Genomic DNA, 114,556 nt, shown 5'->3' with positions numbered 1-114,556 from the left:
CCGGCCACTACCAGATCGATGTTCTTACTCTCGGCCGGCAGCTGGGAGCGGTCCACTGCCTCGGCAACGACGGTATTGATATCCACCGCACGGCCCTGCTTTGCAACATTTGATCCCTGCAGCCGGGACAGCTCGATGATGTCCTGGACCAGGGCTGCCAGGCGCATGGATTCCTTGTGGGTACGCCTGGCGAAGCGGCGTACGGCGTCGGGGTCGTCCGCGGAGGACTCCAGCGCCTCCGCCAGCAGCGAAATGGCGCCGACGGGTGTCTTCAATTCATGGGACACGTTGGCAACAAAGTCATTGCGAACTTCCTCGGTGCGGGTGAACTCGGTCCGGTCGTCGGCCAGCAGGAGGATGTAGTCCTCAGCGATCACTGCCGCGCGCACTTGGACCACCATGGTTCCCTGCCCCAGCGGGCCCCGGGGAAGTTCGAGGATCCGTTCAAGGATGACGCCGTCGCGACGCACTTTGGCAGTCATCTCCAGAAGCTGGTCATGGACCAGGGTGTGGCCGCGAACCAGCCCGTAGGCGTAGGCGGCCGGGCTGGCGCGGACGACGCCGTCGATCGCGTCCACCACAACAAAAGCCCTGCCGACGGCGGCCAGCACCTCGGCGGCGCCCTGCGGAAGCGCCGGCTCCTCAGACTCCACGTCCACCAGCTTGCGCTGCTGCTCGCTGACCCGGAAGGCGAGCACGCCGAAGACGCCAAGCGAGAGGCCGATCAGGCCGGCGATCACGCCGATAAGCATAGGGTCCACGGCCCCAGCTTATGCGCTGGCCCGCGTCGGAACGGCTAATCTCCCGCCATTCCCGGCGTGGTTCAGCTAACGTTCACCTTTAGGGGCGCAACAGTTCACCAGGCGCTGGAAGACTGAACAGTTGAAGCGCCGATAGGTGAAACGAAATGGGTCGACCGCCGCGACGGCCGACGATGTTTCAAGGGAAAGGACGCACACGTGCGCAAGGTTTTTCAGGAAGAACTCACCCAAGTCGGGGAACAGCTCGTAGAAATCTCAATGCTGGTCAGTGAGGCTGTGGAGAAGGCCACCGCTGCCTTCGATGGCGCCGACATCGATCTGGCCGAGGACGTCATCGCGGCCGATGCCCGGATCGACTTCCTGCAGAACAGCCTGGACGAGCGCGCCATCGACATTCTCGCCCTGCAGGGCCCGGTGGCAAGCGACCTGCGGATGATCGTAGGCTCCCTCCGCATGAGCGCCTCGCTGGAGCGAATGGGCGACCTCGCCCGTCACCTTGCCCAGCTTGCCCGGCTCCGCTACCCCGCCACAGTGGTCCCCGCACAGCTGCGCGACACGTTTATGAGCTTCGCCGAGCACGACCTTCTGATCGCACGCAAGCTCACCTCACTGCTGGAAACCCGCGACCTTGAATTCGCCCGGGACATCATGAAAGCCAACAGCGCCGTCAATGATCTGCACCTGAGCGTCTTCAAAGCTATCGCCCGCAGTGACTGGCACGAGTCCCCCGCGACGACTGTCGACGTCGCCCTCGCCAGCCGCTACTTCGAGCGCTTCGCGGACCACGGCGTGTCCGTCGCGCAAAAGGTCACTTACCTGGTCACCGGCGCCTGGCAGCCGAACGGCATCGAACACAGCTAACCACTCGGCCGTTTGAACGGCGAAGAGTACGACGACGGCCGGTCACCTTGGGGTGACCGGCCGTCGTCGTTGAATTGGCGATTATGCCGCCGGCGCTACTTCTTGCCCTGGTTCGCGACGGCCTGGATGGCTGCGGCCGCGGCCTCGGGATCGAGGTAGGTGCCGCCCGGGTTGAGCGGCTTGAAGTCCTCGTCCAGTTCGTAGACCAACGGGATTCCGGTGGGGATGTTCAGTCCGGCGATGGCTTCGTCGCTGATGCCGTCAAGGTGCTTGACGAGGGCACGCAGCGAGTTGCCGTGGGCCGTGACCAGTACTGTTTTACCGGCCTTGAGGTCTTCCCTGATGTCGGATTCCCAGTAGGGCAGCAGGCGGACCAGGACGTCTTTGAGGCACTCGGTGCGGGGCAGCGCGGCGCCGAGGTCCGCGTAGCGCGGATCATGCGCCTGGGAGAACTCGGAGTCGTCGGGCAGGGGCGGCGGCGGGGTGTCATAGGACCGGCGCCAGGTCATAAACTGCTCTTCGCCGTATTCGGCGAGGGTCTGGGCTTTGTCCTTGCCCTGCAGCGCGCCATAGTGGCGCTCATTGAGCCGCCAGTCCCGCTTGACCGGGATCCAGCCCCGGTCGGCTTTGTCGAGGGTGATGTTGGCGGTGTTGATGGCCCGCTTCAGCAGTGAGGTGTACAGGACGTCCGGGAGGATGTTGTTCTCCACAAGAAGCTCGCCGCCGCGAACCGCTTCGGCCCGGCCCTGGTCGTTGAGGTCAACGTCCACCCAGCCGGTGAACAGGTTCTTGGCGTTCCATTCGCTGTGGCCGTGGCGCAGCAGAATCAGCTGATATGTCATGGTTTTCATCCTAGCCGAGCGGTCCCGGCGGTGGCTCAGCGTTACATCGACCGGACAGTGCGGCACCGCCGGATTCATTCGGTGCCGTTCCGGGCCGGCATCAACTGCCGTTCCGGGCCGGCACGGCACTGGAAGATATGGTTGGCGTGTGGTGCAAAAGGCAGAGCGGGTATCGCCCCCGCGGAACCAGGGCGTGGCCAGGAACGGACCCCGAACGGGCAGGCCGGTGGGCAACATTACCCGGGGCACCACCAATCCCAACCGGATGCGGCGGCTGGACCGCTGGCTGACCGGTCCGCAGGCCTGGCGGCTGCGCGCGGCGGACGATCCCCTCGTGGTGGACCTGGGTTACGGGGCTTCCCCGGCGACCGCCGTCGAACTCTTTGAACGGCTGTCCGTGATCCGTCCCGATGTGCGTGTGGTCGGCATCGAAATCGAGCCGGAACGGGTCCGCCTGGCCAAGGAGCTGGAACGGCCGGGGCTTAGCTTCCAGCTCGGCGGCTTCGAACTGCCGGTGGCCGGCCGGCCGGTCCTGGTGCGGGCGTTTAATGTGCTGCGGCAATATGAGGAAACGGACGTCGCCGCGATCTGGCGGCTGGTGCAGGGGCGTCTGGCCCCGGACGGGCTGTTCATCGACGGGACCTGCGACGAGATCGGCCGCCGGGTCACCTGGGTAGCACTGGACGCCCGGCAACCGCTGAGCTTGAGCCTGTCCATGCGGTTCGGGAGTTTTGTACTGCCCTCGGAAGTGGCCGAGCGACTGCCGAAAGCCCTGATCCACCGTAACGTTCCGGGCGAAAGGATTCAGGCCTTCCTGCAGGCAATGGACAAGGCCTGGCTGGACGCTGCGCCCCTTGCGTCGTTCGGGAACCGGCAGCGGTGGACTTCCATGTGCCGTTCACTGCTCGATGGCGGCTGGCCGGTCCGGGACGGACCCGGCCGGTGGCGGCTGGGCGAGCTAACAGTGGCCTGGAACGCGGTTGCGCCCGGGCCCTGAATGGTTGCCGGTGGCTGGGGACTACCAGGGTCCGTAAGGGCCCATGTTGCGGCTGCCGCCGCGGCCGGCGTCCTTGACTGCAGGCCGGACGTCGGCCAGGTACACGGAGGCCGCCGTTACGGCGACGAGCCCGAACAACCCCAGCGGGCCCAAAAGGCCTCCGCCGCCGCCGCCCACCAGGGAAAGCAGGCCCACGGCCATGGCGCCGCCGGTGAGGGCGAGCCAGAACGTCTTGGTGCGCTTGGAGACGGCCTCAAAGACGTTCGCTTTGTGCCGCAGGCAATCGAAGAACGCCCACACCTCAAGGGCAAGTGCTACCAGGGCCAAGAGAAAATAGATCCCTGTTTCAACATAGTAAATAAGCGCTCTTCCGTCCATGACCCCAGCCTAGCTGGCCAAGCCCGCCAGGGCCTGCTCCAAATCGGCCCAAAGGTCCTCGACGTTTTCTATTCCTACGCTCATACGGACCAGGTTGTCCGGCACACTGGCCGGCTCGGCGGTGTGCCGGCGCCGCCGTTCGATCAGGGACTCCACGCCGCCCAGCGAGGTGGCCGGCAGCCACAGCCGCAGTGCACGGATCATCCGGTCCGCGGCATCGGCACCGCTCAGGGTGCCCGCGGGACCGGCCACGGGAGCCACTTCAATACACAGCACGGAGCCGAAGCCCTTCATTTGGCTCTTGGCCCGGCTGTGGCCGGGATCGGAGGCAAGGCCGGGGAAACGGATGCCACCGACCCTGGGGTGGGTGCTGAGCCGCTCCGCGAGGACCGCTGCCGAAGCCTGCGACCGCTCCACCCGCAGGGCCAGCGTGCGCAGCCCGCGCAGCGCCAGCCAGGCCTCGAAGGGCCCTGCAATGCCGCCGTGGATGGTGCGGTGGTGCAGCAGCGCGGCGCGGAGCCCGGCGTCGGACGTCACCAGGGCGCCCAGCACAACATCGGAGTGGCCGGAGAGGTACTTCGTCACCGAATGCAGCACAACGTCGGAGCCCAGCGCCAGTGGCTGCTGCACCAGCGGGGTGGAGAAGGTGTTGTCCGTGACAACCACCGCGCCCGCGGCGTGGGCGGCGGCCGTGAGCGCCCGGATGTCCGCGACACCGAGCATGGGGTTGGTGGGGCTCTCCAGCCAGAGCATGCTGGCGGGCCGCCCGTCCGCCGGCGAAAGCTGCGCCAGGACCGCGTCGGTGTCCGCGATGTCCACGGTGCGCAGGTCCAGGAAACCCTTCCCGGCAAGTTCCGTGGCCATCACCAGGGATCCGGCGTAGCTGTGCGAGGGCATAACCAGGACCCCGCCGGCCGGTACCAGGGACAGGGCGGAGCTGACGGCAGCGAGGCCGGACGCATAAAGCAGGCCCGGGAGTTCGGCTCCCTCCAACTGACCGAGGGCTTGCTCGAAGGGATCCCAGGTGGGATTGGAATAGCGGCCGTAGCCGCGGTCGCCGTCGCCCAGGGGTCCCGTGCCAAAATAGGTCGATGAGAGCACCAGCGGAGGGTTGACCGGTTCATCGCGTTCACGCGGCGGGCGGCCCGCCGCCACAACCAGTGTTTCTGCGGAGAGGGCCGCTGCCTGTTCTTCGGAAAGACTCATGGTCACAGCGTACTTTGGCGCGTTGCGGGGCGGCCAAGGTGTGACGCCGGAGCGCGCTGCTGTCAGGGATTGTCGGTAGTCTAGAGCGGTGACTACCCAGAACCCCGGACTGTTTATCGCCTTTGAGGGCGGCGACGGCGCCGGCAAGTCCACGCAGGCAGCCGAGCTGGCAGCGGCCCTTGAATCGCGCGGCCGCACGGTGCTGCGGACCCGGGAGCCCGGTGGCACCCCGATCGGGGAAAAACTTCGTTCCCTGGTCCTGGACCACGGCCACGGCCACATCGACGCGCACACCGAAGCGTTGATCTTCGCGGCGTCCCGCGCCGCCCACGCGGGCCAGGTCATCCGCCCAGCCCTCGAACGCGGTGAAATCGTCCTCACCGACCGCTATATCGACTCCTCGGTCGCCTACCAGGGCGCCGGCCGGGACCTTGGCACCGACGCTGTCCGACGCATCAACGAGTGGGCCACCTCGGGCCTGCAACCGGATCTGACGGTTCTGCTCGACGTCGACCCTGCAGTGGGCCGCCGCCGCCGGACCGCCGGCGACGCGGCCGAGGACCGGCTGGAATCCGAAGCGGACGAGTTCCACGCCCGGATCCGCGCCTCCTTCCTGGACCTGGCAGAGGCCCGGCCCGGGCAGTATCTGGTGCTCCCGGCCGGCCTCCCGGTCGATCAGCTGGCGGCACGGATCCTCGACAGGGTCGAAACCCTGCTGTCCCGGCACCTGGGTGCGGGCGTATGAGTGTCTGGGATGATCTGCAGGGCCAGCCCGCTGTTGTGGCCCAACTGCGCCAGGCGACCCAAGGTGCGGGGCTGAGCCATGCATGGCTTTTCACCGGACCGCCCGGGTCCGGCCGGTCCAACGCTGCGAAGGCTTTCGCTGCAGCGTTGAACTGCGATCAGGACGATGTCCGCCTGCGCGGCTGCGGCGAGTGCGCCGCGTGCCTGACCATCCTGGGCGAAACCCACTCGGATGTGGCCTTTGTGCGCACCGAAAAGGTCACCATCACCATCGATGAGGCCCGGGAGCTGGTTTCCACGGCCGGGAACCGGCCGTCCTCGGCCCGGTGGCGGATCATCGTCGTCGAGGACGCGGACCGGATGGCGGAACGCACCACCAACGTACTGCTCAAGGCCATCGAGGAACCCACCCCGCGCACCATTTGGATGCTGTGTGCGCCGTCCCCTGCCGATGTCCTGGTTACTATCCGCTCCCGCTGCCGGGCAGTGGCCTTGCGCCTTCCGCCTGCTGCCGATGTCGCTGCCCTGCTGGTCAGGCGCGACGGCGTCGACCCGGCCGTCGCCGAACGGGCGGCCCGGGCAGCTCAAAGCCATGTTGGGATCGCGCGCCGGCTGGCCCGGGATCCCGAGGCCCGTGAGCGCCGCCTCGAAACAGTGCGGTTCCCCCTGGCCCTGCGGGGAGTTACCGCCGCCGTCCTGATGGCGGAAAAGCTTGTTAAGATCGCCACCGAGGAGGCGAACAGCTCCAACGATGAGCGCGACGCCGCCGAAAGAGCCGCCCTGCTGGCCACCCTCGGAGCACCCGAAAGCGGCACGCTGCCGCCGGCCATGCGCGGCCAGGTGAAACAGCTTGAGGACGATCAGAAACGCCGCGCCAAGCGTTCGGTGACAGACTCCCTCGACCGCACCCTGACCGATCTGCTGTCCTTTTACCGGGATGTGCTGATCATCCAGCTGGGGAACGCCGTGGAGCTGGTCAACATTGAGCTGAGGACCGAACTGGTGGCGTTCGCCGGGCATTCCACCGCCGAAACGACTCTTGCCCGCATGGACGCCATCAACAAGGCCCGCAACCGCATCACCACATCGAACGTGGCGCCGCTGCTGACCATCGAGGCCATGGCCGCCAGCCTCATCTGACCCTGCACGGCTCGATCTGCTCCATCCGCTCCGAGTTGCCCGTTCCATTCCCAAGGAGAACCGCATGACGCAACCATCTTTGCCCGCCAGAAGCCGACCCCCCGCGGCCTGGGCGCGGGGGGTCGGCGCTCTGGCGCTCGGCTTGGTGATGGCACTTATCCTGTCTTCTTGCGGTCTTTTCGGGACTGGCGACGGCGGCGCGAAGGACGCCCAGCAGACGGCCGACCCCTCGATCGCCGCGGCAGCGCCGGAGGGACTGCGCAGCTACTACTCCCAGCAGCTCAACTGGACCCGCTGCGAGGGCGACTTCCAGTGCACCAAGGTGAAAGTGCCCTTGGACTACAGCAAGCCCGACGGCGATACCATCGAAATCGCGGCCCTGAAGCTGGCAACGACGGGCAACAGCAAAAAAGGCAGCCTGCTGGTCAACCCCGGCGGCCCCGGCGGCTCCGGCTACGACTTCGTGCGGGACGCCGGCGCCACCAATATCTCGGAGAAAGTGCGGGCCAGCTACGACATCGTCGGCTTCGATCCGCGCGGGGTGAAACGATCCGCCCCAGTCACCTGCCTCACCGACCAGGAACGCGACGCCTCCCGCGCCAAGGTCTACGCCCTGGACACCGACGCTGGGCTCGCTGAAGCCATGGCGGACAACCAGGCCATCGCGGCCAAATGTGCGGAAAAGACCGGACCGGTGCTCGGCCACGTCGACACCGTCAGCGCCGCCAAGGACCTTGACGTCCTGCGCGGTGTGCTCAATGACAGCAAGCTGAACTACCTCGGCTACTCCTACGGAACCTTCTTAGGTTCCACCTATGCCTCCCTGTTCCCGGACAACATTGGCCGTATGGTCCTTGACGGCGCGATGGATCCCTCCCTCAGCTTCGAGGACCTGACCAGCGGGCAGGCGAAGGCATTCGAGAAGGCCATCCGGGCCTACGTAACGGACTGCCTCGATAACAGCGGCTGTCCGCTCAGCGGCACCCCGGATCAGGCCATCGGCCAGATCCAGGAAATCATCAAGGGCGTTGAGGTGAATCCGAGGGCAGCCAAGGACGGCCGGGTCGTCAACGCTTCGATGTTTGTCAGCGGCTTTATCCTGCCGTTCTACAACGACGACAACTGGCCTGCCCTAACGCAGGCCCTCGGCAGCGCCATCAAGGGCGACATGACCCCGATGCTCCGGCTCGCCGATTTCGGCGCCGACCGTGAACCGGACGGCAGTTACTCCTCCAACTCGGCCTTCGCCTTTAATGCCATCAACTGCCTCGACTATCCGATGGCAGCGGACACAGCCTCGATGCGTGCCGAAGAACAAAAGCTGCGGGAACTCTCGCCCACGCTGGGCTCCTACTTCGCCTACGGCGGCACAAGCTGCGCGGACTGGCCGTACCAAAACATCAGGACGCCCGCCCCGGTGGAATATACGGGTTCCACCGACATCGTTGTGGTTGGCACCACCGGCGACCCTGCGACCCCGGTGGGGTGGGCCGGCTCCCTGCGCAAGCAACTCGGCACGGCCTCGCTGCTGACCTGGAAGGGTGAAGGCCACACGGCCTACGGCCGCTCCAACGACTGCATCGGCAACGCCGTGGACGGCTACTTTGTCGATGGAAAGACCCCCGCGGACAACATGGTCTGCTGAGCCCATTTTGACCGGGCCGGAGGCCTCTACTACAGTTATCTCTGGCATGAGGCGTTCGGGCCACCCGGGCGGTTCACGCGGATGCTTCCTTAGCTCAGTTGGTAGAGCGTCTCACTCGTAATGAGAAGGTCGCCAGTTCGATTCTGGCAGGAAGCTCGAGATGCAAAGATCGGCCCCGGCGATTTCGCCGGGGCCGATCTTTTTGTCCCCCAGGTACGGCTGACGGGTCCCCGACGGCGCCCCGCTTCCGGGCCCGGGCCGGCTGCCTCTTGTCCTGGCGCCGGTCAGCAGCCGACCATTGGCAGATGGAACAGCGGGGTCAGAGGACGGCGGCCGGCACTTCCGTGCCCGGCGCGAACCGGCGCCGCCTCTGGGGTCCGGTGATCGGCTTTGGCCTGGTGAGCCTGGCAGCCGACATTGTCTCCGACGGCGCCCGGCCGCTGGCTGGTCCGCTGCTGGCCCAGCTGGGCGCCTCTGCACTGGTCGTTGGCCTTGTGACCGGCGCAGCCGAGGCCGCGGCGCAGGGACTGCGGCTGCTGTTCGGACCCTGGGCGGACCGCACCCGCCGGTACTGGACGTTCACGCTGGCCGGATACGGGCTCACCGCGGTTTGTGTGCCCCTGCTCGCTGTGGCGCCGCTCGCCGGGGAAGCCGGATTGGTGCTGGCGTCCGTTCTGATTATCGGAGACCGCGTTGGCAAGGCCATCCGCAGCCCGGCCAAGACAGTTCTGCTGGCAGCGGTCGCCAAACAAGTCGGCCGGGGCCGCGGCTTCGCCGTCCATAAATCACTTGACCTTCTCGGCGCGGTCCTCGGGCCGGTGCTGATCGCGGCAGTACTTGCCGCCACCGGCAGCATGTCGGTGGCCTTCGCCGTCCTGGCCCTGCCGGCAGCTGCAGCGATGTTTATGCTGTTCTGGCTGCGCCTCCGGGTACCGTCATCCGTTCCTGCCGCCGTCGACGCCCTACCCCCGCCCGGTGCCGACCGACCGGCGACGGTCTTCACCCGTGGTTTCCTGCTGTTCGCCGTCGCCGCATTCTTCTGGAGCGCCGGCCTGGTGGCGTTCGGTGTTATCGCCTTCCACCTCACGACAACGGCGGGAGTTCCAGTGGCGGTGGTACCGCTGCTGTACGCCGGGGCGATGGCAGCCGCAGCCCTCGGCGCCCTCGCGAGCGGCGTCATTTACGACCGTTCCGGGGCGGCGGCGCTCCTCGCGCTTCCCCTGCTGATCGCAGCAGTCCCGCCGCTGGCGCTGGCGCCCGCCGCAGGCCTGGCATTTGCCGGAGTCCTGGTCTGGGGGACGGCCACAGGTATCCAGGATTCCACCGTCAAGGCGCTTATCGCGGACCTCGTCCCGGAAGGGCGCCAGGGCACGGCGTACGGAGTCTTCGCGGCGTTTGAAGGTGCCGGGGCGCTGGCGGGCGGTGGGCTGTACGGCTCGCTGTATAGCAGCCGTCCGCTGCTGATCCTGGCCGTGGCCGTCCTGCAGCTGATCGCCTTCTCGGTCTTGGTGGTGGCGTTGTTCCGGATCCGCGAACCGCAACGGGGCCGTTCGGCGCGGACCCTGCGGCAGGACTGATCGCTGCAGCCCCGGCCCGGCTGTGGGGTCCTGCTTAGGTGCTCCAGACCGAGGCCGAGCCGGAATGGCCGGTTACGATGCTTTGGTAGACGAAAACGGCCCCCGCCGCCGCCGCGATGACAAGGAGGGCCAGCCGGACCGCACGGTTGCTCCGCAGGGGCCCCAGGAAGGCAAACCACCGGCCGATGGGCTCGTAACTGACCACCAGGGTCGCCGCGATAACCACAAAGAACACCACGGAGACGGCCTTGAGTACGTCCCCTTGCTCCACATGCTCGCGGATCAAGGCAGATGGGGGCCGGGCGTTCTGCAGCTGCTCCCCGGCCTGCGCGGTGAGCAGGGACACGGGAACCAGGCCCAGCGAAAGCACTCCCAGCGGCCAGGCCAGGTAGTTCCGCCAGCGTGGTGCGACGGCATATACGATCGCGCCGAGACCGGCGATCGGCGCCAGCACGACCACCGCGTGGACGAGCAGAATGTGGGCTGGAAGCCCCGCTATTTCAATCATGTGCGCCCTTTATCTCCAGCAGAACTGCCCCTTTGCGGCCGCATTCCCGGGCCGGGCTTCTATGATTCTTGCATGGCAGAGCGCGGACTGGCGGACGTTGCGGCGCGGCTCTATGCCCTCCCGTTCGACGACTTTGTCCCCGCCCGGACCGCCGCTGCCAAAGCGGCCGGCGCCACAAACACGAAGAATTCCCTCGCGGCGGACGTGCGTGCCCTGCCCAAGCCGTCCTTGGCCGCATGGTCCGTGAACATGCTCGCGACCCGGCGACCGGAGACCCTTCGGCAACTCGCCGAGCTGGGAGAGTCGATGCGTGCTGCACAGTCCTCCCTTGATGCCACGACACTGCGCCGGCTGGGACAGACACGGCGCCGGCTTCTCGCCGGCGCAGTCCAGGCAGCACGGGACGTGGCCCAGCAGCAGGGCAGGACGATCAGCGGGGCGACCGCTGCGGACGTCGAAGGGACGCTGCGGGCGGCGACTGCGGACGAGGGAGCAGCTGCGGCCGTGCAGTCCGGTCGCCTCCTCCGGGGCCTGTCCGCCGACGGTGTCGACGCGGTGGACCTTTCGGACGCGGTAGCACTCCCGGGGCTGGTCCCACCAGCAACGCCGGCACCGGATTCCGCGCCGGCCCCTGGCGGTGAGTCCAGCAGGACCGGAGTGCTGACTTCCGACGCCGCCCCGGCGGGAGCCACTGCGCCGCAGGCTGCAGGGCGACCCCGCCTGCAGGCCGTCCGAGAGGAACCGCGCCGGCCCAGTCCCTCAGCGCAGGAACGCGCACGGGCCGCACTGAAGGAAGCCGAAAACACAGCCAGCGTGGCGGCCGATGAAGCCCGCCAGCGTGATGCGGAGCTGGCCCAATCCACTGCCCTGGTAACGGAACTCTCCGACACGGCCCGGGACCTGCGCGAGCAGCTGGCCCGGTGCGAACCGGAGCTCAAAGCGGCCAGGAAACGGCGCGATCTGGCCGCTGCCCAAGCGCAGCAGGCTGATCGGGCGGCGGGTAGGGCCCGGCGAGCCGAGGACCTGGCACGGGAACGGGTGCTGCGGATTGGCAACACGCCGGACTGATGGCCACTTAGTGTCAGTGCCCGGCGGCACACTTAGTCCATGGAAAGCACCCAGTACTTCGAAGTCACGTACCTGGACACGGACTGCGGCCGGATCCGCACCGAGACGTTTGATGACGTCCACGCCGCCGAACGCTTCGCCGCCCGCCAGATCGCGGACGAGCGTGGCTGGGCAATGGTTGACGCCGTTCCGGTCGAGGAAGCCCGGAAGGCTGCCTAGCTGGGTTGCCTTCCGCTCCCGGGACAGCAGAATGGGCCCCACCCGGTTCGGGTGAAGGCCCAGCTGCACGCTTCGCCGGCGGCTTGGCCGGCGTGGCTTTAGGCGAAGTCCGAGACTGCCGGGTCCGCGCCAATGCGGCCGGCGCCCTCGGCAGAGTTGTCCATTCCGTTGATGGCCTGAACATCGGTCTCGTCCAAGGTGACCTCCAGTGCCGCGTAGTTCTCGCGGACACGGGATTCGGTCACCGACTTGGGGATAACGACGTTGCCGATGGCCAGGTGCCAGGCGATAACGACCTGCGCCGGAGTGGCGTTGTGCTTTGCCGCAATCTGAGCGATGACAGGGCTCTCCAACAGCTCGCCGCCCTGGCCCAGCGGCGACCAGGCCTGGGTGAGGATGCCGTGGGAGGAGTTGAATTCGCGCAACTCGGCCTGGCTGAAGAACGGGTGCAGTTCGATCTGGTTAATGGCCGGCACCACACCGGTCTCGTCGATCAGCCGCTGCAGACCTTCCTTGGTGAAGTTGGAAACACCGATGGTCTTCACCCGCCCCTGCTTCTGCAGTTCAATGAGGGCCTTCCAGGTATCCACATACTTGTCCTGCTTGGGCTGCATCCAGTGGATCAGGTACATATCCAGGGTCTTCAGGCCCAGGCGCTCCATGGATTCCTCGAAGGCCTTCAGCGTGGACTCGTAGCCCTGGTCCGCGTTCCACAGCTTGGTGGTGATGAAGATTTCCTCGGGCGTGAGCCCTGAACGTGCGATGGCCCTGCCCACGCCTGCTTCGTTGCCGTAGATCTTGGCGGTATCGATGTGGCGGAAGCCCGCCTCGAAGGCCTGGACGACAACCTTCTCAGCGACGTCATCCTCAACCTGCCACACGCCGTAGCCGAGCTGGGGGATGGTATTGCCGTCATTAAAAGTCATTACCGGTGAAGAAGTCATCTGGCTATCGTGCCAACGTCCACGCCGCTGCGCCAGTGGAAACCGCGCAGCTAAGCTAGGCGCTTAACCGGGAATTTTCCCGCGTATCCGGCGCACGTCCCGTCCGTCAGCTCGAAGCCGACGCCTGGGCAAGGCGGCGTTCGGCGTCGATGACGTGCTCCAGGACCATCTGGGCGCGGCGTCGAACCGACTCCGCTCCTGCGGGGACCGGGTGGACTGCGAGGCGGACCATCGCCGCTGCTTCGGCTGTGGTCGCCAGGGAATTTCCTGCCGTTGACAGTGCCCGGTGGACTCCCGTCATGGTCCCCGGGATGTCGAGTCCCTCGCTCGGCGCCCGGCGCTGGGCCTCCACACAGATTTGCCGGACCCGTCCCGAGAGCGCCGAGAGTTCGTTGCCGACCGCCAGGAGCTCGGCGTAGAGGGCCTCGTCCTCGACCCCCTCGAGGATTTGGTGGTAGCGGTCCAAGCCCCGGATGAAGCGGTCGTGGGCCCGCCGCCAGAGCCCCTTGCCAAGCTCGGCGTCGTCTTTCCGCCCCTGCCGGGCGGCGCTGAAAAAACCCACGGGCGCCTACAGGTACTGGCCGGGACCGTGGTCCGGGTCTGCGGGCCCGGGAAGCCGGGAGGGTTCCGCGCCCGGTGCCGGCGCCGCCGCCCGCTGGGGCTCGCCGTTCGCACCGATAATCACGCCGGGGGCGATCATGGTGCCGGGCGGCAACTGGCGGAGCTGCGCCTGCGCCACGGCCTGCTCCCGGGCAGCGTGTTTGGCCGCGAGGGCGGTTTGGATTCCGTGGAAGAGGCCCTCCAGCCAGCCGACCAGCTGGGCCTGGGCGATCCGCAGTTCTGCGTCCGACGGGGTCCCCTCCGCCGGAAAGGGAAGGGTGATCCGTTCCAGTTCCTCGACCAGTTCCGGGGCGAGCCCGTCTTCCAGTTCCTTGAGGGACCGCTGATGGATTTCGGCCAACCGGGCGCGGGCGGCGTCATCGAGCGGGGCAGACTTCACTTCGTCCAGGAGCTGCTTCATCATGGTGCCGATCCGCATCACTTTCGCCGGTTCATCGACGAGGTCCTGGAGCTGGCCGGTCCTTTCCCGGGTATCCGCGGCACGCCGCGACCGTGCCGGCTCCTTCGGGTCCGAGGGGCGCAGCGGTTCCGGCAGCTGTTTGTCTCCCGGCTGGACGCCATCGCCGTCCGGGCTGGAGTCCAGGGTAGTGCCCTCGACAGGTACCACGGCGTCGGTCTGAGTGTCGTGCGGATCGCTCATGGCTTCATACTCTCACGAGCCGGGTGCCCGGCTGCGGGCGTACCCGGCCGGGCCCACGCAGTCGCTCACCCGCACCCCTCCGGCGCTGCACCCTCCGGTCCGGGCTGAGGCAGCTCAACGCCCGCTGCCGCACGTGGAAGTATTCACCTATGACTAACGAGCACAACGAGGCCACCCGCCCGGCGTTTACGGACCCCCAGGGCCCGGACGCCGCGACCGAATCCAGCCGCAGGTGGGCCCATATCGGGGCCATCATTGTCGACGCCACCCTGCAGCGCCGGCAGAACTACCACTCGACAGTCAAGCCGCGCGTTGTCGCCCTGGTCGACACCTGGCCGGATGCCGACACAACCAGCGGATTCCGCCGGCACCTCGACACGGGAACGCTCGCTGAAGTCATCAGCTGGCCCTCGCCTGGCCGTCTCGCCCAGGTCGAGGACATAACGGGCGTTTTCGAGGATCAGGGCATCGAAACCGTCATGGATCTCCGCGGCGCACTCGGTGACCCGGCCAGGAGGACCGGTCTCCGGCAGGCCCTGGCGTCCGTGCGGCATGTCAGCCCCAAAACCCTGGACTACATCGAAACCCTCAGCGGAGAGTCCACTGAGGGTGTTTAACTACCCCGCACAGCTGCGGCGAAGGGCGACGCCGGGCACCTGTGTGCCCGGCGTCGCCCGTCCCCTGCCGGCTGAGTTCAGCTACGCCGGCCGGTGCGAACCGGTCAGCAGCATCGGCCCTGCGGGTTGGCGTCCTGGCGGTCCGTCTGGTCCCGCCAAAACTCCCGCTCAGTCATCGGCGTCGTGCCGTGGCCCAAGGCCGCATGATGCGCCGAGTACTTCGAATAGGCATCCGCGCCCATAACGCTGCCCAGGTAGCGGGCGAAACCCCGCAACCCCACAACGACGGCGTTCATTTCCGTGCCCGCATCAGTGCTGGCCGGCCTTTTCGAACCGCTGATCGGCCGGAAGTTTGTTCCACTCGGCCATCAGCTCGCGCTCCGACGGGGTGGGGATCACTCCGGCCGGAGCGAAAACGCGCGATGCGACTGCTGGGTCCTCATGATTCGGGTTCGGCAAACCGCGCGTTGCATTGCGGAACGCCTTCACGCTGGCCAGGATCGCGGTGATAATAACGATGATGCTCAGCACCACAAAGATCACCGACAGCCAGCCCTGGATCATGGTGTTGCGGACCACGGCCTCCATGGCCAGCTGGGTCTTGGCCGTGCCGAAGGAGGTCTTGCCGTCTGCAAGGGCCTTGGTGAAGGCTGCGTTGTTTGCGAAGTAGCCCACGGCGGGCACCGGCGAGAAGATCTTGTAGAAGCTGGCGGTGATGGTCACAACGGCTGCGAAAGCCAGGGGAAGCGCCACAATCCAGAGGTACTTGAAGGATCCGCGCTTAGCCGCAATGGCCATACAAACCGAGAGGGCAATGGCTGCCAGCAGTTGGTTGGCTATGCCGAACAGCGGGAACAAGGTGTTAATGCCGCCCAGCGGATCGGTGACGCCCATCAGCAACACCGCGCCCCAGGCCGCGACCATAATCGCGGTGCAGAGCCAGGCGCCGGGGCGCCAGGAGTGCTCCTTGAACTTAGGGACAAAGTTGCCAATCGAGTCCTGCAGCATAAAGCGCGCAACCCGGGTACCGGCGTCGACGGCGGTGAGAATGAACAAGGCCTCGAACATAATGGCGAAGTGGTACCAGAACGCCATCATGGCCGTACCGCCGATGAACTGCTGCATGATGTGGGCCAGACCCACGGCCAGGGTGGGGGCGCCGCCGGTGCGGGAAATAATGCTCTCCTCGCCCACATCCTTGGCCGTCTGGGCCAGGAAATCCGGGCTGATGTTCACGCCGGCCAGCCCCAGGCTGTTGACCCACTGCGCGGCGGTCTCCACGGTGCCGCCGGTCAACGCCGCCGGGGCGTTCATGGCAAAGTACAGGCCGCGGTCAATGGAGATCGCTGCAACGAGGGCCATGATGGCGACGAAGGATTCCATCAGCATGCCGCCGTAGCCAATAAACCGGGTCTGGCGTTCCTTCTCGATCAGTTTCGGCGTGGTGCCGGAGGCGATCAGGGCATGGAAGCCGGACAACGCGCCGCAGGCGATTGTGACAAACAGGAACGGGAACAGGGACCCGGACAGGACCGGTCCGTTGTCCCGGCTGGCGAACTCGCTAAACGCCGGTACGTTGACTTCCGGACGGACCACGATGACGGCCACAGCCAGCATGGCGATCACACCGATCTTCATAAACGTGGACAGGTAGTCGCGCGGTGCAAGCAGCAGCCAGACGGGCAGGATCGCGGCAATGAAGCCGTAGATGATGAGTCCCCAGGCGATGGTGACCTTGTCCAGATGGAAGAAGGCCGCTCCCCACTCGGTGCCGGCGACGGCGCCGCCGCCGATGATGGCCGCCATAAGCAGCACGAAGCCGATGAGGGAGACTTCCATAACCTTGCCGGGCCGAAGGTAGCGCAGGTACACGCCCATAAAGAGTGCGATCGGAATGGTCATACCCACGGAAAAGACGCCCCAGGGGCTCTCGCCGAGGGCGTTCACAACGACGAGGGCCAGGATCGCTACGATGATCACCATAATCAGGAGCGTCGCGATCAGGGCAGCGGTGCCGCCGATCACCCCGAGCTCTTCGCGAGCCATCTGGCCCAGCGAGCGACCGCCGCGGCGCATGGAGAAGAACAGCACGAGGTAGTCCTGGACGGCACCGGCCAGGACGACGCCGAGGATGATCCAAATGGTGCCCGGAAGGTAGCCCATCTGGGCGGCAATGATCGGACCGACGAGCGGGCCGGCACCGGCGATAGCGGCAAAGTGGTGGCCGAACAGCACGTTGCGGTCCGTACGGACGTAGTCTTTGCCGTCGGCCTTGTACTCGGCCGGGGTGGCGCGGCGGTCGTTCGGTTTGGTCAGGTAGCGCTCGATGACCTTGGAGTAGAAGCGGTAGCCGATCAGGTAGGTGCACACTGCGGCGAACACGAACCAGATGGCGTTGACTGTTTCGCCGCGCACTATCGCGAGCATAAACCAGGCCACCGCACCCAGCAGGGAGATCGCGGCCCAGAGGGCGATCTTGGCCGGCGTCCAGTTGCGCTCTTCGGCTTCGGTTACGCCGGCGTCCACCGCGGTGGGCGGCAGCAACGGGTCCGGCGTGATGCCGTCGTCGACCAGTACGTTCTTTGGCGTGCCATCTGGCATTGTGCCCATGTCTCCTCCTTGAGAAACCAACTGGGCAAATCCCCGACAGAGGTGCCCCAAGGCACCCTACCAACGTAGGTGGTGCATGGGTATGGCTTCCGCGCCAACCGGTTCGGCGGAAGCGGTGAACGGTGCGGCAAACGCGTCGAACGGCCGAACTCAGGCGGACGGGCCGGTCAACTGCATCAGCCGCGCCTCACAAAGGTCAAGCCAGCGCACTTCGGCCTCGGTCTGGAAGATCAAGGAATCAAGTACCAGCAGCCGGGCGGTATCCATGGAGCGTTGCTGGGATGCCGTCTCACGCCGGGCTTTGGTGTAGTCCTGCAGGGCCCGGACTGACACGGCACGCTGGGCATGAATGGCGGCACCGACGTTGACACCGGGCAAGGTCAGCCCCAGCGCGAGCTTGATGGCCAGTTCGTTCCGCGGCGGACTGCTCCGCTGCACCGGGGAGCTGAACCAGCGGGTAACTTCAGCAAGCCCGTCCGCGGTGATGCTGTAAACAATGTGGCCCTCACCGTCGGCACCATCCTTGCGGACGAGCCCGTCGCGCTCCAGGCGGTCAAGAGTCGTGTAGACCTGCCCGATATTCAGGGGCCAGGAGGACCCTGTGCGCTCTTCGAACTCGATCCTGAGCTGGTAGCCATAGTGTGGCCGGTCCTGCAGGAGGGCGAGGAGACTGTGACGGATGGACATGTTGCTCCCGGAGGGTAGCGGGACGACAGCATACACGCGCCCCAAGACGCGTGTATACCGCGTATGGAATTACATTACAGTCATTTCTTCTCCGCAAGCAATTCGGATATGCCCGCCAGAGAATATGTTTGAGGCGCCGCCGGCCGGGCCGAGACTCGGGCCCGGCTTACAGGAGGAGCAGAATCTTGCCCACATGGTCACCGGAGTCGAAGTACCGGTGCGCCTCAGCGACCTGGTCCAGCGGGAAGGTCTTTGCCACCAGCGGCCGGATCCGGCCATCGGCGAGCATCGGCCAGACACCGTCGCGGACGGCGTCCATAATCACGGTCTTCTCCGCTACGGGCCGCGGGCGCAACGCCGTCGCGATAATCGCAGCACGCTTACCCAGCAGTTTGCCAAGATCCAGCTCGCCTTTGGCACCGCCCTGCAGCCCGATCACCACCAGCCGCCCGTACTCCGCCAGCGCGTCCACGTTCTGTCCCAGGTACTTGGCTCCGACGACGTCGAGAATAACATCGGCGCCCTTGCCGCCATTTTGCGCGCGCAGGCTCTCCGGGAAGTCTTCTTCCGCATAGTTGATCGCGATGTCTGCGCCAAGAAACGCCTTGGCGGTGCCGACTTTCTCCGCGGTGCCGGCCGTCGTGGCGACCACGGCACCGAACGCCTTCGCGAGCTGGATGGCCATAGTGCCGATGCCGCCGGTCGCCCCGTGGATGAGGACGGTCTCACCCGGCTGCAGCTGCGCTGTCATGATCAGGTTGGAATAGACCGTCGCCGCTACTTCGGGCAAAGATGCTGCGGTGACAAGGTCGATCCCCTCGGGGACCCGCAGGACCTGCCCCGCGTGTACAGCAACCTGCTGGGCATAGCCGCCGCCGGCCAGCAGCGCAACGACTTTGTCGCCCACGGAGAACGGTTTGGTGACTCCGGGACCAAAGCCAGCGATCCGGCCGGAGACTTCCAGCCCGGGAACCTCCGAGGCTCCGGGCGGCGGCGGGTACAGGCCCTTGCGCTGCTGGACGTCGGCGCGGTTTAGTCCGGCGGCGACGACGTCGATCAGCACCTCACCGGGACCCGGCACCGGGGACGGGACCTCGCGGACCTCCAGGGCCTCGGGTCCGCCCGGCCTTAAGATATAGACAGCCTTCATGGAGAACTCCGATTTCTAACGAACGTATTGCGGCCGTGTGGCCCGGCTGCGCCGCCGGGACATTATGTCCGAAGCGCTTCCTCCCAGAATATGCGGAGGAGATACCGGCGCCCGCGAGCGCAACCGCGTTTTTGTTGCTGCCGACTGCCTATGAAACACTACTCGTTAGGGAAGGTTGTCCGAGCGGCCGATGGAGCTGGTCTTGAAAACCAGTGTGCGGTGACCCCGTACCAAGAGTTCGAATCTCTTACCTTCCGCGGGAGCGCAGAGTTTGCGCGGCTTAGGGGCCGGTTGGGGCAATCGAGAGGTTGCCCCAACCGGCCTCACTCGTATCGCCGGCCTGCAGATGCCCCGCCCACCCGTCACCGGTACCAGCCGCCCGCGGGGCGGGCACCCGGAACCCGTTGAAACCGTCTGCGCTCAGGCATACCCTCACAGTGTCTGCTTCGCCGTCCCAAGATAAGGCGCCCCGCCAGTACCTTTCACCGCCGCAGAAAGTACAGGAGTCCACAATGCCAACACCCGAGCACTCCAACGGAGCACCGTGCTGGATCGACCTGATGACCTCCGACACCGGAAAGGCCCAGGCGTTTTACGGTGACCTTTTCGGTTGGACGTTCGAAACTGGCGACCAGGAGAAATACGGCGGTTACATCACCGCGCTGAAGAACGGCAAGTCGGTCGCCGGAATCATGCAAAAGCAACCGGACCGGGCCGGTTTCCCTGACGCCTGGTCCACGTACCTGCGCACGGACGATGCCCGCGCGGCTGTCAAGAGCGCGGCGGAGCACGGCGGAGCCGTCTACCTGGAAGCCATGGATGTGCCAGAACAAGGCACTATGGCCATGGTGGGCGACGCCACCGGCGCGGCCATCGGCATCTGGCAGACCGGGGAGATGACGGGCTATGAGCTCGCCGCCGAAGACGGTACCCCTGCGTGGCACGAACTCCACACCAAGGACTACGCCACGGCGGTCAAGTTTTACCAGGACGTTTTTGGCTGGAACACCGACGTTATGAGCGACACCCCGGAATTCCGCTACACCACGCTGGGGGCCGGAGACACCGCCAAGGCAGGAATCATGGACGCCTCGGGATACCTCCCCGCCGAGGTCCCCTCCCATTGGCAGGTGTACTTCGCGGTTGCGGACACGGACGCCGCCACCGAAAAAGCCGTCGCCATGGGCGCCCAGCTGATCGAGGGGCCCGACGATACGCCGTTCGGGCGCCTTGCCACGCTCGCTGACCCCACCGGCGCCAGATTCAAGATCACGGCCCCGACGGCGCAGTAGAGCGCGGACATCGGTCCGCAGGGCAGCTGGGCGTCAGGGCAAAGCTCAAGGAATCTTGAGCAAGAACTTCAGGAAATCCTGCCGCAAAAATGCCCCGGGAATAACCGGCCAGCCGCTCCACTTCGGCCACCGGCCGGTATTCTTTTGGCATGCGCGGCCCCAGCCGGCCGGCATGGTTCACCCGACACAGCTCGGGGCAACCCACTCCGTCGCCGGGGCGCATCGTTGCTGGCCCGGTGCCGACTGTGACGCGTTCCGCTGGGGGACGTTTCGCCGAATGCACATGCAAGACATGTCGTGTTCACCCACCTCTGTTTTGATGTGCCGGGAACTGCTTGACCAGGAGCACCTACCGGCGGTCTGCGGCGTTACGCGGACACCTCCACCCAGCCCTTACCCGGGCACCTCATGAGAGTTAGAGCGGATGAAACACTTACCTTGGAAAACCGCGCTCTGCACGGCGCTGTCGGCAGGGCTCATCGCAGCCCCGCTGGCCGCTGTGCCGGCGTTTGCCGTGGAAGTCTCCCCGGCAGCGGCTGGCAGCTCGCCAGTGATCATCAACGAGGCGTACCTCAGCGGCGGCAGCTCCGGCAGCGCCTACAAGAACAAGTTCGTTGAGCTGTACAACACCTCCGATGCGGCAGTCTCGCTGGACGGCTGGTCCGTCCAGTACCGCCCGGGAACCGGCACCGCGGCACCCAGTGCAACCGCCTCGCTCACCGGAAGCATCCCGGCCAAGGGCTACTTCCTGGTCAAGGGCGGGACGAACTCCAGCGCGTCTACGGCCCCTGAACTGCCGGCCGCCGACGTGTCAGCCGCTGGTTTCAACCCGAGCGGCACAACCGGCACCATCGTCCTGGCCAAACAGGCAACCGCTCTGGACCCCCTTGCCACCGGCTCAGTCGTTGAACCTGCCAATGTCGCCGATCTGCTCGGCTACGGGACCTCCAACACCTTCGAAACCCAGGCGGCGACGGCGCCGTCGGGCAACACCGACGTCAAGAGCCTGAACCGCGGCAACGGCGCGGACAGCAACAACAACGCTGCTGACTTCACCCTGAACGCGACCATCACTCCCAAGGCTGCCAACGGTGTGGCCGCTCCCGTGGATCCGCCTGTCGATCCCGGCCCCGTCACGCCCCCGGCCGTCAAGACGATTGCCGAGATCCAGGGCAACGGTACTGCGAGCCCGCTCGTCGGAAGCTCCGTCACCACCCGCGGCAAAGTCACCGCAGCCTTCCCGACCGGAGGGTTCGCCGGCTACTACATCCAGACCCCAGGCACCGGCGGCGACCTGACCCCGGCCAGCCACTCGGCGTCGGACGCCATCTTCGTCTTCTCGTCCGCCACGGCCGGCGCCGTCCAGATCGGCGACTACGTCGAGGTGACGGGCGCCGTCAGCGAATTCTTCGGCATGACCCAAATGACCGTTGCCGCAGAAGCTGACCTCAAGAAGCTCACGGAAGCGGCCCCGGAGGTCAAAGCCACCGGCTTTTCGCTCCCGGCCGAGGAAACCTTCCGCGAGTCGCTGGAAGGAATGCTGCTGGCCCCGCAGGGACCGGTCACTGTCACCGACAACTTCTCGCTGAACCAGTACGGTGAAATCGGCCTGGCCGGCGGGTCTGCTCCGCTGGAGCAGCCCACCGCGGTCGCCCCCTACGGATCGGCAGAGTACACCGCTACCGTCGCCGCCAACACCGCCAACGGCATCCGGCTCGACGACGGCGCCACCACCAACTTCCTCAAGGACGCCACCACCAAGGCCCTGGAGCTGCCGTACCTGACCGCTACCGAGCACGTCCGTGTCGGCACCCCGGTGAGCTTCAAAACCAACGTGGTGCTCAGCTTCGCCAACAACGCCTGGAAGTTCCAGCCGCTGACGCAGCTGACCCCCGCCACCGCGGACGCGGTCCAGCCGGTAAGTTTTGGCGGCAGCACCCGCGCGGACGCTCCGGCGGCCGTCGGCGGCAACCTCAAGATTGCCTCGTTCAACGTGCTCAACTACTTCCCCACCACTGGCGATCAGCTCACCGGGTGCACCTACTACACCGACCGTGCCGGGAACCCGATCACCGTCCGCGGCGGCTGCGATGCCCGCGGCGCGGCGAACGCCGAAAACCTCCAGCGCCAGCAGGACAAGATCGTCGCCGCCATCTCCAAGTCCGGCGCCGACGTTGTATCGCTTATGGAGGTCGAGAACTCCGCACAGTTCGGCAAGAACCGTGACGATGCCCTCGCCAAGCTGGTTGACGCACTGAACATCGCCACGCCGGGGATCTGGGACTACGTCCGGACTCCCGCCAACGCACCCCCGCTGGCCGATGAGGACATGATCCGCACCGCCTTTATCTTCAAGAAGGCCACAGCCGAGCCGGTGGGCGAGTCCATCATCCTCAACGACACCGTTGCCTTCGCAAGTGCCCGCAAGCCGCTGGCACAGGTCTTCAAGCCGGTGGGCGCGTCCGATGACAAGAAGTTCATCGCGATCGCAAACCACTTCAAATCCAAGGGCTCAGCCGCCACCCCGGACGACACGGACAAGGGCCAGGGCAACTCAAACCTCGCCCGCACCGCGCAGGCCCGGTCGCTGCTGGCGTTCTCCGACGAACTGCAGAAGTCCAAGGGGACGGACAAAGTCTTCCTGATCGGTGACTTCAACTCCTACGCCAAGGAAGACCCGATCAACGTCCTCACGGCCGCGGGCTACATCAACCAGGACGAGAAGGCCAAAAACGCCGACGGTTCCGCCAAGCACTCCTACCTCTTCGGTGGCCTGGTGGGCTCGCTGGACCACATCCTCGCCTCACCGGGAGCCAACGCCGTTGTCACCGGCGCCGACATCTGGAACATCAACTCCGTGGAGTCTGTGGCCCTGGAATACAGCCGCTACAACAACAACGTGACTGACTACTACGCTGCGGACCAGTTCCGGGCGAGCGACCACGATCCGGTGGTGGTGGGCCTGAACCTGCCCGTCACCCCTGCCAGCGTTGAGCTGAACCTGCTTAACATCAACGACTTCCACGGCCGTATCGATTCCAACACCCTGTTCTTTGCCGGAACCATCGAGAAGCTGCGGGCCGCGGCTGCCCCCGGCGCCACGGCGTTCCTCTCCGCGGGGGACAACATCGGCGCCTCGCTGTTCGCCTCGGCCGTTGCCAAGGACCAGCCGACGATCGATGTGTTGAACGCCCTTGAACTGCGGACCTCCGCCGTCGGCAACCACGAGTTTGACGGCGGCTGGGCCGATCTGCGCGACCGCGTCATTGCGGGCGGGGCCAACGCCAAGTTCCCGTATCTCGGTGCCAACGTTTACAAAAAGGGCACCACCGAGCCGGTTCTGCCGGAGTACACGGTGCTCAACCTGAACGGCGTCAAGGTCGCTGTGATCGGAACCGTTACGCAGGAAGTGCCCTCCTTGGTTACCCCTGCGGGCATCGCCGATCTTGACTTCGGCGACCCGGTCGATGCGATCAACCGCGTCGCCGCGAAGATCAAGGCGGACAAACTTGCCGACGTGATCGTGGTGGAAAACCACGACGGCGCCGGTTCCGGGGCGCCCGAAGGCGCCACCCTGGCGCAGGAGGTCGCCGCCGGCGGACCGTTCGCCAGGATGGTCACCGAGGTCACGCCGGACGTTGCCGCGATCTTCAACGGCCACACCCACAAGCAGTACTCCTGGGATGCCCCGGTCCCCGGCGCTGAGGGCAAAACCCGCCCGATCGTCCAGACCGGCAACTACGGCGAGTACATCGGCCAGATCCAGCTGACCATCGACACGAAGACCATGTCGGTGACCGGCTACAAGGCCGGCAACGTCAAGCGCACCACCTCCGCTGACCAGCCGGCAGCCGATCTCGTGGCCGCGTACCCGCGGGTCGCCACCGTCAAGACGATCGTTGACAAGGCACTCGCCGACGCTGCAGTGGTTGGCAACCAGCCGGTCGGCTCGGTGACCGCGGACATCACCACGGCGTTCACGCCTGCCACCACCACGACTCCGGCCTCACGCGATGACCGCGGCAGTGAGTCCACCCTGGGCAACCTGGTCGCGGATGCGCTGGTTGACTCGCTCAAGCCGGCTGACCTCGGTGCTGCCGAGATCGGCGTCGTCAACCCCGGCGGGCTGCGCAACGAGCTCTACTACGCCCCGGACGGGACCGTCACCTACGCCGAGGCCAACGCGGTCCTGCCGTTCGTGAACAACCTCTGGACCACCTCGCTGACCGGTGAGCAGTTCAAGACGCTCCTGGAGCAGCAGTGGCAGACCAACCCGGACGGCACGGTACCCAGCCGCGCCTACCAGCAGCTCGGATTGTCCAAGAACGTCAACTACACCTACAACGCCGCCCGCGCCGCCGGTGACCGGATCACCTCGATCCGGGTCAACGGCGTACTGATCGACCCCGCGAAGTCCTACCGGATCGGAACGTTCAACTTCCTGGCAACAGGAGGAGACAACTTCCGCATCTTCAAGTCCGGCACCAACACCAAGGACTCCGGACTCGTGGACCGCGACGCGTGGATCAAGTACCTGCAGGTGCACAGCCCGGTCGCACCGGACTTCGCACGCCGCTCCGTTGCCGTGGTGAACACCACCGCCGCGCAGGTCAAGGGCGGGGAGGCCATCACCCTGGCCGTCTCCAAGCTGGATCTCACCTCGCTGGGCAGCCCGGTGAACACCTCGCTGCGCGCCGAGTTCACCGATGCCAGAGGCACCCTCACCGCGCTGGGCACAACACCGGTTTCCGCCGGAACCGCCACAGTTGATCTGAAGGTACCCGCCGGCGCTGCAACGGGCACCGGTACCCTGACGCTCACCGCCGTCGAATCCGGCACAGTGGTGAAGGCAAGCGTTGTGGTCGCAGCCAACGTACCGGTTCCGCCGGCCTGCACCGCACCGGTTCCGCCGACGAAGTGGTATGACTTCAAGGGCTGGATCAAGTACTCGATCGCGTGGATCAAGTACCGGAACTGCCTCCGCGGCTAGCCTCCCGGCTCCGAGCCCCTGAGCATGCCCTCCCCCGGGCTGCAGCGCTGGACATATAGCCAATATGTCCAGCGCTCAGCACGGACGGAGGGCATGCTCATTTTTTGGCCCACCGGACGGAGGGCATGCTCATTCGGACTGCGCGGGTCAGGACCCCAGGATGGCCCGGGCGATCTCGTCGGCGTCCCGCAGCGTGCGCTGGCCGCTGCGGTAAACGGGCCCGGTTTTCTGCTGCGCTTCGGCCGCGATCGCGGTTCCCCACTGCACGGCGGACAGTTGCAGTCCCAGCACGTACAGGCCGTCGGTCACCGAGCCGTTGGCACCCAGCGGCCGGTACGGATGCGGCACCACGTCCAGCCCTGAGGTCGGCACCGGCGTTCCTTCAACGGTCATCATAAGCCGCGGCCGGACCAACCCTTCGGCCATCAGTTGTTCCAGCAGGGCTGAGACGTTCACCGCGACCTTGTTGGCCGGCGCCAGTGCCTCGATCATGGCGGCGGCTGTCACCACGTCCCCGCCGCCGTCGCCGGTGCCCGGTCCCACCCAGGGCGAGACGGCCGTGAAGGACCCCGCCCGGCGGTCCACCCCGAACTTGGGGTCCGGTCCGACGAACCGGACGACGCCGGCCCGGGCCAGGGCCGCGAGCTGTTCGGCCCGCTGCGCGGGAGGTCCGCTCGCCAGCCCTTCCACAAACGATTCGAACCAGCCGCGGAGTCCCGCGACCCAGGACTCATCGGTGATACCGCCGTCCGCGACGGCGGTCTTCAGTACCGCGCGGCCGTGGTGCAGGGCCCCGATGGTCATCTTCACCGGATCATCCTCCGCCAGGGCGGACCGCCGGGCGTCGTCGAGCAGGTAGTCGACGACGGCATTATCGAGTTCGGCCCTGGCGGCGAACGACCTCCCGGCCAGCGGTGCCGCCAGCCCCAGGAGATCCAGCCGGTGGGCCGGGCGGACGTGCACCTCCAGCACGGAGTCCACCTGGTCCTCCCATTTGGCGGCAGAGTGCGCGTGCGGGCGCAGAGCTTCCGCAAGGACCGCCAGGAAGTCGTCAGGGTCCGTCAGGATGGCACCCGGCTGCGAGCGCGCCAGCGTGGAGTAGTAAGCCCAGAGCGCGTCGCGGTGCAGGAGCGGCCAGAAGTCGTGGTCAAAGGCAGGCCGGATTCCCGCTGCCGCGAATTTCGCCAGGGCGCCTTCGGTGCAGTACCTCAGCGTGACGGCGCCGGGGTAGTACCCGGCGAGGGTTGCCTTAGCCCGGTACGGGGTGCCGCGCCGGGACCCGGCGATGATCAGCGGTTCGCGGCCGGAGGGCAGGTATGTCATCCTGCCGTCGCCGCCGGGCAGGAACTGTCCGCCACGGCCTTCGGTCAGCTGACCCATAACGTCGAAGAAGTTCAGGCCCATACCGCGTACCAGGACCGGTTTGGCGGCCGGCACACGGGACCAGTCGACGTCGGCCGGGGCAGCCGGCGGCAGGTAGAGCAGCCCGAGCTCCGCGGCCGCGGCCTGGAGTTCGCGCTGTTCCGGGTTAAGCCGCGATTCGAGGTGGCCGAGAGCCAGCACCACGGAATCAACGGTGAGGACCCCGCCGCTGGCCAGCGCGACGTCGAAGCTGACACGGTTTTCGTCGCCGGCGGCGCTGGCGGCGGCGTGCCGGACGGATGTTGCCCTCGTGCGGTGGAAATCTACTGTGGCCCCGGATGGTAACCGGGTCAGCAGCTCTTGCACCGTCGAGCGCAGGTAGCGCCCGTACAGTGCCCGGCTGGGAAAGTCCGCCGGGCCCAGCGCTGACAGCTCGGCGCGCTCTTCGGCGGTGAGGTCCGGGTGGGGCTGCCTGCGTTGCAGTTCGCGCCACCGGTCAAAAGTGTGACCGGCAAGCGGCCGTGCGAGGTCCGTGTCCTCGGGGATGACTGAAGGGTAAAACGACTGGGTGTTCATCAGGTAGAGCCTGGACTGGCCGGTCTGCCAAACGTGACCCGGCCCCGCGGGATAGGGGTCAATGACGTCAATGTGCAGGGTGGAACCCGGTGCGGCGGCACCCCAGTTGGCCAGCAACCGCTCCAGCACGCTGGTGCCGCGGGGACCGGCGCCAATCACTGCCGTCCGGATGCTCTGCGATATGCCCACGGCATCCAGCGTATCCGTAACCGGCTGGCCGGCCGGACCGTCCCGGTACGTCCGGGCCGGACACCGCCGGGCCGGACACCGCGGAAACGGTGTGACTTGCTACCGGAGCTCCGATGTTGCTTGGATGGGAAAATGACCACCGCTGAAGCTGCTCACCCGCCCGAGTCCGCCCTGCCCACCGACCCCGCCGCGGCGGGCACCGCCCCCGAACCGGTCGACGAGAACATTTGGCTTGAGGAAATCTACGGCGAGGAACAGCTCGCCTGGGTCCGGGAGCAGAACGCCCGCACCGAGGAGTTGCTGGAAGACACGGACTACGCCGAGCTGGAAAACAGCATCCTGGAGGTACTCGACTCCACCGACCGGATCGCCATGGTGGGCAGGCACGGCGAGTGGTACTACAACTTCTGGAAGGACCGGGAGAACCCCAAGGGCGTGTGGCGCCGAACCCGCTGGGAAAGCTATCGCGGCGGATCACCGGAGTGGGACGTCCTGCTGGATGTGGACGCACTGGCCGCCGCCGAAGGTGAGGAGTGGGTGTTCCATGGAGCCGCCTTCCTGCGCCCGGCCGAGGGCGAACCGCACCGGCGGGCGCTGCTCGCGCTGTCCCCCGACGGCGGCGACGCCAACCGCTACCGGGAGTTCGACGTCGGGTCCCGCAGCTTCGTGGACCCGGCGGCCGGCGGCTTTGATCTGCCGACGGCAAAGGGCAACGCTTCCTGGCTGGACGCGGACACCCTGTTGGTCGCCTCCACTGCCGAGGGAATGCCAAAGACCACATCCTCCTACGCCCGGACCGGCGTCAAACTGCGCCGCGGCGAATCCCTGGTCACCGCCGAGCGGGTTTTTGACATCCCCGAGGACCACATGATGGCCCTCGTGGCGCACGACTCGACCCCTGGTTTCGAGCGGACTTTTGCCGTGGACTGGATCAGCTTCTTCGAGAAGACCACCTCGGTGCTGCGCGACGGGCAGTGGGTGCAGTTCGATGTCCCGGCGGACGTAAACCTCAGCACCCACCGCGAATGGCTGCTGTTCCGTCCGCAAACAGACTGGACCATCGGCGCAGCCAGGTATCCGGCCGGGTCCCTCCTCGCAGTGGGGTTCGATGCGTTCCTGGCCGGCAGCCGGGAACTGTCCGTGCTGTTCACCCCTGATGAGCACACCTCGCTGCAGTCGTGGAGCTGGACGCGGGACTTCCTGCTGCTGAACCTGCTCCGCGACGTGTCTTCGGAAATCCGGGTCCTCGATCCGCAGCGGCCCGGGGAGGACTCCGCCTGGGCATCCACCGTGCTGGACGCGTGTCCGCCGTTGCATGACGTCAACGCTTACGCCGTCGACGACGAAGATGAGGACGGCGGCTCGGACGCTTCCGGCGCCGGGAACGACTTTTGGCTGGTGGCTACCGGCTTCACGACGCCGAGCACCCTCACCCGCGGAAGCCTCAAGCGCGGACCCGACGGCGCCGGCGTGCTCAGCACGCACGAGGCTCTGCGGTCCTCGCCGTCGTTCTTCAACGAAGGGGCGTACGAGGTCCAGCAGCACTTTGCGGTCTCCCAGGACGGCACCCGGGTGCCCTATTTCCAGGTGGCATCCAAGGATCTGGTGCTGGACGGCCAGAACCCCACGCAGCTCTCAGGCTACGGCGGCTTCGAAATCTCACGGACTCCGGCCTACAGCGGCACGGTCGGCCGTGCCTGGCTGGAACGCCGCACCGAGGAATCGGCCGGGCACGAGGGGGACGCCCCGCACACCCGCGGCGGCGTCTACGTTGTGGCCAACATCCGCGGCGGCGGCGAATACGGTCCCGCCTGGCACCGCGCTGCCCTGCAGGAGAAGCGGCACCGCGCCTACGAGGACTTCGCGGCCGTGGCGGCGGACCTGATCTCCCGCGGTGTGACCTCCCGCGAGCGGCTCGGCTGCGTGGGCGGATCCAACGGCGGACTGCTGGTGGGAAACATGCTCACGCGGTATCCGGAGCTCTTCGGGGCCGCCTCCTGCGGTGTCCCGCTGCTGGATATGCGCCGCTATACAAAACTGTCCGCCGGCTACTCTTGGATTGCTGAATACGGTGATCCGGACGTTCCGGAGCAGTGGGAATTTATCAAGACGTTTTCCCCGTACCACCTCCTCAAGGACGGGGTGGACTACCCTGAGACGTTCATCTGGACGGCCACCTCGGATGACCGGGTAGGCCCGGTGCAGGCACGGAAGATGGCAGCCCGCATGCAGGCGATGGGCATCCCCAACATCTGGTTCCACGAGGCGCTGGAGGGCGGCCATGCGGGCGCCTCGGACAACCGCCAGGCCGCGGCGCTGCAGAGCCGCAGCCAGCACTTCCTCTGGCGGTCACTGGCCGGCCGCGGGGCCTGAGCCGTTGAGCCGCTGCGACAGTTGTGGCCGTTTTGCACTGCGTGGCCCCTTCTGCGTATCCTTGGTTGGCTAGTTAATAGCATTTGGAGACGTGCCAGAGCGGCCGAATGGGCTTCACTGCTAATGAAGTGTGGGGCACAACTCCACCGGGGGTTCAAATCCCCCCGTCTCCGCGTTTGGCCCCGGTCCTTGGACCGGGGCCTTTTGCGTATCCGAACCCGCCAACCCCCGGTTGCAGGGTTACAGGACCGGTGCCCGGCGCGGCACGTCCGGCTGCCGGACACCTGAGGCCCCGTAGTCGCCCGGATGGCAGGATGGGCCCATGTCGAGCACCCCCAGGTCGAACAGCAGCACGGACAACACCGCGCCGGACGCCAGCGCGTTTGACGCGATCATTGTCGGCGGCGGCCACAATGGCCTGGCCGCGGCTGCGTACCTCGCCAAGGCCGGCAAGGCGGTCCTGTTGCTGGAGAAGCTTGAGCAGCCCGGCGGCGCCGCGGTATCCGCCCGGGCGTTCGAGGGCGTCGACGCCAACCTCTCGCGGTACTCGTACCTGGTGAGCCTGCTCCCTCAGCAAGTCATCGACGACCTTGGGCTGCACATCCGGCTGGCCCGGCGGCGGTATTCGTCCTACACCCCCGACCCCCACGACGGGCGCCGCGCGCTGCTGATCGACAACGCAGATGCGGCGGCCAGCGCTGCATCGTTCACCACTGTCGGGGCGCCGGAGAGCGAATTCCGCGCATTTACCGGCTTCTACGACGATTGCCGACGGCTCACCGGTGCCCTTTGGCCCACGATGACGGCGCCACTGCCGACGCGCTCGGAGGCAAGGGAGCTCGCAGTCCGCGCCGGTGCCCTGGAAGCGTGGGATGCCATCGTTGAACGGCCAATCGGGGAAGCCATCACCCGCTCTCTGCAGCACGAACTGGTCCGTGGTGTGGTGCTGACGGACGCCTTGATCGGCACCTTTGCCCGGGCCTTCGACGAGGACCTGCAGCAAAACATCTGTTTCCTGTACCACCTGGTCGGCGGCGGGACGGGTGACTGGGATGTGCCCGTCGGCGGAATGGGCGCCGTCTCCGGAGAGCTCGAACGCGCCGCCCGCGACGCCGGGTCGACCATTGTGACCTCAGCGGAGGTTACCGCCGTCCGCCCGGGAGGTGTGGTTAACTACCGCCAGCACGGGGCGGAGCATACGGCCGCCGGGTCCTGGATCCTCGCCAATGTGGCCCCGGCGGTCCTGGACCGGCTCAGGACCGGCTGGGCGGCACCGAATACCCCCTCGAACCCGAACCACCTCCGGGAGGGCGCACAGGTCAAGGTGAACCTGCTCCTGAAGCGCCTCCCCCGGCTGTTGGATCCGCAGGTCAGCCCGGCAGCGGCGTTCGGCGGAACCTTCCACGTCAACGAGACCTTCCCGCAGCTCGACGCCGCCTACCGCGCCGCCGCCGCGGGAACCATCCCGGATCCGCTGCCGTGCGAGATCTACTGCCATTCGCTTACCGACCCCAGTATCCTTTCCCCGGAATTGCAAGCATCCGGCGCGCAGACTCTCACGGTATTCGGTCTCCACGTCCCGGACCGGCTGGTTTCGGCAGGCAACAATGACCGGCGTCGGGCCGAACTTCAGGCAGCGGTGCTGAAATCCCTGAACTCTGTCCTGGCCGAGCCCATCGAGGACCTGCTGCTGAGCGGCCCGGACGGTCAGCCCTGCATCGAAACCAAAACCACCCTGGACATTGGACGCGCGCTCGGTATGCCGCGGGGCAACATCTTCCACGGCGGCCTCGACTGGCCCTTCGTGGAGGATAACGCCCCGTTGGACACCCCGGCGAGGCGCTGGGGTGTCGCGACGGACGACGCGCGGATCCTGCTCTGCGGCTCCGGCGCCCGGCGCGGCGGAGCCGTCAGCGCCATCGGCGGGCACAACGCGGCGATGGCTGTACTGGAGGCCGAAAAGCTCGAATCCGGCCGGCGTACTCCGCCCGTGTCCGATGAGGCTGAGGGTGGCGCCGAAGCAGTCCCCGAATGAGTGGGGACCCGCCCGCTGACGCCACGACCCCCCGCGGTCCCGGCAGCACGCCGTCGGACGGCTGGAGCCCCCGGCTGGCCTTGCTCGTCGCCGCGACGTTTTTTATGGAGTTCCTGGACGGCACCGTCCTGACCACGGCGATCCCCAGTATCGCGGCGGACTTCTCGGTGCCGTCCGCTGACGTCAACATCACAATGACCGCCTATCTGATGACCGTGGCGATGGGGATTCCGCTCAGTGCCTGGCTGGCCGAACGCGTCGGCGCGCGCCGTGTTTTCTGCCTGGCCATCGCGACGTTCACGGCGGCCTCCCTCCTGTGCGCACTGAGCCAGGACCTGACGATGCTGACCCTGAGCCGGGTGTTGCAGGGCGCGGGCGGCGCGATGATGGTCCCGGTGGGCACCCTCCTGGTGCTCCGCGGCTCAGCAAAGAAGGATCTGCTTCGCGCCACTGCCTACCTGGTGTGGCCGGGACTGCTGGCACCTGTCCTGGCCCCGCTCGTCGGAGGCGCACTCACAACGTTCCTGTCATGGCACTGGATATTTCTGGTCAACCTCCCGCTGGGCCTCGCGGCACTCCTCACGGCGCTGCGGCTGGTTCCGGCCGTCCCGGGCGACCGTAGCCGACGCCTGGACTGGGTGGGACTGGCGCTTACGACCCTGGGCGTGGGGACCGTCGTGGTGGGTCTGGAGCTGGCCGGCGGCCGCGGTGCCGGCGCCCCGGCGGCCCTCAGCATCACCGCTGGGGCACTGTTGCTCGGTGCTGCCGTCTGGTGGCTGCGGCGGGCCCGGTACCCCTTGTTCGATCTGGTCGTCTTTTCCGCCCGTACATTCCGCGCCACGGCGACCGGCGGGTTTATCTACCGCCTGACGATCAGTGCCGTGCCCTTCCTCTTGCCGCTGATGTTCCAAAACGGCTTCGGTTGGGATCCGCTGCACGCCGGGGTGCTCGTCGCTGCGGTATTCGTGGGCAATATCGGGATCAAACCGGCCACGACCCCGCTGATCCGGCACTTCGGTTTTAAAGCGGTGCTGGTGTTCGCATCCCTGGCCTCGGCGGCCACCTTTACGCTGTGCGCCCTCCTCGACGCCGGCACCCCGGAGCCGCTGATCTTCGCACTGCTCGCGGCCAGCGGAGCCTTCCGGTCCATCGGTTTCTCGGCTTACGCCTCGGTGCAGTACGCAGACGTCCTTCCGGCCCAGATGACATCCGCCAACGCCGTGTCCGCGACCCTCGTGCAGCTCGCTGCGGCGGCCGGGATAGCGATTGGGGCACTGCTGATCCGCACCTTCGAAGCCGGCGGCCCCCTGCCGGGCGGGGCTGGTGCGGCAGCCGCCGCCGGCGATCCGGTGGCAGCCTACCGTGCAGCGTTTTTTGCGATTGCTGCGCTGATGCTCCTGAGCGCACTGGACAGCCTGACGCTGCCCCGCCATGCCGGGGCGGAAGTCAGCCGGCCTGGCCAAGCACCAGCGGAAGTACCGCCCCGGCACCCGCGAGCCTAAGGGCCCTGCCTGCGACGGTCAGGCTCCAGCGGCTGTCAACCAGATCGTCAATCAGCATCACACTCTGGCCCTGGATCCCGGCAAGGGCCGCCTCCAGTTCAGGGCCCACCACAAGCCGGTCCCAGACCCCCGCAAGCCGGTAGGCGCTGTTGCCTCCACGGCCGCCGGTCGGTCCGCCGTGCCCCAGTTGCAGCTGGCCCAGATAGGGGAGCCGGCCGATCTCCGAGATGCCGCGGGCCAGCGAGTCGACCAGCGCGGGCTTGCTGCGGGACGGGATACTGATGATCGCGGCGGGCCGGCCGGCACCACTCCAGCCGGGCGCGCGGGAGTCACCGGCACCCCATTCACGCAGCACCTGAACGCATGCCTGAAGCATGCCGGCGTCCACCGTGCGGTCGGGGGCTCCGGCGGCGAACGCTTCGCGCAGGGCGCCGCCCCAGCCCAGGTCCGTAAGCCTGGCCAGCGCCCGGCCGCTTGCGACGCTTTCTTCGGGTTTTATTTTGCCCTTCACCGGCACGCCCAGCCGGTCCATGCCGCTGGGCCATTGCAGCCGGGGTTCCAGCGGTACACCGGCGCGGCTCAGCGTCTGGCCCGCTGCTTCGGTGGCCGCGGCGGCAATGTCTGCGGGGAACCACTGACCGGCGCAGTTATCGCAGCGGCCGCAGGGGCGGGCTGTCTCGTCGTCGAGGACCGACGTGATGTATTCCATCCGGCAACCGGCGGTGTCCTGGTAGATCACCATCGAGTCCTGTTCGTCCACCCGGGCTTCCGCGATCCGGCCGTAACGCTCGGCATCGTAGGTCCACGGCCGTCCGGTGGCCCGCCAGCCGCCGCCCACACGCTCCACCGCACCGTCAACTGCCAGCACCTTCAACAGCAGCTCCAAAGGGGTCCGGCGCAGGTCCACCCGCGCCTCCAGCGCCACCGTTGACACAGCAGCCCCGGCTTCGGCAAGAGCGGTCAGTACGGCGCCGGCTTTCTCCTCCGAGGGCATGGATGCGGTGGCGAAATACTGCCAGATATCGCGGTCCTCGGAACCGGGGAGCAGCAGCACGTCGGCGTTCGCGGCCCCACGGCCCGCACGGCCGACCTGCTGGTAGTAGGCCACCGGCGAGGACGGCGCGCCGAGGTGCACCACAAACCCGAGATCGGGCTTGTCAAAGCCCATGCCAAGGGCAGAGGTGGCCACGAGCGCCTTGACCTGGTTGTCCTTCAGGAGCTGCTCCGCGCGTTCCCGGTCCACAGGGTCTGTCCGTCCGGTGTAGGCGAGCACTTCGTGTCCGGCTTCGGCGAGAAGCCGGGCGGTATCCTCGGCAGCGGAGACCGTCAGCGTGTAGATAATTCCACTGCCGGGCAGGTCTGTCAGGTGCGTGAGCAGCCAGCCAAGCCGGTCCCGGGAGTCCCGCAGGCTCAGCACGCCCAGCCGGAGGGAATCACGGCCGAGGGCGCCGCGGATGGTCAGCACACCGGCGCCCAGCTGCTCCTCGATGTCATGAACCACCCGGGAGTTGGCGGTGGCGGTGGTGGCCAGCACCGGGACGGAGTCCGGCAGCTGGGTGATCAGGTCCGCGATACGCCGGTAGTCGGGACGGAAATCGTGGCCCCAGTCAGAGATGCAGTGGGCCTCATCGATGACCAGGAGCCCGGTGCGGCGGATTAGTTCCGGCAGCTGGTTCTCCCGGAACGAGGGATTGGTGAGCCGCTCCGGCGAGACCAGCAGGACATCGACTTCATCCGCCGCGAGCTGTTCACGGACGCTGTCCCAATCCAGCTGGTTGGCGGAGTTAATGGCCACCGCCCGCACACCGGCGCGGGCCGCGGCGGCCACCTGGTCACGCATCAGGGCCAGCAGCGGGGAGACAATCAGCGTGGGCCCGGCGCCGCGGCGCCGGAGCAGCAGTGAGGCAACAAAATACACCGCCGATTTGCCCCAGCCGGTGCGCTGCACCACAAGGGCCCGCCGGCCGCCGTCGACGAGGGCCTCAATCGCCTCAAACTGGCCGTCATGGAACTCCGCAGCCGGGTGGCCGACCAGCTCGCGCAACACCGCCTGGGCCAGTTCCCGGGTTCCGCCGGGCCCGGCGGCAGCATCGGGAGCGGCGGACAGCAGTGCAGCGTTCTGGTTAGTGGCCATTGCTTCAGTATCCCAGCCGCCGCCGAGAGCCGCGAAGCCGCAGGGGCCGCTATGTGGACAATCACAGCGTCCGCCGGCAGATCCGCCGCGGACCGACTTCGCCGGCACTCCTCCACAGCGGTGAACGGCTGCAACGTAAGATAAGACGCGTGACTACGGAAAAGACGAAGACTTTTGACCTTTCGGCCTCCTTCAAGGCCTACGACGTGCGCGGCATTGTCGGCGAGTCAATCACCGCGGAGATCGTCGAGGCTGTGGGCGCAGCGTTCGTTGACGTCCTGCAGCTGGAAGGCGAAATGGTCCTGGTCGGCGGCGATATGCGCCCCTCCTCCCCCGAATTCAGCAAGGCCTTCGCCAACGGTGCCGCCCGGCGCGGGGCCAACGTCCAGCTGCTCGACCTGATCTCCACCGATGAGCTCTACTACGCCTGCGGCGCGCTCAATGCAGCCGGCGCCACCTTCACCGCCAGCCACAACCCCGCCGCGTACAACGGCATCAAAATGGCCAAGGCCGGCGCCGAGCCGATCTCCTCCGAATCCGGACTCAAGGAAATCCAGGCCCGCGCCGAGGAATACCTCAACGCCGGTTCGATCCCCGCCGCCGCCGCCCGCGGCCTGATCGGCGTCCATGACGTCCTGAAGGACTACGCCGAGTACCTCCGCAGCCTGGTGGAGCTTGCCGGCAACCGCCCGCTGAAAGTCGTCGTCGATGCCGGCAACGGCATGGCCGGCCTCACCACGCCCGCGGTGCTCGGGGACACCCTGCTGCCCGCGCTCCCCCTCGAAATCATTCCGCTGTACTTCGAGCTCGACGGATCGTTCCCGAACCACCCCGCCAACCCGCTGGAGCCCGAGAACCTGCGTGACCTGCAGGCTGCCGTCCTCGAACACGGGGCAGACATCGGGCTGGCCTTCGACGGCGACGCCGACCGTTGCTTTGTCATCGATGAGAACGGCGAACCGGTCTCGCCGTCCGCGATCACCGGCATGGTGGCCCGCCGCGAAATTGCCCGCGCGCAGGGACTCGGCGAGGAGAACCCCACTGTCATCCATAACCTGCTGACCTCCCGCGCCGTCCCCGAGCTGGTGGCGCGCCACGGCGGCCGGGCAGTGCGCACCCGCGTCGGCCACTCGTTCATCAAGGCCGAGATGGCAGCAGAAGGGGCCGTCTTCGGCGGCGAACACTCCGCGCACTTCTACTTCCGCGACTTCTGGAACGCGGACACCGGCATGCTCGCCGCGATGCATGTCCTCGCGGCCCTCGGGGAGCAGGCCGGCCCGCTGTCCGAGCTCGGCCGCGAGTACGAGCCATACCGGTCCTCCGGCGAGATTAACTCGGAAATCGAAGACAAGGCCGGCGCCGTGGAACGGGTCCGCCACGACTTCCATTCCGAGGACGTCGAGATCGACTACCTCGACGGCAGCACCTTCATTGCCACCGACGGCAGCTACTGGTTCAATCTCCGCCCTTCCAACACCGAGCCTTTCCTCCGCTTGAACGTCGAGGCGACGGACAAGGCCACAATGGAGCGGGTCCGCGACCGCGTCCTGGCACTGGTCCGGGGCTAGGCGCGTGTCGGAACTGCCCTCGGAGACATCTGCCCCCTCCGCTCCTAATTCCTGGCGCGGCACCGTCCCGGAAGCCAGCGCCACCGATCTGGAGAACCTGCTCGGCACCGGGGTCGGTGCCGCCCAGGAGCAGCTTGAGCGCAACGGCGGCTTCCTGCCATTCGCCCTGGTGGTGGAGAACGACGGCGAGGTCCGGCTCGTCGCCGTCACCCCCGCCGACGCAGACGAGGGTACCGACGCCGATTTTGACGCGGACTCGATGATCAGCGACCTCACGGAACTGCTGAGGCAGCACCGGGACGAGTTCCGTGCCGCGGCAATCGTTTGTGACATCACCCTGCTGGAAGAAGCTTCGGACGCCATCCACGTGGCCGCTGAGCATCGTGACGGCTCCCTGTTTGCCGCGGTCCTGCCCTACGCCGCCAACCCTGCGACCCGTGAGCTGGAATTCGGCGAGCTCTCCGCCGACACCAACGAGCCCGTCGTTTGGGTGGACTAGACCGCCGGTAAACTGGTGTTATGAAGATTAACGCCTTCGCGGATGTGAGCCTGCGGGCCATGATGGTGCTCGCCGCGGCTCCCGACGGCGGACTCCTCACCACCCAGAGCGTCGCCGACGCCGTCGCCACGCCGTACAACCATGTCAGTAAGGCGATGGCGAAGCTGCGCGAACTGGGCATGATCGACGTCGAACGCGGCCGGCACGGCGGTGCCCGGCTCAGCAGCGCCGGCCGGACCGCCACCGTCGGGGCGCTCCTGCGCCAGCTGGACACACGCCTTGACCCTGCCGACTGCGTCTCTACCGGCGGAGTGTGCCCGCTGATTAACGAATGCCGCCTCCGCGGCGCCCTCGCACGGGCCCGCGAGGCCTTCTACCTCGAACTTGACGATCTGGTGGTCGCATCGCTGCCCACCTCCCGGCAGATGGCGCCGGTGTTCCAGGTGATTGGCCTGCGCCCGGGCCTCTGAACCCCCGCTTCGCCCGCCCCACCCCAGCACCCAGTCGCCGCGCCCGGGAATCCACCCGATTTGAAGTTGTTTTCTACACGCTGTAAAACTGAAGTATAAATACTTGCATTTCAAATACATGTATTTTCATCGGTCCGGTTACAGACCCGGGCCACTATCTCAGGAGTCCCAATGCTCTCGGACAAATCCTTCCCCGTGATCGAGGCCACCCTTCCCCTGGTCGGTTCCCGGATCGGTGAAATCACGCCCAAGTTCTACGCCCGACTCTTCGCAGCACACCCGGAACTGCTGGACGGACTCTTCAGCCGCTCCAACCAGCGCAACGGCAACCAGCAGCAGGCGCTGGCCGGGAGCATCGCCGCGTTCGCCACCCACCTGGTGAACAACCCCGGCACCCTGCCCGAGACGGTGCTCGCCCGCATCGCCCACCGCCACGCTTCCCTCGGCATCACCGAACCCCAGTACCAGGTGGTCTACGAGCACCTCTTTGCCGCCATCGCCGAGGACCTTGCCGAGGTGATCACCCCGGAGATCGCCGATGCATGGACCGAGGTCTACTGGCTCATGGCGGATGCGCTGATCAAGCTCGAAAAGGGCCTCTATGCCGCACAGGCCAACGGCACGATGTGGAGCCCGTGGCGGGTCGCCGCCAAGGCCGCTGCCGGGACCGGCTCCACGACCTTCACCCTGGAACCGGCCGACGACACCCCTGTCACTGAGGCCCTCGCCGGGCAGTACGTGAGCGTCAAGGTCCAACTGCCGGACGGGCTGCGCCAGGTCCGCCAGTACTCGCTGTCCGGCAGCGCCGGCACCAGCCGCACCTTCACCACCAAAAAGGACGACGGCGGCGAAGTCTCCCCCGTCCTGCACAACAACGTCCGGGTGGGCGACATACTCGAGATCTCCAACCCCTATGGTGAAATCACCCTCAAGGAAGGCGAAGGCCCCGTTGTGCTGGCCTCCGCAGGCATCGGCTGCACACCGACTGCCTCGATCCTGCGCTCCCTCGCGGACGCCGGCTCGGACCGCCAGGTCCTGGTCCTGCACGCGGAAAGCGACCTGGAGTCCTGGGCTTTGCGCAGCCAGATGACCGACGACGTCGAACGCCTCGACGGTGCCGACCTCCAGCTCTGGCTCGAGAGCCCGGCAGCCGGTGCCAAGAACGGCTTTATGTCGCTGCGCGAAGTGGACCTTCCGGCCAACGCCTCGCTGTACCTGTGCGGCCCGCTGCCCTTTATGAAGAGCATCCGCAACGAGGCCATCAACGCTGGTATCCCGGCGACCAAGATCCACTACGAGGTATTTGGTCCGGACATCTGGCTCGCAAGCTAGATCCCACCGCCCTGGCTTCGTAGACCCCGGCGAGGGAACGACGGCGGCCCCGCACCTTTTCGCAAGGTGCGGGGCCGCCGTCGTCAGATCAGCCCGCTGCTAGTGGGCGGCCATGCGTTCCTTCAGGCCTTCGAGTTCGGAGCGCAGGGCCTCAGGCAGGGAGTCACCGAACCTCGCGTACCACTCTTCGATCGAGGCGAGTTCGGTGTCCCACTCCTCGCGGTCCACGCGGACGGCGTCTTCGACATGAGCGTGCGTGAGGTCCAGTCCGGTCAGATCCAGGGAGTGCCCGGCCGGGACGAAGCCGATGGGGGTTTCCACGGCCTCCGCCTTGCCTTCGATCCGCTCGATGGCCCATTTGAGGACCCGAGCGTTGTCGCCGAAGCCGGGCCAGGCGAAGCCGCCCTCGGCGGTGCGCCGGAACCAGTTGACCAGGAAGATGTGCGGCAGGCGTTCGGGATCAGCCTTCCCGGAGACGCTGATCCAGTGCTTGAGGTAGTCCCCCGCGTCGTAGCCGATGAACGGGAGCATGGCCATCGGGTCGCGCCGCAGCACACCGACCTTGCCGGCCGCCGCGGCGGTCGTTTCCGAGGACAGGGTGGAGCCCATAAAAATGCCATTGGTCCAGCTCCGGGCCTGGGTAACCAGGGGCACAGTGGTCTTGCGCCGGCCGCCAAAGAGGATCGCGGAAAGCTCCACACCATCGGGGCTGTAGTACTCCTCGGCCAGCATGTCGACCTGTGATATCGGGGTGCAGAAGCGGGAGTTCGGGTGGGCTGCAGGCTGGTCCGAACCAGGAGTCCAGGAGTTGCCCTGCCAGTCGGTCAGGTGCGCGGGAACCTCGTCCGTCATCCCCTCCCACCAGACGCCGCCGTCGTCCGTCAGGGCCACGTTGGTGAAGATGCTGTGGCCCTTGGCGATGGCGCGCATGGCGTTGGGGTTGGTTCCCCAGCCGGTGCCGGGGGCGACGCCGAACAGCCCGGCCTCCGGGTTGGTGGCCCGCAATTCACCTTCCTTGCCGATCCGCATCCAGGTGATGTCGTCACCAAGGGTTTCGACGCCCCAACCCTCGATGGTCGGATCCAGCAGGGCGAGGTTGGTTTTGCCGCAGGCCGACGGGAACGCGGCAGAGATGTAGTAGTTCTTTTTCTCCGGCGAGGTCAGCTTGAGGATGAGCATGTGCTCAGCAAGCCACCCCTCATCGCGGGCCATCACGGAGGCGATGCGCAGGGCGTAGCACTTTTTGCCCAGCAGGGCGTTGCCGCCGTAGCCGGAGCCGACGGACCAGATCGAGCGCTCCTCCGGGAAGTGCACGATCCACTTGTCCGGATTGCAGGGCCAGGCAACGTCTTCCTGGCCGGCGGCCAGCGGTGCGCCCAGGGAGTGCAGTGCCGGGACGAAGAAGGCATTGGTCGCGGTGATCTTCTCCAGCACCTCGGTGCCGATCGTGGCCATGATGCGCATGGAGGCGACGACGTACGCGCTGTCCGTAATCTCCACACCAAACTTGGGATCCTCGGCGTCAAGGTGGCCCATAACAAACGGGATGACGTACATGGTGCGGCCGTGCATGGAGCCGCTGAACAGGCCGCGCAGCTTCTCCTTCATCTCCACCGGAGCCATCCAGTTGTTGGTAAAGCCTGCATCACGTTCGTTTTCCGAGCAGATGAAGGTCTGCTCCTCGACCCGGGCCACATCGGCGGGATCGGAGAATGCCGCGAAAGATTTGGGGAACAGCTTTTCGTTCAGGCGGGTCAGTGTGCCCGCGGCAACGAGTTCATCCGTGAGCCGGGTATTCTCTTCTTCGGAGCCGTCTACCCAGTGGATCCGGTCCGGCTGGGTCAGTTCAGCTACCTCTTCAACCCATGCCAGCAGCCCGGCATGTGTGGTGGGTGCCTTTTCAAGCAACGGCAGTCGCGCCAAATCTCCCATTACGGTTCCCTTCCTCGGGTTCAGTCGTGTGTCCTAAATGTAGGGCTAGATCACCCCCCGAAAATGGGGCAGTATGTGGGGTGAATGGGGGAAGGGATTTCAAAAAGCCCGGAAATTCAAGGAATCAACACTGCGGACCGATGCTATTTTGTGACTAAGGTCACGTAGACCGGTCTAGTCAGCTATATTACACCTGTTTCGATTTGTCACCGCGGCCCCCTCTCGCGTAAAGTAATTCGAGGTTCAGGGAGCGAGAAGTTCCAGGAACAGAAAATGCGCCCATAGCTCAGCTGGATAGAGCGTCTGTCTACGGAACAGAAGGTCAGGGGTTCGAATCCCTTTGGGCGCACAGAGAAGAAGATCCGCACCGGCCTGCCGGTGCGGATCTTCTGTTTAACCCACCGGCGGGCCCAGCCCCGGCGTGCCCGCTGCGGACGGCCCGGCCGGACCTCGCGGGGGTTAGGCTTTTGCCATGACGGCACAGCAAAAACAGGAATTCGATGTCATTGTGATCGGCGCCGGTGCCGTGGGCGAGAACGTGGCGGAACGTGTGGTCCGGGGCGGGCTGACCGCAGTGCTGATCGAGGCGGAACTCGTCGGCGGCGAATGCTCCTACTGGGCTTGCATGCCTTCCAAGGCGCTGCTGCGGCCGGGTACCGCCCTGCACGGCACCCAGACCGTTCCCGGCGCAGCGGAAGCAGTCACCCGGACCCTGGACGTAGCCGCCGTCCTGAAGCGCCGCGACTCCTTTACGTCCAACTGGCAGGACGACGGCCAGGTCACCTGGGTAGCGGACGCCGGGATCGAACTCATCCGCGGCCATGGCTGGATCACCGGCAGCCGCAGCGTCGAGGTCGCGGGACTGGACGGCAACGGATACACGCTCACGGCGCGGCACGCAGTGGTGGTGGCAACCGGGTCCGCACCAACCGTGCCGCCGCTCGAAGGCCTGTCCCAGGTGGATTACTGGACCACCCGCGAAGCAACGTCCGCGAAGGTCATCCCGGAGCGGCTGGCGGTGCTCGGCGGCGGCGTGGCAGGCACCGAACTCGCCCAGGCCTTCGCCCGGCTGGGCTCCGCCGTGACAGTGGTGGCCCGCAGCAGCCTGCTCGGCTCTTTCCCGGCGGAGGCAAGCTCCCTGGTCGCCGCCGGACTGCGTGCGGACGGCGTCGATCTCCGCCTGCACACCGGAACCAAAAGCGTCCGGGAAAACAGCGACGGCTCGCTCACCCTCGAGCTGGCGGGCGGCAGCTTAGTGACAGCCGACAAAGTCCTGGTCACCACCGGCCGGCATCCTGCCCTGGCGGGGATTGGACTGGAAAGTGTTGGCCTTGTCGCCGCGGACGGCAAAGGTCTCCGGCTGAGCACCGACTCCACCGGCCTGGTCACGGGTTTGGCCGGGAACGGCGGGGACCCGTGGCTCTACGCCGTCGGCGATGCAGCGGGCAAGGTCATGCTGACCCATCAAGGCAAGTATGAGGCCCGGGCCACCGGCGATGCGATTGCCGCCCGCGCCAAGGGCGAGCTCTCAGGCGATCCGGCCCCGTGGAGCCGCTTCGCCCAGACAGCAGACGAGCACGCCGTCCCCAATGTCGTTTTCACGGATCCCGAACTGGCGAGTGTGGGCCGGAGTGTGGACCAGGCCCACAAGGACGGCTACCGCGCCACTTCCGTGCAGCTGCCCATCCAGGTGGCCGGTTCCGCGCTCCACGCCGAGCACTATGAGGGCTGGGCCCAGCTGGTGATCGATGAAGAGCGCACGGTCCTGCTCGGCGCCACGTTCGCGGGACCGGACGTGGCCGAACTGCTGCACGCCGCGACCATTGCCATCGTCGGAGAAGTTCCGCTGGACCGGCTCTGGCATGCCGTCCCGTCCTACCCCACCATCAGTGAGGTGTGGCTCCGGCTGCTCGAAGCGTACGGCCTGTGATCAGTTGATCACACGGGAGGATTCTTATTTGAACTGACCAGTCAGTTCAGTTAGCCTTGGAGGAGACCCGACCCGAAAGGCATATATGCTCTCCGCGCAACACCTCCAGGTGAACGGCCGCCGGAATGACCTGCTTCCGCCCACCTCCCTTGAGGTGCTCCCCGGGGAGCTGCTTCTGGTGGAAGGCGACGGCCAGGACCAGCGGACCGCACTCGCGCTCACACTCAGCGGCCGGATGAGGCCCTCCGGCGGAGTGCTCAGCTGGGACGGCAACCCCAAGATCAAGCGCCTCCGCCTGGCCAGCTCCCTGGTGGACTCCCCGGGTGTCAACGAGCCCGAACAGCATCTCAGCGTGGGCGATCTGGTCACCGAGGACCTGGCGCTTGTCCCCCGGCGCTATCGCGGAGCGCTGCTCAGCAAACCCTGGCTCAAGGTCAACCGCTTCGAGGACATTGCCGATCTGTGGACCGAGGAGATTCCGGCCCGGCGGCGCGTCGAACTGCTCACCGCACTGGCCTTGGCGAATCCCCGCACGGATCTCCTGGTCATCGACTCCCCGGACCGGCACAGCGCGGATTCCGGCGACTGGCTGCCCCGGCTGCAGGAACTGGCGTACGACGGCGGACGGCCGCTCGCCGTCGTCGCGACGGTCGCAGCGCTTCCGGTCGGCTGGACCGGACCCATCGCCGCCATTGGGAACGCCGTTGAGGCTGCGCCCGCAGCTGCACCGGCGGCGGTGGCACCCGCTGACGCCGACACGTCCGGCACGTCCGGCACGTCCGACACTCGGAAAATGGACATCCCTCCCGGAAAGCACCGGGACCACCCATCAATCCTGCTCGAAACCGAGGACTCACAGTGACTGTTCTGCGGCTGGCCCGCTCCGAACTCAAGCGTATGACCGGCGGACTCCTGCCGAAGCTGACCATCCTTGCCCTGACCCTGGTGCCGTTGCTCTATGGCGCGGTGTATCTCTACGCCAACTGGGATCCCTACGGGAACCTGGACCAGATCGACGCCGCCCTGGTGGTCGAGGACACGGGGGCGGCCGCCAGCGACGGAACCCGGCTGGAAACCGGAAAGACGGTCGCAGACAGCCTGGTCGAGGCCCACGTCTTCAACTGGCAGACCGTAGCCACTGCCGAAGAAGCAGACCAGGGCGTGAACAGCGGCAAGTACTCGTTCGCGCTCAAGATTCCCAGGGACTTCTCGGCCAATCTCGTCTCGCCGGGCAGCTTTGACGCCGCAAACCAGGCGATGCTGAATGTCACCACCAACGATGCCAACAGCTATGTGCTCAGCACCGTTGTGGACAAGCTGACCACCGCCGTGCACTCAACGGTGGCCAAGGAGGTGGGCGAGGAAACGGCCAACGAACTGCTGACCGGCTTTGGCACCATCCACACCCAGATGGTCAAGGCGTCCGACGGCGCCGGGCAACTCGCCGGCGGAGTCGCCAAGCTCCGCGAGGGGGCGTTCGCCCTCCACCAGGGCACCGGCGATCTCAAGAGCGGCGCCGCCGAGCTCTACGCCGGCCAGCTCAAACTCCGGGACGGGGCCACCGCCCTCAACACCGGGGCGGGCCAGCTCAGCAGCGGACTGTCCCAGCTCAAGGACAAAACTGCCACCTTGCCTGCCGATTCCCGGACCCTGGCCGACGGCGCCGCGCAGATCGCCGCCGGAAACGCGGCGCTGAACACGAAGGTACAGGGACTCGCAGGGCAGCTGGCAGCCACCGAGCAGGCGACCGCCCAGGCCCAGCGCGGCCGCGTCCTCGCGTCCAATGACCGGCTCGTCGCGGCCGGCAGCATCACCCCGGCCCAGGCCGGTCTCATCCTCGCGGACTTCGACGCAAATGCCGCCCCGCCGGCCTCCCCGGGACCTGCGGCCGCGCTCAAGTCAGCCGCAGGGCAGATCCAGCAGCTGGCGGACGGCTCAGCGGCTGTCAGCGCAGGAGCGTCCCGGCTTGCGGAAGCAACCCCGGCCCTCGGCAGCGCCATTAGCCAGTCATCCACCGGCGCGGACCAGCTGGCCGCTGGCGCGTCCGGCCTCGCCGCCGGTGAGCAAAGCGCCCTGGACGGTGCCGCAAAACTCTCCGGAGGTGCGCAAACACTCGACGACGGTGCCGCGCAGCTGGAAAGTGGAACGGCGACGGCAGCCGACGGCGCGGGCACCCTCGCCGCCGAACTCGCCAAGGGTGCCGGCCAGGTCCCGAACCCCAACGACTCCCAAAAAAGCAGCCTGTCCAAGGTGATCGCTGACCCAGTGGCGGTCAGCAACGTCTCGCAGGCCAAGGCCGCTTCCTATGGTGCGGGCCTGGCCCCGTTCTTCCTGACGCTGGCACTATGGATCGGGATATTTATGCTGGTCCAGGCAATGCGGCCGATCACGCAGCGGGCGCTGGCATCCAACGCCCCGTCGTGGAAGATCGCCGTAGGCGGCTGGCTGCCCTTCCTGGCCGTCGCGGTGGTCCAGGCAAGCCTGCTCACCCTCGTGGTCGACGTAGCGCTGGGCCTCAACCCCGTTCACCCCGTCCTGATGTGGTTGTTTATGCTGGCTGCCGCGATGGCCTTCACCGCCATCATCCAGGGTGTGGTGGCACTGCTGGGAACTCCGGGGAAGTTTGTGGTTCTTGTCCTTCTGGTCCTGCAGCTGGTCTCCTCCGGCGGAACTTTCCCCTGGCAGACCACTCCCCCGCCGCTGCACGTTGTCCACGAGGTCCTGCCAATGGGATACGTGGTGTCCGGAATGCGGCACCTGATCTACGGCGCCGACCTGTCAATGATCGTGCCCACGGCGGCGGGCCTGCTTGGTTACACCGTGCTGGGGGCGGCGCTGTCCACGCTGGCCGTTCACAAGCACAAGTTCTGGACCCTCAAGACCCTGAAACCGGAGATCACAGTATGAGCGAAGTGGAGTCCGGCGACAAGAAGCTCCGCCCCGGACGGACCAACGCCACCAAGCAGAAGCTGTTCGAGGCCTCGATGGAGCTGATCGGTGAACGCGGGGCCGCCGGCGTCACGGTGGATGAGATTGCTGCGGCGGCCGGCGTTTCCAAAGGCACCGTGTACTACAACTTCGGCAGCAAGTCCGATCTGATTGCCCAGTTGCTCCGCTACGGCGTGGATATCCTGCTGACCGGGCTGCTCAGCGTTCGGGATGAATCCGGGGATCCGTTGGAACAAATGGACGTTATGATCGGCCGGGCCATGGACTTTATGGCTGAATACCCCTCCTTCGCGAGGCTGTGGGTCAGCGAGAACTGGCGTACCCCAAGTGAATGGCAGGAGACGTTCGCCGAGCTCCGCGGACGGCTGCTGGAAGTAGTCGGAGCGGCGATCGATGCGGTGGCGGCCGTCTACCCGGTGGATCCTGCCGTGTCCCGCGGCAGCCTGGAGACCGCCATCCTGGGGGCCTGCTTCGTAGTTGGCCTGGACCGGCAGGCCTACAACCCGGAGCGGACCCGCGAGCAAAGCGTCGGCGCCATTATGACCTCCATGCGCGGCTACGTTGCAAAGTAGCCCCGCTCGGGGATGATGATTCACATGGGCCACATGAGTAACAGCGGCAAGTTTGCCATCGGTGCGTTCCTCGCCGCCCTGGCGCTTCTGGCGTTGGCTGGCATCACACTCCACGAAACGGTGTTCCTGTGGTTCCTGGCGGCCGCCGGGGCAGCCTATGTGGCCTGCGTTTCCGAGGTGGTCATCCGCCGGCGGCACCGGACGCTGGCAGCCAGCGGGATCGGGAGCATGCTGTTTATCGCCTTCGGCATAGCGTTCCTGCGACAGTGGGGATTGGCCTTCAACGCTGATCCGGATGCGATGTCGGCTCCGGTGGATTCGGACCACCCGGACCTGTACTTCTACCTCGCCGCCGCGGCCGGCGCAGCTACCCTGCTGCTGCTGGTTGCCGGAACCGTCCTCCCGGGGCGGGGCAGGCAACCGCGGCCCCGCGGTTCCGTTCCCGGCCGCCGTCCGACGGCCGCGCGGGGCACCGCTTCCAAAGCCCCGGCCGGCCGCCGCGCACCCTCCCGGACTGCCAGCCAGCGGCCGGCACCACGGTCCGCAGCGCCGCCGGCACGCGCTCCTGCCCCGCGGCCTGCAGCCCCGGGAGCCAGGCGTCCGGCCCCGTCCGCCGGGCGAACCACCGGCACAAAGTCCGTTGCCAAAGGCCCCGCCAAATCAGTGGAACGCACCCCGGCACGGTCGTCGACGCGCCGCTGAGCTTCGGTGCGCCGGCCCCCCGCCGGGCATACCCCGGCTCAGCGCAGGACCCTGGGCGTCCGGAAGAATTGTGGGATGGCTTGGCCTGGGTCGCGGCTCACGGTTCGGAGAATAGCTCGATGAGTCCGTCGATTTCCCGGGCCGCGGTGGTGGGGTGGCGGAAGTGCTGATGGGGTTCGATGGCGTACTGGGTGCGCCGTCCGACGCGGGTGCGGTGCAGGTACCCTCCGGTTTCCAGGTCCTTGAGGATCTGCAGGGCTGCACGTGGCGTTATGCCGACTCGTTCGGCGATGTCAGTGACCCGCAGCCGCGGATCCGTCGCCACGGCCAAAAGGACATGTCCGTGGTTCGTGAGGAAGGTCCAGGCCGGGCGTGGGGATGCGGCCGGCTCGGCGCGGATCATTTGATTCAGGATCGTGACTGGTCTGCTGGGCGGAACGGTCATGGTTGCTCCTGGCTGACGTGTGCGCTGGCGGGATCGGATTGCGGATGCGGCATAAGCAATAGTTCGTGTCCGCTCATCTGCGTTCACCCGGACCCGGCGCGTCCGCGGAACCGCCGGTGTCACCGTTGCCGGGGGCATCGGCGGTGGCCGTGGTTGTTGCTTCCGTGCGCTGGCGCGCGCGTCCCCACAGTGGTTCCAGCTCGGCGATCTCCGCAGCCGAGGCGGTTCCGAACGGGGAGGATGCCGGCGCCTCGGGAACCGTGCGTTCTTGGCCCCGGGTGGCCCAGAGGCTGATTCCGATGGACACCGCCAGGATAGTGGCGATGACGGCCAGAGACAGCGGGGTGGGGATGTAGTAGAGGTCGATCTTAAGGAACATTTTGATGCCTACCCAGATCAGGACGAGCGCGAGTCCGATTTTGAGGTAGATGAAGCGGTGGATCATGTCAGAGAGTAGGAAGTACATTGCCCGCAGGCCCAGGATGGCGAACGCGTTGGCGGTGAAGACCAGGAACACTTCGTCGGTGACGGCGAAGATCGCGGGGATGGAGTCCACGGCGAAAATGATGTCGGTGACCTCAATGAGGGCCAGCACCGCGAGCAGCGGGGTGGCCAGCAGGACGCCGTCCTTGCGGATCAGGAAGCGCTGGCCGTGGAAGTCGTCCGTCATGGGCACACGCCGGCGGAAAAGTTTCAGTGCCCGGGACTTTTCCGGGTCAAGCACGTCGTTGCGGTGGCGGATCATCCGGTAGCCGGTGATGAGCAGGAACGCTGCAAAGAGGTACAGCACCCATTCGGCACTGGCGATGATTACCGCGCCCGCGGCGATGAAAACGCCACGGAAGACCAGCGCGCCGAGGACCCCGAAGAACAGGACCCGGTGCTGGTATTCGCGGGGTACCGCGAAGTACGTGAAGATAATTGCCCAGATGAACACGTTATCGACGGCGAGGGATTTCTCGATCAGGTAGCCGGCGAAGTATTGCTGGCCAAACTCCTGGCCGTAAATCTGCCAGATCAGGGCGCCGAAACCAACCCCGACAACAACCCAGACCGCGGACCATAGGGCCGCTTCCCGGACACGGATCACGTGTGCGCGGCGGTGGGCAAACAGGTCGACCGCAAGCATCAGGACGATGCCGCCAAGCACAGCCAGCCAAGCCCAAAAGGGAACATTCATGGGGATACCCGCTTCCAGTCAGCTCTAACCAACCGGAGGTCTTTCCCGGCCCAAAGGGGGCCTGCTCCGCCGGGCCGCTCAGGGGCGGCCGGGCTGACGACGAAACATCCAGGGGATACTCCCCTCCACGAACAGTGAAACACATTTCACCTGTTGCGGCAATGGCCGGTGGATTTCCCGGTATCCGGAAGTGACCGCCGCCCGCTGGTGGCCCGCCGGGCGTTCCCTCGGCCGCTCGGCTAGGTGAGTGCCGGGATAATCGCGCCCGAAAAAACCTGCCAGGCCAGCGCGGTCTTGGCGACAAGGCTCAGCGTAATGTAGGCCCGCTCGCCGCGCAGATAGTCCCGCCAGCCGCCGACCTGCCGGTACTGCAGCAGCTGGTTTATTGCGAACGTGTTGAAGAACAGGAACAGCGAAATGATGATCCCGTAGACAAAGGCCGGCGGGGAGGCCTCCGTGGTGGAGCCCGGAGCCAAGAAGTAAATGATGATCACGATCCACGGCACCACGCCCGCGATCGAGCCAAAGACAAACGGCAGGAACCTTCCGTTGCCGGGTGTTTCGTACTTTTCCTGCAGGGCCCCGAACATAATCATCGCCGCGTTGACGGCGAAGATCGAGAACAGCGCCGCGATATCCGTGATGCCGGTAATCTGGGCGATCAGCCAGATCATGATCGACGAACTCAGCGAGTACTCGACCCAGCGGAAGTAGTTGTGATTCGCCTTCAAGCCGGCCGCGTAGCGGGGAAAGAACCACGGCGATGAGATGAGGAAATGGAACACGGCAGACAACGCCAGGAACGCCACTACTCCCAGACCCACGTTCACATCGAACAGAGTCACCCGCTCAGGCGGCAGCGGAACACCGGGAGGACCGCTGAGGTAGTCGGCCGTGACCGCGAAGGTGACCTGGCTGCCCAGCAGGGTCAGTACGTAGGCGAAGCCGAGGGCCTGCACCAGATGCAGGGAGCCGGCCACGATGTTGTATGCCCTCAGCCGGGAGATCTTCTGATCGGCAGTGCGTACTTTCCGTGCCATCAGGAACTCCTTCAGAGTGGATGAGGCAGACACTAGCAGGGACGCAGGCGCAGAGGAACCCGTCGAGCTGAAGCACACACCGCTGATGGGCTGCGCCGGCATCGATCCGGCCGGCAGTTCGGGCCTGTTTCCAGGCTGCCGGACCGCTGAGACGACGTCGGCCGGGGATTATGTAGCCCTGGGAACCTTAAAGTGCGTGAGCCTCGCGTCCTGGCCGTCCAGTTCGGCCCAGGACTTCTCCGTCTCCATAACGGTCAGCGCACTGGTGGGGTATCGCGTGGCGGCATCCATATAGGCATCGTGGCTCGAGTCCCGGGACGCGAGGTGCATCGCGAGGTCCTGCACTCCGGGCATGTGCGAGATCACCATCAGGGTGGTAACGGTATCCGGGACGTGGTTGATGACTGTCAGCATCCGCGACGCCGAGGCGGCGTAAAGTCCGTGCTCAAGTTTCGGCGTCGGTGCCTTGTCGCCTAATTCGCTGCAAACCCAAGTGCAGGTCTGCCGCGTGCGCAGGGCGCTGGAGCAAAGAATAAAGTCCGGGACCACACCATGTTTCAGCAGCCACTTACCGGCCTGCGGAGCATCACGGTGACCGCGCTCTTCCAGCGGCCGGTCATGGTCCGCTACGCCGCCGGGCCAATCCGCCTTGGCATGGCGCATGATCACCAGCCGTTTGATGTGATGCGCGCTCATGGATCAATCCTAGTGCGGGGTATCACCCGGTCCGCGCAATCCGGAAACGCAAAAGCGCCCGCCCCGGTTCAAAGGACGGACGCTTTCGCGTGGGGCGTGTGGGCCCAACGCTAGATCGAGTACTCCGGTGCGGCCCAGACCACAACTTCCGGGTGCTCATAGAACCGGTAACCCTGGCCGCGGACCGTCCGCACCGTGTTGGCGAGGCGGCCGAGCTTGGAGCGCAGGCGGCGGATGTGGACGTCGATGGTCCGCTCGTTGGGCACTTCTTCGGCATTGCGCCACAGGCCCTCCAGCAATTCATCACGGCCTACGGTACGGGTGCCGTTCTCAACGAGGTAGTTGAGCAGCTCGAACTCCTTGAACGTAAGGTTCAGGGATTCGCCGTCGAGTGCCACTTCACGGCGGGCAAGGTCGATCAGCACACCGGACGGGCGCGGATCCTGCGGCTGCTGCAGGCGGGCGCTCTCGGACCGCTGGCGGGAGCCCACTGTGGGGTCGCCGAAGGTGGAACGGACGACGTCGAGGGCGGAGCCCGGCGCGCTGGCCGGTGCGACGGCGACGGCGGCGTAGCTTTCGGCACCGGATACCAGCGACTGGGCGTAGGCCCGGATTTCCTGGGCCAGCTTGGCAATGGAGGTGCCGGCAGCCGCTGCTGTCTCCTCATCGATACCCATGTAGAGCACAAAACCCCGGGCGACGTTGTCAACCGGGACGGGGCGGAGGGGGCTGCCGCCGGCAGGGGCAATCACGGGCGTCGGCGCAGTGGCCGGTGCCGGCGGAACAGCCCGGAGCTGTCCATAGGAGTTGGGGTTGTAGCCCTGGGGTGCAAAACCCGGAGTGGGGAAGCTGTTTCCGGAGCCGGCGGGCGCGAAGGATGCCCTGTCGCCGAAGCCTTGGCGAATACCGGAGGTCTGGCCGGCTTTGCCGGCGTTACGGACGGAGATGTGGACGTATCCGGATGCAACTGACATGGATTGCTTACCTCAATGTGAATGGCCGTCATCGCGGCTCGAATGCTACTTTTCCCCGCAATGAATACTGGGGAGGGGCGCCCGACACTGGGCTGGGGCGAATGCCTAGAAACCTTTGGGGTGTAAAGGTTAGGCGTGCATTCGACAACAGCGCTTCCCTGCGTCAGCGGGTGCGCTGATCCAGGAAACTGCGGCTGCAGGTGCTGTTGAGTTCTTGTTCACAATTGAAGTGTGCAACGTAACAATGAAAACTTGCAAGTAACAAAGGCTCCTGGATTCCACATTCTGAGACGAATATCCACAATGTGGCGCGGATCACGCTTCGGCCAAGAGGGCGAGTCGAGCAACAGATTTTACGATCAGCAAGCAAATGCCGCCTTTTGCGAATCCTATTCGGCAAATCGAGACAACGAGCATGCATAATTCTTTGCTGGCGAGTTGAGTGACTACTGGGCCGCCACTCCACGCGGGGCTGCCGTCCCACCTGGTGGTCATCCTGCTGCCGGGAAGCGCCCGGACCCGGGATCACGCAGCTTGGCGACCGCCCAGCGGCTTATCTTGGCGACCGCATCAGCAGGACGCTGCCGTGGGCAGTCTCCTCTCCAGCTCGCTAGGGTGGGATTCACAGGTGCCGCACAGGATCACCAAAGGCGTAGCTAACCGGCAGATCGGAGAGTTGTCCCATGGCCACCTCGCACTCCACGACCAACAACCTCCCGCAGCTGAGCCATCCGGACGGCTCCCCCATCCGCGCCCTGGTAGTGGACGATGAACCGAGCCTCTCCGAGCTGATGAGCATGGGCCTGCGAATGGCGGGCTGGTCGGTGGCTGTCGCCGCCGACGGACCGGAGGCCATGAAGCTCGCCCGGGAATTCCGGCCCGACGTCCTGGTGCTCGACGTGATGCTGCCCGGGTTCGACGGCGTCGAGCTCCTCGGCAGGATCCGGGCCTTCGCGCCGGAGGTACCGGCCTTGTTCCTGACGGCAAAGGACGACGTCCAGGACCGCATCACCGGGCTGGCTGCCGGCGGCGACGACTACGTGACTAAGCCGTTCAGCATGGAGGAAGTGTTGCTCCGCCTGCACCGGCTGGTCCAGCGGTCCGGGGTGGCAGCAATGGATACGGCCGAACTCGTCGTCGGGGACCTTGTCCTGAACATCGACACACGGGAAGTGCGGCGCGCAGGTGACGAGCTCCACCTCACGGCCACCCAGTTCGAGCTGCTGCGCTACCTCATGGAGAACCCGAAACGGGTCGTCAGCAAAGCCCAAATCCTGGACCGTGTCTGGGACTACGACTTTGGCGGGCAGGCCAACATCGTGGAGCTCTACATCTCCTACCTCCGCAAAAAGGTCGACGCCGTCCACCCGCCGATGATCCACACGGTCCGCGGCGCCGGCTATGTCCTGAAGCCGGCGGACTGAATCGTGCCTGTCCGTTCCGGCAGGGCCGGCCCCGCCGGACCCGTGTGGCACACCCCTTCCAGCTGGCACCTGCGCACCCGGCTTGTTCTGGTTGCCATGGCCCTTCTGGTGGCGATCTGCGGTGCTGTCGGCCTAGTCAGTTACGCCTCGATGGATTCCTTCCTGACCAGGCAGCTCGACACACAACTCGCGCAAGCCGCGGACCGTGCCCGCGAGTTTGGCCGCACCGGCGGCCGCGCCGACCCCCTTGAGGCCCGGGGCCAGGGAATCGGGACCCTTAACGCCAGGATCGTGGCCGGCTCGGTACGCGGCGCCGGTTTCCTCGCCGAAGACGCCACCCGAAAGTCCCTGACCAGGGAGGACAACGCAGCTCTCCTGTCGCTCCCTGCGAGCAGCGAGCCGGTCAACCGGTCTCTTTCCGCCGGGGCCTACCGGCTGGTAGCCTTCACGGCCCCGGACGGCGGCGTGATCGTGACCGGGCTGCCGCTCACCGAGAAATTGAACACGCTGGCCTCTTTGGTTTGGACTATGGTGCTTGTCTCTGCGGGCGGCCTTGTTGTCATTGGCCTCGCCGGCACGGCGTTGATTCGCCGCACCATGAAGCCGCTCGATCAGCTCTCCGAGGTGGCCACGAAAGTGTCCCGCCTCCCCCTCGACGCCGGAGAAGTCGGACTTGCCATGCGGGTGCCCGCATCCGCAGCACATCCCGGCACCGAGGTGGGCAGTGTTGGCCACGCCCTGAACCTGATGCTGGACAATGTATCCAACGCACTCGAAGCCCGGCAGAAGAGCGAAATGAAGGTCCGCCAGTTTGTCGCAGACGCCTCGCACGAGCTGCGCACACCCCTGACGGCGATCCGCGGGTACACCGAACTGATGCGGATGACCGAACACTTCACCCCAGACGGCGAGAAGTCCCTGGCCCGGGTGCAGAGCCAGTCCGAGCGGATGACCACCCTGGTGGAGGATCTGCTCCTGCTAGCCCGGCTGGACGAGGGCCGGCCGCTCCGCCTCAGCGACGTGGACCTCACCCAGCTGGCCATCGAGACGGTGAGCGACGAAAAAGTGATGGCACCGGACCGGGTATGGCACTTGGAGCTCCCGGCGGAGCCGGTGGTGGTCCGCGGCGACACGACCCAGCTCCACCAGGTTCTGGCCAACCTGCTCTCCAACGCACGCAAGCACACTGGAACCGGCACCACCGTGGTGACAGCTGTGCAGCGGGCTCCCGACGGCACCGCCGTGATGACCGTAACGGACAACGGCCCCGGGATCGCCCCGGAGTTCGTGGACCGGGTCTTTTCGAGGTTTACGCGCGCGGATGCGTCGCGCAGGAATCCTGCAACCGGTACAACGCCGGTATCCGGCCGGCCGCGCCCGCTCGTGCCGCTGCGCGCACACCGGCTGCCGTCCGCACCGGGTGCGGACTCACCCCTCGCCGCCGCGGCTGCCGGCCCGGCCCGAACTGCCGCGTCGTCTGAGGGCACCAGCGGGCTGGGATTGTCAATTGTGCAGTCGATTGTCGAAGCCCATGGCGGCACTGTCAGCGTAACGTCGGTGCCGGGCCGGACCGAGTTCACCGTTCGGCTGCCGGACGCTCCGGCCGAGGACCGGACACCCCGCCGCTCCAGCTAATCCGCGAAGCAATCCGCCGCGCCGAACCCGCCGCTCCTGTTATCGAAATGTGACATTGGCGTTCCGGTCCTGTACCGTCTTTAGCGTGCGGTCATCACTCGGACCGCATATCCGGATGCACGCCAAACTCTGCCGCCTCCCGGATTCCGCTGGATTAGGCAGAGGCGGGGGACCCAGAGTTCCCGGGCATTTCTGCACATTGCGCCCTTGGGGTGAAGCCGTCACGTGAGATTCCGTGCGGCCGGGTGACCTCATCCGAACCCGACAGCTAACTCCGCAGGCGTTGAGAGGCGACCATGACTGAATTCACGGTACAAACACGCCCTGAGGGCGATGTAAAGAGGCGCTCCAAGCCGTCGCGACACCGCGCCGAGCCCGCCAAACCGGCGTCGGCCCTGTCCCGGTTCACCACCGGCCTGGGCTCCACCGGCCGCCGGGCGGCAGTTGTCGCAGCGGCGTGTGCAGTGCTCGTGGGAGCCGGCGCCGCCGGCCAAGCGTCGGAGACAGCCACCCGCAACGCCAGCAGCGCCAGCAGCGCCACAAAATCGGCAGTCAGTGCGGATCCGCTGCAGCACCTCGACTTTGAACGCGTCCTGGTGGCGAACCAGACCGTTAGCCCGCCGGCCGATACCCCGGCCCCGGTCGCCGAGGTTAAGCCTGCCGAGTTACCGGCCCCCGCCGCCGCACCGGCGCCGGAGCCCGCGCCGGTTCCTGTTGCCGTTGACGATCCCGCCGGAGCGCAGGCTTATGCGGCCAGCCAACTGGGTGCCCACGGCTGGGACGCCGGCCAGATGCAGTGCCTGGTCAAACTCTGGACCAAGGAGTCTGACTGGAAGACTACTGCCACCAACCCGAGCAGCGGCGCCTACGGCGTGGTTCAGTCCCTCCCGGCCGAGAAGATGGCCAGCGCAGGCGCCGACTACCTCACGAATTACCGGACGCAGATCAACTGGGGACTGAACTACGTCCAGGAACGCTACGGCTCACCGTGCGGGGCGCTGAACTTCCACTACGCGAACAACTGGTACTGAGCTGCGGCGGAGGCACCGGCCCTTCGAAACGGGGCCACGGTTTCACAGCCGGAAAGAGATGATGCTGCGGCCGGCGTCGTCGACCCCGACCTCGCACAAGACGGCTGAGTAATCGGCGATGCGCAGCACGCCGTCGGGCAGTTCGCCGGGGTTCGGGCCTACCGCCACCGTCCGCATCCCGGCAGCCAGGCCGGCGGCGATGCCGGCCGGCGCGTCCTCGAAAACCACAGCGTCCGCCGGGTCCACTCCGAGCAGTTCGGCCGCGCGCAGGTAGCCTTCCGGGTGTGGCTTACCGCGGCCGACGAGATCTGCTGTCACGGCGGTGGCGGGCAAGGCAAGACCGGCGGCGGCCATCCGAATGTCTGCCAGCAGCCGGTCCGCCGATGTCACCAGGGCGACGGCGTCCGCCGGCAGCAGGCGCAGCAACCCGGCAGCGCCCGGCAATGCCACGATGCCGGCAGTCCTGGCGCGTTCCATGGCACCCAGTTCCGCGGTGAGGGCCGCGACGTCGGCTCCCGCCGGCGCGAAGCGCCGCACCGTGTCCGCTGCCTGAACGCCATGGGAGGTGCGCAGGATCTCGGCAAGGTCCAGACCATAGCGGGCAGCAAACTCCCCCCAGACCTGTTCCACCGCTGCGGTGGAATCAACGAGAGTCCCGTCCATGTCAAAAAGCACCGCCCGGACGGTGAAGGCGGTCGGAAGCGCGGTGCCGGTAACTGAAGTCATCGTCCCATCTTGCCGCGTACCAACCGGATGTTCCGGATCCCTTGGCTGTCCGGAGCCGGTTGACCGTGCCGTGAGCTGTTGCACCGCCCACTTGTTGCCGTCGGGATCGGCAAAGTAGAGGAAATGTCCCCAGTCCTGGACATCGACGCCGCTGCCGTCCACGCCGTTGTCCTTGAGCTGCTTGTGGGCGGCCTGAATGTCGCTGACCACGAGTTGCAGGGTCGGTGCCGTACCCGGCGGTGCATCGCTGGGGCCCTCACCGAACGCGATCGAGCAGCCCGAGCCCGGCATCGGATACGGGAACTAAAATGAGTTCGAGTTTCCAGTCCATGGGCTCAGGCCAGTCCCGTGTTGAGTTTCCCGGCAGGCCGGGCCCCCACTGGTGGGAAGGTCCGCCGCGCCGGTGTTGCTGCCGGGCGCTGGCTCAGCCGGCCACACCGTAGAGACGGTCGCCGGCGTCGCCCAGACCCGGGACGATATAGGACTTCTCGTTGAGCTTCTCGTCGATCGAAGCAAGCACGATCGTGACGTTGGCGTCAGCCAGCTCTTCTTCCAGCTTCGCCAGGCCTTCCGGCGCGGCCAGCAGGCAGATGCAGGTGACATCGGAGGCGCCGCGCTTGAAGAGGAACTTGATGGCCTCGCGCAACGTCCCGCCGGTGGCAAGCATGGGGTCCAGGACGAAGATCTGCCGGTCCGTGAGGTCCTCGGGGAGGCGCTCGGCGTACGTGATGATGTCCAGGGTTTCTTCGTCGCGGGCCATGCCCAGGAAACCGACCTCAGCGGTGGGGACCAGCTTGGTCATGCCCTCGAGCATGCCGAGGCCGGCTCGCAGGATGGGGACAACCAACGGAGTCGGTTTGGTGAAGGCGGTGCCAACTGTGGTGCTGACCGGCGTCTCGATGGTCACCGGTTGGGTGCGGACATCGCGGGTGGCCTCATACGCCAGGAGCGTGACGAGCTCCTCGGTGAGCTGGCGGAAGACCGGGGACGGGGTGTTTTTGTCCCGCAGAACGGTGAGTTTATGGGCGACCAGCGGGTGGTCCACAACGAAAGTGCGCATGGGTCAAAACTATCACCCGGCGGATGGGGTCCTGCCCGTGGGACCGGGGGCGCCGGCGTCGCGCTCCTCACCCGCAGTGCTGCCGCCGGTGGCGTCGGCGTTAAGGTGGACCTCGTTGTCAAACGTCGGGGCTGGACCGGCCTGTTCGCGGTGCCGCAGGACGTGGAAGAGCCGGTGGGCCAGGATCACTATCCCGACCCATGCCAGGCCCAGAATCCAGCCGAAGATTACATCGGTCATCCAGTGGTGGCCCAGATAGACCCGGCTCATTCCCATCGCGAAGATGAAGACCGCGCCGGCCGCTATCAGGCCCACCCGGGCGATGGTGCGTGTGATCTGCAGGCATGCGAGGTACACCACCAGGCCGATCACCACAGTGGTATTGAGCGTGTGGCCGCTGGGGAACGACGGCGATGACTCATAAGGCGGCACGGCGTCGGTGTGGTCCGGGCGGGTCCGGCCGATCAGTTTCTTGCCGATGGCGGTTGCCGTCACAGAGACCGCGGCGGCGCCTCCGATCAGGATCAGCGGCCGCCAGGTCCGGCTGGCCCAGATGAGCGCCGCCGTAAGCAGGCTGGCCAGGATGGGCATCCCGATCCCGCCGCCGATATTGGTGAATCCCGTGACGAACGAGTCGAGGGCGGGACTGCGCAACTGTTCCATCATCCCGAGGGTGGGCTTGTCCAGGTTGGCCAGGCCGGCGTCGTCCACCACGTTGTCGTAGACCTCGGCGCTTAGCAGGGCCAGGACCAGCACCACCACACCGCCGATCAGCATCGTGGCCCACAGCGCCGCGTAGGGCACCACCCATTTACCCCAACGGCGGGTCAACCAGCGCTCTGTCCCGGTCTTCACGGTTTCTCCCGAATGTCGTGCCGGGCAGCCGGGCTGCACAGCTTGCTTACTGTCGAAACTATCATTGAGCCATGACTTCCCCGCACCCCCGCCATGCCGATTGGATGGGCCTGGCCCTTGAGGACGCTCGTGCCGCACTGGCCACTGCGGACGTACCGATCGGCGCCGTTGTCATCGGTCCGGACGGTACGGTGCTCGGCCGCGGCCGCAATGAACGCGAGGCCCTCGGGGACCCGACGGCGCACGCCGAGATGGTAGCCATCCGGGCGGCTGCCGCGCGGCTGCAGGAGCCTGATTCGCGGGGCCGGAACGGCGGGGACGGCTGGCGTTTGGCGGACTGCACCCTGGTGGTGACCCTGGAGCCTTGCGCCATGTGTGCCGGGGCCGTGGTGTTGGCCCGGATTCCGCGCGTGGTATTCGGAGCGTGGGACGAGAAGGCCGGGGCCGCCGGCTCCGTCTTCGACATCCTCCGCGAGCGCCGGCTCAACCACTGGGTGGAAGTGTATGGCGGGATCAGGGAGTCCGAAAGTGCGGCGCTGCTGCGGGATTTTTTTGCCGGGCACCGCGGCAGCTAAGCCCGGCCGGGTCCTCTTCACCGCTTCCGCACACTAGCTGGAGCCGGTTGCGGCTGCCGCCAGGCCGTCGATGCGCTTTTGCCGGGTGGCCGGCGAGTCGAGGCTGAAGGCGCGAAAGTCGCCCAAGTCCGCACGGATCCACTCCTGAACTTCGGCGATCCGCCGGATCACGGCAGCCGTAGGCCGGTGGAACAGCCACGGCACGATCCGTTCCTTCCCAGGATCGTACTGCCAGAGTCCGATGATCCGGCCCCGGTCGAAAATCGGGTGATCCGGAAGGTCCGCCTGAAGGGCAAGCGAACCCCTTGTTATCAGGTGCCGGTCCTCCTCGGCCAGCATTTCCGCCGCGTTGCGCCGCAAGAGCGTCAGTGAGTCGGTTCCGGCGAGCAGCTGGATCTGCTCGCCGGCTGGCTCCTCGAAGGCCGCTAGACGCCCGACGTCCGCGGGCAGCATCCACAGCGCCTCGCCGGCGGCAGTGGCTACTTCCGCCGCGCCCGCTGCCGCAAGCGCCGCCTTGCTCTGGGCCACTGTAAAAGCCGTGAACCATTGTGACTGCTTGAACGTGGCCCCTCCGGTCCAGCCGAGGTAGCGACGGATCAGTTCGGTGCGGGCTTCGTCATCGTCGATCTGGCCCGGCGGCAATTTCCACAGGTCATAGGCGTAGCGCTGCTGGTCCAGTCGTCCGTTGGCCGGAACCCGGCGAATCCGCCCCTGCGACTGCAGGATTCCCAGGGCTGTGGGCAGCGTGGTGGCGGCGCCCTTCTTTTTGCCTTCCTCGCCGAGGTTCCGCACCGAATCGCCCAACTCCTCCTTGAGCTGCCGGGGGTCCATCGGGGCTGCTGCCTCGGCCAGGGTATGGAGCACCTGCTCCTCCAGCAGTGTGATTTCGCCGCGGTCCACGCCGAGCCTGCCGAGCACCTTGACCGCGGAGTCGGCCGCATCCCGGCCGAGCCGCAGCGCCCACGCAAAGTCGTCCCGGCCCATCACGTAGGTGCAGCCGCGCGCAGCCGGGAGTTCCAGGATCCGGCGCGCCAGGACATCGGCGTCCGCCTGTTCGCGGCGGATTCCAGCCCGGGCAAAGAGTGCGAGGTAGGGGTTGGCGCCACCCACGGAGCGGGCCCATCCGGCCCGGGCGAACACCTGCTCCGCGGTACAGCCGGTCAACGAGCCGTCCAGTCCCTGCTTGTGCCAGGCCCACGCGCGCAGCCGCTCCCGGGTGAGGGTCCCGGCCGGCGGCGTGTTCGCCGGGGGTGGCTGCGTAGAAAGTGGCTGCGAAGTAAGTGGCTCGGGGGTCATGGGGTCATTGTCCCCCTGCCGATGCGGCAGGGGAATCTTCCACGGCAGGCATTTTCCGGCGGTCCGGCCGTCGGCGGCCCGGCCGGACGGTCCGGTTCCAGCATTTCACCCGGACCGGCCCCTGGCATCCCAGCCGGGCCGACCGTTCCCCTCAAGAAACCTGAAGATGTACAACATCCCCGGTAAAACCCCCTCGCCGGGGTTGACAAGGAGCAGGCTGCCAGACAGTGTCAAGCATGGTTATTCCATTTATTGGATAAAACAAGGGAGATCCATGAAAAAGAAGGCTCGCGCCGCTTTGGCCCTCATAACGGCCTGCGGTTTGGCACCGATCGGGGTTGTAGCCTCTTCGGCCCCCGCCAGTGCCGCCAACTTGGGGCACTGCTCATCATTGACCCTCGACAGGGTCTCGTACTTCCCAAACCATGATTACGTGGTTGGCTCCTGCGTTCCCCCCAACAAGGGCCCGGGCGCTCGACTTACGCTTCGCGTCGAATGCCACGTGACCGGCTGGAGGAACGTGTACGTCACGCTCAACTATGGGGCGTCGTTCCGCGTCGACTCCGGGTGTGGAGGATGGGGCGCCCGCCAGGTTACCTACAGTCCGACCTAAGGAACAACTTGATGAAAAAACTTCGTACGCTCACGGCCTCCCTCGGGACCGCGGCCCTCAGCGCAATGTTCCTTATTGGTGCACCGGCACCAGCAATGGCCGGCGTTGGTGGATGCTCATCGCTGGCTGCCGACGGGCAATACATCGTGGGCAGCTGCACCGCCAACAACCCCGGCCCCAACGCAACGATCACCGTGGCTCATTCTTGCTTCGGCCTCAAAAACGGCGCAAGCATCCGCAAGACGATCACCGTGGGCTACGGATCATCCTTCAGGGTGAAATCTTCGTGCTGGACCTGGGTCACACAACTGGATCGCGTGGGATAACGTCAAGGGCCAACAAAAACGAGGTGGCACTGCCCGCGTCGGACACTCGACGCTCGCCTGCCGTGTGCGGCAGGCCCAGCGAATTGTAGTTTCCAAAACCAATTGATCGACACGATGGAGATTGAAATTGAAACGTAAACTGATCGCTTTCCTGGCTGCCCCTGCGGCGGCCGCGGCGGTATTTATTGGTGGAGCGCTGCCAGCACAAGCGGCCACGCCCCGGGTGTCTTATTACTCATCCCTTTCCCAGTGTTCCCAGGCTGCCGACTACTTCAGTCAGCGCGGCACAATCGTGCAGTTTTGTACCGCCGATGTCTACATAAACGGGAAGCCGTCCAGGTGGCGATTGATGTACAACCTGTAGGAACCGGGTCACCCGGCACATTGGCGTTGAACCAGCCTGCGATGATCACAAAGTACGCGGGCGGTTAGCCTCGTAAGCCTGAATCACGCAGCTGCGGATTGGCCGCCAGGAACCCGGAGCGGGGCAGGCACGCCGGAGGCAGGGAGCGTTAAGCTGCACCCTGCTTTCGGTCGTCGCCGGCGTCCGGGCCAGCCTCGAAGTCGAGCGTGTAGCTGGCCCACGCGTCGGGGGTTTCGCGCAAGGTAACGTCCAGCCCGGCGAGCTCTCGCCCGTCCGCGCCGGTGCGGATCCTGGCCGCTACGGCGTCGGCTATGTACTGGGCCAGGGCCTCGGTGGTGCTGAGCCTGCCGGCAAAATCAGGGTGCTCGTCAAGGTTCTTGTAGTTCAGGCCGTCAAGGATGGAATCCAGCACGGTGCCCGCCTCGCCAATATCCACAACGATCGAGTCACCGTTCAGGGCGCGACGGCGGAAGGTCACTTCCGTGACGAAAGTGGCGCCGTGCATCCCCTGGGCGGGCCCGAAGGCAGGGCGCGGGAGGCTGTGGGCGATCATAAAGTTGCGGCGGACGGTCAGGCTGAACACGGATTTACCTCGTGGCTTCTGTGGGGGCTGGCTGTACGGATTTGCTACGCACTCGCCGGGTATTCAATAACATGGCAGAGCGCGTCCAGTACGCCGTCGGAGAGCTGCTGGACGACGTCGGGCAGCTGCGCGAGCGGGGACGAGCCGGTGAGGAACACCTCGAAGGCGGGATCGCTCAGCAGAGCGACGGCGAGCCGCAGCCGGTCGGCGTTGGTGCGGCGGTGCCGGCGCGCGCGGGCCACAACGCCCACCTGGCTGGCGCGGATGGACAGCCTGCGGGCGTGGAAATCTTCGCCCAGCGGGACGCTAACTTTACGGTCGGCGTACCAGGACATTTCGATGACGTCGCCGTCGTCGCCCGCGAGCTGCAGGGCTCGCCCGAGGCCCGCTTCCGAAGCGGAGCAGTGGATAACGATGTCGCAGTCGCCCAGGGCATCGTCCGGGTGGCTGAACTCCACGCCGAGCGTCTCGGCGAACACCCGCTTGGCCGGGTCGACGTCGATCAGCTGCAGCCGTCCGAGCGGGAAGGAGCCCAGGAGCTTGGCCACCATGCCGCCGACGAGGCCGGCGCCGATGACGGCGACGCGGTCACCCAGGCGGGGACCGGCCTCCCAGATCCCGTTGATCGCGGTCTCGACGGTGCCGGTCAGCACGGCGCGGCGGGCCGGCACGTCCGCCGGAACCACGGTGAGTGACTCCACCGGGACGATGTACAGGTCCTGGTGCGGGTACAGGCAGAATACCGTTTTGCCCGCCCAGTCCGCCGGGCCCGCCTCAACGACGCCGACGGAGAGGTAGCCGAACTTCACCGGGGACGGGAAGGAGCCTTCCTGGTTAGGGGCGGCCATTTCCTCCGCCACGCACTCCGGCACGCGGGCGTTGTGGACCACCAGCTCGGTGCCCTTGCTGATGCCGGAGTAGAGGCTCCGCACCAGCGCCTCGCCGGGCCCGGGGGCCGGCAGGTCCTCGCGCCGGAGCTCGCCCTTTTCCAGGCCGACCGTCCAGTAAGCGGTGGCGGTTCTCTGCTGCGGTGGTTGCTCGTCTGAATTGCTCATCCTGCTGACGAATCTAGTCCCCTACCCATGCGCGGGGAAGCCCGGGCCATCCCGGGCGCGCCGCCGCCAGCGGTCCCCGGGGCGCCGCTGGGTGATCTGCCGGGGTGCCGTTTTGTGCATCAGCGCTTGGCTCCGGTAACCTATTCAGGTTGGTGACGTGTCCGAGCGGCCGAAGGTGCAACACTCGAAATGTTGTTTGGTGAAAGCCAACGTGGGTTCAAATCCCACCGTCACCGCGAATGAGAAAGGCCCTGCTTCCCTGGTAAACAAAGGGAAGCAGGGCCTTTTGCTTTGACCTGGATGGACTCATCGGCAAAGACCTGGCAATACTGGCGGCCTTGCCGCTAGGACGTTTCCGCCGCCGGACGACCCGTACCTGCAATCGGGCCGAGGACTCGATCTGCGCGCAATCGGCTTCGTTCTGGGCGGCTTGAAACAGCCAGCCGGCTATCACCGGTTGCCGCGGCCAGCTCCAGTCCGGAGCGCGCGGTCGAGCAGGACCAGCCGGGCGGCCCAGAACACGAACAGGAAAGCACCAGCTGCCAGGAGCAAAGCGTCAGGCCAGCTGAAGCCCCGCTCCAGCAGCCGGAACCATGCCGGGCCGGCAACCGTCGTCGAAACGAAGATCCCCAGCCACCCTGCCAGCCGCGTGCCATAGCGTTCGGTTGGCGTCTTCTCCATCAGTCCCCCTGCATGATTGAAGTACGATGCCGCCCTTGCGGGCTGTCGACGACACGATGCCTAGCCCATCGATCTCGTCCAGTGTTGCCACAATGGCCGCACAGGACTGCGGTGAGCCGGCCTGGGTCTCGCCGCGCCAAAACACCTGCTGCAGTCGGATTCATCAGTCCACAGAGAATCTTCAGGAGGGTCGACTTCCCGGCCCCGTTCGGACCGAGCAGACCGACACACTCGCCCCGGCCAATACCGAAGGTCACTCCTGCGATGCCTGTTTTCTGTCCATACCTCTTTTCCAGGCCTGTCACTGAAACGATTGGTTGCGCGGCCATAGGATTAGCTCCGCTCCCGCAGGAGTCCGATGAAAACCCCGAGCACAACCAGCAGGATCAGGCCGACAGCCAACGTAATGCCCAGGAGGACGGGCTGGGTGCCAGTCACGGCCAGCATCGCGGTCAGGCCGCCCAGCGTGGCTACGAGGGCACCAAGTACGGCGATAAGGGGGATGGTTGCCTTGCCTTGCGTCATTCGCATCGTCGCTCTTTTCTGCAATTTGATGTCGTGGGAAATGCCTGTGGGGGCGGAAATAAGACTTCCACCCCCACAGGGACAATCATTTCTAGGTGATGGCTACGCCGATGCCGATCCCGCCGTAAACAAGACCGCCGCCAACAACTGCGCCTACGCCTACTCCGGCAACCCCTTCGCCCCATCCGGGCGCGTCGATCTCTTCAGGCTGCTCAATCTGAGCGAGTCGGTTCTCCACAGTCCTTAACTCCCCTCAGAAGTAGAAGGATGCAATTGTCCATTCGCTGGACAAAAAGAGAATATAACAGACCGAACGTGAAGCCTTGCCGCGGCAGGGCCGACACTCCTCACGTGACTTGCAGTTCGCCGGGGAGCATGAAGTAATCCTGACGCCAACGGAGTGGGAGCTGCCGAAACTTGGAAGGCGCGAGGATTCCGGCCTAGCCCGGGCCCCGGAATGATGCCGCTGCCATGGCCATCCGGCCGTAGAAACCCCAACCGGTTCAGCCTTCAGCGAAACTACGCACTGCGCGGCTCAGCCCAGCCGCGATCGTGGGGAATGTCGCGGAATCGGCGGTACGGCCCGGTGCCGCCGTCGAGAATTGCGTGGGTGTCCGCGCGGGTCGCGAACGACAAAACCGAACTTCTCGACCTTATTGCCACGGTTGCGAAGATCGCCGACGGAGGGGAGCTCTGATGGGCCACGGATCTGAACGCTGGCGTTGCGGCGCCGTTGGCCGCACACGCGCAGCAGCTGCTCTGCATCCCCGGACAGGTCGCACACCATGCGGCCGCGACCTATCTCGGAGCTGGCAAAACCGACGCGAAGCCTCCAACCGGCTTGTGCTGCGGCTCAGGATCAGATCAGCGCTGACCCGCAGCTGCCCACTGCCCGTCGAACGGATCTGATGTGAGCCCGGGATCCTTGCTGGCGCCCACGCCTAGCCCGCCGGGTGCGCGACGTCTTCCAGCACCGTCCGGTCGAAGAAGCGGATTTCGCCGGTTTCGGGGAAATACACGGGAACAACAGAAGTGCTGGGGTCCTTCGAAGTTTCGTAGATTTCGGGGGCACAGCCGTGCCTGCGGGCAATGGTTCCGACCAGGTCCGTACCGCGGACCTTGACGGTCCGGTATTTGTAGCTCATGCGGGCTCCTTAGGTGAGGTGGGACACAGCCTACTCCCCGCCGTCGGGCCGGCACGGGCCGAGCCGGCCGGCGCCGGCGACACCGTCGGGTGCGTCGCGGAAGAATACCCGGCCCGCACTGGGGCACAATGCGTCTATGACCAATGACGCTCCACGCCCGGTCTACTTTCTTTCGGACAGTACGGGCATCACCGCAGAAACGCTCGGCAACACCCTGCTGACTCAATTCCCCGAGAACCTTTTTGACCGCATCACGGTCCCGTTCATCACCACTGTCGACCAGGCCAGGGCCGTCGTCAAAGTCATCGACAACCTAGCCGCCACCGGACTGCAGCCAATCGTCTTCTCCACCGCCGTCGGCAGCGACATCCGCCAGGCCCTGGGCACCTGCAACGGGATCATCGTGGACCTCATCGGCACGCACGTCGGGCAGCTGGAGCGGGCCCTCGGAAGCGAAGCCAGCGGCGAACCGGGCCGGGCCCACGGCCTGGGCAACGCCGCCCGCTACCAGTCCCGGATGGCCGCCGTCGAATACGCAATGGAGCACGACGACGGGCAGAGCCTGCGTGCGCTCGAGAAAGCCCAAGTGATCCTGGTGGCGCCGTCGCGCTGCGGCAAGACCCCCACCACCATGTACCTGGCGCTGCAGCACGGCATCTTCGCCGCCAATTTCCCGCTGGTGGACGAGGATTTTGAACGCGAAGGCCTCCCCAAACCGCTGCGTCCCTTCGTGTCGAAGTGCTTCGGCCTCACCACCAACCCGCTCCGGCTGAGCCAGGTCCGCACCGAACGCCGCCGCGGCTCGCCCTACGCGTCGCTGCGGCAGTGCGGCTTCGAGCTGCGCAGCGCCGAGCGGCTGTATGTCTCGCACGGGATCCCCTACCTGAATTCGGCCAGCGTGTCCGTCGAGGAAATGGCCGCCACCATCCTCCAGAAAATGAACCTTAAACACTAGGCCGTCGATTCACCAGTGTTGCGTGGGCCACATCAGCTGGAACCACCGGCGCGGACCTGTCACTGTGGACAGGAATTGCGCCATCAACTGGCTGCCGCCCAAAGCGGGCCGCGGCACCGATTGCCACCATCTGCAAAGGAGCAGCAACCATGACGACAGACATCCTGTGGTTCTCAGAACTCGGCCTCAAAGATCTGGACCGGGTGGGCGGCAAAAACGCCTCCCTCGGCGAGATGGTGCAGAACCTGACCTCCGCCGGCGTCCAGGTGCCTGACGGATTCGCGACGACGGCAGATGCCTACCGCAGCTTCCTGGCCGGCTCCGGCCTGGACCAGAGGATTGCCGACCGGCTCGTCGGCCTGGATACCGATGACGTGACGGCGTTGGCGGCCGCGGGCCAGGAAATCCGGACCCTGATGCGCGAGACGCCCTTCCTGCCGGGCTTTGAAGCCCAGATCCGCGCCGCATACCAGGCGCTTGTGGAAAAGCACGGCGGCTCCGACGACCTTTCCTGGGCGGTCCGCTCCAGCGCGACGGCGGAAGATCTTCCCGATGCCTCCTTCGCCGGGCAGCAGGAGACGTTCCTGAACGTCCGGGGCATCGAGAACATCCTGGTGGCCATCAGGGATGTCTTCGCGTCCCTCTATAACGACCGGGCCATCGCCTACCGGGTGCACCACAAGTTCGAGCACGCCGAAGTGGCGCTCTCGGCCGGCATCCAGCGGATGGTGCGTTCCGACGTCGGCGCTTCCGGCGTGATGTTCACGATGGACACCGAATCCGGGTTCCAGGACGCTGTCTTCGTCACCTCCTCCTACGGCCTCGGCGAGGCCGTCGTCCAGGGGGCCGTCAACCCGGACGAGTTCTACGTGTACAAGCCCGCCCTCGAGGCAGGGCGCCCGGCCATCCTCAAGCGCGGCCTGGGTGAGAAGGCCCTCCAGATGACGTACACAAGCAACCGCGAAATCGGGCACACCATTGACTTCGTTCCGGTGGAGGCGTCCCTGCGGAACCGCTTCAGCCTTGACGACGACGACGTCGAACAGCTCGCCCGGCACGCAGTCGCGATCGAGAACCACTACGGACGGCCGATGGACATCGAATGGGGCAAGGACGGGATCGACGGCGGCCTGTACATCCTGCAGGCACGCCCGGAGACCGTGCAGTCCCGGCGCACCTCCGGCAGCCTGAGCCGATTCCGGCTGAACGGCTCCGGCCGGGTGCTGGTCGAGGGCCGCGCCATCGGCCAGCGCATCGGGGCCGGCCGCGTCCGGATCCTCACCGCGATTGACCAGATGGCGGCGTTCAAGACCGGCGACGTCCTTGTCGCGGATATGACCGACCCGGACTGGGAACCGATCATGAAGCGGGCCTCCGCCATCGTGACCAACCGCGGCGGACGTACCTGCCATGCGGCCATCATCGCCCGGGAACTGGGGATTCCCGCCGTCGTCGGCACCGGTGGCGCCACCGACGCCCTTTCCGACGGCCTTGAGGTCACCGTCTCGTGCGCCGACGGCGAGACCGGCCTGATTTACGAAGGGATCCTGGACTTTAGCGTCGAGGAAACCGAGATCACGCAGCTGCCCGAAGCGCCGGTCAAGGTCATGATGAACGTCGGCACCCCCGAGCAGGCGTTTACGTTCGCGCAGCTGCCCAACCACGGGGTGGGCCTGGCCCGGCTGGAATTCATCATCAACCGCCAGATCGGCATCCACCCGAAGGCATTGCTGAACATGGCCGACCAGCCCGCGGAGGTGCTGGCGGAAATCAAGGAGCGGATCGCCGCCTATGGCAGCCCGCGCGAGTACTACATCAAGCGCCTCGCCGAGGGTGTGGCGACCATCGCTGCGGCCTTCGCACCGGAACCGGTGATTGTGCGGATGTCCGACTTCAAGTCCAACGAGTACGCGAATCTCCTCGGCGGACCGGCCTACGAGCCGCACGAGGAGAACCCGATGATCGGGTTCCGCGGCGCCTCACGGTACCTTGAGCCGTCTTTCCGCGACTGCTTCGACCTCGAGTGCGAGGCCTTGTCCTTCGTGCGCAACGAGATGGGCCTGACCAACGTCAAGCTGATGATCCCGTTCGTGCGCACCGTGGACGAAGCCAGCGGTGTGATCGACCTGCTCGCGGAGAACGGTCTGCGCCGCGGCGAGAACGGCCTTGAGGTCATCATGATGTGCGAGCTTCCGTCCAACGCGCTGCTGGCCGATGAGTTCCTGGACTACTTCGATGGCTTCTCCATCGGCTCCAACGACATGACCCAGCTGACCCTGGGCCTTGACCGGGACTCCGCGATCGTGGCCGGCAGCTTCGACGAGCGCGACCCTGCCGTCAAGAAACTCCTGAGCATGGCCATTAAGGCATGCAAGGCGCGCGGCAAGTACGTGGGCATCTGCGGCCAGGGACCCAGCGACCACGCAGACTTCGCCGAGTGGCTGGTCGAAGAAGGCATCGATTCCGTCTCGCTGAACCCCGACACCGTTGTGGACACCTGGCTCCGGCTCGCCGGCGCCGCCGCAACGTCGCCGGCCGCGGCGAGCTAAGGTTCTTGCGCCAGGGCCGCGGGATGGGGTTTCGCGCCTCCCCCGCGGCCACGCGGAGTCATGACCGACCAGCAGAAGACCTGGCACGCGAAACACCAAGCCGCACCCACCCAGGGCCAGCGCGCCGGCGACACCGAGGGCCTCGACCCAGGCGGCGCACAGCATCGCCGGCGCTGGGCACCGGCGCTGGACGCTTGCACAAGACGGAACCGGCGTCACCGTCAATTGGTCCATTGAACGGTGGCAGCCACCCGGGGTTAGCTTGGAATCATCACCGTTCCGCACCAATGACGTTCAGGACACCTCGTGACTTTGCAGCAAGATCGGGCCAGCGGCGCCCCCCGGCTTTGGACCGACGTACCACCCGGAGGCCTGCTCAAAGACCTGGCGGTTGACGAATTGTGCCCTGACGACTGCCACTTCTGCTCAGGACCCGAAACGGACTGACGCCGGCCGGTTCCGGGGCGCCCAGCGCTTTTCGCAGCCCGGTAGAATCCGCCGGTAGAATCGGGGGACAACCCGCAGCCGGCAACGCCCGCGGGAGCAACCATGGCCGCCGCTGGTGAAGGGAGTGTTCTGTGCGCACAGCCGCCCGGGCACCATTCCACGCCCTGCGTTCCGCCATGGTGGCGCTCACCATCCTGTCCCTGGCTGCGGGCGCGCACACGCTGGCCGGCGGACAATTGCCGGTCTCCGGCATCCTGCTGGCCCTCCTGGCCCTGACCGGGCTGGCCGCCACCACCGCGACCCGGCTCAAACTGAACCTGCCGGCACTGGCCGGGCTGTTGGGTGCCGGACAGTTGCTGCTGCACGAGGCCTTCACGGCTTTGAGCCCCCAGGCCTTGGGCGGATCTGCGTCCGGGCCGGCCGGCCCCGCCGCGCCGCACCATCTTGCGGCGATCCCGCACTTCCTCGGCCCTGAGCTGCAGACTGCCTCCAGCGGCACGGCGGCCGAGGCCCCGTTCGTTTCGCTCCTGATGTTGGCCGGCCATGCGCTGGCGACTCTGCTCTGCGCTGTCCTGCTCGCCCGCGGTGAAGACGCCCTGTGGTCCCTCGCGGCCTGGCTGCGTCCCCTGCTCCGGCTCCCCGCGCCCGTAGCGCCCGACGTCGTTGCGGTTCCGGCTGTTACCGGCTGGCCCGCGGAGTGCGCACCGCTGCCGTGGCGGAACCTTCGGCGCGATAGCGGCCGCGGACCCCCCGCCGCCGTCGTTGTATTTTCCTGATTCCTTTCCCGGCCGCGGCCGCGACCGGCCTCCACCTGCGGGTCCGGATCATAAGCAGCGCCGCGCCACCCCCATTTTTTGCGCCTGCCGCTGTGCTGCGCGCAGGCCTGAAAGGCAACCCCTGTGAAGACCTTTTCCACCTCCGCCATCCGCCGCACTCTCTCCGGAACGGCCGTGGCCGGCGGAACCGCCGCGCTGATGCTTGCCGGCATCTCCGGCGCTTCCGCGCACGTCGGAGTCACCCCGGACACGACGGGCGCCAACTCCTACGCCTTGCTGACCTTTGGGATCCCGCACGGCTGCGACGCGTCCGGCACCACCAAAGTCACCATCACCCTCCCCGCCGAACTCAACGACGCCCAACCCACGGTCAATCCCAATTGGACGGCCGCCAAAGTCACCGAACAGCTGGCCGAGCCGAAAAAGCTCGCAGACGGCTCCTCCATCACCAAACGCACCAGCCAGATCGTCTACACCGCCAAAGCCCCGCTGGATCCGGCCTTTCGCGACGCCCTGGTGCTTTCGGTCAAACTGCCCGACGCTGCGGGCAAGACCCTGTACTTCCCGACGCTGCAGAACTGCGAGGTCGGCCAGACGGACTGGTCGCAGCTCCCCGCCGAGGGGCAGGACCCGCACGCGCTCAAGGCGCCGGCGCCGTCCGTAACGGTCACGGTGGCCGCTGCGGCCGACGGGCACAGCGGCCATGCCGCCAGCACCTCCGACGCCGCGCCGGAGGCGGTCCAGGCCGCCGCGGTGAACGACGACGGAGCCCAGGCCCGCAGCTGGGCTGGACTGGTGGCAGGCGTCGGCGGGCTCGCCCTCGGCGGACTCGCCCTGGCCCGCAGCCGAAGCAACACCCCGGCACCCGTTCGCACCCCGGCGCCCGCTTCCGCGGCCAAGGAGTAGCTGACCCACGATTGATGCCCGGAAATCACAATCCGGGCATCAATCGGACAGCGCTGCCGTGGCGTCGTTGACTCAGGCAACATCGGGCGTGAAGGTGGTGCCATGACGGCTCAGCGAATCAACACCAGACTGGTATTTACGACGGCAGCGGCCGCGGCGGCACTCCTCCTCGCCGGCTGCGGCACCGGAACACCGCAGTCCCAAACGTCCAGCACTCCGGCGTCCTCCCCGGAAACCTCCGCCAGCCAGTCGGCCGGCGCGGCAGCTACCGCCCCCGCCCCCTCGGCCTCGGTCTCGGCACCGGAACCTTCCACCCCCGCGGGCCCGGGCCTGTGCAAGGCCGCCGGCCTGACCGCCACGACCGATGCCACCGGCGGCGGCGCGGCCGGCAGCGTCTACATGCAGCTGATCCTGACGAATTCCGGCGCCGAGCCGTGCCGGCTGGTGGGCTTCGCCGGCGTCTCGCTCACCGCCGACGCGAACGGTGCCCCGATCGGCGCCCCGGCGGCGCGGGACGAGTCCACGCCCTCCGCCGAAGTGCTGCTCGCACCGGGACAGGCCGGAACCGCCACCCTGCGCTACACGCAGGCCCGCAACTACTCGGACTGCACCCTCGCTCCGGCGGCCGGCTTTCGGGTCTACCCGCCCGAGGACACCGCGTCCTTGTTTATCGCCGAACCACATGACGCCTGCAGCAACGCCGGCATCAACGTGCTGACCATCGGGGCGTTCACCGGCAAGTAGCCCCGCAGCACCGCGTGACTCCCAGCAGCCGGTGCTGCGCCTAGTCGGTGTCGCCGAGAACGGCCCAGCCGTAACCGTCCAGGGTAAGACTGCCGCGGTCCGGATGCTTCCCGCCCCGCCCCGCCAGTAACGCGGCGGCCGAGGCGGGCACGGACACTTCCACGGGAGCGCCCGAGAGGTTCAGGGCTACCGTGAGCGAACCGCCGTCTCCGCTGGCCTCATAGACGAGGTGTTCGTTGCTGATTGTGAGTACCCTGGTGCGCGCGGAATGCAGCCACGCGTGCCGGCGGCGGAGGCTGATGAGTTCCTGGTGCAGGTGGTAGACCGGCCAGCCAAGCCCGGCGAGCTCTGCCGGGGTGCCCGGGAAGGCCGGCCGGACTGCGTCGTCTCCCCCGGCCCGGTCCTCCTTAACACCGCGGAAGGCCTGCTCGTCGCCGTAATAGATCGACGGTGTCCCGCCCACTGTGAGGAGCACCGCCAGTGCCAGCGGCAGCTGCTCCGGATCCGTCAGCCGGCTCGCCAGCCGGGTGACGTCGTGATTGCCCACAAACGTCAACGGGGTAAAGGTCGCCAGGAAGCCGTTGTGCCGCTCCAGCGCGGCGGCCAGTTCGTAGAAGTTGCCGTCATTCAGCGAACTCCACACGGCCTTCCAGAGTTCGTATTGGGTGACGGCATCGAGGGTACTTGCCTGCACTTCATGGGCATAGTCGCCGTGGATATATTCACCCACGAAGTACGCGTCCGGATAGTCCCTGCGCACCTGCGCCAGGACCGGTTTCCAGAACGACGGCGGCACGGCGTACGCCGCGTCCAGCCGCCAACCGTCCGCTCCGCGCCCCAACCAATGCTTCATAACGTCCGCGACGAACTCGGCAACCTGGGGTTCCTCGTGGTTCAGCGCGACCAGGTGATGGTGGCCTTCGAAGTCCTTGTAGCCCGGCTCGACGCCGGGGGCCCAGCCGTCATCGGGCCAGTCCAGCCGGAACCAGGAACCGGTGGGTGCTGCCGGACCGTCGGCAAGAACCTGCCGGAACGGCCCGAAGCTGCGCCCGGTGTGGTTGAAGACGCCGTCGAGCAGGACCTTCAAACCGCGGGCGTGGGCCTGGGCAACCAGTTCGTCGAAGTCGTTGTCGTCGCCCAGCCGCGGATCGATGCGGTAGTAGTCAGTCGTGTCGTAGCCGTGCGATTCGGAGGCGAAGACCGGGCCGAGGGCCAGCCCGGAAGCCCCCAGCTCCACTGCGTAATCCAGCCAGGCGTGCAACCGGTCCAGGCGGTGGACCACCGGTTCCGCGGCTGTGCCTGCTGCTGCGTCGGCGCCGGTGAAACCCAGCGGATAAACCTGCCACCAGATTGCGTGCTGTACCCAGGTCGGCTCACTCATCAGGCATACCCTCTCTGTCAGTGCGGTGGAATCGACCGCGGGGCCAATCGGCCCTAAAGTCTTTCCGAAGTATCCGGCAGTTGCTCCGTGAACAGGCTAGGCCTGCGCAGCACGTCGCCGCGGCCACCACCAAGATTGCAGCAAGAAGGACGAGTATTAGCTCGATCAGGATACCTTCTGGGCCCTTGCGGCATTCGTCGGTGACGATATTGTCGGAGGCCTCACGGCGCACGGGAGCCGCCTGGTTCACGAATTACGTGAGCAGGCCGCGGCCGCAGGCATCCACGAGGTTTTCGTCCCGGCCTCAGCCTGCTGAGCATCGCGGTCGCTGAGGCGATGCCGGGACCGCCCGTGACTGTCGGTGCCGTAGGGCATGATGGAGGAATGAAGGGGCAGGAGCTCGCTGGCGGCACACTCGCGGCGGAGGCCATGGACCGGTTCAGCCGGCCAACCCGGGACTGGTTCCTGGGCGCCTTCACCGCGCCCACACCCGCCCAGGAAGGGGCCTGGAACGCGATTTCCTCCGGCGCGCATGCCCTCGTCGTCGCCCCCACCGGTTCCGGCAAAACACTCGCAGCCTTTCTCTGGGCACTCGACCGCCTGCTCGTCGCGGCCCCCGCTGAGCCCGAGGGGCTGCCCGGCCTTGACGCTGCTAAAGGCGCCCGCCGAAAGACGCCCAAACGCAAAACCCGGGTGCTCTACATCTCGCCGCTCAAGGCGCTCGGCGTCGACGTCGAACGCAACCTGCGCGCACCGCTGATCGGCATCACCCAGACCGCCAAACGCCTTAACCTGCCCGCACCGCTGATCACCGTGGGCGTCCGGTCCGGTGACACCCCGGCCTCGGAGCGACGATCGCTGCTGGGCAACCCCCCGGACATCCTCATCACCACCCCCGAATCCCTCTTCCTGATGCTCACGTCCAAGGCCCGGGAGACCCTCAGCGAGGTGGACACCATCATCGTCGACGAGGTCCACGCCGTCGCGGGCACTAAACGCGGTGCCCACTTGGCAGTGTCCCTGGAACGCCTCGACGCGTTGCTCCCTAAACCCGCCCAGCGGATCGGGCTCTCGGCCACCGTGGAACCCAAGGAGTTGGTGGCACAGTTCCTCGCCGGCTCCGCCCCGGTGGAAATTGTGGCTCCGCCGTCGAAGAAGACCTGGGACTTGACGGTCTCCGTCCCGGTGGAGGACATGTCCGACCTGCAGGGCGCTGCCGGCGCGTTCGACTCCGGGCCGGCATCCGGGCTGCAGCCCCAGGCATCGATCTGGCCGCATGTGGAGGAGAAGATAGTGGACCTGGTGCTGGCCAACCAGTCCACCATTGTGTTCGCCAATTCCCGCCGGCTCGCCGAACGCCTCACGGCCCGGCTCAACGAGATCCATGCCGAGCGGCAACTGATGGCCGCCGGCGGCGGCTGGGACGGTGCCGCCGTCGGGACGCCCGCTTCCACCGCGACGCCGGCGCACCTGATGGCCCAGGCCGGCAGCACCGCCGGCGCCGATCCGGTCCTGGCCCGCGCCCACCACGGCTCGGTCTCCAAGGACCAGCGGGCCCTGATCGAGGACGACCTGAAATCCGGCCGGCTGCGCTGCGTTGTTGCCACGTCCTCCCTCGAACTCGGCATCGACATGGGGGCAGTTGACCTCGTGGTGCAAGTGGAGTCCCCGCCTTCCGTGGCCAGCGGGCTCCAGCGGGTGGGCCGGGCCGGTCATCAGGTCGGGGAAATCTCCCAGGGTGTGCTCTTCCCCAAGCACCGTGCAGATCTGGTGCACACCACCATCACGGTGGAGCGGATGCTGGGCGGCAAAATCGAACGCCTCTACGTCCCCGCGAATCCGCTGGACATTCTGGCCCAGCAGACCGTCGCGGCCACGGCACTGGAGCCCATCGAAGTGGAGGAATGGTTCTCCACGGTCCGCCGGTCGGCGCCGTTCGCCTCGCTCCCCCGCTCCGCCTTCGAGGCCACACTGGACCTGCTCGCCGGCCGCTACCCTTCGGACGAGTTCGCGGAACTGCGGCCCCGGATCATCTGGGACCGCAATGCCGGCACCATCGAGGGCCGGCCCGGAGCCCAGCGGCTGGCGGTCACCTCCGGCGGCACCATTCCGGACCGTGGGCTTTTTGGCGTCTACATCATCGGCACGGAAGTCGAAGGCTCCGGCTCCCCGGGTTCCGCGAGCGGTGACGGCAGGGCGGCCAGCCCGGCCGCCGCCGCAGCCAAGGGCGGCCGCCGGGTCGGCGAACTCGACGAGGAAATGGTGTACGAGTCCAGGGTCGGTGACGTGTTCGCCCTGGGCGCCACCAGTTGGAAGATTGAGGACATCACCCATGACCGGGTCCTGGTCTCTCCCGCCTTCGGCCAGCCGGGGAAGCTCCCTTTCTGGAAGGGCGACTCCCTCGGCCGGCCGGTGGACCTGGGCCGCGCCCTGGGCGCGTTTGTCCGCGAACTGTCCGCGTCCGACGTCGGACCGGCCACGGAACGCTGCAAGGCCAGCGGCCTGGACGATTTCGCCGCCAACAACCTCATCCAGTACCTCGCCGAGCAAAAGCTGGCCACCGACGTGGTCCCCAGCGACACCACGCTTGTGGTGGAGCGCTTCCACGACGAACTCGGCGACTGGCGGGTGGTACTGCACAGCCCCTTCGGCATGCCGGTGCACGCGCCGTGGGCCCTCGCAGTCGGGCAGCGCCTGCACCAGCGTTACGGGATGGACGGCTCCGCGATGGCGGCCGATGACGGCATCGTACTGCGTGTGCCCATGATGGACGACGAGCCCCCCGGCGCTGAGCTGTTCATGTTCGACCCGGAGGAACTTGAACAGATCGTGACGGCGGAGGTCGGCGGCAGCGCCCTCTTCGCGTCCCGGTTCCGTGAGTGTGCCGCCCGGGCACTGCTGCTGCCCCGGCAGAACCCGGGCAAACGGCAGCCCCTGTGGCAGCAGCGGCAACGCTCCGCCCAGCTGCTGGACGTGGCGCGGAAATACCCCACCTTCCCGATCGTCCTCGAGACGGTCCGGGAATGTCTCCAGGACGTCTACGACCTCCCGGCACTCAAGGACATCGCCGCGTCCATCGAGCGGCGCGAGCTGCGGATCCTGCAAACCACTACGCAGCAGCCCTCCCCCTTCGCCAAGTCCCTGCTGTTCGGCTACGTCGCGCAGTTCCTCTACGAAGGCGATTCCCCGCTGGCCGAGCGCCGGGCTGCGGCGCTGGCGCTGGATTCGACCCTGCTCAACGAACTCCTGGGCCGGGTCGAGCTGCGTGAACTGCTCGACGCCAAGGTCATTGACGACACGGAGCAAGAACTGCAGCGCCTCGCCCCGGATCGGAAGGTCCGCGGGCTGGAGGGGGTTGCGGACCTGCTCCGGCTGCTGGGCCCGCTGACCGCGGGGGAGGTCGCCGCCCGCCTGGAAGCCGCGGCAGGGCTTGAAGGATCGGTCGCCGAGCCGGTGGCCGACGCTGTTGAGGCTCCGGTTGCCGATGCCACCGCACACCTTGTGGCGCTCCAACGCGCCAACCGCGCCATCAAGGTCAACGTCGGCGGTACCGAGCGGTATGCCGCGGTGGAGGATGCCGCCCGGCTGCGCGACGCCATCGGCGTCCCGTTGCCGATGGGCGTGCCGCTGGCCTTCATCGAGCCGGTCGCTGACCCTTTGGGCGACCTCGTCTCCCGCTTCGCCCGAACCCACGGGCCGTTCACCTCCGCCGAGGCCGCCGCCCGGCTGGGACTCGGAGTCGCCGTCGTCGCTACGGCGCTGAAGCGGCTCGCCGCGGACGGACGGGTAGTGGAAGGCGAATTCCGCCCGCACGCCGCACCACCGGCGGCACCGGCGCAGGAGGCCGACGGCGGGACGCAGGCAACCACGGCCCCGTCGCTGGCCGGGGTCAGTGAATGGTGCGACGCCGAAGTCCTGCGCCGGCTCCGCCGCCGCTCGCTCGCCGCACTCCGCGCCGAGGTCGAGCCGGTGGACGCCGCCGCCTACGGCCGCTTCCTGCCCGCCTGGCAGAACGTCCGCGTCCCGGGCAAGCGCGGGCAGTCGGCGCTGCGCGGACTGGACGGGATCATCACCGCAGTCGACCAACTCTCCGGCGTGCCCATCCCGGCCTCAGCCTGGGAACCCCTGATCCTCGCCAGCCGGGTATCCGACTACCAGCCCGCCATGCTCGATGAGCTTATGGCGGCCGGCGAAGTCCTCTGGTCCGGAGCAGGAGCGCTCCCCGGCAACGACGGCTGGGTCAGCCTCCACCTGGCCGATTCGGCCGAACTGACACTCAACCCGGCCATCGACTTCGAGCCCGGGGACGCGCAGCAGCGGCTGCTGGACTACCTGCGCAACAACGGCGGCGGCTACTTCTTCCGGCAGCTCTCAGACGTAGCCGGCGGCATGGACACGGTGCTCAGCGACCAGGACGTCGTCTCCGCACTCTGGGACCTGGCCTGGGCGGGCCGGATCACGGGCGACACCTTTGCCCCGGTCCGGGCGATGATCGCCGGCGGCCACACCGCGCACCGGCAGGTCGCCCGCGCCCCACGGGCCCGGGCCCCCAGGCTGAGCCGGCTGGGGCGCTCCCACGGCACCGGGTTGCTCGGGTCCCCGGGGCTGACCGGCGGCCGGTACGGCTCCGCCAGCGGCACTGCCCCCACTCCCCCGCTGGCCGCCGGCCGCTGGTCCGCCCTCCCCGCTCCCGAACTTGACGCCACCATCCACGCCCGGGCCACCGCGGAACTCCTGCTGGACCGGTACGGCGTGGTCACCCGCGGCTCGGTCATGGCGGAGAACATCCTGGGCGGCTTCGGCCTGATGTATAAGGTCCTGGCGCGGCTGGAGGAAGCCGGCCGCTGCCGGCGGGGTTACTTTATCGAGCACCTCGGTGCGGCGCAGTTCGCCGTTCCAGCGACCGTGGACCGGCTGCGCTCATACGCCGAGGACACCCAGCTGCACAAAGCCGAGCCGGTGGCGTTGGCCCTGGCCGCGACGGACCCGGCCAATCCCTACGGCGCCGCGCTGCCGTGGCCCGCGCTCAACGTCGAAGCGGGAACCGGCCACCGCCCGGGCCGAAAAGCCGGCGCCCTGGTGGTCCTGGTGGACGGCGCCCTGGCGCTGTATGTGGAACGCGGCGGCAAGACCCTGCTGGCCTTCAGTGCGGACACTGAGGTTCTGGCTGCGGCCGGCGCGGCCCTGGTCAGCGTGGTGACCCGCGGCGCGGTGGACAAACTGATTATGGAAAAGGTCAACGGCCACGGCATCCTCGACACTCCCATCGCTGCCGCCCTGGCCCACGCCGGGGCCTACTCCACACCCAAGGGACTGAGGATCCGTGCCTGAGGGCGATTCGGTCTTCCGCGCTGCCGCGCAGCTTCAGGCCGCACTGGCCGGACAACAACTGATCTCCTCCGACTTCCGGGTACCGCGGTTCGCCACCCTCAAACTTGGCGGCTGGACCGTAACCGAGGTGGTGCCAAGGGGCAAGCACCTGCTGATGCGGCTGGAGGCCCCGGCGCGGCCACACGGCGCCGGCCCGGCCGGACCGGAGCGGCTAACTATCCATTCCCATCTCAAAATGGAGGGGGCGTGGCAGGTCTACCCTCCGGGCGGGCGCTGGCGCAAGCCGGCATTCACCGCGCGTTGTGTGCTGCGCACCGCCGCGGCGGACGTTGTTGGATTCTCGCTCGGAATCCTCGAGGTGGTCCGCAGCTCTGAGGAAGCCGCCGTCGTCGGCCACCTTGGCCCGGATCTGCTCGGCCCTGACTGGGACATGGCCGAGGCGGAGCGGCGGATCAGTGCAGCGCCGGACGTCCCGATCGGCGTCGCCCTCCTGGACCAGCGGAACCTTGCCGGGATCGGCAACATCTACCGCTGTGAGGCCTGCTTCCTCTCCGGCGTTCACCCGGCGGCACCCGTCTCGGCCGTGCCTGACATTGCGGCCCTCATCACCGACGCAAAGCGCCTGCTGGAGGCAAACCTGGGCCCTGGTCGACGAACCACCGTCCTGAACCGGCGCGGCGCCACCGTGGGCCGGACCGCCGGGCTGCCCGGCTACTGGGTCTACCGGCGCGAGCACCAGCCATGCTTGAAGTGCCGGACTCCGCTGCGGCGGGGGGTCCTGGCTACGGCCACCGGTGCCGAGGAACGCGACATCTACTTCTGTCCCTCGTGCCAGCCAGTGCCGATCCCCGGCTAGCTACGCCCGGGATGCGGGGGGCGCCGCCCCGGCGGCCACCATCGGCGGGCCCGGCACCGTCAACTCCGGCACGGTGAACCGGGGCAGCAGCAGTTGAACCAGCGGACCGATAGCCAGGGCGTAGAGCACGGTCCCGATGCCGACGGAACCGCCGAGCAGCCAGCCCGCGGCCAGAACGACGATTTCAATTCCGGTCCGGGATGTCCGCACCGACCATCCCGTCCGCCGGGCGAGGCCGGTCATCAAGCCGTCGCGGGCGCCGGGACCAAAGCGGGCACCGATATAGCAGGCCGAGGCGATGCCGTTGAGCAGCACGGCGCCGGCAAGCATTCCGGCCTGCCCGCCGAGGTGGCTGATCTGCGGGATCAACGCCAGCCCGACGTCCGCGAAGACGCCCACCAGCACGGCGTTGCACAGCGTGCCGATGCCCGGCCACTGCCGGAGTGGAATCCACAGGAGCAGCACCAGAAAACTGACAATGATGACCACTGTGCCAATGCTCAACCCGGTCTTAAGGGCCAGGCCCTGGTGGAACACGTCCCAGGGGTCCAAGCCAAGGCCGGCGCGGATGAACATGGCCAAGGATACGCCGTACATGGCGAGGCCGATTAGAAGCTGGAGGATCCTGCGCGTCATCATGGAACCATCCTCCCGGAAAACTGGCCTTGCAATCCAGAGCCAGTTTGAAATACTGGCTCTATGTCCGGTTCGCTGAATTCAAGCTCCCTGACCCGTTTGCTGGGCGACTGGAACCTTGGTGCCGCCCCCGCCTACCGGGAACTCGCCGACGTCGTCCGCCTTCTGGTCCTTGACGGCCGGGTGCCGCTCGAAATAGCCCTCCCCAGCGAACGGGCGCTGGCCTCGACACTTGGGATCAGCCGGACCACCGTTACCGCCGCCTACTCGGTGTTGCGCGAACAGGGCTTCCTCAGCAGCGGGCAGGGCAGCCGCGGCCGTACGTGCATCCCGCGGGCCAGCCAGGTTGGCGGCGGCGGGACGAATCTCAGCGGCGCACCGGGCCTGGCCGTCCCGGACGGGATTCTCGACCTTGCCTACGCCTCGCTGCCGGCCAGCGGCGAGGTGGTCCACCGGGCCTTCGCCTCAGCCCTGACCGAGCTTCCGGCGCTGCTGCCGGGCTTCGGGTACGACGCCCTCGGTGTCAGGCCACTGCGGGAAGCTATCGCCGGGCATTACGCTGCGGCCGGTGTGCCCACCACTGCAGCGCAGATTCTCGTGACATCCGGGGCACAGCACGCCCTGAACGTGGTGCTGAGTACCCTGGCCGGCCGGTCTGACAAAGTCCTCGTGGAGCATCCGAGCTACCCCAACGCGATCGACGCCATCCGGGCCGCGGGTTGCCGGCTGGTACCGGTGGCCATGCCCGCCGTCGAGCCGGGAAGGGACTCCGCGCCGTTTTCCGCTGGACGGCCCGGGTGGGACCTGGCGGCGATCGAGTCCGCGCTGAGGCAGCAGCGGCCCGCGATGGCCTATGTGGTCCCGGACTTCCACAACCCCACCGGGCGGCTGATGTCGGATTCCCAGCGCCGCAGGCTGGTCCACGCCGCTGCCGCCGCCGGCACCGTTCTTGTGGTCGATGAAACGCTTCGGGCGCTGAACCTGGACGGAATCGAGACTGCCCCGGTGGCGGCTTTCAGCCCCGCCGTCGTCTCCATCGGTTCCCTCAGCAAGTCGCACTGGGCCGGTTTGCGGACCGGCTGGATTCGCGCTGACGAGTCCCTGATCCAGCGCTTCGCCGCCGCGCGTACCACCATGGATCTGGGCGGGCCGGTTGTGGAACAGCTCGCGGCGGCCCACTTGGTCAACGCGCTCTCCGAGCCGCTCCCGGCACGGCTGGCCTCACTGCGCGGCAACCGGGACACGCTGCTGGACCTCATCGCAGGACGCCTGCCGGGCTGGCAGAGCGAACGGCCCGACGGCGGGCTGTCCGTGTGGTGCCGCCTCCCGGCCCCGATCAGCACCGCCCTTGCCGTGGTGGCCCCCGACTTCGGCATCCGGCTCGCGGCCGGCCCGCGTTTTGGTACGGGTGGGGCGTTCGAGAGCTTTCTTCGGGTGCCGTTCACCCTGCCCCCGGAACAGCTCGAAACCGCTGTGGCGGCGCTGCGTGCAGCCCAGGACCGGCTGGAGGCCTCCCCACAGTTGCGGCGCAGCCCTGGCGCCGTGCCCGCCGCCGCCCTCGCCTGATCCGACCCCGGTGAGGTCAAACGATGGCGCGCTGCAGGCCAGCCCCGCGTCGCGGATCCGCTAGGGGCAGACCTTCTCGAGGAAGCCGCCCCAGGCCCTTGCCGCAGCCGCGGAGTCCTTGCCGGCGCTGAAGTCGTGGACAGTCATCCCGGCACGATGATTTCGAAGTTCCGCTTGTCGTTCATTGTCCTGCTCATTAGCTGAGGAGGTTTTGGGTGATGCCGTCGGTGGTGTCCTGAGCGACGGGTGAAGTGCGACGACGAGGCGGTGCCTGCGCCCGCCGCCCGCAGTGGCGCCGGGCCTCGGTCCGCCGTCGTGGTATTTGCCCACGAGCTGGGTCACGGTGACGCCGAGTTCCTCGGCGAAGTTGCCGCGGCGGCCGGGTCTTCGATCATCGGCTGCGGGCCGGTGTGCCGAGTTCGCCGGAAGCTCCCGGGGTCGCCGGAAGCTTACGGCGACCCCGGGCGCTTCCGGCGACCTCGTGCCCGGCCCGAACCCCGGCAAAGTAGAATGGACCGGTGATGCAATCCCCCCTGCCCGTGCGCGACGGCGTCAATGCCACCCGCCTCCGCCTCCCGGACGAGGGGCCGTGGGACACCGCGATGGACTACATGATGCACCGCTGGGGCCACATCGATCCACAGGGCATTGAAGACCGTTTCGACGCCGGTGAGATCGTGGGTGCGGAGGGCGTCCCCCTGGACCGGGCCACCCCGCTGCGGAACCACACGTTCATCTGGTACTACCGCACCCTGCCGCCCGAAGTCCGGATCCCGGTGGAACTAAGCATCCTGCATCAGGACGAGCATCTTTTGGTGGTGGACAAACCGCATTTCCTGCCCACCACCCCCGGCGGGACCTACATTCAGGAGTCCGCGCTGGTCCGGCTCCGGAACCAGCTGAACCTCCCGGATCTTATTCCCATGCACCGGCTGGACCGCATGACTGCCGGCATCCTTCTGCTCTCCACGAACCCGCAGACCCGGGGAAAGTACCAGGTGCTCTTCGAGAAACGCCAGGTCCAGAAGGAATACGAGTGTGTGTCTGCGGCCGAGCCTGCACCCGGGTACCCCGCCGTCGAATTCCCCGTGGTGGTCCGGAACCGGATGACCAAGTCCCGCAGCTACCTGCTCGCCGAAGTAGTCGACGGCGAACCCAACGCCGAGACCAGGATTGAGCGGCTGCGGACCTTCGACGGCCCCGCCCCAAAAGCGCCCGACGCCGGCACTCCTCCCAACTCCGCCCTGCGCCGTGCGCTGTACCGGCTGGAGCCGCACTCGGGAAAAACGCACCAGCTCCGGGTGCACATGGCCTCGCTGGGCCTCGGAATAGTCAACGACGCCTTCTACCCGGATTTGCTGGCGAAAGCCCCGGACGACTACTCGAAGCCGCTCCAGCTCCTCGCCCGCGGAATCCGGTTCGTGGACCCAATCACCGGGGAGCCGGTGGAGTACCGCAGCGGACTGGAGCTCAGCGAGGACTGCTAGCCGGCTTGGGGGGTGCCGGTAAGGCAGAGTGATCCATATGGACCAAAAATCTGACTTGCACGGATACCTTCGAATTCGACGCACGGACCTTCTCGCCAAACTCGACGGCCTGGGCGACTACGACGTCCGCCGTCCGCTGACTCCGACCGGCACAAACCTGCTTGGACTCATCAAGCATGTCGGCAGCGTGCAGTTGGGGTACTTCGGGGAGGTGTTCGGCAGACCCAGCAATCGAGTTGTGCCGTGGCTCGGCGCCGATGCGCCGGCGGACGCCGACATGTGGGCCGCCGACGGCGAGACCCGGGCCGAGATCATTGAGTTCTTTGAGTTCTCGGCCCGCCACAGCGACGCCACGATCGAGACACTCGCTCTCGATGCGCACGGAGACGTGCCGTGGTGGACTCCGGAGCGCCGCCGGGTAACCCTGCATCAGATCCTGGTTCATATGTGTGTTGAGACTGCCCGCCATGCCGGTCACGCCGACATTCTCCGCGAACTAATCGACGGCGCCGCAGGGAACGGCCCGCAGGACCCGAACGTGCCGTCCCGCACAGCGGAGCAATGGGCGGCATACCGGTCAGAACTTGAGGCTGTGGCGCGCCGGGCCGGCGCCCATTGACCCACCTGGTAAACGGGCGTCCGGGCCGAAGTGCGATACCTTGTGCGCATGGACTTCGGCAACGCTGACAACTGGGGGGACGCGATCTATTTCTGGATCATCCCCCTGGTTATGGGCGATGCGATTTTCCCCCCGGTCCCCTCCGAAATGCTGCTCATCACCGGCGGCGCGCTCTCCGCAGTCGGCCGCGCCAACGCCGTCGTGCTGATCCTCCTGGCGGCGGCGGCGTCCTGGCTCGGCGACATCCTGGTATTCCAGCTCTTCAAGCGGCGCCTGAGCCACGTCCTGGACCGCTGGCAGTGGGGCCGCAGCTTTCACCGGGCCGTGCACAGAGCGACAGGCAAAGCCGGCCGGTCCACGACCTACGGCGCGATTATCGGAATCCGGTTCATTCCCGGCGGACGGCTCGCGACGACGGCCGCAGCCGGCATCGCCAACGTCTCCACCCGCGGGTTCAGCCTCTGCGCAGCTTTGGGCGGCATCCTCTCGGCCGTCTGGTCCGTCGGTCTCGGCTATGCCACCGGCGCGGCCACCGGACTGCCGTTCTGGGCGAGTTCGCTCATCGGCGTCGCCCTCGGGATCCTGATCGGCGCCGTCGTCGGCGTTATTGTCACGCTCCGGCGCGGCAACAACTCCCCTGTGGTGGACAGCCCCGGGGAGGAACTGGACTTCTGAGCGGGCGCCCGGGGCCTAGACGGGCGCCCAGCGGCCGCGGTTGCGGCGAAGGACCAACAGGTGGCCGGTCACCGCAACGCGCTCGACGGCGTCGCGCATCATTGCGGCCGACTCCAGCGCCTGGCTGTTCTCCCCGCCGTAGGAAGTGGGCTCAACGAGGAAACGCAGATTCAACTGCGGGACCCCTCCGGCCAGGTCAAGCTCGTTCGCTTCGACGTGGTGCCGGCTCTGCAGTGCCTCCACGGCCGCAGCCATCACGGCCTCCGGTGGTTTGCCCGGTTTGAGTCCGGTGATCTTCAATCTGGTCTGGAACGACGGCATACCACCACCCTATCGGGACGCGCTGCCAGCTCCGCCGGGCCTAGCCGGTGTTGCGCAGGCCGGCCGCAACGCCGTTGACCGTGATGAGCATGGCTCGCTGGAGCCGCTCGTCGATCTCGCCGTTGGGCATGCCCTCCCCTGCCGCTTCGGAACGCACCCTGCGCAGCAGTTCCACCTGCAGATAACTGATCGGGTCGAGGTACTGGTCGCGGATCTCCAGCGAGCGCTTCAGGGTGGGCTGCGCGTCGAGCAGCAGGTCCTCGCCGGTCAGGTTCTGGATCTCGGTGACAGTCAGTTCATATTCGGCCAGGATGGCACGGAAGAGGTGGTGCAGTTCCGCAGGCACCAGGGTGGAGACGTAGTAGCCGGCAATGTCCATGTCCGTTTTGGCCAGCGTCATTTCGACGTTGGAGAGGACCGAGCGGAAGAAGTGCCAGCCGTCAATCATCTCCACCAGCTGGGCCGAGTGGCCGGCCTCCCGTGCTGCCTTGAGCCCGGAGCCGACCCCAAACCAGCCCGGAACGATCTGCCGCGACTGCGTCCAGCCGAACACCCAAGGGATGGCCCGCAGGCCTTCCAGTCCCGAACCGGAATCAGGTCGTTTGGACGGCCGCGAGCCGATGTTCAGCGAACCGAGCTGCTCCACCGGGGTCGACGCCATAAAGTACGCCGGCAGGTCCGGATCATCGATTAGGGTCCGGTACCGGGCGAACGCGGCGTCCGAAATCGTCTCCATAACGTGCCCGTAGCGTTCCCGCTGGTCCTCCGAGGTACGCGGCGTGCGGTGCAGCGCTGAACCCTGCATCACTGCCGCGAGCGAGAGCTCCAGGTTCTCGCGGGCGAGTTCGGGCAGCGAGTACTTGTCCGAAATGACCTCGCCCTGCTCGGTGAACTTGATTTCACCTTCGAGTACCCCGTTGGGCTGGGCCATGATGGCATCGTAGGTTGGCCCGCCGCCGCGGCCCACAGAGCCGCCGCGGCCATGGAACAAGCGCACCCGCACACCATGCTTAGCGGCGACATCGCGCAGTTTGCGCTGGGTCTTGTGGATTTCCCACTGGCTGGTCATCACGCCGGATTCCTTGTTGGAGTCCGAATAGCCGAGCATAATTTCCTGCACGTCACCGCGCAGGCGGACCAGCTCGCGGTAGGAGGAGTCGGAGAGCAGCCGATCCACGATTTCAGCCGAGGAGCGCAGTTCCTCCACTGTTTCGAGCAGCGGCGCAAAGCCGATCCTGGCATAGGGGGCCGCGCCGAAGAGGTTGACCAGGCCGGCTTCGCGGGCCAGCACGGCCGCGGCCAGGACATCGTCAGCGCCTCGGGTCATGGAAATGATGTAGGTCTCGATCACGTCGGGGCCGTAGGTGCGCAGGGCCCGCCGGATCTCACGGAAGACGTCGTACGTTCCATCCGCAACGCCGTCGAGCTTGATCGGGTGGCCGGAAAGCGGGCGGCGGGAGGCAAGCTCGGACCCCAGCACCTCGAAGCGCTCGGCCCGGCTGAGTTCCGCATACCGGATGCCGGGGCCGCCGAGCCGGTCCATCAGCTGGCCTACGGCGTCGTGGTGGTGGTCTGCGTGTTCCCGGATGTCCAAGGTAGCCAGGTGCAGCCCAAAAGAGGCAATGGCCCGGCGCACCCTGGCCAGGGAGCCGTCCGCTGCCAGCGCCGCGTGATGGTTCCGCAGGGATCGCTCCAGCAGGGCCAGCTCGGCGAGCAGCTCCGCGGTGGCGGTGTAGTCGCGGCCGGGCTCATGCACTGCCCCGGCCGCCACACGCCGGGCGGTGTTGAGCAGTTTGGCCTTGATGCAGGTGAGTTTTAACCGGTACGGCTCCTGGGCATTAAGTTCCAGGACCCGGCGGTCCAGTCCCGGCAGCTTCTTCAGGTCCGCATCGATCGAGTCCAGCAACTCCTGGTCCGCACCCGCGAGGGCCGTTGAGTTGGAAAGGATCGAAATCAAGCCGTCTATAAGGCCGATGCTGATCCGGACGGCATGCTGGTTCTGGATCTGCAGGATTTCGCGGGTGACTGCTGCTGTCACATTGGGGTTGCCGTCCCGGTCGCCGCCGATCCAGGAGCCGAAGCGGATGGGGGCCGTCTCCGCGGGCAGGGTGACACCGTGCTCGCCGAGCAGTTCCGAGAGGTCCGAGAGCATCTCGGGCAGGGCGTCCCCCAGGATGCCGGTGAGGTAGTAGATCGCGTTCCGGGCCTCGTCCACCGGGGTCGGCCGGACCTGGCGCAGTTCGTCCGTTTGCCACATCTGGTCAATCACTTCGGCGAGCTGACGGTCCTGGCGGCGGCGCCCGGACGTACCTTCCGTGGTGCTCTCGGCCAGAATGTCGGAGAGCCTGCGAACCTTGTCCAGCACGGACCGGCGGGACGCCTCTGTGGGGTGGGCCGTGAAGATGGGCCGCACATCGAGTTCGTTCACGACGTCCTGCAGGACCGCCGGCCCGGCCTGGCTGGCGATGTCGCTGACGGCCTTGGCCAGCCAGCCGTCCTTTTCCTTCCGGGTGCGCAGCCCGCGGACCCGGTGGACCTGTTCGGCGGCGTTGGCGAGGTGGAAGTAGAACGCGAACGCCCGCACCAGGTCGGTTGCCTGCTCCAGCGGCAGGGAGCCCAGCAGTTCGCGTACCTGCGCGACGACGTCGTAGGAGCTCCACGGTCCGGTGGCATCCGCGCCGCCGCGGGCGGCTTCCTTGGACTCCTTGGTCAGCAGGCGGACCTGTTCCACGAGCACCAGGAGCTCAGGGCCGTGCTGGCGGACCAGGGATTCGCCGAGGAGGGTGGAAACCCGGCGGACATCCGCGCGCAGTTCGGACGCGAGATCGGTGCCGGAATTAGTTGCAGTGTCAGCCATGGATACAGTCTTTCGAGAGGACGTGGCTCGTACACTGCGCTGGATACTGTGAGCCCGGTTACTTTCTTCCTACTGGATGCTACCCGGAGCCGCGACCGGCGGGGAATCCGTCTCGGATAGTGTCCGGGGCTCCACCCAGCCACCCTTCCCAACTGACTCGCAGCTGGGGTCGTTTTGGGCGCTCAAAACGACCCCAGCTGCGAGCCAGTTGGGTGGCGGGTTCTAGCGTGCGATCTTGAAGTTGAAGTCCGCATTGCCGAAGGCCCCCCAGAGCCGCAGCCAGATCGGCAGGATCATTTCGGCGCCGCGGGCGGTGGTGATGTCGCCCAGGTCGATGATGTCCCGGTGGCCGAATCCCCTGAGCAGCACTGCCACGGTCTCCTTGGCCGCCGCGTCGTTTCCGGAAACGAAGACCGTGTGGTCGCCGCCGGCCACACTCGCCGGGTCCACCATCACACTCGCGGTCATCGTGTTCAGTGTCTTGACCACCCGGGCGTCCGGGAAGGAACGCTGGATCTGCTCGCCGAGGCTGTCGGTGTTGACCGGGTTCAGCGACGGCGGCATGCCCTGCGAGAAATCCAGGGGGTTGGCGATGTCCATGATGACCTTGCCGTCGAGGTTCCGGGCGCCCGCTGCCGTCAGGGCCGCCAGCGAGCCTGCGCCGTTCGTGGCATTGACGACCACCTCGGCTTCGGCCGCGGCGACGGCGAACGCGGCGACGCCGATTCCGGAGTTCGCGGCATGCCACTGGGCGAACGGTGCATTGCCCATGGCGTCCGGCTGCGTCCGGGCCAGCGTTTCCTCCCTGTCGCGGGTTCCGACGACGACGTGGTGCCCGTGGCTGGCGAGCGCCGCGGCGATCGTCCGTCCGACCGTTCCGGTTCCCAGTACCGCAATTTTCATGGCATCCTCATTCTGAAGCGGTGAAGTAGACAGATCTGTCTACCGACGGGAAGGACGCTACCAGACAGACCTGTCTACGGCAAGGCGGCGCGTTGACTGATCAATAACCTCCGCGTAGCCGCATACGTTGACTCAGGAGAAAAGCTCCGGGAAGGTTGGCCGGCGGAGATCCTTGAGGGATGGGATTGACGATGGGTGGGCGCACTGCTGTCACGAATCACCTGGCCGCGTCCTACCGGGCGGGTGACCGTACGAGGAAGGGCCGGATCCTCGATGAGCTGGGGATGAGCTGGTCGAGCTGGTCGAGCCGACGGGCAGGCCCCGGGATCACGCCTGGGCGGTGCCGCGAGGGCCGACGGGCAAACTGCTGGCGCCGATGCTGCCGGATCTCGCTCCGATGCTGCGGGCCGAGAAGGCCCTGGATATCACCGACGGGCAGGCGGCGTTGCTTGCCGGCATGAACTCGGCGACTATCGACCGGCGGCTGGCGGGCCAGCGGGCGAGGCTCCCGCCGCGTGGCCGGCCCATACCAAGCCCGGATCGCTGCTGAAGTCCCAGATCCCGGTCCGGACCTGGGCCCCGCCGCACTCTCCCGGCAAATCCTGGCCCTTTCGGGACGGCTGGAACCCCTTGCTACCGCCAAACAACCGGCGCCGATCAAACCCGCCGTGAACGAACGATGGAACCGCCTCGACAGCCGGAGGTTTTCATCTAAGGCAACGACTGCACCTTCCCGGAGGTATTGACGTGCGGCAACAGGGGCGGGCCGCCTTTCGCAAGTAACGGAACGACGGTACGATCCGGAATCCAGCAATCACCCGTAGACAGACTTGTCTGTGTAGCATAGAAGCCATGATTCCGACCGGCACCAGGACACCACAGGCCCTCCGGGCGCCCGCCGGCCAGGCGCGGGAAAGGATCCTTGCCACGGCCTTCCGGCTCTTCTACGCGCACGGGCTCCGCGCCGCCGGCATCGACACGATCATCGCCGAATCCGGCGTCGCCAAGGCCACGTTCTACAAGTACTTTCCGGCCAAGGACGACCTGATCCTGGCGTACCTGGAGAAGGTGGACGGGGTCTGGGCCGGGCAGCTGAAGGCCGCGGCGGAAGCCGCCGGGCCGGACCCCGCGGGCCAGCTCGTGGGGTTGTTCGACGCCCTGGCCAGCGCCTGCCGCCGCGACGGCTACCGTGGCTGCGCCTTTATCAACGCCGCGGCCGAGTCCGCCACCGGAACCAGGGTCCACGAACGGACAGTGGCCCACAAGGAGCACATCAGGGCCTGGATCCGTGACCTCGCCGTCCAGGCCGGCGCCCCGGATCCGAACCAGCTCGCCCGCAGCCTGACCCTGGTGCTCGACGGCGGCCTCGCCAGCGGCGTGCTCGACGCTGATCCGGCGGCGGCCACCGCCGCCCGCGACACCGCATCCCAACTTGTCGCCGCCAGCCTGGGCCACACCGCCGTAACCGCCGCCGGCTGACGTCCCGCCGGACGCCAGCCGGACAACAGCGGTGAACAGCCGTCGAACTCTAATCAAATCCTGCCGGTCACGAGCCGGAATCCCTGCCCGCCCGGCGAACAATGACGTATCTTGATATTGCCTTGACAAAACCTGTCAACTCTCTGTGCGCGACTGTTCCGGCGATCGCCCCGCTTCGAGGAGCACTTCATGACCCCAGTCCCCGTCCCGGCTACCCAGACGGGTGCGATCACGGGCCCGAAAGCCGCCGGACCCGCGCGCAGCCCGCTGCTCGCCGTCGCCCTTGTCCTCAGCCTGCTCTTCGCCGGACTGGTGGGGCAGTCCGCGGCTGCACCCGGCTCGCAGGCGGCCGCGCCGCTCACGGTGGCCCAGGCCATCGCAACCCAGGACGGCTCGGCCGCGGCGGTGACCGGTTACATCGTGGGCCAGCCGACGTCGGCAACCACAGTGCTCCGCACCGGCTTCACTTCGGACACGGCCCTGGCGATCGCCGACTCGGCGGCCGAGACGAGCACGGCGAAGATGCTCTACGTCCAGGTCACCACGCAGTACCGCACCGCGTTCGGGCTGCAGAGCACCCCGTCCCTGCTGGGCAAAAAGGTCAACGTCACCGGATTGCTGACGGCCTACTTCTCGCACGCCGGGATCAAGAGCCCCACCAGCATGGCGCTGTCGGCAACCCCAACCCCAACCCCCACGCCAACCCCAACCCCAACCCCAACCCCCGGTGACTATTACGCCCCGGCCGCCGGAAAGACCGGACCGGCGCTGGAAAGCAGCCTGCACCAGATCATCTCCGTGCAGCAGAAGCTCAGCTATGACCAGGTCTGGGATGCGCTGAAGGACACGGACCAGGATCCGTCCAACAGCAACAACGTCATCCTGCTGTACACCGGACGCTCACAGTCCAAGGCCACCAACGGCGGGGGCGTGAATGACTGGAACCGGGAACACGTCTGGGCCAAGTCGCACGGGGACTTCGGCACGGCCACCGGCCCGGGGACCGATGTGCACCACCTGCGGCCCACCGACGTTACTGTCAACTCCGCCCGCGGAAACAAGGACTTCGACCTGGGCGGCACACAGTCCGCCGAGGCCCCGGGCAACTACACCGATGCCGATTCCTGGGAGCCCCGCAACGCGGTCAAAGGGGATGTGGCACGAATGGTCATGTACATGGCGGTCCGGTACGAGGGCGGTGACGGCTTCGCCGACCTGGAGATGAACAACTCCGTCAACAACGGCACGGCACCTTTTATGGGCAAGATGAGCGTGCTGCTGGAGTGGAACCGGATCGATCCGCCGGATGCCTTCGAACAACGCCGCAACCAGCGGATCTTCGAGCAGTGGCAGGGCAACCGGAACCCGTTTGTGGACCACCCGGAGTACGCCGAGGCGATCTGGAACTGACAGTATTTCGCGCCCCACCCGGCTAGCGGCCGGGTGGGGCGCGGCTTAGGGTGGTAGCCAAGGCAGCCGTTCACCGCTTGGAAGGATACCGTGAGCACCACCCACCGCGACCTCGACGCCCAGCTCGCCCGCTGGCAGCGTTTCCGCAACAGCCGCAACACGGCCCTCGCGGGCGATTACGGCTGGCTGACGCTCACGTCCTTCCAATGGCTGGAGGACCGGCCGGCCGCGCTCGACCTCGCCCCCGGGCTGTGGTCCACGGACGGTACGACGGCGTCCCTCACCGCCACCGCCGCCGAGGGGCTGACGCTGGTGGACACCGGCGAACCCGTTGCTGGCACCATCAAGGCCTCGCTGCTCAATGAGGCATCGCTGCTCTGGGTCCGGTACGGCGGAGCTGACGGCCGGCAGGTGGTGGTTGAGCTGGCCATGCGCGCCGATAAGTACGCCGTCCGCACCCGGGATTCGACGTCGCCGGTGTTCACCGGGTTCGACGGCGTACCCACCTTCGACTACCGCCCCGAGCTGGTGGTTGAAGCCAGCTTCCACCCCTATCCGGCACCCGTGGACGTCCCGATCGGCACCGCCAACCCGTTGGTCGACGGGGTCCACCGCTCGGTTGGCGAACTGGTGTTCCGGCTCCCCGGCACGGACCACGAGTTCCATCTGCAGGCCGAAGAGGAAAAGCTCGGCGCCCTGACGGTCACGTTCCACGACGAGACGAACGGTGAGAGCACTGACGAGTGGCGGAAGGTCTCCACGGCCCGGCCGCGCGTCGACGCCCTGGGGAACCGCACCGTCAGCCTGGATTTCAACCGGGCCATCAACTACCCCAGCGCCTTCACCCCCTACGGCACCTGCCCCATGCCGGTGAGGAACAACAGCCTGGACTACCGGATCGAGGCCGGGGAAAAGGAGCCCGCGTTGTTCTAGGCACCCGCCCTAGACGATCGCGGAAACCCCGGTCACGGCCCGCCCGACGATCAGGGTGTTGATCTCGTACGAGCCCTCGTAGGTGTAAATCGCCTCGGCGTCGGCGAAGATCTTGGCCATCCGGTAGTCGGTGACAATGCCGTTGCCGCCCAGCAGGGACCGGCCCATCCCCACGGTTTCCCGCATCCGGGCGCTCACATAGGACTTCGCGAGCGCCACCTGCGGCATGTCCGCGGCTCCCGCATCCTGCAGCTGTGCGATCCGGACCATCATGCCCATGCTCGCCACTGCATTGCCGAGCATCGTCACCAGCTGCTGCTGGACCAGCTGGAATTTCGCCAGCGGGCGGCCGAACTGCCGGCGTTCGACGGCGTACTGCCGGGCGACGTCGAACGCGGCCAATTGCTGGCCAACACCCTGCCAGGCGACCATGATCCGCGACCCGCGCAGCAGTTCATTGGTGTCCTCGAAGCTGTTGATCCCGGCGAAACGGTCCGACTCTGCCACCTGGACGTCGGTGAAGAGGATGTCCGCGTTCTGCACCGTGCGCAGCGCGATCTTGTTCTCGATCCTGCTCCGGCTCACGCCCGGCAGGGTCGCGTCCACAATAAAGCCGCGGATGCCGCCGCCGTCCTCGTCGCGGGCCCAGACCAGCATGTAGTCGCAGAACGTCCCGTTGCCGATCCATCGCTTGGCGCCGTTGAGCACCCAGGTGTCGCCGCCGTCGGGCGCCCCGCCGCGGACCCGCCGGGCAACGGATTCCATGCCACCGGCCACATCGGAGCCGTGTTCAGGCTCGGTCAGGGCGAACGCCCCGGTGGTCCGGAGGTTCGCGGCGTCATCGAGCAGCCGCGCCTTCTGCTCCGCGGAGCCGAAGGCGTAAAGGGCTTCGACAAAAAGATCGTGATGGACCAGGAAAAACGTCGCCAGCGAGGTATCCACCCGGGTCATCTCGGCGATCACCAGCCCGGCAAACAGGTTGCTGTAGCCGCGCTGGGCCGGTGCGCTGAGCTCCAGGGCCGCCAGCTTGGGCAGGATGTGGGCGGGGAACTCGGCCCTATTCCACCAGTCGGCCGCGTAGGGTGCCACTTCCCGGGCCAGGAAGTCCCGCAGTTCGGCGAGCTTAGCCTGTTCCGCGGCGTTGAGCATCGCCTCGAAGCCGAAGAAGTCCGCGGTTGGAAGGCCCTCGGTTGACGCAGCGGACGCCGGCGACTCCGCCAACCCGGTCGGCCTCATTTCGGCCCCATCCGGATGGCGCCGTCAAGCCGGATGGTCTCGCCGTTGAGCATGGCGTTCTCCACGATGTGCGCGGCGAGGTTCGCGTACTCTGCGGGCCGGCCCAGCCGGGATGGATGCGGTACCTGGGCCCCGAGGGAGTCCTGGGCTTCCTGCGGCAGTCCGGCCATCATGGGTGTCTCGAAAATGCCTGGCGCAATTGTCATCACACGGATCAGGGACCGGGCAAGTTCCCGGGCGATCGGCAATGTCATCGCGTGCACGGCCCCCTTGGAGGCGGCGTAGGCAGGCTGGCCGATCTGGCCATCAAACGCGGCGACGGACGCGGTGTTGATGATCACCCCGCGCTCGGGCCCGCCCAGTCCGGTCACGGCCGGCTCGGTGGCAGCCATCGCGGCCGCCGCGAGGCGGATCACGTTGAAGGTGCCCACGAGGTTGATCTGGATGACACGGCTGAACGTCTCCAGTGCCAGCACGCCCGTCCGGCCCAGGACCTTTCCCGGGGTGGCGATTCCGGCACAGTTGACCACAATCCGGAGCGGCCCCAGCTCCACGGCAGCGTCAACGGCGCCCTGTACTTGCTCTTCGCTGGTGACGTCGGCTGGCACAAAAACCGCCCGGTTGCCCTGCCGCGTCGGGCTGCCGGCCTCGGCGGTGTTCGCCTGGACGTTGTCCGCCGCGTTCAGTTCATCGGCGAAGGCGCTGCCGGCGGAGCCGGGCAGGTCCACCAGGACGACCGAGGCTCCGGCGTCGAACAAACGCCGTGCCGTGGCAGCCCCGAGCCCGGAGGCCCCGCCGGTAATCAGCGCGACTGTACCTTTGATGTCCATGCATCCTCCTTGATGTGGAACCGGAACCTGCCACGACACTGTGGGCAGCGTCACGAACCGACAGAGAACAATAGTTAATGAATGTTAACTGGAATGCCGGCAGAAAGCACCTTCGCCCCGCAAAGGCGCAACGGTCCCGCGCCGGACGCGGGGCCGCCACTACGCTGAAGCCATGACGCCCGCAGACATGCCCCCGGCCCACAACTGGTCTTTCCGGGCCGACGAAGCAGCCCGGTCGGTAACCAGAATGTTCGGGCAGCGGCTCTTTTTCCTGCCGGGAACCCATCTCGCCGCGATTGTGCGACCCTCCGGCCGGCTCGGAAACCTTGCCCGGCCCTGGCACTACTGGTGGCAGGCGCACTATGTGGACTGCCTCGTGGACGCCGGGCGCCGGGAACTGGGCCGTGAACACCGTCCCGGAAAACCGTTCGACGGCAGCACCCGGCCCAGCGCCGGCCGCCTCGCATCCTGGCTGGTCACCGGAATCCGGCTCCGAAACTTCCTCACCGTGGTCAACAACTATTACGACGACATGGCGTGGCTGGCCCTGTCCACGTTGCGGCTGGAGCAGCTCGCCGAGGACAGCCGCCACGATGCCGGCCGCCGCCGTAACGCCAAGGTCCTGAAGAGCCTCACCCTGCAGTTCGACTCGGCATCCACCGATGACCTCGGCGGCGGCACCTTCTGGAGCACAAAACGGGATTTCAAGAACACCCCGGCCACCGCGCCGGTGGCGCTCCACTACGCCCGGACCGGCCAGCCGGCCAAGGCGCAGGCCCTGCTGGACTGGCTGAACGCCCGCCTTTTCGACGCCGAACAGGGCCTGTACCGCGACGGGCTCCGGATCACGCCGGCCGGCGGCGTGGTGCTGGAGGGCGCCATCTACAGCTACAACCAGGGCCCGGTGCTGGGCGCCCTGCTGGAGCTCGGCGGCGAGGCCAACCTGGCACGCGCCGCCGAGCTGGTGGCGTCGGTGGCACGCGGACTCACCGTCCCGGCAGCCCTGGCGGGGCGTACTGCCGACGTCCTGCGCTGCGAGGGCACCGGCGACGGCGGCCTGTTCACCGGCATCCTGGCACGCTACCTGGCCCTAGCCGCCGCCGACCAGCGGCTTCCGGCCCAGGCCCGGGCGACGGCCACAACGCTCGTGAACAACACCGCCGAGGCGTTCTGGGAAGGCCGCCGCCCGTTGTCCGCGGCGGAGCCACTGGCCGGCAAGGGCAGCCGCGTCCTGTTCTCCGACCGCCCCGAGCGGCCGGCGCTGCGCAGCTACCCGCCGGGCGCCGCCGTCGAACTTTCCACCCAGCTGCAGGCGTGGATGGTGCTGGAAGCCGCGGCGGCTATCGCCGCTCGGTCCGGGCACCCGGCAGGGAACGAGTCAGCCACCCCCACGGAACCGGCCGCCGACAATTAAGTCATGCAATAGTTTCGTAATTCACGTGATCCTCGTCACTTAAGGCGTTCTCGGCTTGGTTGCTTAGGGTTGGCTAACCTACAGTTTTTCCTAGTGAGCATGCCCTAACTTCCCCCGCTCACGGGGGCTAGGGCTCCAGAGACCTTCCCTCCAGAAAGCAGCCCCATGAAGATCCGCAACAACGCGCTGGCAGGTATCGCACTTGCCGCCACCGCAGCGCTCGGCCTGGCCGCCTGTGGCTCCGGCACCTCCACGCCCTCCGGCAGCGACGCCGCTGACGGCAAGATTTCCGGTGCGATCACGGTGTACAACGCCCAGCACGAGTCCCTTTCCCAGGAATGGGTGGACGCCTTCACCGCCGAGACCGGCGTTAAGGTCACCGTCCGCCAGGGTTCGGATACCGAAATGTCCAACCAGATCATCCAGGAGGGCCAGGCTTCCCCCGCCGACGTGTTCCTCACCGAAAACTCCCCGGCCATGGCCCAGGTGGAAAACGCCGGCCTGTTCGCCGACATCGACAAGGCCACCGTCGACCAGGTTCCCGCCGAATACCGGCCCTCCACAAACAAGTGGACGGGCATCGCAGCCCGTTCCACTGTCCTGGTCTACGACAAGTCCAAGCTGAGCGAAGACCAGCTGCCCAAGTCGATGCTGGACCTGGCCAAGCCGGAGTGGAAGGGCAAATGGGCGGCGTCGCCCTCCGGCGCCGACTTCCAGGCGATTGTCTCGGCCTTGCTCGAACTCAAGGGCGAAGCGGCCACCGAGGAATGGCTCAAAGGCATGAAGGAGAACTCCAAGGCCTACAAGGGCAACAGCACGGCCATGAAGGCGGTCAATGCCGGCGAAGTGGATGCCGCCCTGATCTACCACTACTACTACTACGGTGACCAGGCCAAGACCGGCGAGAACTCCAAGAACGTCACGCCGTACTACTTCAAGAACCAGGACCCGGGCGCCTTTGTCTCCGTCTCCGGCGGCGGCGTCCTGCAGTCCTCAAAGAACGCCGCGGCGGCCCAGGCCTTCGTCAAGTTCATCACCGGCAAGAAGGGCCAGGAAATCCTGCAAAAGGGCACCTCCTTCGAATACGCCATCGCCTCCGCCACCCCGGCCAACGAGAAACTCGTCCCGCTGCCGGAGCTGCAGGCACCCACGGTGGATCCCGCCAAGCTCAACTCCGCCAAGGTCAGCGAGCTGATGACCAAGGCAGGGCTGCTCTAACTTCGTGGCAACCAAGCTGGCGGCGCCCGAAACATCCGGGAGCACACCGACGGCGGGCCGGGGCAAACGCCCCCGCCCGCCTTTCGGCGTTTCTGTTATTGCGGTCCTGGCCGTCCTGATTGCCCTGTTCGCGCTGATTCCGCTGGGCTACGTCATTGTTATGACGGTGGCCACCGGCTGGGACACAGCCGTGGAGCTGATCTTCCGGGCACGCGTCGGTACGCTGCTGCTCAACACCGTGCTCCTGATGCTGATCACCGTGCCGCTGTGCCTCATCCTCGGCGTGGGCGGAGCCTGGCTGGTGGAACGCACGCACCTTAAGGGCCACAGATGGTGGGCCGTGCTGCTCGCTGCCCCGCTGGCCATCCCGGCGTTTGTCAACAGCTATGCCTGGGTCTCCGCGGTGCCGTCGCTTGAGGGTCTGTGGTCCGGCGTGCTGATCGCGACCTTGTCGTATTTTCCGCTCGTTTACATTCCGGCCGCCGCGACCCTCAGCCGGCTGGACCCTGCCATCGAACAATCGGCCGCGTCCCTGGGCCTGGGCGCCTGGCGGGCCTTCTTCCGTGTGGTCCTGCCGCAGCTGCGCATCGCGATGACCGGGGGCGCGCTTCTGGTATCCCTGCACCTGCTGGCCGAATACGGGGCGTTCGCGATGATCCGTTTCGACACCTTCACCACCGCGATCATGGTGCAGTACCAGTCGACCTTCAACGGCACCGCCGGGAACATGCTGGCCAGCGTCCTGGTGTTCCTGTGCCTGATCCTGCTGCTGGTTGAAGTGCGCAGCCGAGGCAGCGCCCGGTACGCCAGGATCGGTTCCGGGGCCCAGGCGCGCGCCCTGCGGCTTCCGCTGCGTGGTTACCAGCTGCCCGCCCAGCTGTTCCTGGCCGCGCTCACCGCCCTGGCCTTCGGACTTCCGCTGACGTTCGTGCTGCGCTGGATCGTCGCCGGCGGACCAGGCATCTGGGCCGCAGACGAATTCCTTCCGGCCCTGCTGCTGACCCTGATGTACGGCCTCGCCGGCGCCCTGGCCACCACAGTTGTCGCGTTCCCGATGGCCTACCTGGCCGTGCGGCACCCCGGCTGGTTCAGCAAGGCCCTGGAGCTGTCCAACTACATCACCAGTTCCATGCCCGGGATCGTGGTGGGCCTGGCCTTCGTGACCGTCAGCATCAAGGCTGCGCCCAGCCTCTACCAGACCTCAACGCTGCTGATCGCGGCCTACGTGTTGTTGTTCCTGCCGCGCTCCCTGGTCAACATCCGTTCCGGCCTGGCGCAGGCGCCCAAGGAACTCGACGAGGCCGCCCAGGCGCTCGGCAAACCGCCGTTGCTGGCGTTCCTGCGCGTAACACTCCGGCTCACGGCCCCGGCCGCCGCAGGTGGCGCCGCGCTGGTGTTCCTGGCAATCGTCAATGAACTGACGGCGACGCTGCTGCTCTCCCCCAACGGCACCCGGACCCTGGCAACGGAGTTCTGGAGCAAAAGCAGCGAAATCGACTACGCCGGGGCGGCGCCATACGCGTTGCTGATGATTCTTTTGTCCGCGCCGATGACCTACCTCCTCTTCCAGCAGTCCAAGAAAGCAGCGGGACAGTGACCCAGTACAGCCCCTCCCGGCTCCCGGCACCGCGGATCGCCGCGTCCGTGGCCACCAGCACCAACAACCACCTGCAGATCGACGCCGTCACAAAGGATTTTGGGACCCAGGCGGTCCTGAAGGGCGTCAACCTCTCGGTGGCCAGGGGCGGCACAACGGCGATCGTGGGCCCGTCCGGTTCCGGCAAGACCACGCTGCTGCGGCTGATTGCGGGTTTTGAACACCCGGACACCGGCAGCATTTCACTCAACGGCACCAAGGTGGCCGGCGACGGCGTCTGGGTCCCGGCACATAAGCGCCACGTCGGCTACGTGGCGCAGGACGGAGCCCTGTTCCCGCACCTGAGCGTCGGGCAGAACATCTCCTTCGGACTCGATACCACCAAACTTCCCGGCGGCCGCCGGGCACTGAAGGACCGGGTGGCCGAACTGTTGGAGATGGTCTCGCTGGACCCGGCCATGGCCAAACGGCGCCCGCACCAGCTCTCCGGCGGCCAGCAGCAGCGCGTGGCCCTGGCCCGTGCGCTCGCCCGAGAACCGGAACTGATGCTCCTGGACGAGCCGTTCTCGGCCCTGGACGCAGGGCTGCGGGTGGCCACCCGCAGGGCGGTGGGCAAGGTGCTCCAGGACGCCGGGGTCACCACCATCCTGGTCACCCACGACCAGGGCGAGGCACTGTCCTTTGCGGACCAGGTGGCGGTGATGCGCGGCGGACGGCTGGCACAGATCGGCAACCCGTTTATCGTTTATACCCGCCCCGCGGACCGGGCCACCGCCGAGTTCCTGGGCGACGCCGTGATCCTCGATGCCTGGATGGAAGGCTCCCTCGCCACCTGCTCGCTGGGCGGCATCCCGGTCCGCCGGCCCCCGGCCCAGGGCCGGGTCCAGCTGATGCTGCGCCCTGAGCAGATCCGGATCGCCGAAGACGGCCCCATCCGCGGTGTTGTGGTGGACACCGATTACTTCGGGCCGGAAACCACTGTCCGGCTTAAGCTCGCTGCCCCTCCCGTCCTCACTGAAGGGGCCATGGCAGACCACCGCTACCCCGGCGGCGGCGAGATCATCACCATCCGGCACTGGAACGCCTCCATCGCCCGGCCGGGCACCGAGCTGTGTCTGCGCGTTGTGGGCGAAGCCGTGGCTTTCCCGATGGAGGACCTGCCGCAGGCATAGCCGCCGGGGATCCAGGCATAGGGTGGGCGCATGACAGTTCAGCCAGCACTCCACCGCCAGCACTGCTCCGTTGCCGCCCCCACCCAATTGTGGCTCGATGCCGAGGGCCGGCTCTCGGGCCGCGGCGGCGGCCCGGAAGCTTCCGGCGCCGCGGGCGAGGGGTGGTTCACCGGCCTGCTGCACGGCGACACGCGGATGCTGTGCCGTGCGGAGGTGCGTGTGAACGGCCTTGAGCCGGAGCCCGCCACGATCGAGGCGGCGGCCGGCGGTGTGCTGCGGGTGCGTGGGCTGGTCCGCGGCATCCCGGGGTCCTCCGAGGACCCCGCCGTGCAGCTTCTGCAGACCTGGACGGTGACGCCCGGCGCCGTCCGGCATTCCCTGCGTCTGGCCACCTCCCTCGAGTCGCTCGACGTGGAGATCGAAATCCAGCTCGCCGCGGACTTCACCGACATGACCGCCATCCGCCTGAGCCGCTTCAGGGAGCCCTCCGGCCCGTTCTCCGCTGATGACTCCACGCTGCGCTGGCGCGACGGCGGGCGGACCCTGACCGTCGCCGCCCCCGGCAGCGTCGCCGCGGGCGAACGGCTCCTCTGGCGCGGCACGGCCGGCCGGGGATCGCCGTTCGAGGTGGAGTGGCAGGCCATGCTGGCTGACAGCGAGGATACCGTGGTGGCGGCCAGGACGCCCGCCCCGCACCGGCTACGCGCCGAACCGGCCGGTGCCCTCGGCAAGCTGCTGGACAACGCCATCGATGAACTCGCCGGGCTCCGCCTGGCCACCCGCAAGCTGCCCGACGCACCGTTCGCCGCCGCCGGGGCACCCTGGTATTTCACCTTGTTCGGACGCGACTCGCTGTGGGCCGCGCGGCTGCTTCTGCCGCTGGACGCCGGACTCGCCGCCGGAACGCTGCGCACACTGGCCGCGTTCCAGGGCACCCGGCACGATCCGGTCGCCGCGGAGGAGCCCGGCAAAATCCTGCACGAGCTCCGGTCCAAGGAATTGCTGCTGGAGAGCCAGGGCCTTCGCCTGCCCCCGGTGTACTACGGCACTGTGGACGCCACCCCGCTCTGGCTGTGCCTGTTGGCCGAACTTGGCCGGGCCGGGCTGGATGACGCCGCCGTCCGCTCGCTCCTGCCCAACGCGGCCCGTGCAGTGCAATGGCTACTGGCAGCCGGCGGTGCGCCCGGAAGCGTCAACAGCGGGTTCCTGAGCTATCAGGACGAGACCGGCCACGGTCTCAGCAACCAGGGCTGGAAGGACTCGGCGGACGCCATGCAGTTCCGCGACGGCCGCCTGGCCGAGGGCCCGATCGCGCTCTCCGAGGTGCAGGGCTACGCCTATCAAGCCGCGGTGGACACCGCCGCCCTCTTCGACGCCTATGGCGAACCCGGCGGCCAGGAGCTGCGGGACTTCGCCAAAGCCCTGCAACAGAACTTCCGCGCGCGCTTCTGGGTCCAGGACGACGGCGGGACCTTCCCTGCCATGGCCCTCGACGGGAACGGTGATCCGCTGGATGTTCCGGGCTCCAATATGGGGCATCTGCTCGGCACCGGGCTCCTGGACGCCTCCGAAGCCAGGCTCGTGGCCGACCGGCTGCTGAGTCCGGAGTTGTTCTCCGGCTTCGGCGTGCACACGATTTCGCGGCGCGCGGCCGGCTTCTGGCCGTTCAGCTACCACTGCGGTTCGGTCTGGAGCCACGACACCGCGATCGCGGTCCGGGGCCTGCTCGCCGAGGGAATGCCGGCCGAGGCCAGGATCCTCGCCGAAGGCCTGCTGGCCGCGTCCGGCTCCTTCGGTGACCGGCTGCCGGAACTGTTCGCCGGCATCACTGCCGACGAGGCCGGCCAAGCGGTGCCCTATCCGGCGTCGTGCCACCCGCAGGCCTGGTCCTCGGCCGCTGCAGTTGTGGTCGCGCAGGCCATGGGCGTGCACTTCTAGGACGTTCCGCCCGCCCCGGACGGCGCTGCGGGTGTCCCGGGGAGCGCCCGCCGGGCCTCACGGAGTCCGTCCACCAGGATCACGACCCCGACGACGGCGACAGCCAGGCCCAGGGATGCGATGACATCGGTCAGCCAGTGGTAGCCCAGGTAGATCCGGCTGAATGCCACCACCAGGGTGCCGGCGGCCGCGGCGGCAAAGCCGAGCACCGCCGTCGACGTCTTCCGGCTGCGGGACGCCAGCAGGTAGGCCAGCACCAGGAAAAAGACGCCCGCACCCAAGGTATGGCCAGAGGGGAAGGAAAACGCGTCGTCCGGTCCCAGCAGGAAGTCGCCGGCCGGCGGCCGGGCCCGGTTGACCTGGTGCTTGATGAATGTCGACAGCCCGAATGTCGCTGCCATGGCACCGATCAGCAGGGCCGGACGCCAGAGTTCGCGTTTCCGCACATACCACGCCACCGCCAGGACCACGCCGATCACAGTCATCCACAGCGGCGACGTCACTGTGGTCACGGCCGCCAGCGCGGAAGTAGCGAGGGAAGTACGCGACGCCACCAGGCCGTCATGGACGGTCCCGTCCAGGGCCGCGGGCCCCCCGTTCGCCCGGACCGCCGCCAGCGTCAGCCAAAATATGGTTTCTCCGGCCACCAACAAGGCTGCCGCGCCAAAAAACACCGCGCGCTGGGATCGCACCAGCCGCACATCAGGGGTGCGCGGTTCGCGCTGGGCAACGGGCATTGGGCTATTGTTCCAGTCGAAGCTCCCGGCAGGCCGGATGCCCGCTGGGAAATCCCTAGGGGACAGCTGGCCGTTTGGTCTGCGGATACGGGGTTTCATGCCGGGCGAGCATTTCGACGAAAGCCGCGATCTTACGCTCCCGGGTGGCTGCCTGCTTGACCGCGTTGGTCCGGTAGATCAGGGCGTACCTGTTCACGGAGGTCAGGACGTCGAACATTGCCTGTGCCCGCGGCTCGGCGGCAATGGCTGCGGCAAGGTCCGGGGGCACTTGCGCCGAAGCCGCCCCGTCGTAGGCAGCCTCCCAGCGTCCGTCAGCCTTGGCGCTTTCGACGGCGGCACGCCCGGCAGGAGCCATCCTGCCCGCCGCTTCAAGGCGGCCGATCCGCTCCACGTTCCGGGCCGACCACACACTTCTCGGCCGCCGGCGGGTCATCCGCTGAAAGGAACTCTCTCCGTCGCGGCGCCGGGCCTGTCCGTCAATCCAGCCGAAACAGAGGGCTTCCTGCAGTGCGGCCTCATAGTCGAGTTCCGTAACCGTCCCGCCTTTTTTATGCAGCACCAGCCACACGCCGGGGCTTCCCGCGTGGTGTTCCTCCAGCCAGGCGCGCCACTGGGCAGCATCCCGGACCAGCAGTTCCTCAAGTTCAGCAACCATGGCACCATTGTGCCCCGCGACTCTGACAACAGGGGTTGCTTTGGTGGGACGATATCCCTGTCAGCTGGAATCCATCACACCCCGAGGAGCAACGATGCTGCGCGTCCGCCCGATCCATTTCACCTCCCGTCTTGATGAATGGGAGCGGTTGCTCACCGCCCTGGGCATGGTCAAGACCGTCGACGAGCCCACCTGGCGGGAGTTCGACGCCGGCTCCGGCCGCCTCGCCCTACACTTCGTCGAGCCGGGCGCGGCTGAGGACGGCACTACATCCTTAGGCGTCGAAGTAGGCGATCTGAAGGAATTCGCCCGGCGGACCAAGGAGGCCGGCACCACCGCGGAACTCATCGACGCGGACCACGGCCCTTCCTGCCGCGTCACCGCCGCGGACGGATTCACTTTCCTCGCCGACCCGGCCACGCGCGCCGCCGACGGCAGCTGGGTGGAACCAGCGGACGCGGACCCGGGGATCGCCGTCGTCGAAGTCTGGTTCTCCGAAGACGCCGTCACGGCGGCTCAAACGCTGCGTGACATCGGCGCCCGGCCCCGCCCGGCCCCGGGCGACCCGGACGCCGTGGAATCCGAAGCATTCACGGCAAAGAACGGCGGGGTCCTTATGGTCGGTGCAGGCACCGGCGCCGGGCGTGCCGGCCTGGGCTTCGAATACGACGGTGACTTTGACGGCCTCCGCCAGCGCCTCATCGCGGCGGGACACGAGGCCGCGGTCATCGAGGAAGCCGCCGTCCCCACCCTGCATGCAGCCAACCCCGATGCGGACGGTGGGGCCGCCCACCCGCCGCTTTGGATTTCCGCGGCACCGGCCGGCGAACCACCGGAATCGGTGCCCGCCAGCTGAGCTGCGTCACGGTGTTCGGGCGGGGATGGGGTAGAACTTAACCATGAACGTTCGCACTCCTGACCCGAACCCCGGCTGGCTCTCCGACGATGATTTGTTCGAGGCGCGCGGCCGGTTGCCCATGGTCTACGTCGAGGCCGTTCCGGTCCGGCTGGACCCGTTGGGGTTCGTCAACGAGGTCGGTACCCTCCTGCAGGCCGAGGAGGACGGCACGATGGTGCGCTCCCTGGTGTCGGGCCGGGTGCTCTACCGCGAGACCATCCGCGCGGCCCTGCTGCGCCACATGGAGAAGGACCTCGGCCCGCTGGCCTTCCCACAGCTACCCATTAGTCCGGTGCCGTTCACTGTGGCGGAGTACTTCCCGTCCCCGTCCCACACCGGATTCACCGACGACCGCCAGCATGCGGTGGCGCTGGCCTACATCATCCCCGTCACCGGTGAATGCTCCCCCCGGCAGGACGCGCTGGAACTGACCTGGATGACCCCGCAGGAAGTCATGAGCTCGGACGTCCAGCTGGAATTCAGCGGCGGCCGCGGGGCCCTGATCCGCCAGGCCCTGGCTTTCGCCGGCGTCGGGAACTGACCGGAGCCCGCGTCCCAGACTTCCCCGCGCCTTTGTAGACTGTTGGGCGGACCGCAAGAGAATTTAAGGACTCCAGATGACTTACCCACCGGCCGCCCCGAACTACATTGAACAGCAGGCTGGCTCGTTGCAGAGCGGCGATCATCTGCTGTTGCCCGACGGCACCCGCTCTGCCGAAATCCAGCGTGTGGACATCGAAAACGACGACTTCGGGACGCCTGCCATGGTCCTGGCGACCCTCACCGGAGGCGGCGGTCTCCGGATTGCGGCAGCCTCCACGGTCCTGATTCTGGAGTCCGCGTCCGAAGCGGAAGAATCTGCCTCCGAGGATTCCGGCTCGCTCCTGCAGCTCGTCGAACCGTCGCTGGCTGACGGCGGCGTGGAATCCGGTGCCGGCGGCACAAGCGGTCCCGGGGAGGCAGCCAGCGGAGCCGTCCCCGGCGTCGTGGTCCCTCCGCTGCCGCCCGTTCCGCCGCTGGTGAGTGGCCCCAGCGACGAGGACCTCGCGCTGATCCCTGCCCCGCATGGAACGCCCGAGTCGGTCGTGGCAGCTGTGGCAGAGGCGCACCCAAGCTCGGTGAGCGTGCTGCTGCTGAGCGAACGGCTCGCCAAGGGCATCAACACGAAGTCGGGGAGTTGCCTCAAAGACCTCAGCGACCTGGCCCAGGAACTGTTCATTGTCCTCAAGGACGCCGACAACGCGCTCGCCGTTGCGGATCTGCTTAATGTGCTGCCGTTCGACGGAAACCGCGGCCGCTGGGCCTCGGTGGAGGCTTCCCTGGCCCTGTCCAGCTACATTTGCCGCCAGCTCGGCGAGACCGAACGCGCAGCCGCCTACGAGAAGTTCCTCCGCGCCCCCGATTCCATGGAGGCGGACCCGTTTAAGGCCCGGATCAACGCCAAGGTCCGCCAGCGCTCGCTGAATGAACCGAACCTTTACGACAAAGAGATCTTCCGCGCCATGGACAACTCGAATCCGGATGCGGAGCGCGAGTGGCGGCAACTGCGGCTCGAGGCGCTGCTGTTTCTGCGCGCGCACGGCGGCTCGGAAACCATTGGCGTCCCGGAGCTGGAACGCCGGATCGGCAACGAACTCGAATCCGTCCGTTCCTGAGGTGTTTTGCCCCCTACCCCCTGGTGGCCGGGCGTTGTAGATTCAGCCCATGACGAACAATCTGAGCGTTGTCATTAACTCCGACGCGCAGCAGGTTTGGACAATGCTGCGCGAACCCTCCCTGGTTGCCCAGTGGCACGGCTGGGAAGCCGATGACCAGGCGGCCGAGATCGATGAGATCTATTTCAGTCCCAAAGTCGTTGAAGGCGCCGACCACACCTCGCTCGTGGTCGACGGCGGGGATGTGTTCACCCTGAGACCGGTCCCGACCGGCACGGAGCTAAGTGTCACCCGGGCCGCAGTGGACCATCACTCCGAGTGGGCCGCCTGGGACGAGGACATCACCCAAGGCTGGCTGACCTTCATCCAACAGCTCCGGTTCGCCCTTGAACGGCACCCGCACGGCAGGCGACGGACCTTCTTCTTCTCGGTTCCCGGCACCGAGGGGTCCGCCATCGAAAGGCTCGGCCTGTCCGATGTTCCCCCGCCCGGCGAGCCGTATTCGCTCGCCCTTGCCACGGGTGAGAAGGTTGCCGGCAAGGTCTGGTTCCGGAGCAACCACCAGGTGGGACTCACAGTCCACCACTATGCAGAACACGGCGAGGGCCTGGTCATCGTGGCGGACCAGCCGGTCATCCCCGATGTCCGGCCCAACGGCGGGTCTTTGGTCATCGTCTCCACGTACGACCTCGGGGCGCACCAACTCGGATCCGTGCGCACGTACTGGGACACCTGGCGGGCTGAGAACTACCCCACATCCGATCCGCTGCACTAAGGGTTGGCGCCTGTTAGCTGGCACACTTGAACGGTGCCAGCCAATCCTGAATCACCAGTGTCATCGCCCCTGCCAGCGCGGCAGTCCGAGTTTTCCTTCCGGGTGGGAAAACGCCTTAGTGAAAGCTGTTCACCGTCGGCGTCCCAGATCGCTGCCAACGGCGGGGAGTTCCTCGGCCGGACCGGCACCATCAGCACACCGCATGGTGAGATCCAAACCCCGGCGTTTATCGCCGTCGGCACCAAGGCCACGGTCAAGGCGGTGCTGCCGGAATCCATCGCCGGGCTCGGAGCCCAGGCCGTCCTCGCCAATGCCTACCACCTGTACCTGCAGCCCGGGGCGGACATCCTGGACGAGGCCGGCGGGCTGGGCGCGTTTATGAACTGGCCCGGCCCCACCTTCACGGATTCCGGCGGGTTCCAGGTGATGAGCCTGGGCTCGGGCTTTAAAAAGGTCATCGATATGAAGTCAGTGGACCAGTCGGGGCCGGATGACGCTGTCGCCCCGGGCAAGGAGCGGCTGGCCCACGTGGACGAGGAAGGTGTGTGGTTCAAAAGCCACCTCAACGGCGACCGGCACCGCTTCAGCCCGGAAATTTCGATGAACGTCCAGCATCAGCTCGGCGCGGACATTATGTTCGCCTTCGATGAGCTGACCACCCTGCAGAATTCCCGCGGCTACCAGGAGGAATCCCTGGAGCGCACCCGCCGCTGGGCCGAGCGCTGCATCACCGAGCATTTTCGGCTGACATCGGAGCGGACCGGCAAGCCCTATCAGGCACTGTTCGGCGTCCTCCAGGGCGCCCAGTACGAGGACCTTCGACGCAAGGCCAGCCGCGACCTCGGCGCCATGAACTTCGACGGCTTCGGCATCGGCGGGGCGCTCGAGAAGGAAAACCTGGGCACGATCGTGCGCTGGTGCAACGAGGAACTGCCGGAGAACAAGCCGCGGCACCTACTGGGCATTTCCGAGCCCGACGACATCTTCACAGCGATCGAGAATGGCGCGGACACCTTCGACTGTGTCTCCCCCACCCGGGTGGCCCGGAACTCGGCTTTCTATCACCCCACCGGGCGCTACAACCTCTCCGGCGCCAAGTACAAGCGCGACTTCGGGCCGCTACAGGAAGGCTGCGACTGCTACGCCTGCCTGAACTATTCCCGCGCCTACATCCACCACCTGTTCAAGGCCAAGGAAATGGTTTCAGCCACCTTGATCTCAATCCACAACGAGCGCTTTGTGGTGAAGATGGTCGATGACGCCCGGCTTGCCATCGAGGCAGGCACCTTCTTCGACTTCAAGGCCGAGACCCTGGGCCGTTACTACTCCTAGCCGCTGGGCGGCCCTGTCGCCGAAGTCGCCGAAAGCGTGCCATGTCGCCGGAAGGCCGCGGCGAACTCGCAGGCTTCCGGCGACGTCGTGTTTCCACATAGCGACGGCGGGGCCTCCCGGGAACTCCCCGCGGCGCCCGAAACTGGCGTCATGCCTCAACAGAAGCCGCTCACGCTTCCGCCGCGTGGAAACCTTTGGCGCACTGACCAGCTAATCGACCTGGGCTACGGCTCCCGGTCCATCAAGTCGTTGCTGGACTCGGGTTCGCTCGTTCGCCTGCGGTACGGCTGCTATGCCCGTGGCAGCGTGTGGAACGCTCTGCCGGCACCGGTCCGCAGCCGGCAGTTGATCTATGCACATGCACACGGAACACTCACCACATCAACCGGGGCCTTCGCCTATAGCCACACTTCCGCAGCTCGTCTGCACCGCCTCTATCTCTGGAACGTGGACGAGCTAATCCATGTCCTGCAGCGGGTGCGCCCGTCGGCCGAGCGCCACGGCAAGGATGTTCGGTGCCACACACGACCCTTCTCCGACACTGAGCTGACACAAGTGGGCGGTCTGCGAACAACCTCGCTGGAGCGGACAGCCGCGGATTGCGCCATGCTGCTGAGCTATCGGCAGGCGCTCATCGTTATGGATCATGCGCTGCGTCTTGGTGCGGACAGGTCTCTGCTGCAGGAGATGGCTGATTCACTGGAGGGCCGCCGCGGCATCCGCACATTCCGCCGAGTACTCGACACGGCGGACGTTCGCTCGGAATCCCCCGGCGAAACGCTGACCCGGGAGCTGTTCCTCCGGCTGGGCATCTCGATGCCCGAACCGCAGGTTGAAGTCACGAGCCGGATCGGACGGCATCGACTGGACTTCGCCTGGAAGAAGGAAAAGGTGGCCGTGGAGTTCGACGGCAAGGTCAAATACTTTGACTTTCGGCCCACCGAGGAAGTGCTTTTCGAGGAACGGCGACGCGAGAAGGCCCTGACGGAGGAAGGATGGCTTTTTCTCCGTGTCGAGTGGAAAGACCTCTTCCGCGAACAGGAATTCAAGAACCGTGTGCTCCGGGCGTTGACGGGCCGGCACCACTCGTCCTGAGCCAAGAGCCCGCCGCCCCGAGTTCGCCGGATGCCCGCGAAATCGCCGGAACGTTGCGGCGACTTGGCACGTTTCCGGCGACTTCGGCGGAAGTGGAGTGAGCGCTTACGCCCCGTAGCTTGGCTCGCGCTTCTTCACCCAGCCGATGGCGAGTGAAGTCAGCGGCACAAACGCAAACTCCACGAGGGTCTTGTAGAGGAAACCCACCAGAACGTAGTTCACGAACATCGCGCCGTCGCTGATCCCGATCACGGAGGCTGCGATGCTGCAGAAGATCAGCGTGTCCACAAACTCGCCCACCCCGGAGGATCCCATCAGCCGAGCCCAGAGTGACTTTTCCCCGGTCCGGGCCTTCATCTTCACGAGGATCCAGGAGTTGATCGTTTGGCCCGCGAAGAAGGCCAGGAGCGAGGCGAATACGATCTGCGGGACCGGCCCCAGGGCGCTCTCCAGTGCGGACTGCTTGGCAAGGCCATACTCGTCCCCGAAGCCGGGGAGGGCGATGATGATCCAGTAGCACAGGGACGCGAACACCGATAGCGCGAAGCTGGTCACGATGGCCTTGCGTGCCACCTTGAAGCCGTAGACCTCGCTGATGACGTCGCCCAAAATGTACGCGAGCGGGAAGAGGAAGAACCCGCCGTCGGTGATGATGGGCCCGATCGCCACACCCTTGGATGCGCCGATGTTGGAAAGGATCAGCACCACTGCCATAACAGCCAGCATGATGCCGAAATACGGCGATCCAATGGTGGCAAACTTTGGCGGGGCGGCAGCAGGGAAGGTCTTGGCGGCAGTCATGGGTAATCCATTCGTAGTGGTTCGCTCGGCGGTCCGGAACGGTTCTGGGCCCGGGGTGGCCGGCTGTATTAGCACTGGAGGCTCCGGTGCAGCGCGCCGGGAACCGCTTCCATTCTCGCACCTTGGCCGGGCCGGCCGCCCGCCGCGGCCCAGCCCCGGCTATGGATACCTCCGCACAGCCACGCACTCACAAATTTGAACACGCTCAAAACCTGTGCCACACTTTTTGAACACGTTCAGAAATGAGGACGACCATGGCAGCCAAGAGCGATCAGACCCGGCAGCGGGTGGCGGACGTCGCATTGCGGATGTTTCGTGACATCGGCTTCGAAAAAGCCACCATGCGCGCCATTGCGGCCGAGGCCGGAGTGTCCGTCGGCAACGCCTATTACTACTTCGCGTCAAAGGATGACCTGGTCCACGAGCTCTATCTCCAGGTCCAAGGCCAGCACGCGGACAGGGCCGCGGAGGCCGTCGCCGGGCTTAACGACCTAAGCGCCAGGCTGAAGGCGACAATGCACGCGGGCCTGGACGTTATGGCGCCGTACCACCGCTTCGGCGCCGATTTCATCGCCACCGCCATCCGCCCGGCGTCGCCCGTCAACCCGTTCAACGCAGAATCCGGCAGCGCCCGGGAAGCGTCGCTGGCCATTTTCCGCGCCGCCGTAGACGGAGCACGCCCGGGGCCGCCCCGGAGGCTCCGGGCGGAACTGCCCGGGCTGCTCTGGCTGGGGTACATGGGGGTCACCCTCTTCTGGGTGTACGACACCTCGGAGGGGCAACGCCGGACCCGGAAACTTGTTGACGGCGCCGCCCCCCTGATCGCCCGCGGGCTCTCGCTCACGAGAATTCCAGGCGTCGGCAGGATCCTGGACGACGCCATGGACTTAGGCCGCACGGTCCGGGGCTAACACCGGGCATCAACTCACAATTATGGGGGAACTATGGGCGGAAGCATTGTGGTCGTGGCCGGCGCCTCTGGATTCATCGGGCGCTATTTCCGCCGCCGGTTCGGGCAGGACGGCTGGGACGTCCGGACCATCGGCCGGTCCCCCGCTGATACGGCTCGCTGGGGTGACGACAGCGCTATCACCGCCGCACTCGACGGCGCCGAACTCCTCGTGAACCTCGCGGGCCGTTCGGTGAGCTGCCGCTACACCGGGCGGAACAGGGCCCAAATCCTGAACTCCCGGGTGTCTACCACCGCGGCATTGGGCCGCGCCCTTGCACGTTGCAGCACTCCCCCCGTCGCCTGGCTGAACGCCAGCACGGCAACAATCTACCGGCACGCGGAGGACCGGCCCCAAACTGAGGACGACGGCGAGCTCGGCACCGGGTTCTCCGTCGACGTCGCCCGCGCCTGGGAAGCGGCCCTCAACCAGGCGCCGACGCCGCAGACCCGGAAGGTGGCGCTGCGGATTGCCATCGTGCTGGGGCCCGGCGGCGGGGTGATGCGGCCCTTTGCGACCCTCGCGCGGCTGGGCCTGGGCGGAGCCATGGGCCCAGGGACGCAGAAATTCAGCTGGATCCAGGTGGAGGACCTCTACCGTGCAGTGCGCTTCCTGAGCCGGCGCACCGACCTTGCCGGCCCGGTTAACATCGCGGCGCCGGACGTGGTGACCAACCGCGACCTGATGCGGGCGGTCCGCCGCACCCTCGGAGCGCCGTGGGGCATGCCCACTCCAGCATGGCTCCTCAAGCTCGGAGCCGTGCTGATCAGAACGGAGGCCGAACTGGTGCTCAAGAGCCGTTGGGTGGCACCCCGGAAACTGCTCGACGCGGGGTTCGTCTTCCTGGAGCCTGCGCTGGAACCGGCGCTGGAGCGGATTTGCGGACCCCGTCGGCCCTCGGGCGCCGCGGATTGAGTTAACGGCGACGGCGGGCCGCCGGCTTCCGGAACCGAAATCCCGCAGCCGGCAACCCGCCGAGTCCGCGCCGAGTCCGCGCCGAGTCCGCGCGGCGTCCGCCGTCGTCCCCGCCGAGTCCGCGCTTAGTCCGCGCGGCATCCACACCCTACCGGCGCGTGGCGTCGATGAGGTCCTTGCCTTCGCCGTCGCGGTCCGCTGCGGACTCCCAGGCGTGGCCCTGCTCGTGATCCAGGTGCGTGGACTTCTTATTCTTGAGCGCGAAGATGTAGACCAGCAGCGAAATGGCGATGGCCACTGTGACGTAGGTGAAGAACAGGTCCACCTGGCCGACCTTCTGCAGGGCGGCCCCGATCAGCGGGACCGTGCCGCCGAAGAGCGAGTTCGCGATCGCGTAGCCCAGTCCGACGCCGAGGGCGCGGATGGACGCGGGGAACAGCTCGGCCTTTACCAGGGCGTTGATCGAGGTGTAGCCGCCGACAATAAGCAGGCCGCCCATCATCAGCAGGAACGCGGTGAACGGATCCTTGGTGCCGGCCAGGGTGGAAAGCAGCGGCCAGGTGAACACCACACCGGTGATGCCGAACCAGAGCAGCAGCGGCTTACGCCCGACCTTGTCCGAGATGATGCCGTAGACGGGCTGGAGCAGCATAAAGATGAACAGGGCCCAGAAGTTGATCACCGAGGTCTCGGTCTTGGCGATGCCGGAGGTGTCATTCATGAACTTCAGGATGAAGTTGGTGTACGTGTAGAACGCCACCGTGCCGCCGAGGGTAATGCCGATGCAGATCAGCAGCGGCTTCCAGTAGCTGGTGAACAACAGTCTCATGGTGCCCGGCTGCGCCTGCCCGGCGACGGCGGGGGCCTTGGCGGCCTCGAGCTGTTCGGCCGAGACGGTTTCCTCCATCGAACGGCGCAGCCACAGGACTACAAGCGCGGCGACGCCGCCAATCGCGAAGGGGATCCGCCAGCCCCACTCGCCCAGATCGGCCTTGGGGATAGAGTTCTGCAGGATGACCAGAACCAGCAGGGCCAGCATCTGGCCGCCGATCAGGGTGACGTACTGGAAGCTGGAGAAGAATCCGCGGCGCTTGGTGGTGGCAGCCTCGGACATGTAGGTGGCGCTGGTGCCGTACTCGCCGCCCACCGAGAAGCCTTGGATCACGCGGATGAGGACCAGCAGGATCAAGGCCCACAGGCCGATCTGCTGCTGCGTGGGCAGGATGGCGATGGCAAAGGACCCCGCGGACATCATGGTCACACTCAGGGTCAGCGCGGCCTTGCGTCCCTTGCGGTCCGCGTAGCGGCCGAAGAACCAGGCGCCGACCGGCCGCATCAGGAACGACGTCGAGAAGACGGCCATCGCTTCGAGGCCGGCCTGGAGGTCGTCGGTGGGATTGAAGAAGTGCGACTGGAAATATGCCGCGAACACTGTATAGACGTAGAGGTCGTACCACTCCACGAGGTTGCCGGCAGATCCTTTGAGAATATTGCTGACGGCTTTTCTGGTCTGCGCCGCTTCGGACAGCTGGGTGCTCATCGATGAACCTTCCTGGATCCGGCGCCGCAAGAAAGCAACACCGTCCGCCACCCTAGTCCCGGTGATCCGGGCCACTCGGGTTGTGTTCATATTGGTCATACGCACAATGCGTCCGGATTTCCCGGGGTGGCAGGATAGATCCATGACTCCTTACGCCGTGGACAAGCTGACCTCCGACGCGGGCCCCTACCCCGCCGTCGCCCTGACCATCGCCGGCTCCGAGGCGACCGGCGGCGCCGGCGCACAGGCGGACCTGAAGACCTTCCAAGAACTCGGCGTCTTTGGTATCGCCAACCTGACCTGCATCGTGTCCTTTGATCCGAAGGACAACTGGAACCACCGCTTTGTCGCTATCGACCAGCAGGTCATCGCCGACCAGCTGGAGGCAACGACGGCGGCGTACGGCGCCGCCTCCGGTGCGCCGTCCGCGCTGGATACGGTGAAGATCGGCATGCTTGGCAGCCCGGCGACGATTTCCACGGTGGCCTCGGCGCTGGCCGCGGGACAGTTCCGCCACGTGGTGCTGGACCCGGTGCTGATCTGCAAGGGCCAGGAGCCGGGCCATGCACTGGACACCGACCAGGCGCTCAAGGCGCAGATCCTGCCGCTGGCCACCTTCGTTACGCCGAACCACTTCGAGGCCGAGTCACTCTCCGGGCTGGAGATCACCGACGTCGAATCCCTCAAGGCCGCGGCTGTGCGCATCCATGAACTCAGCGGTGCGGCGGTGCTGGCGAAAGGCGGTGTGCGCCTGGCCGGCCCGGACGCCGTCGACGTCTACTACGACGGCGAAACGCTCGAGGTCCTCTCCGCCCCGAAGGTCGGCGAGGTGGCCGTCTCCGGCGCCGGCTGCTCGCTGGCTGCCGCGGTAACGGCCGAGCTGGCCAAGGGCGCGGCGCCGCTGGAGGCAGCCCGGACCGCGAAGGAATTTGTCACGGCGGGGATCCGGAACCGCGTTCCCTCCGGTGCACCGTTCGACGCCGTGTGGCAGGGCGGCCCGCGCTAGCCCCTCCCGCGCCCGCGCTAGCCCCTCCCGCGCCCGCGCTAGCCCCTCCCGCGCCCGAGTTCGCCGGAATCGCCCCGGTTCGCCGGAAGCTTCCGGCGAACCGGGGCGAT

Annotated in this window: 99 protein-coding genes, 5 tRNA genes, 1 pseudogene and 1 riboswitch (1 of these 106 cut by a window edge); of the genes and pseudogenes, 62 read left to right on the top strand and 43 right to left on the bottom strand. The window is 66.9% G+C overall.

Translation table 11 applies throughout. The annotated features are described in order from the left end of the window. On the bottom strand, positions 1 to 752 hold the 5' portion of the coding sequence (locus QK287_RS14665) for an ATP-binding protein (protein ID WP_226773762.1). 505 nt of this gene lie to the left of the window's left edge; only the first 752 of its 1,257 coding nucleotides appear in the window; its start codon is at positions 750 to 752; its stop codon lies beyond the left edge, outside the window. Positions 753 to 959: 207 nt separating this feature from the next. Between QK287_RS14665 and phoU the strand changes: the two genes are divergently transcribed. Then, the gene (gene phoU / locus QK287_RS14660; RefSeq protein ID WP_226773744.1) at positions 960 to 1,622 is read left to right on the top strand and encodes a phosphate signaling complex protein PhoU; all 663 of its coding nucleotides are present in this window, start codon (positions 960 to 962) and stop codon (positions 1,620 to 1,622) included. A 95-nt stretch (positions 1,623 to 1,717) separates the two neighbouring features. Here phoU and QK287_RS14655 read toward each other — a convergent pair whose 3' ends face one another. Further along, complete coding sequence (locus QK287_RS14655; RefSeq protein WP_226773743.1) at positions 1,718 to 2,464, bottom strand: phosphoglyceromutase; 747 nt, start codon at positions 2,462 to 2,464, stop codon at positions 1,718 to 1,720. A gap of 148 nt (positions 2,465 to 2,612) precedes the next feature. On the opposite strand from QK287_RS14655, the gene QK287_RS14650 reads away from it, so the two are divergent. Then, the gene (locus QK287_RS14650; RefSeq protein WP_226773742.1) at positions 2,613 to 3,461 is read left to right on the top strand and encodes a class I SAM-dependent methyltransferase; all 849 of its coding nucleotides are present in this window, start codon (positions 2,613 to 2,615) and stop codon (positions 3,459 to 3,461) included. 21 nt (positions 3,462 to 3,482) lie between these two features. Here the strand turns inward: QK287_RS14650 and QK287_RS14645 are convergent, their stop codons facing one another. Next, positions 3,483 to 3,839 carry a DUF2516 family protein gene (locus tag QK287_RS14645; RefSeq protein WP_226773741.1) on the bottom strand — a complete coding sequence of 119 codons (357 nt, stop codon included), beginning with the start codon at positions 3,837 to 3,839 and terminating at the stop codon, positions 3,483 to 3,485. A 9-nt stretch (positions 3,840 to 3,848) separates the two neighbouring features. Next, on the bottom strand, positions 3,849 to 5,045 hold the full coding sequence (locus QK287_RS14640) for a PLP-dependent transferase (protein WP_226773740.1): 1,197 nt from the start codon (positions 5,043 to 5,045) through the stop codon (positions 3,849 to 3,851). A gap of 88 nt (positions 5,046 to 5,133) precedes the next feature. Between QK287_RS14640 and tmk the strand changes: the two genes are divergently transcribed. From tmk to QK287_RS14615, 5 genes are all read left to right on the top strand, one after another. After that, complete coding sequence (gene tmk / locus QK287_RS14635; protein ID WP_226773739.1) at positions 5,134 to 5,790, top strand: dTMP kinase; 657 nt, start codon at positions 5,134 to 5,136, stop codon at positions 5,788 to 5,790. Beyond that, positions 5,787 to 6,929, top strand: coding sequence for a DNA polymerase III subunit delta' (locus QK287_RS14630; protein WP_282360561.1), 1,143 nt, complete (start codon positions 5,787 to 5,789; stop codon positions 6,927 to 6,929). Before tmk ends, QK287_RS14630 begins: the two co-directional genes overlap by 4 nt. 64 nt (positions 6,930 to 6,993) lie before the next feature. Next, positions 6,994 to 8,574, top strand: a complete 1,581-nt coding sequence (locus QK287_RS14625) for an alpha/beta hydrolase (protein ID WP_282360559.1) — start codon at positions 6,994 to 6,996, stop codon at positions 8,572 to 8,574. An 83-nt stretch (positions 8,575 to 8,657) separates the two neighbouring features. Then, positions 8,658 to 8,730, top strand: a tRNA-Thr gene (locus QK287_RS14620). A gap of 149 nt (positions 8,731 to 8,879) precedes the next feature. After that, positions 8,880 to 10,151: an MFS transporter gene (locus tag QK287_RS14615; RefSeq protein WP_282360558.1), complete on the top strand. Its 1,272-nt coding sequence runs from the start codon at positions 8,880 to 8,882 to the stop codon at positions 10,149 to 10,151. Positions 10,152 to 10,185: 34 nt separating this feature from the next. Here QK287_RS14615 and QK287_RS14610 read toward each other — a convergent pair whose 3' ends face one another. Further along, positions 10,186 to 10,659, bottom strand: a complete 474-nt coding sequence (locus QK287_RS14610) for a hypothetical protein (protein WP_282360557.1) — start codon at positions 10,657 to 10,659, stop codon at positions 10,186 to 10,188. 72 nt (positions 10,660 to 10,731) lie between these two features. On the opposite strand from QK287_RS14610, the gene QK287_RS14605 reads away from it, so the two are divergent. Next, a complete protein-coding gene (locus QK287_RS14605; RefSeq protein ID WP_282360556.1) occupies positions 10,732 to 11,727 on the top strand; it encodes a hypothetical protein in 996 nt (331 codons plus the stop codon). Positions 11,728 to 11,766: 39 nt separating this feature from the next. Then, positions 11,767 to 11,946 carry a hypothetical protein gene (locus tag QK287_RS14600; RefSeq protein WP_226773733.1) on the top strand — a complete coding sequence of 60 codons (180 nt, stop codon included), beginning with the start codon at positions 11,767 to 11,769 and terminating at the stop codon, positions 11,944 to 11,946. A 98-nt stretch (positions 11,947 to 12,044) separates the two neighbouring features. Here the strand turns inward: QK287_RS14600 and QK287_RS14595 are convergent, their stop codons facing one another. From QK287_RS14595 to QK287_RS14585, 3 genes are all read right to left on the bottom strand, one after another. Then, positions 12,045 to 12,890, bottom strand: a complete 846-nt coding sequence (locus QK287_RS14595) for an aldo/keto reductase (RefSeq protein WP_282360555.1) — start codon at positions 12,888 to 12,890, stop codon at positions 12,045 to 12,047. 106 nt (positions 12,891 to 12,996) lie between these two features. Next, on the bottom strand, positions 12,997 to 13,452 hold the full coding sequence (locus QK287_RS14590) for a hypothetical protein (RefSeq protein ID WP_226773731.1): 456 nt from the start codon (positions 13,450 to 13,452) through the stop codon (positions 12,997 to 12,999). A 6-nt stretch (positions 13,453 to 13,458) separates the two neighbouring features. Beyond that, a complete protein-coding gene (locus QK287_RS14585) occupies positions 13,459 to 14,151 on the bottom strand; it encodes a bacterial proteasome activator family protein (RefSeq protein WP_282360554.1) in 693 nt (230 codons plus the stop codon). Between QK287_RS14585 and QK287_RS14580 the strand changes: the two genes are divergently transcribed. Together QK287_RS14580 and QK287_RS14575 are read left to right on the top strand one after the other, a co-directional pair. Then, entirely contained in the window at positions 14,150 to 14,308 is a 159-nt protein-coding gene (locus QK287_RS14580) for a hypothetical protein (protein WP_226773729.1), read from the top strand. The two genes, QK287_RS14585 and QK287_RS14580, sit on opposite strands and share 2 nt — an antisense overlap. After that, positions 14,301 to 14,768: a hypothetical protein gene (locus tag QK287_RS14575; RefSeq protein WP_282360552.1), complete on the top strand. Its 468-nt coding sequence runs from the start codon at positions 14,301 to 14,303 to the stop codon at positions 14,766 to 14,768. The genes QK287_RS14580 and QK287_RS14575 overlap by 8 nt, the downstream gene beginning before the upstream one ends. A 104-nt stretch (positions 14,769 to 14,872) precedes the next feature. On the opposite strand, the gene QK287_RS14570 is transcribed toward QK287_RS14575, so the two are convergent. The 4 genes from QK287_RS14570 to QK287_RS14555 all read right to left on the bottom strand — a co-directional run bounded on the left by QK287_RS14570 (position 14,873) and on the right by QK287_RS14555 (position 19,215). After that, positions 14,873 to 15,064: a YbdD/YjiX family protein gene (locus QK287_RS14570; protein WP_226773727.1), complete on the bottom strand. Its 192-nt coding sequence runs from the start codon at positions 15,062 to 15,064 to the stop codon at positions 14,873 to 14,875. Between the two features lie 13 nt (positions 15,065 to 15,077). Next, complete coding sequence (locus QK287_RS14565; protein WP_226773761.1) at positions 15,078 to 17,369, bottom strand: carbon starvation CstA family protein; 2,292 nt, start codon at positions 17,367 to 17,369, stop codon at positions 15,078 to 15,080. 159 nt (positions 17,370 to 17,528) lie between these two features. Beyond that, a complete protein-coding gene (locus QK287_RS14560; RefSeq protein WP_226773726.1) occupies positions 17,529 to 18,065 on the bottom strand; it encodes a PadR family transcriptional regulator in 537 nt (178 codons plus the stop codon). A gap of 166 nt (positions 18,066 to 18,231) precedes the next feature. Then, the gene (locus tag QK287_RS14555) at positions 18,232 to 19,215 is read right to left on the bottom strand and encodes an NAD(P)H-quinone oxidoreductase (protein WP_226773725.1); all 984 of its coding nucleotides are present in this window, start codon (positions 19,213 to 19,215) and stop codon (positions 18,232 to 18,234) included. 169 nt (positions 19,216 to 19,384) lie between these two features. Here QK287_RS14555 and QK287_RS14550 point away from each other — a divergent pair. The 3 genes from QK287_RS14550 to QK287_RS14540 all read left to right on the top strand — a co-directional run bounded on the left by QK287_RS14550 (position 19,385) and on the right by QK287_RS14540 (position 25,497). Beyond that, positions 19,385 to 19,472, top strand: a tRNA-Ser gene (locus QK287_RS14550). A 255-nt stretch (positions 19,473 to 19,727) separates the two neighbouring features. Next, entirely contained in the window at positions 19,728 to 20,507 is a 780-nt protein-coding gene (locus tag QK287_RS14545; RefSeq protein WP_282360551.1) for a VOC family protein, read from the top strand. A 424-nt stretch (positions 20,508 to 20,931) separates the two neighbouring features. Beyond that, positions 20,932 to 25,497 (top strand): ExeM/NucH family extracellular endonuclease, encoded by a 4,566-nt coding sequence (locus QK287_RS14540; RefSeq protein WP_282360550.1) that lies wholly within the window; start codon positions 20,932 to 20,934, stop codon positions 25,495 to 25,497. 147 nt (positions 25,498 to 25,644) lie between these two features. Here the strand turns inward: QK287_RS14540 and QK287_RS14535 are convergent, their stop codons facing one another. Then, the gene (locus tag QK287_RS14535; RefSeq protein WP_282360549.1) at positions 25,645 to 27,624 is read right to left on the bottom strand and encodes an FAD/NAD(P)-binding protein; all 1,980 of its coding nucleotides are present in this window, start codon (positions 27,622 to 27,624) and stop codon (positions 25,645 to 25,647) included. 132 nt (positions 27,625 to 27,756) lie between these two features. Between QK287_RS14535 and QK287_RS14530 the strand changes: the two genes are divergently transcribed. From QK287_RS14530 to QK287_RS14515, 4 genes are all read left to right on the top strand, one after another. After that, positions 27,757 to 29,997 carry a prolyl oligopeptidase family serine peptidase gene (locus QK287_RS14530; protein ID WP_282360548.1) on the top strand — a complete coding sequence of 747 codons (2,241 nt, stop codon included), beginning with the start codon at positions 27,757 to 27,759 and terminating at the stop codon, positions 29,995 to 29,997. 85 nt (positions 29,998 to 30,082) lie between these two features. After that, positions 30,083 to 30,170, top strand: a tRNA-Ser gene (locus QK287_RS14525). A gap of 149 nt (positions 30,171 to 30,319) precedes the next feature. Continuing rightward, complete coding sequence (locus tag QK287_RS14520; RefSeq protein WP_282360547.1) at positions 30,320 to 32,032, top strand: NAD(P)/FAD-dependent oxidoreductase; 1,713 nt, start codon at positions 30,320 to 30,322, stop codon at positions 32,030 to 32,032. Then, positions 32,029 to 33,534, top strand: coding sequence for an MFS transporter (locus QK287_RS14515; protein WP_282360545.1), 1,506 nt, complete (start codon positions 32,029 to 32,031; stop codon positions 33,532 to 33,534). The genes QK287_RS14520 and QK287_RS14515 overlap by 4 nt, the downstream gene beginning before the upstream one ends. On the opposite strand, the gene QK287_RS14510 is transcribed toward QK287_RS14515, so the two are convergent. Further along, a complete protein-coding gene (locus QK287_RS14510; RefSeq protein WP_282360544.1) occupies positions 33,479 to 35,668 on the bottom strand; it encodes a RecQ family ATP-dependent DNA helicase in 2,190 nt (729 codons plus the stop codon). The genes QK287_RS14515 and QK287_RS14510 overlap by 56 nt on opposite strands. A gap of 149 nt (positions 35,669 to 35,817) precedes the next feature. Between QK287_RS14510 and QK287_RS14505 the strand changes: the two genes are divergently transcribed. From QK287_RS14505 to QK287_RS14490, 4 genes are all read left to right on the top strand, one after another. Next, a complete protein-coding gene (locus tag QK287_RS14505) occupies positions 35,818 to 37,236 on the top strand; it encodes a phosphomannomutase/phosphoglucomutase (RefSeq protein ID WP_226773717.1) in 1,419 nt (472 codons plus the stop codon). Positions 37,237 to 37,240: 4 nt separating this feature from the next. After that, positions 37,241 to 37,735 (top strand): hypothetical protein, encoded by a 495-nt coding sequence (locus QK287_RS14500; RefSeq protein WP_226773716.1) that lies wholly within the window; start codon positions 37,241 to 37,243, stop codon positions 37,733 to 37,735. A 20-nt stretch (positions 37,736 to 37,755) separates the two neighbouring features. Then, positions 37,756 to 38,205 (top strand): Rrf2 family transcriptional regulator, encoded by a 450-nt coding sequence (locus tag QK287_RS14495; RefSeq protein ID WP_226773715.1) that lies wholly within the window; start codon positions 37,756 to 37,758, stop codon positions 38,203 to 38,205. 171 nt (positions 38,206 to 38,376) lie between these two features. Beyond that, a complete protein-coding gene (locus QK287_RS14490; protein WP_226773670.1) occupies positions 38,377 to 39,537 on the top strand; it encodes a globin domain-containing protein in 1,161 nt (386 codons plus the stop codon). A 99-nt stretch (positions 39,538 to 39,636) separates the two neighbouring features. Here QK287_RS14490 and QK287_RS14485 read toward each other — a convergent pair whose 3' ends face one another. After that, on the bottom strand, positions 39,637 to 41,469 hold the full coding sequence (locus QK287_RS14485) for a phosphoenolpyruvate carboxykinase (GTP) (protein ID WP_282360543.1): 1,833 nt from the start codon (positions 41,467 to 41,469) through the stop codon (positions 39,637 to 39,639). Between the two features lie 275 nt (positions 41,470 to 41,744). Between QK287_RS14485 and QK287_RS14480 the strand changes: the two genes are divergently transcribed. The 6 genes from QK287_RS14480 (at position 41,745) to QK287_RS14455 (ending at position 47,622) form a co-directional block, all read left to right on the top strand. Continuing rightward, positions 41,745 to 41,818, top strand: a tRNA-Arg gene (locus tag QK287_RS14480). Between the two features lie 123 nt (positions 41,819 to 41,941). Further along, positions 41,942 to 43,399, top strand: a complete 1,458-nt coding sequence (locus tag QK287_RS14475; RefSeq protein ID WP_282360541.1) for an NAD(P)/FAD-dependent oxidoreductase — start codon at positions 41,942 to 41,944, stop codon at positions 43,397 to 43,399. Positions 43,400 to 43,484: 85 nt separating this feature from the next. After that, positions 43,485 to 44,261 (top strand): ABC transporter ATP-binding protein, encoded by a 777-nt coding sequence (locus tag QK287_RS14470; protein WP_282360540.1) that lies wholly within the window; start codon positions 43,485 to 43,487, stop codon positions 44,259 to 44,261. Next, entirely contained in the window at positions 44,258 to 46,306 is a 2,049-nt protein-coding gene (locus QK287_RS14465; protein WP_282360539.1) for a YhgE/Pip domain-containing protein, read from the top strand. The genes QK287_RS14470 and QK287_RS14465 overlap by 4 nt, the downstream gene beginning before the upstream one ends. After that, positions 46,303 to 46,920, top strand: coding sequence for a TetR/AcrR family transcriptional regulator (locus QK287_RS14460; protein WP_226773675.1), 618 nt, complete (start codon positions 46,303 to 46,305; stop codon positions 46,918 to 46,920). The genes QK287_RS14465 and QK287_RS14460 overlap by 4 nt, the downstream gene beginning before the upstream one ends. A 33-nt stretch (positions 46,921 to 46,953) precedes the next feature. Continuing rightward, on the top strand, positions 46,954 to 47,622 hold the full coding sequence (locus QK287_RS14455; RefSeq protein ID WP_226773676.1) for a hypothetical protein: 669 nt from the start codon (positions 46,954 to 46,956) through the stop codon (positions 47,620 to 47,622). A 97-nt stretch (positions 47,623 to 47,719) separates the two neighbouring features. Here QK287_RS14455 and QK287_RS14450 read toward each other — a convergent pair whose 3' ends face one another. From QK287_RS14450 to QK287_RS14430, 5 genes are all read right to left on the bottom strand, one after another. Continuing rightward, positions 47,720 to 48,025 carry a winged helix-turn-helix domain-containing protein gene (locus QK287_RS14450; RefSeq protein WP_226773702.1) on the bottom strand — a complete coding sequence of 102 codons (306 nt, stop codon included), beginning with the start codon at positions 48,023 to 48,025 and terminating at the stop codon, positions 47,720 to 47,722. Positions 48,026 to 48,140: 115 nt separating this feature from the next. Continuing rightward, positions 48,141 to 49,247: a TerC family protein gene (locus tag QK287_RS14445; protein WP_282360538.1), complete on the bottom strand. Its 1,107-nt coding sequence runs from the start codon at positions 49,245 to 49,247 to the stop codon at positions 48,141 to 48,143. A 239-nt stretch (positions 49,248 to 49,486) separates the two neighbouring features. Beyond that, a complete protein-coding gene (gene heR / locus QK287_RS14440; RefSeq protein WP_226773678.1) occupies positions 49,487 to 50,287 on the bottom strand; it encodes a heliorhodopsin HeR in 801 nt (266 codons plus the stop codon). Positions 50,288 to 50,455: 168 nt separating this feature from the next. Next, entirely contained in the window at positions 50,456 to 50,983 is a 528-nt protein-coding gene (locus QK287_RS14435) for a histidine phosphatase family protein (RefSeq protein WP_226773679.1), read from the bottom strand. 110 nt (positions 50,984 to 51,093) lie between these two features. Then, positions 51,094 to 51,957, bottom strand: coding sequence for a winged helix-turn-helix domain-containing protein (locus QK287_RS14430; protein WP_226773680.1), 864 nt, complete (start codon positions 51,955 to 51,957; stop codon positions 51,094 to 51,096). A 683-nt stretch (positions 51,958 to 52,640) separates the two neighbouring features. Between QK287_RS14430 and QK287_RS14425 the strand changes: the two genes are divergently transcribed. From QK287_RS14425 to QK287_RS14415, 3 genes are all read left to right on the top strand, one after another. After that, positions 52,641 to 53,381: a response regulator transcription factor gene (locus QK287_RS14425; RefSeq protein ID WP_282360537.1), complete on the top strand. Its 741-nt coding sequence runs from the start codon at positions 52,641 to 52,643 to the stop codon at positions 53,379 to 53,381. Between the two features lie 3 nt (positions 53,382 to 53,384). After that, positions 53,385 to 55,016 (top strand): HAMP domain-containing sensor histidine kinase, encoded by a 1,632-nt coding sequence (locus tag QK287_RS14420; protein ID WP_226773682.1) that lies wholly within the window; start codon positions 53,385 to 53,387, stop codon positions 55,014 to 55,016. Between the two features lie 110 nt (positions 55,017 to 55,126). Next, positions 55,127 to 55,313: riboswitch (cyclic di-AMP (ydaO/yuaA leader) on the top strand. Beyond that, positions 55,313 to 56,047, top strand: a complete 735-nt coding sequence (locus QK287_RS14415) for a hypothetical protein (RefSeq protein ID WP_226773683.1) — start codon at positions 55,313 to 55,315, stop codon at positions 56,045 to 56,047. (Overlaps the previous riboswitch by 1 nt.) A 42-nt stretch (positions 56,048 to 56,089) precedes the next feature. Here QK287_RS14415 and QK287_RS14410 read toward each other — a convergent pair whose 3' ends face one another. From QK287_RS14410 to QK287_RS14400, 4 genes and pseudogenes are all read right to left on the bottom strand, one after another. Continuing rightward, positions 56,090 to 56,773, bottom strand: a complete 684-nt coding sequence (locus QK287_RS14410; protein WP_226773703.1) for an HAD-IA family hydrolase — start codon at positions 56,771 to 56,773, stop codon at positions 56,090 to 56,092. Between the two features lie 72 nt (positions 56,774 to 56,845). Beyond that, positions 56,846 to 57,104, bottom strand: a pseudogene (locus QK287_RS18520) (VOC family protein); the annotation flags it as partial. Between the two features lie 93 nt (positions 57,105 to 57,197). Further along, entirely contained in the window at positions 57,198 to 57,833 is a 636-nt protein-coding gene (gene upp / locus QK287_RS14405) for a uracil phosphoribosyltransferase (RefSeq protein WP_226773684.1), read from the bottom strand. Between the two features lie 12 nt (positions 57,834 to 57,845). Further along, a complete protein-coding gene (locus QK287_RS14400) occupies positions 57,846 to 58,610 on the bottom strand; it encodes a phosphatase PAP2 family protein (protein WP_226773704.1) in 765 nt (254 codons plus the stop codon). 149 nt (positions 58,611 to 58,759) lie between these two features. On the opposite strand from QK287_RS14400, the gene QK287_RS14395 reads away from it, so the two are divergent. Then, positions 58,760 to 59,263 carry a nucleoside deaminase gene (locus QK287_RS14395; protein WP_226773685.1) on the top strand — a complete coding sequence of 168 codons (504 nt, stop codon included), beginning with the start codon at positions 58,760 to 58,762 and terminating at the stop codon, positions 59,261 to 59,263. 33 nt (positions 59,264 to 59,296) lie between these two features. On the opposite strand, the gene QK287_RS14390 is transcribed toward QK287_RS14395, so the two are convergent. Next, the gene (locus QK287_RS14390) at positions 59,297 to 60,559 is read right to left on the bottom strand and encodes a crosslink repair DNA glycosylase YcaQ family protein (RefSeq protein ID WP_282360536.1); all 1,263 of its coding nucleotides are present in this window, start codon (positions 60,557 to 60,559) and stop codon (positions 59,297 to 59,299) included. Between the two features lie 624 nt (positions 60,560 to 61,183). Between QK287_RS14390 and QK287_RS14385 the strand changes: the two genes are divergently transcribed. Further along, on the top strand, positions 61,184 to 61,498 hold the full coding sequence (locus tag QK287_RS14385) for a hypothetical protein (RefSeq protein ID WP_226773687.1): 315 nt from the start codon (positions 61,184 to 61,186) through the stop codon (positions 61,496 to 61,498). A gap of 512 nt (positions 61,499 to 62,010) precedes the next feature. On the opposite strand, the gene QK287_RS14380 is transcribed toward QK287_RS14385, so the two are convergent. Together QK287_RS14380 and QK287_RS14375 are read right to left on the bottom strand one after the other, a co-directional pair. Further along, positions 62,011 to 62,445 (bottom strand): 6-carboxytetrahydropterin synthase, encoded by a 435-nt coding sequence (locus tag QK287_RS14380; RefSeq protein ID WP_282360535.1) that lies wholly within the window; start codon positions 62,443 to 62,445, stop codon positions 62,011 to 62,013. A gap of 44 nt (positions 62,446 to 62,489) precedes the next feature. Next, positions 62,490 to 63,500 (bottom strand): dehydrogenase, encoded by a 1,011-nt coding sequence (locus QK287_RS14375; RefSeq protein ID WP_282360534.1) that lies wholly within the window; start codon positions 63,498 to 63,500, stop codon positions 62,490 to 62,492. Positions 63,501 to 63,651: 151 nt separating this feature from the next. On the opposite strand from QK287_RS14375, the gene QK287_RS14370 reads away from it, so the two are divergent. Beyond that, positions 63,652 to 63,736 (top strand) — tRNA-Ser (locus tag QK287_RS14370). A 214-nt stretch (positions 63,737 to 63,950) separates the two neighbouring features. Here the strand turns inward: QK287_RS14370 and QK287_RS14365 are convergent. From QK287_RS14365 to QK287_RS14350, 4 genes are all read right to left on the bottom strand, one after another. After that, a complete protein-coding gene (locus QK287_RS14365; protein ID WP_282360533.1) occupies positions 63,951 to 64,181 on the bottom strand; it encodes a hypothetical protein in 231 nt (76 codons plus the stop codon). 333 nt (positions 64,182 to 64,514) lie between these two features. After that, the gene (locus QK287_RS14360) at positions 64,515 to 64,712 is read right to left on the bottom strand and encodes a hypothetical protein (protein ID WP_226773692.1); all 198 of its coding nucleotides are present in this window, start codon (positions 64,710 to 64,712) and stop codon (positions 64,515 to 64,517) included. A gap of 85 nt (positions 64,713 to 64,797) precedes the next feature. Then, on the bottom strand, positions 64,798 to 64,944 hold the full coding sequence (locus QK287_RS14355) for a hypothetical protein (RefSeq protein WP_282360532.1): 147 nt from the start codon (positions 64,942 to 64,944) through the stop codon (positions 64,798 to 64,800). A gap of 703 nt (positions 64,945 to 65,647) precedes the next feature. Next, complete coding sequence (locus QK287_RS14350) at positions 65,648 to 65,851, bottom strand: hypothetical protein (RefSeq protein ID WP_282360531.1); 204 nt, start codon at positions 65,849 to 65,851, stop codon at positions 65,648 to 65,650. Positions 65,852 to 65,987: 136 nt separating this feature from the next. Here QK287_RS14350 and QK287_RS14345 point away from each other — a divergent pair, with 136 nt between their 5' ends. From QK287_RS14345 to QK287_RS14325, 5 genes are all read left to right on the top strand, one after another. Next, the gene (locus tag QK287_RS14345) at positions 65,988 to 66,806 is read left to right on the top strand and encodes a pyruvate, water dikinase regulatory protein (RefSeq protein WP_282360530.1); all 819 of its coding nucleotides are present in this window, start codon (positions 65,988 to 65,990) and stop codon (positions 66,804 to 66,806) included. Positions 66,807 to 66,955: 149 nt separating this feature from the next. Continuing rightward, positions 66,956 to 69,355, top strand: a complete 2,400-nt coding sequence (gene ppsA, locus QK287_RS14340; RefSeq protein WP_282360528.1) for a phosphoenolpyruvate synthase — start codon at positions 66,956 to 66,958, stop codon at positions 69,353 to 69,355. Between the two features lie 578 nt (positions 69,356 to 69,933). Then, entirely contained in the window at positions 69,934 to 70,578 is a 645-nt protein-coding gene (locus tag QK287_RS14335; protein ID WP_282360526.1) for a hypothetical protein, read from the top strand. 198 nt (positions 70,579 to 70,776) lie between these two features. Further along, complete coding sequence (locus QK287_RS14330) at positions 70,777 to 71,484, top strand: YcnI family protein (protein WP_282360577.1); 708 nt, start codon at positions 70,777 to 70,779, stop codon at positions 71,482 to 71,484. A 102-nt stretch (positions 71,485 to 71,586) separates the two neighbouring features. Beyond that, the gene (locus QK287_RS14325) at positions 71,587 to 72,228 is read left to right on the top strand and encodes a DUF4232 domain-containing protein (protein ID WP_282360525.1); all 642 of its coding nucleotides are present in this window, start codon (positions 71,587 to 71,589) and stop codon (positions 72,226 to 72,228) included. 40 nt (positions 72,229 to 72,268) lie between these two features. On the opposite strand, the gene QK287_RS14320 is transcribed toward QK287_RS14325, so the two are convergent. After that, positions 72,269 to 73,609 carry an alpha-amylase family glycosyl hydrolase gene (locus tag QK287_RS14320; protein ID WP_282360524.1) on the bottom strand — a complete coding sequence of 447 codons (1,341 nt, stop codon included), beginning with the start codon at positions 73,607 to 73,609 and terminating at the stop codon, positions 72,269 to 72,271. Between the two features lie 384 nt (positions 73,610 to 73,993). Between QK287_RS14320 and QK287_RS14315 the strand changes: the two genes are divergently transcribed. Further along, entirely contained in the window at positions 73,994 to 78,940 is a 4,947-nt protein-coding gene (locus QK287_RS14315) for an ATP-dependent helicase (protein ID WP_282360522.1), read from the top strand. Beyond that, positions 78,933 to 79,796, top strand: coding sequence for a DNA-formamidopyrimidine glycosylase family protein (locus tag QK287_RS14310; protein WP_282360520.1), 864 nt, complete (start codon positions 78,933 to 78,935; stop codon positions 79,794 to 79,796). The genes QK287_RS14315 and QK287_RS14310 overlap by 8 nt, the downstream gene beginning before the upstream one ends. Here the strand turns inward: QK287_RS14310 and QK287_RS14305 are convergent, their stop codons facing one another. Further along, positions 79,797 to 80,435, bottom strand: coding sequence for a hypothetical protein (locus tag QK287_RS14305; RefSeq protein WP_348774715.1), 639 nt, complete (start codon positions 80,433 to 80,435; stop codon positions 79,797 to 79,799). A 60-nt stretch (positions 80,436 to 80,495) separates the two neighbouring features. On the opposite strand from QK287_RS14305, the gene QK287_RS14300 reads away from it, so the two are divergent. Beyond that, positions 80,496 to 81,998 (top strand): PLP-dependent aminotransferase family protein, encoded by a 1,503-nt coding sequence (locus tag QK287_RS14300; protein ID WP_282360519.1) that lies wholly within the window; start codon positions 80,496 to 80,498, stop codon positions 81,996 to 81,998. 60 nt (positions 81,999 to 82,058) lie between these two features. Here QK287_RS14300 and QK287_RS14295 read toward each other — a convergent pair whose 3' ends face one another. After that, on the bottom strand, positions 82,059 to 82,340 hold the full coding sequence (locus QK287_RS14295) for a hypothetical protein (protein WP_226774502.1): 282 nt from the start codon (positions 82,338 to 82,340) through the stop codon (positions 82,059 to 82,061). A 179-nt stretch (positions 82,341 to 82,519) separates the two neighbouring features. Here QK287_RS14295 and QK287_RS14290 point away from each other — a divergent pair, with 179 nt between their 5' ends. From QK287_RS14290 to QK287_RS14280, 3 genes are read left to right on the top strand one after another with little or no spacing between them, the layout of a single operon-like run. After that, positions 82,520 to 83,485, top strand: a complete 966-nt coding sequence (locus QK287_RS14290; RefSeq protein WP_282360575.1) for an RluA family pseudouridine synthase — start codon at positions 82,520 to 82,522, stop codon at positions 83,483 to 83,485. A 37-nt stretch (positions 83,486 to 83,522) separates the two neighbouring features. Next, positions 83,523 to 84,104 carry a DinB family protein gene (locus QK287_RS14285; protein ID WP_282360518.1) on the top strand — a complete coding sequence of 194 codons (582 nt, stop codon included), beginning with the start codon at positions 83,523 to 83,525 and terminating at the stop codon, positions 84,102 to 84,104. A 48-nt stretch (positions 84,105 to 84,152) separates the two neighbouring features. Then, the gene (locus QK287_RS14280) at positions 84,153 to 84,779 is read left to right on the top strand and encodes a VTT domain-containing protein (RefSeq protein WP_226774500.1); all 627 of its coding nucleotides are present in this window, start codon (positions 84,153 to 84,155) and stop codon (positions 84,777 to 84,779) included. A 15-nt stretch (positions 84,780 to 84,794) separates the two neighbouring features. Here the strand turns inward: QK287_RS14280 and QK287_RS14275 are convergent, their stop codons facing one another. The 3 genes from QK287_RS14275 to QK287_RS14265 form a co-directional block, all read right to left on the bottom strand. Then, a complete protein-coding gene (locus tag QK287_RS14275) occupies positions 84,795 to 85,100 on the bottom strand; it encodes a hypothetical protein (RefSeq protein ID WP_282360517.1) in 306 nt (101 codons plus the stop codon). Between the two features lie 40 nt (positions 85,101 to 85,140). Then, positions 85,141 to 87,957: a phosphoenolpyruvate carboxylase gene (ppc, locus tag QK287_RS14270; RefSeq protein ID WP_282360516.1), complete on the bottom strand. Its 2,817-nt coding sequence runs from the start codon at positions 87,955 to 87,957 to the stop codon at positions 85,141 to 85,143. A 222-nt stretch (positions 87,958 to 88,179) separates the two neighbouring features. Further along, the gene (locus tag QK287_RS14265) at positions 88,180 to 88,860 is read right to left on the bottom strand and encodes an NAD(P)-binding domain-containing protein (RefSeq protein ID WP_226774497.1); all 681 of its coding nucleotides are present in this window, start codon (positions 88,858 to 88,860) and stop codon (positions 88,180 to 88,182) included. A gap of 852 nt (positions 88,861 to 89,712) precedes the next feature. On the opposite strand from QK287_RS14265, the gene QK287_RS14260 reads away from it, so the two are divergent. From QK287_RS14260 to QK287_RS14250, 3 genes are all read left to right on the top strand, one after another. After that, complete coding sequence (locus tag QK287_RS14260; RefSeq protein ID WP_226774496.1) at positions 89,713 to 90,339, top strand: TetR/AcrR family transcriptional regulator; 627 nt, start codon at positions 89,713 to 89,715, stop codon at positions 90,337 to 90,339. 189 nt (positions 90,340 to 90,528) lie between these two features. After that, a complete protein-coding gene (locus QK287_RS14255) occupies positions 90,529 to 91,749 on the top strand; it encodes an endonuclease (protein WP_282360515.1) in 1,221 nt (406 codons plus the stop codon). 90 nt (positions 91,750 to 91,839) lie between these two features. Beyond that, positions 91,840 to 92,682 (top strand): DUF1684 domain-containing protein, encoded by an 843-nt coding sequence (locus QK287_RS14250; RefSeq protein ID WP_226773213.1) that lies wholly within the window; start codon positions 91,840 to 91,842, stop codon positions 92,680 to 92,682. Between the two features lie 9 nt (positions 92,683 to 92,691). Here the strand turns inward: QK287_RS14250 and QK287_RS14245 are convergent, their stop codons facing one another. Together QK287_RS14245 and QK287_RS14240 are read right to left on the bottom strand one after the other, a co-directional pair. Then, complete coding sequence (locus tag QK287_RS14245) at positions 92,692 to 93,918, bottom strand: acyl-CoA dehydrogenase family protein (protein ID WP_282360514.1); 1,227 nt, start codon at positions 93,916 to 93,918, stop codon at positions 92,692 to 92,694. Then, complete coding sequence (locus tag QK287_RS14240) at positions 93,915 to 94,748, bottom strand: SDR family NAD(P)-dependent oxidoreductase (RefSeq protein WP_226773211.1); 834 nt, start codon at positions 94,746 to 94,748, stop codon at positions 93,915 to 93,917. Before QK287_RS14240 ends, QK287_RS14245 begins: the two co-directional genes overlap by 4 nt. 172 nt (positions 94,749 to 94,920) lie before the next feature. Here QK287_RS14240 and QK287_RS14235 point away from each other — a divergent pair, with 172 nt between their 5' ends. The 5 genes from QK287_RS14235 to QK287_RS14215 all read left to right on the top strand — a co-directional run bounded on the left by QK287_RS14235 (position 94,921) and on the right by QK287_RS14215 (position 102,087). Continuing rightward, the gene (locus QK287_RS14235) at positions 94,921 to 96,162 is read left to right on the top strand and encodes a glycoside hydrolase family 76 protein (protein ID WP_282360512.1); all 1,242 of its coding nucleotides are present in this window, start codon (positions 94,921 to 94,923) and stop codon (positions 96,160 to 96,162) included. Between the two features lie 165 nt (positions 96,163 to 96,327). Further along, the gene (locus tag QK287_RS14230) at positions 96,328 to 97,380 is read left to right on the top strand and encodes an iron ABC transporter substrate-binding protein (RefSeq protein WP_282360511.1); all 1,053 of its coding nucleotides are present in this window, start codon (positions 96,328 to 96,330) and stop codon (positions 97,378 to 97,380) included. A 4-nt stretch (positions 97,381 to 97,384) separates the two neighbouring features. Next, on the top strand, positions 97,385 to 98,977 hold the full coding sequence (locus QK287_RS14225; protein ID WP_282360510.1) for an iron ABC transporter permease: 1,593 nt from the start codon (positions 97,385 to 97,387) through the stop codon (positions 98,975 to 98,977). Then, positions 98,974 to 100,149 (top strand): ABC transporter ATP-binding protein, encoded by a 1,176-nt coding sequence (locus QK287_RS14220; protein ID WP_282360509.1) that lies wholly within the window; start codon positions 98,974 to 98,976, stop codon positions 100,147 to 100,149. Before QK287_RS14225 ends, QK287_RS14220 begins: the two co-directional genes overlap by 4 nt. A 30-nt stretch (positions 100,150 to 100,179) precedes the next feature. Then, the gene (locus QK287_RS14215) at positions 100,180 to 102,087 is read left to right on the top strand and encodes a glycogen debranching N-terminal domain-containing protein (RefSeq protein WP_282360508.1); all 1,908 of its coding nucleotides are present in this window, start codon (positions 100,180 to 100,182) and stop codon (positions 102,085 to 102,087) included. On the opposite strand, the gene QK287_RS14210 is transcribed toward QK287_RS14215, so the two are convergent. Continuing rightward, the gene (locus QK287_RS14210; RefSeq protein WP_226773205.1) at positions 102,084 to 102,824 is read right to left on the bottom strand and encodes a phosphatase PAP2 family protein; all 741 of its coding nucleotides are present in this window, start codon (positions 102,822 to 102,824) and stop codon (positions 102,084 to 102,086) included. The genes QK287_RS14215 and QK287_RS14210 overlap by 4 nt on opposite strands. Positions 102,825 to 102,879: 55 nt before the next feature. Then, positions 102,880 to 103,479: a YdeI/OmpD-associated family protein gene (locus QK287_RS14205; RefSeq protein ID WP_226773204.1), complete on the bottom strand. Its 600-nt coding sequence runs from the start codon at positions 103,477 to 103,479 to the stop codon at positions 102,880 to 102,882. Positions 103,480 to 103,573: 94 nt separating this feature from the next. Between QK287_RS14205 and QK287_RS14200 the strand changes: the two genes are divergently transcribed. The 6 genes from QK287_RS14200 (at position 103,574) to QK287_RS14175 (ending at position 109,234) form a co-directional block, all read left to right on the top strand. Beyond that, positions 103,574 to 104,335: a VOC family protein gene (locus QK287_RS14200; protein WP_282360507.1), complete on the top strand. Its 762-nt coding sequence runs from the start codon at positions 103,574 to 103,576 to the stop codon at positions 104,333 to 104,335. 43 nt (positions 104,336 to 104,378) lie between these two features. After that, positions 104,379 to 104,918: an NUDIX hydrolase family protein gene (locus QK287_RS14195; RefSeq protein WP_226773202.1), complete on the top strand. Its 540-nt coding sequence runs from the start codon at positions 104,379 to 104,381 to the stop codon at positions 104,916 to 104,918. A 76-nt stretch (positions 104,919 to 104,994) separates the two neighbouring features. After that, the gene (locus QK287_RS14190) at positions 104,995 to 106,032 is read left to right on the top strand and encodes a DUF6707 family protein (RefSeq protein ID WP_282360506.1); all 1,038 of its coding nucleotides are present in this window, start codon (positions 104,995 to 104,997) and stop codon (positions 106,030 to 106,032) included. A gap of 49 nt (positions 106,033 to 106,081) precedes the next feature. Next, positions 106,082 to 106,807: an SRPBCC domain-containing protein gene (locus QK287_RS14185; protein ID WP_282360504.1), complete on the top strand. Its 726-nt coding sequence runs from the start codon at positions 106,082 to 106,084 to the stop codon at positions 106,805 to 106,807. A gap of 33 nt (positions 106,808 to 106,840) precedes the next feature. Then, positions 106,841 to 108,139, top strand: coding sequence for a tRNA guanosine(34) transglycosylase Tgt (tgt, locus tag QK287_RS14180; RefSeq protein WP_226773199.1), 1,299 nt, complete (start codon positions 106,841 to 106,843; stop codon positions 108,137 to 108,139). A gap of 150 nt (positions 108,140 to 108,289) precedes the next feature. Beyond that, positions 108,290 to 109,234, top strand: coding sequence for a hypothetical protein (locus QK287_RS14175; protein WP_282360503.1), 945 nt, complete (start codon positions 108,290 to 108,292; stop codon positions 109,232 to 109,234). A 105-nt stretch (positions 109,235 to 109,339) separates the two neighbouring features. Here the strand turns inward: QK287_RS14175 and QK287_RS14170 are convergent, their stop codons facing one another. Next, on the bottom strand, positions 109,340 to 110,035 hold the full coding sequence (locus tag QK287_RS14170) for a queuosine precursor transporter (protein WP_282360502.1): 696 nt from the start codon (positions 110,033 to 110,035) through the stop codon (positions 109,340 to 109,342). A 254-nt stretch (positions 110,036 to 110,289) separates the two neighbouring features. On the opposite strand from QK287_RS14170, the gene QK287_RS14165 reads away from it, so the two are divergent. Next, the gene (locus tag QK287_RS14165; protein ID WP_282360500.1) at positions 110,290 to 110,946 is read left to right on the top strand and encodes a TetR family transcriptional regulator; all 657 of its coding nucleotides are present in this window, start codon (positions 110,290 to 110,292) and stop codon (positions 110,944 to 110,946) included. Between the two features lie 33 nt (positions 110,947 to 110,979). Beyond that, positions 110,980 to 111,900, top strand: coding sequence for a TIGR01777 family oxidoreductase (locus QK287_RS14160; RefSeq protein WP_282360499.1), 921 nt, complete (start codon positions 110,980 to 110,982; stop codon positions 111,898 to 111,900). Between the two features lie 148 nt (positions 111,901 to 112,048). Here QK287_RS14160 and QK287_RS14155 read toward each other — a convergent pair whose 3' ends face one another. Then, positions 112,049 to 113,440, bottom strand: a complete 1,392-nt coding sequence (locus QK287_RS14155; protein WP_226773194.1) for an MFS transporter — start codon at positions 113,438 to 113,440, stop codon at positions 112,049 to 112,051. A 142-nt stretch (positions 113,441 to 113,582) separates the two neighbouring features. On the opposite strand from QK287_RS14155, the gene QK287_RS14150 reads away from it, so the two are divergent. Then, positions 113,583 to 114,446 carry a hydroxymethylpyrimidine/phosphomethylpyrimidine kinase gene (locus QK287_RS14150; RefSeq protein WP_226773193.1) on the top strand — a complete coding sequence of 288 codons (864 nt, stop codon included), beginning with the start codon at positions 113,583 to 113,585 and terminating at the stop codon, positions 114,444 to 114,446. Positions 114,447 to 114,556: the final 110 nt, after the last annotated feature.

The organism is Arthrobacter sp. AL05 (assembly GCF_029960715.1).
In the GTDB taxonomy this organism is placed as follows: domain Bacteria; phylum Actinomycetota; class Actinomycetes; order Actinomycetales; family Micrococcaceae; genus Arthrobacter.
This window is presented reverse-complemented; position numbering and strand designations above follow the sequence as displayed.

Coding starts and splice junctions, on each gene's coding strand:
- QK287_RS14655 (WP_226773743.1), bottom strand. CDS start 2,464: ATGACATATCAGCTGATTCTGCTGCGCCACGGCCACAGCGAATGGAAC.
- QK287_RS14645 (WP_226773741.1), bottom strand. CDS start 3,839: ATGGACGGAAGAGCGCTTATTTACTATGTTGAAACAGGGATCTATTTT.
- QK287_RS14640 (WP_226773740.1), bottom strand. CDS start 5,045: ATGAGTCTTTCCGAAGAACAGGCAGCGGCCCTCTCCGCAGAAACACTG.
- QK287_RS14630 (WP_282360561.1), top strand. CDS start 5,787: ATGAGTGTCTGGGATGATCTGCAGGGCCAGCCCGCTGTTGTGGCCCAA.
- QK287_RS14625 (WP_282360559.1), top strand. CDS start 6,994: ATGACGCAACCATCTTTGCCCGCCAGAAGCCGACCCCCCGCGGCCTGG.
- QK287_RS14615 (WP_282360558.1), top strand. CDS start 8,880: ATGGAACAGCGGGGTCAGAGGACGGCGGCCGGCACTTCCGTGCCCGGC.
- QK287_RS14610 (WP_282360557.1), bottom strand. CDS start 10,659: ATGATTGAAATAGCGGGGCTTCCAGCCCACATTCTGCTCGTCCACGCG.
- QK287_RS14605 (WP_282360556.1), top strand. CDS start 10,732: ATGGCAGAGCGCGGACTGGCGGACGTTGCGGCGCGGCTCTATGCCCTC.
- QK287_RS14600 (WP_226773733.1), top strand. CDS start 11,767: ATGGAAAGCACCCAGTACTTCGAAGTCACGTACCTGGACACGGACTGC.
- QK287_RS14595 (WP_282360555.1), bottom strand. CDS start 12,890: ATGACTTCTTCACCGGTAATGACTTTTAATGACGGCAATACCATCCCC.
- QK287_RS14580 (WP_226773729.1), top strand. CDS start 14,150: ATGGCTTCATACTCTCACGAGCCGGGTGCCCGGCTGCGGGCGTACCCG.
- QK287_RS14585 (WP_282360554.1), bottom strand. CDS start 14,151: ATGAGCGATCCGCACGACACTCAGACCGACGCCGTGGTACCTGTCGAG.
- QK287_RS14575 (WP_282360552.1), top strand. CDS start 14,301: ATGACTAACGAGCACAACGAGGCCACCCGCCCGGCGTTTACGGACCCC.
- QK287_RS14570 (WP_226773727.1), bottom strand. CDS start 15,064: ATGAACGCCGTCGTTGTGGGGTTGCGGGGTTTCGCCCGCTACCTGGGC.
- QK287_RS14565 (WP_226773761.1), bottom strand. CDS start 17,369: ATGCCAGATGGCACGCCAAAGAACGTACTGGTCGACGACGGCATCACG.
- QK287_RS14560 (WP_226773726.1), bottom strand. CDS start 18,065: ATGTCCATCCGTCACAGTCTCCTCGCCCTCCTGCAGGACCGGCCACAC.
- QK287_RS14555 (WP_226773725.1), bottom strand. CDS start 19,215: ATGAAGGCTGTCTATATCTTAAGGCCGGGCGGACCCGAGGCCCTGGAG.
- QK287_RS14545 (WP_282360551.1), top strand. CDS start 19,728: ATGCCAACACCCGAGCACTCCAACGGAGCACCGTGCTGGATCGACCTG.
- QK287_RS14540 (WP_282360550.1), top strand. CDS start 20,932: ATGAAACACTTACCTTGGAAAACCGCGCTCTGCACGGCGCTGTCGGCA.
- QK287_RS14530 (WP_282360548.1), top strand. CDS start 27,757: ATGACCACCGCTGAAGCTGCTCACCCGCCCGAGTCCGCCCTGCCCACC.
- QK287_RS14520 (WP_282360547.1), top strand. CDS start 30,320: ATGTCGAGCACCCCCAGGTCGAACAGCAGCACGGACAACACCGCGCCG.
- QK287_RS14515 (WP_282360545.1), top strand. CDS start 32,029: ATGAGTGGGGACCCGCCCGCTGACGCCACGACCCCCCGCGGTCCCGGC.
- QK287_RS14510 (WP_282360544.1), bottom strand. CDS start 35,668: ATGGCCACTAACCAGAACGCTGCACTGCTGTCCGCCGCTCCCGATGCT.
- QK287_RS14495 (WP_226773715.1), top strand. CDS start 37,756: ATGAAGATTAACGCCTTCGCGGATGTGAGCCTGCGGGCCATGATGGTG.
- QK287_RS14490 (WP_226773670.1), top strand. CDS start 38,377: ATGCTCTCGGACAAATCCTTCCCCGTGATCGAGGCCACCCTTCCCCTG.
- QK287_RS14485 (WP_282360543.1), bottom strand. CDS start 41,469: ATGGGAGATTTGGCGCGACTGCCGTTGCTTGAAAAGGCACCCACCACA.
- QK287_RS14475 (WP_282360541.1), top strand. CDS start 41,942: ATGACGGCACAGCAAAAACAGGAATTCGATGTCATTGTGATCGGCGCC.
- QK287_RS14470 (WP_282360540.1), top strand. CDS start 43,485: ATGCTCTCCGCGCAACACCTCCAGGTGAACGGCCGCCGGAATGACCTG.
- QK287_RS14460 (WP_226773675.1), top strand. CDS start 46,303: ATGAGCGAAGTGGAGTCCGGCGACAAGAAGCTCCGCCCCGGACGGACC.
- QK287_RS14455 (WP_226773676.1), top strand. CDS start 46,954: ATGAGTAACAGCGGCAAGTTTGCCATCGGTGCGTTCCTCGCCGCCCTG.
- QK287_RS14450 (WP_226773702.1), bottom strand. CDS start 48,025: ATGATCCGCGCCGAGCCGGCCGCATCCCCACGCCCGGCCTGGACCTTC.
- QK287_RS14445 (WP_282360538.1), bottom strand. CDS start 49,247: ATGAATGTTCCCTTTTGGGCTTGGCTGGCTGTGCTTGGCGGCATCGTC.
- heR (WP_226773678.1), bottom strand. CDS start 50,287: ATGGCACGGAAAGTACGCACTGCCGATCAGAAGATCTCCCGGCTGAGG.
- QK287_RS14435 (WP_226773679.1), bottom strand. CDS start 50,983: ATGAGCGCGCATCACATCAAACGGCTGGTGATCATGCGCCATGCCAAG.
- QK287_RS14430 (WP_226773680.1), bottom strand. CDS start 51,957: ATGTCAGTTGCATCCGGATACGTCCACATCTCCGTCCGTAACGCCGGC.
- QK287_RS14425 (WP_282360537.1), top strand. CDS start 52,641: ATGGCCACCTCGCACTCCACGACCAACAACCTCCCGCAGCTGAGCCAT.
- QK287_RS14415 (WP_226773683.1), top strand. CDS start 55,313: ATGACTGAATTCACGGTACAAACACGCCCTGAGGGCGATGTAAAGAGG.
- QK287_RS14410 (WP_226773703.1), bottom strand. CDS start 56,773: ATGACTTCAGTTACCGGCACCGCGCTTCCGACCGCCTTCACCGTCCGG.
- upp (WP_226773684.1), bottom strand. CDS start 57,833: ATGCGCACTTTCGTTGTGGACCACCCGCTGGTCGCCCATAAACTCACC.
- QK287_RS14400 (WP_226773704.1), bottom strand. CDS start 58,610: ATGCTGATCGGCGGTGTGGTGGTGCTGGTCCTGGCCCTGCTAAGCGCC.
- QK287_RS14395 (WP_226773685.1), top strand. CDS start 58,760: ATGACTTCCCCGCACCCCCGCCATGCCGATTGGATGGGCCTGGCCCTT.
- QK287_RS14390 (WP_282360536.1), bottom strand. CDS start 60,559: ATGACCCCCGAGCCACTTACTTCGCAGCCACTTTCTACGCAGCCACCC.
- QK287_RS14385 (WP_226773687.1), top strand. CDS start 61,184: ATGAAAAAACTTCGTACGCTCACGGCCTCCCTCGGGACCGCGGCCCTC.
- QK287_RS14375 (WP_282360534.1), bottom strand. CDS start 63,500: ATGAGCAATTCAGACGAGCAACCACCGCAGCAGAGAACCGCCACCGCT.
- QK287_RS14365 (WP_282360533.1), bottom strand. CDS start 64,181: ATGGAGAAGACGCCAACCGAACGCTATGGCACGCGGCTGGCAGGGTGG.
- QK287_RS14360 (WP_226773692.1), bottom strand. CDS start 64,712: ATGCGAATGACGCAAGGCAAGGCAACCATCCCCCTTATCGCCGTACTT.
- QK287_RS14350 (WP_282360531.1), bottom strand. CDS start 65,851: ATGAGCTACAAATACCGGACCGTCAAGGTCCGCGGTACGGACCTGGTC.
- QK287_RS14345 (WP_282360530.1), top strand. CDS start 65,988: ATGACCAATGACGCTCCACGCCCGGTCTACTTTCTTTCGGACAGTACG.
- ppsA (WP_282360528.1), top strand. CDS start 66,956: ATGACGACAGACATCCTGTGGTTCTCAGAACTCGGCCTCAAAGATCTG.
- QK287_RS14330 (WP_282360577.1), top strand. CDS start 70,777: ATGCTTGCCGGCATCTCCGGCGCTTCCGCGCACGTCGGAGTCACCCCG.
- QK287_RS14325 (WP_282360525.1), top strand. CDS start 71,587: ATGACGGCTCAGCGAATCAACACCAGACTGGTATTTACGACGGCAGCG.
- QK287_RS14320 (WP_282360524.1), bottom strand. CDS start 73,609: ATGAGTGAGCCGACCTGGGTACAGCACGCAATCTGGTGGCAGGTTTAT.
- QK287_RS14315 (WP_282360522.1), top strand. CDS start 73,994: ATGAAGGGGCAGGAGCTCGCTGGCGGCACACTCGCGGCGGAGGCCATG.
- QK287_RS14305 (WP_348774715.1), bottom strand. CDS start 80,435: ATGATGACGCGCAGGATCCTCCAGCTTCTAATCGGCCTCGCCATGTAC.
- QK287_RS14300 (WP_282360519.1), top strand. CDS start 80,496: ATGTCCGGTTCGCTGAATTCAAGCTCCCTGACCCGTTTGCTGGGCGAC.
- QK287_RS14290 (WP_282360575.1), top strand. CDS start 82,520: ATGCAATCCCCCCTGCCCGTGCGCGACGGCGTCAATGCCACCCGCCTC.
- QK287_RS14285 (WP_282360518.1), top strand. CDS start 83,523: ATGGACCAAAAATCTGACTTGCACGGATACCTTCGAATTCGACGCACG.
- QK287_RS14280 (WP_226774500.1), top strand. CDS start 84,153: ATGGACTTCGGCAACGCTGACAACTGGGGGGACGCGATCTATTTCTGG.
- QK287_RS14275 (WP_282360517.1), bottom strand. CDS start 85,100: ATGCCGTCGTTCCAGACCAGATTGAAGATCACCGGACTCAAACCGGGC.
- ppc (WP_282360516.1), bottom strand. CDS start 87,957: ATGGCTGACACTGCAACTAATTCCGGCACCGATCTCGCGTCCGAACTG.
- QK287_RS14265 (WP_226774497.1), bottom strand. CDS start 88,860: ATGAAAATTGCGGTACTGGGAACCGGAACGGTCGGACGGACGATCGCC.
- QK287_RS14260 (WP_226774496.1), top strand. CDS start 89,713: ATGATTCCGACCGGCACCAGGACACCACAGGCCCTCCGGGCGCCCGCC.
- QK287_RS14255 (WP_282360515.1), top strand. CDS start 90,529: ATGACCCCAGTCCCCGTCCCGGCTACCCAGACGGGTGCGATCACGGGC.
- QK287_RS14245 (WP_282360514.1), bottom strand. CDS start 93,918: ATGAGGCCGACCGGGTTGGCGGAGTCGCCGGCGTCCGCTGCGTCAACC.
- QK287_RS14240 (WP_226773211.1), bottom strand. CDS start 94,748: ATGGACATCAAAGGTACAGTCGCGCTGATTACCGGCGGGGCCTCCGGG.
- QK287_RS14235 (WP_282360512.1), top strand. CDS start 94,921: ATGACGCCCGCAGACATGCCCCCGGCCCACAACTGGTCTTTCCGGGCC.
- QK287_RS14230 (WP_282360511.1), top strand. CDS start 96,328: ATGAAGATCCGCAACAACGCGCTGGCAGGTATCGCACTTGCCGCCACC.
- QK287_RS14215 (WP_282360508.1), top strand. CDS start 100,180: ATGACAGTTCAGCCAGCACTCCACCGCCAGCACTGCTCCGTTGCCGCC.
- QK287_RS14210 (WP_226773205.1), bottom strand. CDS start 102,824: ATGCCCGTTGCCCAGCGCGAACCGCGCACCCCTGATGTGCGGCTGGTG.
- QK287_RS14205 (WP_226773204.1), bottom strand. CDS start 103,479: ATGGTTGCTGAACTTGAGGAACTGCTGGTCCGGGATGCTGCCCAGTGG.
- QK287_RS14200 (WP_282360507.1), top strand. CDS start 103,574: ATGCTGCGCGTCCGCCCGATCCATTTCACCTCCCGTCTTGATGAATGG.
- QK287_RS14195 (WP_226773202.1), top strand. CDS start 104,379: ATGAACGTTCGCACTCCTGACCCGAACCCCGGCTGGCTCTCCGACGAT.
- QK287_RS14190 (WP_282360506.1), top strand. CDS start 104,995: ATGACTTACCCACCGGCCGCCCCGAACTACATTGAACAGCAGGCTGGC.
- QK287_RS14185 (WP_282360504.1), top strand. CDS start 106,082: ATGACGAACAATCTGAGCGTTGTCATTAACTCCGACGCGCAGCAGGTT.
- QK287_RS14175 (WP_282360503.1), top strand. CDS start 108,290: ATGCCTCAACAGAAGCCGCTCACGCTTCCGCCGCGTGGAAACCTTTGG.
- QK287_RS14170 (WP_282360502.1), bottom strand. CDS start 110,035: ATGACTGCCGCCAAGACCTTCCCTGCTGCCGCCCCGCCAAAGTTTGCC.
- QK287_RS14165 (WP_282360500.1), top strand. CDS start 110,290: ATGGCAGCCAAGAGCGATCAGACCCGGCAGCGGGTGGCGGACGTCGCA.
- QK287_RS14160 (WP_282360499.1), top strand. CDS start 110,980: ATGGGCGGAAGCATTGTGGTCGTGGCCGGCGCCTCTGGATTCATCGGG.
- QK287_RS14155 (WP_226773194.1), bottom strand. CDS start 113,440: ATGAGCACCCAGCTGTCCGAAGCGGCGCAGACCAGAAAAGCCGTCAGC.
- QK287_RS14150 (WP_226773193.1), top strand. CDS start 113,583: ATGACTCCTTACGCCGTGGACAAGCTGACCTCCGACGCGGGCCCCTAC.